This is a genomic window from Pseudomonas sp. IT-196MI5, from assembly GCF_949767415.1.
GTDB lineage: Bacteria > Pseudomonadota > Gammaproteobacteria > Pseudomonadales > Pseudomonadaceae > Aquipseudomonas.
Genome location: NZ_CATKPZ010000083.1, coordinates 114,543 through 223,434, shown reverse-complemented (window position 1 = coordinate 223,434; position 108,892 = coordinate 114,543). Strand labels below are relative to the sequence as shown.

The following is a 108,892-nucleotide window of genomic DNA, read 5'->3' as shown; positions in this document are numbered from 1 at the left end:
AGCAAGCTCGCTCCCACAAGGGAATAGGTCGTAACAACGAAATCCCATCAAGCACCATGGAGTGTTGTGCATGAGTCCAGGCGAACCGGTTACAGGGTTGATTCTTTCCGGCGGCGGGGCTCGGGCGGCCTATCAGGTTGGCGTTCTGGCGGCGATTGCCGAATTGCTGCCGCCGGGGGCGAGCAACCCGTTTCCGGTGATCGTCGGCACCTCGGCCGGCGCGATCAATGCTGTCAGCCTCGCCAGCGGGGCAATGGACTTTCGTAACGCCATCGAACGCCTGACGGCCTTCTGGCAGGGCTTTCGCAGTCATCTGGTGTTGCGCAGCGACTGGCCCGGGGTGATCCACCAGGCCAGCCGCTTTGTCAGCCACAGTTTGCTCGGCATCGGTAAGCACATGCCGGTGGCGCTGCTCAACAGTTCTCCGCTGCGGGACTTGCTCAGCGACAAGCTGCATATGGGCGGCATCGCCGAAGCGATCGCACAGCAACAATTGCATGCAGTGGCAGTCACCGCGTTCGGCTATGAGTCCGGCCAGGCCGTCACCTTCTATCAGGGGGGTGGCAAGATCGAGGCCTGGTTGCGCCATCGACGCATCGGCGTTCCCACCCAACTGTCCGTTGAGCATCTACTCGCCAGTTCGGCCATTCCGCTGCTGTTCGCCCCGGTGAAAATCGGCGAAGAGTATTTCGGTGATGGCGCGGTGCGTCAGTCGGCGCCGATCAGTCCGGCGCTGCATCTGGGCGCCAGTCGGGTGCTGGTGGTGGGCGTCAGCGGCAACCCCCGCGGCGTCGACCCGCAACAACCCTTGCTGCGCAGCTACACCGGTCAGCAGCCGACCCTGGCGCAGATTGGCGGGCACATGCTCAACAGTACGTTCATTGACAGCCTGGAAAGCGACATCGAGTTGTTGCAGCGCCTGAACCAGTTCAGTCACCTGATGCCCGACGGCACGCCGACCCGTACATTGGGCGTGGCGCCGGTGGACGTACTGGTGATTTCACCAAGCCAGCCAATCGACGAGATTGCCGCGCGACATCGTCAGGAATTGCCGGCAGCACTGCGCCTGTTCCTGCGTGGGCCGGGTGCGACCAAGACCAGCGGGGCAGGGGTGCTGAGCTATCTGTTGTTCGAGGCGGGGTATTGCAGCGAGTTGATCGAACTGGGGCGGCGCGATGCGTTGGCCAAGCGCGGGGAGTTGTGCAGGTTTCTCGGATTGGCGGAGCCTGTGGTTTCGGCTTGAGATAGGCGGTCTGTAGGAGCGAGCTTGCTCGCGATGGACGTTAACGATAACGCGTGTTTCCTGATTCAACGCGTTGCCCTGAAGTCCATCGCGAGCAAGCTCGCTCCTACATGATCAGAAGTGAACCTTGACCAGGAAACTGGTCACACTCTGATCAGTCTTGAAGCCCTGGCTGTCTTCAATCCCGTACTTGTTTTTCCAGTAGTCGTACTCGACACCGACGTACAGTTGCTTGGCACCCAGGTTCAACGCCTTGCCCAGGTCATATTTGACCTGTGGGTTGAAGTGCAGGTTGGCGTGGTATTCGCCTTTGCTGTTGACATCGTTGTCGACGACCCAGTCCATGAAGCCGTCGATCAGCACATCCGAGCCACCCACCGGGATGGTGTAGGACCAGACCGGCGAGACCTGCCAGATGTCGTCGCCCGGGCGGTCGCCTTCGGTGTGGCGGTTGTAGAAGTTCAACTGGAAGTAGTCGAAGCCCGGGATGGCCAGATCGAAGCCAGGGCCGATCAGGTAGGACTCGGTATCGTCTTCACCGAACTCGTAGGTCATGGCCAGCAGCACGTCCTTGATCGGGCCGAACTCGAACTTCTGGTCGAAGATCTTGTTGAACGACAGGCGCGGACTGAGCTCGCCGTAATGGCTGTTCTCGCCCGCGAAATGGTCTTCCTTGCCGTTGTAGAAGATCTTGTCGATGAAGAAGAAGTTGTCGCCGTACTTCCAGCCATCGGCGTGTTCAAAGGTCACCGTCTGCTGGATGCGCGGGTTGACCTGGAAGTCCTTGCCATAGAGGTAGCTCAGGCTGTTGTTCTGCCATTGCAGCAAGTCGCCGGCCATGGCCTGACCCCCCGCCAGCAATGATCCCGCCAGCATCAGGCTAGTGCACGTACGTTTCATTCGGTTGCTCCCAAAAAGTAGGTGGTTCCACGTTATTTTTTTAAGTCAGCGCTCTGGTGTGGCGCCTGTTTCTGTAGCGCTAAAAAATCATCCATTCGGTCAGCTTTAGTGCTGTTAGCAAGAGCTGAGCCAAGGCTTTCAAAAAGCAAAAAAACTCCCGTTCGGCGGCTCAAAAGCGGTCGATTGAGAGGGGTTTTGGAGTGCCTTGGTGCCTGCCAGAGCCGGGATAAGTTGGCTTTATGGTCAGGTTTTACATCCGGGCTTTTTTTTAAACCGGATTCGGGCGGCCGCGGAGAATACTGACTCCTAGGACAGGTCTCAAGTGCTCCGCAACGGCGCACCGACGACAGGTCTGGGGCACGGTTGCGGGGCAGCATCAGAAATGCACCTTCACCAGCAGGCTGGTGGTGTTTTCGTTGGTGTCGAAGCTGGAACTGTTTTCGATGCCGTACTTGTCTTTCCAGTAGCTGTATTCGACGCCGACGTACACCTGTTTCTCCCGCCAGCCCATGGCCTTGCCCAGGTCGTACTTGATCTGCGGGTTGAAGTGCAGGTTGGCGTGATAAGTGCCATGTGAGTTCTGGTCGTTATCCACTACCCAATCCATGTAGCCGTCGATCAGCAGGTTCGAGTTGCCCAATGGCAGGGTGTAGGACCAGGCCGGCGTAATCTGCCAGACATCGTCGCCGGGACGCGAGCCTTCGGTCTGGCGGTAATAGAAGTTCAAGGTGAAAAAATTGAAGCCCGGTACCGCTAGATCGAAACCGGGGCCGATCAGGTAGGCCTCGGTGTCGTCTTCGCCGTTCTCGTAGGTCATCGCCAGCAGAACGTCCTTGATCGGGCCGAATTCGAAACGGCGGTCGAGGATCTTGCCCAGGGAGAGGCGCGGACTGAACTCGCCGTAGTAGGCGTGAGCACCTTTGTTGCGGTCTTTTTCGCCGTTGTAGTAAGTGCTGTCGATGAACATGAAGTTGTCGCCGTACTTCCAACGGTCGGCGTGTTCAAAGGTAATGGTCTGCTGGATCGACGGGTTGACCACGAAGTCCTTGCCGTACAAGTAGCTCAGGCTGTTGGTCTGCCACAGCAATAAATCGCCGGCCATGGCCTGACTCGCGGCCAGCAGGCCGCCACTCAACAACAAGTTGGTTTGTGTCCGAATCATCTGTTGCTCCCTCTTGTTTTTATTTTTGAGGCGCAGGCTGCGACTGACCTGTGGGAGCGAGCTTGCTCGCGATGACGGTATGACATTCAACATCTACGTTGACTGAACCGACGCTATCGCGAGCAAGCTCGCTCCCACAGGTTTTGTGGCTGCTGTATTAATGCGTATGGGCCTGACAGTCGTTGATGGTCGCGCGTTCGGCGCCACCCAGGATGTTGAACAACAGGTTCAGCGTCAGCGCGCTGAGGGTGGCCATGGCGATGCCGCTGTGGGTGATCGGGCTCATCCACACGGGCAGGTGGGCGAAAAATTCCGGGCGTACAACCGGGATCAGACCCATGCCGATGCTCACCGCCACCAGCAACTGGTTGCGACGGTCACCGATGTCGGCTTCCTGGAGAATCTTGATCCCGGTAGCGGCGACCATGCCGAACATCGCAATCGCTGCGCCACCCAGTACTGCCGGAGGAATCGACGCCACCAAAAACGCGGCCTTGGGCAGCAGGCTCAGGACAATCAGCAACCCGCCGGCAACGATGGTCACCGAGCGGCAACGCACGCCGGTCATCTGCACCAGGCCGATGTTCTGGGCGAAGGAGGAATGGGTGAAGGTGTTGAAGAACCCGGCGAAGAACGACGCGCCGGCATCGCACAGCAAGCCGCGACGCAGCATCCGAGGGCAGACTTCCTGGCCGGTGATCTTGCCCAGCGCAAGAAACATCCCGGTGGACTCGACGAAAATGATCACCACCACCAGGCACATCGACAGGATCGGCGCGAGTTCGAATTTCGGCATACCGAAGTGCAGGGGAGTGACGAATTGCAGCCAGGGTGCCTGAGCCATGCCACTGAGGTCGACCATGCCAAGCAGGCCACAGAGCACGTAGCCCAGGCACATGCCGATCAGCACGGAAATATTGACCCAGAAGCCGCGCATGAAGCGGTGCACCAGCAAAATGGTGCCCAGTACCAGGGCGGCGATGGTCAAGTAGATCGGCGAACCGAATTGAGCGGCGCCAGCACCGCCGCCGGCCCAATTGACGGCCACGGGGAACAGCGACAAACCGATCGAAGTGATGACCGTGCCGGTCACCAGCGGCGGGAAGAAGCGCACGACCCTGGACATGAACGGCGCGATGAGCATGCCGAAGAAACCGGCGGCGATGGTCGCGCCGAAGATCCCTTGCAGGCCGATGCCGGGCATGCCGGCCATGGCGACCATGCTGCCGACGGCAGCGAAACTGGCGCCCATCATCACCGGCATGCGAATGCCCATGGGGCCGATGCCGAGGGACTGGACGATGGTGGCAATACCCGCCACCAGCAGGTCGGCGTTGATCAGGAAGGCGATTTCTTCACGACTCAGGCCAGCGGCCTGTCCGATGATCAGCGGAACCGCGATGGCGCCACCGTACATCAGCAGAACATGTTGCAAACCGACCAGGATCAGTTGCAAAAGGGGCAAGCGCTGAATGGCGGGTGCGTCGGGGATGCGCGCTGTGGAGAGCTCGGACATGCAACACCTCGGATCTTTTTTATTCTTTTGATTTTGTGCATCAGGTGGACCGCGGCGCGGCCATTCGCTGGCAAGCCAGCTCCTACAGGTTTCAGGCCGGTCGTATGATCGATGAACGACACAAATCTGTAGGAGCTGGCTTGCCAGCGAAGCTTTTAACGATTAATTGGTCTGGGCGCCCTGCACAATCCAGGCACCGATCAGGTCACGTTCCTGCTGGGTCATCTGGGTGATGTTGCCCAGTGGCATGATCTGGCTGGTGACGGCTTGCGCCTGAATCCGCGGTGCGTTCTGGCGGATCTGCTCGGGGGTGTCAAACATCACACCGGCAGGGGCCGCACTGAACAGCGGGCTGGTCGGCTTGGCCGAATGGCAAACCGCGCAACGTTCCTGAATCACGCTGTGCACTTTGTCAAAACCAGGGCCTGTGCTGGACGCTTGCACCGGTGCGGCAGCAGGCGCTTCTGCGGGTTTGGCTTCAGCCGGTTTCAAACCGCCACCCACTGCTGTTTCCGGCAGCGGCTGGTATTCGATCCTGGCGGGTGCCTTGGCCACTTCCGGGCTGTTCAGCGGCGCAGGGCCGGTGACGTAAGCCAGGCTGATCATGCCGACGGCTGCGACTGGAAGAGTCCAGGCAAACTTGTGGCTGTCGTGACGGGTGTTGAAGTAGTGACGCACCAACACCGCCAGTACCGCGATCCCGGCCAGGATCAACCAGTTGTACTGGCTGCCGTAGGTGCTCGGGAAGTGGTTGCTGATCATGATGAACAGCACTGGCAAGGTGAAGTAGTTGTTGTGACGCGAACGCAGCAGGCCTTTGGCCGGCAGCGCCGGATCCGGCGTGCGGTTCTCGGCGATCGCCGCGACCAGTGCGCGTTGCGCCGGCATGATGATGCGGAACACGTTGCCGACCATGATGGTGCCGATGATCGCGCCGACGTGCAGGTATGCACCCCGACCGCTGAACACTTTGCTGAAGCCGTAGGCCGCGCCGATGATCAGGACGAACAGGATTGCGCCTAGCAGGGCAGGGCGTTTGCCCAGGGCCGAGTCGCACAGGAAGGAGTAGATGAACCAGCCAATGAACAGCGAGCCGAGACCGATGGCCACGCCTTCAGGACCGCTCAGGGTGCTGCCCGGAGCCAGCAGGTAGAGCGTCGGGTTGGAGTAGAACACCACGCACAGCAGCGCGACCCCCGACAGCCAGGTGAAGTAGGCTTCCCATTTGAACCAGTGCAGGTTGTCCGGCATGGTCGGTGGAGCCAGTTTGTATTTTTCCAGGTGGTAGATACCGCCACCGTGGATTGCCCACAAATCACCGGCCAGCCCGTTTTTCGGATTGACCCGATTGAGGTTGTTTTCCAGCCAGACGAAATAGAACGACGCACCGATCCAGGCCACGCCAGTAATCATGTGAACCCAGCGCACGCTCAGGTTCAGCCATTCCAACAGATGTGCTTCCACAGTCTTTACCTCTCGCCTGTCACTCTGTTGTCGAGTGATCAGGCCTTCTCTTATTGGTGGGGGGCGAGGATCAAACGCTCATCCTCTTTGAAAAAATGCTCATCGCAGTTATTGCCTGTGCCACTGCGATCAACCACCAGGAAGTCATCCCGCTTTTCGATCGTCAGCACCGGGTGGTGCCAGACGCCGCGATGGTAATTAATGCCCTGCCTGCCGTTGGTGACGAAGGCGCGGACCAAGCCTGATACAGGTTCATCGCCAACTGGCGCGACCACGATCAGAAAGGGGTTGCCGAGCAGCGGAATGAAAGCCTGGCTGCCCAGCGGGTGACGCTCCAGCATGCAGACGGTCAGCGGCATGTCCTGCGCGTCGGCGCGGAAGATGCTGATGATCGCCTTGTCCTCTGGCGTAGCAGTTTCCACCGTCGCCAGTTTATGGAAGCGCATGGTCGAACCGTTGTTGATCATGAAGTGATCGCTGCCGTCGGTTTCGATCACGTCACCGAAAGGGGCGAAGGCTTCTTTGGTCAGCGGTTCAATCGTCAGTGTGCGCATGCTGTTCTTCTTTGTTTAGTGTTTGTGGTTCTTTGTAGGAGCGAGCCTGCTCGCGATGGTCGTCAACGATAACGCGTGCATCCAGGATGAACGCGGTGTCCTTGGGTTTTTCGCGAGCAGGCTCGCTCCTACAGGCTCAGCATTACTTCGCTACCTTGCCCAATACCCGCAGGCGGCTCACGCCTCCATCCGGGAACACGTTCAGGCGGATGTGGGTGATCGGGCCCAGTGCCTTGATCTGCTCGGCGAAGGTGTGTTCGGCGTGCATTTCCAGCTTCTGGCTTGGCAGCAGTTCGCGCCAGAACAGCGACTGGGTTTCGATCTGGCTGTCGGTACCGCCCTTGACGAAGGCGCCCTGGATCGAGCAGCTGTCCGGGTAGTTGCCCTTGAAGTGCAGGGTGTCGACGATGACTTTCTCGACTTCACCGGCATGGCCCAGCGCGACGATCACCCAGTCATTGCCCGGGGTACGGCGACGCGCGGTTTCCCAGCCGTCGCCCATGTTGATGCCACGGCCCGGGTTGAGGATGTTACTCATGCGGCCGAAGTGTTCATCGGAGCAGGCGAGGGCGCGGCCACCGTTGAGGGCTGCGGCCAGGTCGACCTGCTCGTTGTCGCCGATCGCCGACCAGTCGCGGAACGGCACACCGTACACACGCAGACGGGCCACGCCGCCATCCGGGTAGATGTTGAAGCGCAGGTGGCTGAACGCCTGGTCGTTGTTGATTTCGTGGTAGTGGTGGCTGTTGCCTTGCAGCTCGACGGCGGACAGCACTTCAGTCCACTGGGTGTTTTCATCAGGCTCGCCCGAGGCCAGGAAGCAGGCTTCCAGGGAAGCCGAGGGCGGGAAGTTGCCGGTGAAGAATGAAGTGTCGATGTCGACGCCCTTGATCGAACCCGGCACACCCAGGCGGATCACTGCGCTGTCGAAGCCTTCGAAGCGCTTGCGACGCGATTCCCAGCCGTCCATCCACTTGCCGTTGTCATCGAACACGCCCTCCTTCCATACGGCCGGGGTCGGTTGGAACAGACGGTTGGCGTCTGCGAACCAGTCATCGGTGACCGAGATGATTTTGGTGCCCAGACGGGCATCGGCCAGGTTGACGAACTTCTCGAAAGGTACGGCGTAAGCTTTCATTCTTCTTGTCTGCCTTTAAATAAGTGGCTTGGGATGCTTGCAAGGCCCGGAGCGTTTTTTTGCGTTCATCAACGTCGGGTCAGGCTTGCTATAGGGTCAGTAATCGGAACAGGGCGATCTTGTTGATCTCTGCCAGCGCACACTTGAACTCGGTGTCGACCGGGTTGTGGATGCGCGTTTCGAACGCCGCGAGGATCTGATGCCGGTTGCTGCCTTTTACCGCCATGATGAAGGGAAACTTGAACTTGGCTTTGTAGGCGTCGTTCAGCTCGGTGAAGCGCTGGAACTCTTCGGCCGTGCATTGGTGAATACCCGCGCCAGACTGTTCTTCAGTGCTGGCTGCGGTCAGATGGCCCTGGACGGCAGCTTTGCCGGCCAGGTCCGGGTGAGCATTGATCAGGGCCAGTTGGCTTAGGTGATCGGCGCGGAGCAGGATGTCGCTCATGCGCTGGTGCAGGGTTTCGATCTGGTCGATCGAAGCGTCCTGACCCAGGTCGAAGGCCTTCTCGGCCACCCATGGCGAGTGTTCGTAGATGTCGGCGAAAGCGGCGACAAAAGCGTCGCGGCCGAGGGTCGATGGTTTGACGGTTTGAAAGGTGCTCATTTGGCAGCCCCTTGGTACGGGTGGGTTTCTTGCCAGTGGCGCGCGATGTCGACGCGACGGCTGAACCACACCTGTTCATGACTTTTAGCGTATTCGATAAAGCGCTTGAGTGAAGCCAGGCGCGCCGGACGGCCGATCAGGCGGCAGTGCAGGCCGATCGAGAGCATTTTCGGTGCCTCGGCGCCTTCGGCGTAGAGCACGTCGAACGCATCCTTGAGGTATTCGAAGAAGTCATCGCCCTTGTTGAAACCCTGGACCTGGGTGAAGCGCATGTCGTTGGTGTCCAGGGTGTAAGGGATCACCAGGTGCGGCTTGCCGGTCGGGTTGTTCGGCTCCCAGTAGGGCAGGTCGTCGTCGTAGGTGTCGCAGTCATAGAGGAAACCACCTTCTTCCATCACCAGGCGACGGGTGTTCGGGCCGGTGCGGCCGGTGTACCAGCCCAGTGGGCGTTCACCGGTGATTTCGGTGAGGATGCGGATCGCTTCGAGCATGTGCTCGCGTTCCTGGGCTTCGTCCATGTACTGGTAGTCGATCCAGCGATAGCCGTGGCTGCAGATCTCGTGGCCGGCATCGACCATGGCGCGGATCACGTCCGGGTGACGCTGGGCGGCCATGGCCACGGCGAAGATGGTCAGCGGAATGTCGAATTCCTTGAACAGCTTGAGGATCCGCCACACGCCGGCACGGCTGCCATACTCGTAGAGGGATTCCATGCTCATGTTGCGCGCGCCTTGCAGCGGCTGGGCTGAAACCATTTCCGAGAGGAACGCCTCGGATTCTTTGTCGCCGTGCAGGATGTTGCGCTCGCCGCCTTCTTCGTAATTGAGTACGAACGACAAGGCAATGCGGGCATTGCCCGGCCAGTGTGGGTGAGGAGGGTTACTGCCGTAACCGACCAGGTCGCGTGGGTAGTCAGCGCTCACTGCAGGCTTCCTTCTTGTTCGATGATGACGGTTGGTGTGACGCAGCTGAAAACTGGATGGCAGGCTGGCGTCACAGCGATGGGCTGATTGTATACAACTTTATATTCAATTTGTAAGCCTGAATTTTCGCATTTTTCACCGACTGTCATCTTTTACTGCTATTGGCGTGAGCCTGCAAGAAATCTGCCTGACTGGTCAATTATTGATTGAAGGGCTTATAGGTGGTGCGGTTTGGCGGGAAATCGACGGAAAATATGCCGATGCCGGAAGTCATGCGAAAAATGTCGTTTTTATTGTGTACAATTTTTTTTAAAAGTGTCTTAATCAGTCGCTCGCCGCAGCTTTTCGTGCTCCGAATCGGTGCGGTCTCCTTTTCAACTGACTTCGGGAGGCGCGAAGTCTGACTGCTCCACGCAGGCAGGCGCGCAGAATCAATGGGACGTTTGACTACACACGTTTTGGACGCAGCACACGGTTGCCCGGGCAGCTCGATCAAGGTCGAGTTGTACCGCGTTGAAGGATCGCAGCTGGAATTGGTCGCCAGCGCGATAACCAACAGCGATGGCCGTGTCGATGCACCGCTGCTGCAAGGCGATGACTACCGCACCGGGGTCTATCAGGTTCAGTTTCATGCCGGCGATTACTACCGCGCTCGTGGCGTCAAGCTGCCGGAACCGGCTTTTCTGGATGTCGTGGTGCTGCGTTTTGGCATCTCTGCCGAGCAGGATCACTACCATGTTCCACTGCTGATTTCGCCTTACAGCTACTCCACCTATCGCGGCAGCTGATCCCCCAGGCAGCTGCCGCACCCTGGAAGCGACTGCGCATATAGCTTCTTTGGTCTTTCGCCCGCTCACACTGCGGGCTTTTTTTCGTCTGGAGAAATATGGCGCCTGTGCTGACGTTTTCGCCGGCAAGCCAGGAATGCGTTCCAATGTAGGAGCTGGCTTGCCAGCGAAGCTCTTAGCGGCTCAGCAGGGAAGCAGCACCCGCACCACTGAACAGTCCCGCACTGATCCGGTTAAACCAACTCTGCCCCTTGCCGCTGCGCAGATACCGCGCCGCGCCATGGGCGCCGAGGCCGTAGGCCAGTTTGCACAGCAGGTCGAGCACGGTCCAGGTCGCGATCATCACCAGCAACTGCGGCAGGAACGCTTGTTCGGCACTCAAGAACTGCGGCAGGAAAGCGGCGAAGAACAGAATGTCCTTCGGATTGCTCGCGCCGAGCATGAAGGCGCGGCCGAACAGTGCGCGAAAACGGGGCACTGGCGCGGCTTGTGGCACTTCAGCACCCTGGGAAGGCTGGCGCGACTGCTGCCAGCTCTGCCAGGCGAGGTAGAACAGGTACAGCGCGCCGACGATTTTCAGTGCGCTGAACAGCTGTTCCGACGCCAGCAGCAGGGCGCCCAAACCCAATGCCGAGGCACTCAGCAGGCAGATCGAGGCAATCACGCCCCCGAGAAACGCCGGGTAAGAACGGCGCAGGCCGTAGTTCAGGCTGTTGCTGATCATCAACAACGACAATGGCCCCGGGATCAGGATCACTACCAGCGCAGCGCCGCTGAACAGCAGCCAGGTTTCCAGACTCATCACTTTCCTCCATTTGCACAAAAGCCCCACCCGACGGGGTGAGGCTGTTTTCAAGCGTGTACCGCGTGTGGCTTACAAGAAGATGAACTTGGCGATGAAGATCGCGCAGAGCACCCACAGGCTCACGGAAATTTCCTTGTACTTGCCGGTGCCGGCCTTCAGCGCCACGTAGGTGATGAAGCCCAGCGCGATGCCGTCGGCGACCGAGAAGGTCAGCGGCATCATGATGGCAGTGACGATTGCCGGAATGCTGTCGGTCGCTTCGTCCCACTCGATGTGGGCCATGCCGCCCATCATCAGCATTGCCACATAAATCAGTGCACCAGCGGTGGCATAGGCGGGAATCATGCCGGCCAGTGGTGCGAAAAACATTGCGGCTATAAATAGCACACCAACAGTGACTGCGGTAAGACCAGTCCGACCACCCGCCGCGACACCGGCAGCACTTTCCACGTAGCTGGTGACCGGTGGAACACCGACCACAGCACCGAATACGCTGGACGCACTGTCGGCTTTCATCGCGCGGGAGAGGTTTTCGATCTTGCCGTCAGCGCCGACCAGGTTGGCGCGCTGGGCAACGCCCATCAGGGTGCCGGCGGTGTCGAACATGTGCACGAAGAGGAACGCCAGGACCACGCTGATCATGCTGACGTTGAACACGCCGGCGACGTTCATGGCCATAAAGGTAGGGGAGAGGCTCGGCGGGGCCGACATGATGCCCTCGTAGTGCACCAGCCCAAGGCCCCAACCGGCCAGGGTCACGGTGATGATGCTGATGAGGATCGCGCCGAACACCTTGTGGTAGCTGAGGATGGCAATCATCAGGAAGCACACGGCGGCGAGCAGCGGGCCGGGTTCGCGCAGGGAGCCGAGCTTGATCAGGGTGGCCGGGCTATCGACGACGATACCCGCGGTTTTCAAACCGATCAGCCCCAGGAACAAGCCAACACCCGCGCCCATGGCGAAGCGCAGGCTGACCGGGATGCTGTTGAGCAACCATTCGCGGATCCGCGAGAAGGTCAGGATCATGAACAGCACACCGGAAACGAACACCGCGCCGAGGGCGGTTTCCCAGTTGTAGCCCATGGTGCCGACCACGGTGTAAGTGAAGAACGCGTTTAGCCCCATGCCCGGCGCCAGGCCGACCGGCCAGTTGGCGTAGAGGCCCATCAACAGGCAACCGAGTGCGGCGGCGATGCAGGTGGCGACGAATGCCGCACCGTGATCGATCCCGGCGTCGGCCATGATGTTGGGGTTAACGAAAATGATGTAGGCCATGGTGATGAAGGTTGTCAGACCGGCAATCAGCTCGGTCTTCACCGTGGTGCCGTGCAAGCTGAGTTTGAACAGACGCTCCAGCAAACCATTGCGTAATGGCGGCGAGAGATCCAGCGTCGATGCTTCGGATTTGCGGCTTTCCACAGCGAATACTCCTCAAGAGTTTTATTGTTATTTCCAGGGCCGGATCCGAGAGGGGTGGCAGCGGCCCTTTGAGGTATTTGCAAATTTGTTGACCTGTTGGTCAGGAACTCGCACGAAGTGGATTATGCTTTTGTATACAAAGAATGCAAATAATGTTTTTGGTTTTGTTTACGATTTTTTTGGCGATAGGAATATATCGACGGTTCCGATGCTTTCGCGAGCAGGCTCGCTCCTACATGAAAATGCGGTCAACTGTGGGAGCGAGCCTGCTCGCGAAGGGGGCTGATCAGCCAATGCACATTCGTCAGGCAAACTCTCATTCAGCCTGCGAATGGCTTTTCCCCAACGCCAGATTCACCGCCAACCACCCATTCACCGCCGTCTCCCCAGCCTCGGCAAACACCCGCTCCAGCAATTTCACCTGCTCGCGCCGCAGCGCCTGTTCAAACCGCGCGCCTTCGTCGGTCAACTCCAGCAGGCGCTTACGCTTATCGGTTTCGGACGCGACGCTCTCCACCAGATGCATCTCCAACAATTGCCGCAACGGCATGTTCAGCGCCTGCTTGCTCACGCCGAGCAACGCCAACAGCTCCTTGACGCTCAGGTTCGGATAGCGGGCGATGAAAAACACGATGCGCTGATGCACCCGACTCAGGCCGCGACGTTCGAGCATTTCATCGGCCTTGGCGGTGAAGGCCTGGTAGCCGAAGAAAAACGCTTCCATGGCTTGCTGCTGGGAAAGCGGGTTTTTAAGGTCAAGCATATTGATGTATCCGTTCGAGGAGGCGTAATTTCGGTCAACAAGTTTGACTCATTTTCAACATGCCTCGCTACCGGTGATCCCCATGGCTTTTTCCGAACGTGTCTCACGCCTTAAAAGTTCTTTGATCCGTGAAATCCTCGCCGCGGCCCAGCGTCCGCAGATGATGTCGTTTGCCGGCGGTCTGCCGGCCGAAGCCATGCTGCCGAAGGTCGATTGGGCCGAGATGCCGGTTTCCATGGGCCAATACGGCATGAGCGAAGGCGAACCGGCGTTGCGTGAAGCGTTGGCCACCGAGGCGCGAGCGTTGGGAGTGCCATGTGAGGCAAGCCAGGTACTGGTGGTCAGCGGCTCACAGCAGACCCTCGACCTCGCCGCCAAGCTGTACATCGACAAGGGCACCGAAATCCTGCTCGAAGCGCCGACTTATCTGGCGGCGCTACAGATTTTCCAGCTGTTCGGCGCCGATTGCCTGACCGTGCCGCTGGAGGCCGACGGGCCGAACCTGACGGAGCTACGCGCTCGCCTGGAACAACACCGACCGGCTTTCATCTACCTGATCCCGACCTTCCAGAATCCATCGGCGGTGCGTTACAGCGAAGCCAAGCGTGACGCGGTGGCGGCGTTGCTCGATGAATTTGGCGTTACGCTGATTGAAGACGAGCCTTACCGCGAGCTGACCTTCGACGGTGGCAGCGCCACGCCGATCGTCAGTCGCTTGAAGAAGGCCAGCTGGATCTACACCGGCACCGTGTCGAAAACCCTGTTACCGGGTTTGCGCGTTGGTTACGTGATTGCCAGTCCGGACCTGTTTCCCCATCTGTTGAAACTCAAGCAATCGGCGGATTTGCACACCAATCGGGTCGGCCAATGGCAGGCGCTGCAATGGATCGGCAGCGAGAAATATCAGCAACACCGCAGTGAGTTGCGTGATTTTTATCGGGGGCGTCGGGATGCGTTTCAGGCTGCGCTGGAAACTCACTTCTCGGATCTGGCGGACTGGAACGTACCGCAGGGCGGGTTGTTTTTCTGGTTGAAACTCAAGCAGCCGCAAGACACCCGCACCTTGCTCGATGCCGCATTGGCCAATGACGTGGCGTTCATGCCGGGCGAGCCGTTTTTCCCTGAGCCGGATAACCATCCGGGGTATTTGCGGTTGAACTTCAGCCACATTGATCCGGCGCGGCTGGATGAGGGGCTCAAGCGTTTGGCGGCGGTGGTGCGACAGGGGAAAGCGGCGCAAGCGGCCTGAAAACAAATAAACCGGCGCAAGGGCCGGTTTACTTTTGTCTGAAGAGTTGTGGTGACCGTTGTGGCCTCATCGCGAGCAAGCTCGCTCCCACAGTGATTTGTGGCGTTCACAAAACCTGTGGGAGCGAGCTTGCTCGCGATGGGGCCATCAGCCTCACTCAAATTTTTCAGGCTGCCGCGAAACGCTTGTCCAGATAATCAATGATCACCTTGGACTCGTACATCCAGGTGGTCTGGCCATTCTCTTCGATGCGCAGGCAGGGCACCTTGATCTTGCCGCCTTGCTCCAGCAAGGTCTGGCGATCCTGTTCGTTGTTCTTCGCATCGCGAAGGGCCACCGGCACATTCAGGCGGCGCAGGGTGCGGCGGGTCTTCACGCAGAACGGGCAGGCGTGGAATTGATACAGGGTCAGACCCTTGGCGGCGGATTCGACCTGAGCCTGAGCAGCGGCGGGGCGCTTCTTCTTGCTTGGGCGAGTAATGAAGTCGATGAAGATGATCAGTTGGCCAAGGCCGACACGAAGCGCTTTTACGAACACGTTGAAAGCCTCACGGTGCAAACGAAGAAGGGCGCGCAGCTTACCTGATTTTTTGCGGACGAAAAAAAACCGGCGATGAATGCCGGTTTTCTTCGTGCCGCGAATTACTTGATGAGGCTGAGGAATTCGCTGCGCGTGGCGGCGTTCTCGCGGAACTCACCGAGCATCACCGAGGTGATCATCGACGAATTCTGCTTTTCCACACCGCGCATCATCATGCACATGTGCTTGGCCTCGATCACCACCGCAACGCCCAGGGCGCCGGTGACCTGCTGGACCGCGTCGGCGATCTGGCGGCTGAGGTTTTCCTGGATCTGCAGGCGACGGGCGTACATGTCGACGATCCGCGCCACCTTCGACAGCCCCAGGACCTTGCCACTCGGGATATAGGCGACGTGAGCCTTGCCGATGAACGGCAGCAGGTGGTGTTCGCACAACGAGTACAGCTCGATGTCCTTGACCAGCACCATTTCGCTGTTGTCGGAGCTGAACAGGGCACCGTTGGTGACCTCTTCCAGTGTCTGTTCATAGCCGCGGCAGAGGTACTGCATGGCTTTGGCGGCACGTTTTGGCGTGTCGAGCAGGCCTTCGCGGGAAACGTCCTCGCCGAGCTGGCCGAGGATCGCCGTGTAATTCTGTTCCAGGGACATGAAACTACCTGTGGGATTTTACGCAAAGGGCAAGGGTACGGTGACGGACACGACGCTGCAAGCGTGGCGCAACAGCTTTACTCGTCGCGACCTTCCATCATGGTGCGTTTGAGCATCACATAAACGGCTCCCGCACCGCCGTGTTTCGCCTGGCAGGAGGTAAAACCGAGCACTTGTGGATGCTGGCGCAGCCAGGTATTGACGTGGCTTTTGATCATCGGCCGCTTGCCATCCAGGCGTACCGCCTTGCCATGGGTGACGCGTACGCAGCGGATTTCGAATCGGGTGGCTTCGGCGAGGAACGCCCAAAGGGTTTCCCGGGCCTTTTCCACGCTCATGCCGTGCAGGTCGAGGCTGCCTTCGAACGGGATCTGTCCGATCTTGAGCTTGCGCATCTGGCTTTCCTGCACGCCGTCACGCGCCCACATCAACTCGTCTTCAGGGCCGACGTCAATGACGAACTGATCGGACAGCCCGTCTACGGTGATGGATTCGGTGCGCACGGTGGCCGCTTGGCGCAGCATGGCGATCTGCGCGCGGTCAGCCTTGGGTTTGCCGGTTTCGGCGCGATCGTGCCTGATTGGCTTGACGCCTTGGATCGCGCTTTTGAACAGGGAAAAATCGTTGTCTTGCATGTCAGCCTCCGCGAAGGGCGGCCAGTTTACCCAACTCGAAGCGAATCGGGCGCGACAAATAACGCGCGCGACACTTGGCTCAGTCGTGTTTTTTCATCAAGTGCGGCGACATGGCCAGTTCCCGCGACTGGCGCGAGCGACGACGGCAACGGCGCCATAGCCACACGCCGAGGTACAGCACGAACAGGCCGATGACCAGAATCACGGCGGCACCGGTGCGGCTGGTGTTCAATTCACCCAGGGCGGGTGCGTGGCCGAACAGGCTGGCGGCCCCGGCCATGGCGAGCAACACGCCGCACATCGCCAGCAATGCCGCGAACGTCACGCCGATTCGAAAACGCCAGTTGCTTTGGCCTTTGGGTCGCAAGCGGCGAGCGTCAAAACCATCGGATAACTTCATTCCGACCTTCCTCAATGGGTATCGGCCCTTCGACCGGGAGTTGACCGGGATGTTCCTGAGGCTAAGACAATTATGGCAGTTGAGAGGCTTTTGCGGATGAGCGGCATTCCAGGCCGCTCATTGAGCGTCGATCAGATCAGTTCACGGGTCAGCGCGAGGGTGGCGAAGTTGTCGCCCATGATCGCCATTTCCGTCTGATGAACGTGTTCGGCACTGAGCACGCCGCCCTTGTAAGGCAGGTCGCGGGTGGCGCAGGCATCTTCAATGAGAGTGCAGCGAAAGCCAAGGTTCTTCGCTGCGCGTACGGTGGTGCTGACGCTGGAGTGACTCATGAAACCGCAGACGATCAGGTCGAGGGCGCCGAGGTCTTCCAGGCGTTTGGCCAGTTCGGTGCCATGGAACGCGCTTGGCAGCAATTTACCGATGACGGTTTCGTCACCCTGTGGCTCCAGGCCCGGAATGAATTCACCACCGACGCCTTGCGGGTTGAACATTCCGCCGAGGGTGCCGAGATGACGGACATGCACGATCGGCCGACCGGCGGCACGGGCAGCGGCGAGCAATTGCTTGATGTTCGCGACGGCCTCATCCATGCCGCTGAGAGCCAGTGGCCCGCTCAAATATTCTTTCTGGGCATCGATGATGATAAGGGTCGCATGGCTCAGTTTGGCTGCCGGATAACCGCGGCCGCTGAGTTGAAACATCGTTTTTGGAACGGACATTCTGGGGCTCCTTGGAGTGGGGCTTTTGCGACATTGTCCTCTGGCTGAGCAGTTCTGTGAATCGCTACGATCGTAGGTGCCGTCATTGCTGGCCTGTAGCCTTGTCAATAGTCGCGTTTTGTTCAATAGCCTGGTGAAAAAACGGATAACTCCTACATTTGAATCGGTAGTTTCCCGCGTCGTCGTGACGCCGTTTGACTGGTAGAATCGCCCGTCGATTTTTCTGGAGTTTGCCGTCGTGATCACTTCCCGCCTTCGCACCCTGCGTGACCATATCCGTTGGGCCGTCAGCCGCTTCCATGGGGAGGATCTGTTTTTTGGCCATGGCACCGACAATGCCTGGGACGAAGCCCGGCAATTGGTGTTGGGGGCGCTGCACTTGCCGTGGGAAATCGCCGACAGCTACCTCGACTGCAATCTGGAAGAAGACGAAGTGGTTCACCTGCAGCTTTTGCTCAAGCGCCGCATCGAAGATCGGGTGCCTACGGCGTATCTGTTGGGCGAGGCCTGGTTCTGCGGCATGTCGTTCATCGTCGATGAGCGCGTGCTGATCCCGCGTTCACCCATTGGCGAGTTGATCGAAAACCGGTTTACCCCATGGCTGGCTACCGAGCCGGCGCGGATTCTCGACCTGTGCACCGGTTCCGGTTGCATCGGCATCGCCTGCGCCTACGAGTTCCAGCATGCCGAGGTGGTGTTGGCGGACCTGTCGTTCGAAGCGCTGGAAGTGGCTAACCAGAACATCGAGCGCCACGGTGTCGATGAGCGTGTGTACACGGTGCAGGGCGACGGTTTCGAGGGCTTGCCGGGACAACGTTTCGACTTGATCGTGTCGAACCCGCCCTACGTCGATGCGGAAGATTTCGCCGACATGCCGGACGAATACCAGCACGAGCCGGAACTGGGCCTGGCCTGCGGTGATGACGGTTTGAACCTGGTGCGGCGCATGCTCGCCGAAGCGGCGGATCATTTGACCGAGAAGGGCTTGCTGATTGTCGAAGTGGGCAACAGCCAGGTGCACGTCGAGGCGTTGTACCCGGAAGTCGACTTCGCCTGGCTGGAGTTCGAGCGTGGCGGGCATGGTGTGTTCATGCTGAGCGCGCAGCAATGCCGCGAGCATCAGGCGTTGTTCGCTTCTCGCGTCTGACCCCTGTAGGAGCGAGCTTGCTCGCGATGGACATTAACGATAACGCGTGTTTCAGGATAAACACATCGCTCTCAGGTTCATCGCGAGCAAGCTCGCTCCTACAAGGAATGGCCGCACCGCCGATTACCGGTGCGTGGCAATCCAGATCAGCAACCCCGCCTGAAACACCGCGAACGCCACCAGGCAGGTGATGGTGAAACGCAGCCCGGTGTCTTCGCGTTTGTACTTGCTGACTTTCTCTTCGTGTTTCTTGAGTTTGACTTCCTGCTCGGCCAGGTTCTGCTCGGCTTGCTGGAGCATCTGCGCCGCCTCGAGAATCTCCACGACCTGCAGTTTTTCGCTGTTCCAGTCGCCAGAAAGGTCGCCGACCTTGACCGGCTTGACGCTGCCTTTCAAATGTTGGGCATCGGCATACACCACGTCGAAACCGTGCACGCGTAAAAAATGATCGCGGCGCAGGCGGGTGTCTTCGTTCAGCGCATCCTTGTTGTTCAGGTCAAAGCCGTCGACGGTGTAGGTCGGCCAGCGTTTCTTCGCCCAGTTGATGCCCTGGGCCGCCAGGTAGCGGCCAATGCCACGGTTCAGCGGTTCAACCTGCAAACCGCTGTCCGGGCCGAAATGCACGCGCTTTTCGGCGTGATCGACCCACACGTCCAGATGATTCTGTTCCTTGCGCACACGCTGGCCGGGCAGGGTGATGCTCATGCGCATCAGGCTGCGTTCTTTGTCGTTGCGCTCGGCATAGCCGAACTCGACAAAGCGCAATGGGCGCCCGCCGGTGTTGCGGTCAGTCTGCAGCGGCGCCAGACGGAGCATCTTGTGGTGCTCTACGTGGACGTCCGCCCAAGGCAGCTCGACCGCTGGCGGTGCGTCTTTTTCAGCGCTGGTGTCGGGTGAAGTCTGGGTGTCGGTCATAACGGCGAGATCCTGTCCAAGCTCAGCTTGTCGCCAACCAATGTGTTGGCGACAAAGGCTTATCGGCCGTTTTTTTCAAGACTGGAGGTTAACTGGCGCGAAGGCCGTCAATAAAACCGAGGATTCGCGTGCCCAGTTCCGCCGCCAGGGGCAACTGCGGGTCTTTATAGGAGGCCATCTGGCGCTTGACGTCGTTGGGCACGATGCGCATGACGTGGTTCATGCCCTCGATCAGCGCCAGTTCGGCGTCCGGTTTGGCGGCCTTGAGCAGTCTTGCGTCATTGACGCCGACCTGGATGTCGTTGCTGCCCTGAATGATCAGCGCCGGCATTTTCAGCTTGGCGAACGCCGCGGCCGGGTCCTGGCGGAACAGGGAAATCAGGTACGGCTGCACGCTGGGGCGGAAAATCGCCTGCAACGGTGGCGGCACATTGTCGTCGGGTTTCCCGGCCTTGAGGCTGTCGAGCAATTCATTGCTGCGCAGCATCAGCGGGGGAGGCAGGCGATTGCCCAGTTGCTCGCGGATGACCTGATCGACCGGCCTGGCGCTGCCGGAGACAGAAATCACCGCGTCGGCATCGATGCCTGGCGCAGCGAGGCTGGCGATCAAGGCACCCTCGCTGTGCCCCAGCACGATCAGTTTGCCAAAACGCGGATCGGTCTTGAGCTTCTGACCCCAGGCTTCGGCGTCGGCCACATAGGCTTCCACCGTCAGATTGCGTTCGTCCGGCGTGGCGGCCAGGCTCGCGGCCACACCGCGCTTGTCGTAACGCACGCTGGCGATGTTGTGTTTGGCCAGCACCCAGGCCAGGCGCTTGAGGCTGTCATTGCGCCCGCCATCGACGTTGTTTCCGTCACGATCCGTAGGGCCGGAGCCGGAAATGATCAGGACAACCGGCACGGGGTCGTCGGATTTTGGCAGCAACAGCGAGCCGAAAAGCTCGCCGGTGCCGGTATCCAATGTAATCGGTCGTTGCAGGACAGTCGCCTGGGCGAAGCCGGAAATCAGGGTAAGGCTCAAGGCAAGAACTCGCAGCATCATCGCGCCATTATCCAGAAGATGCCGGTTGGACACACAGGCACCCATAAGGTTCGAGGATGAACTACTTGGGTAGCCTGCGTATACTGGCGCGCATTACGTATTCAGGTTCATTTCACGGAGCGTCCTGCATGTCCGGCAATACCTACGGCAAGCTGTTCACTGTCACCACCGCGGGCGAAAGCCATGGCCCGGCGTTGGTCGCCATTGTCGATGGCTGCCCGCCGGGGCTGGAGATATCCCTGGAGGATCTGCAGCGTGACCTGGACCGCCGCAAGCCCGGCACCAGCCGCCACACCACCCAGCGCCAGGAAGCCGACGAAGTCGAAATCCTCTCCGGCGTGTTCGAAGGTCGCACCACTGGCTGCTCGATCGGCCTGCTGATCCGCAACACCGACCAGAAATCCAAGGACTACTCGGCGATCAAGGATCTGTTCCGCCCGGCCCACGCCGACTACACCTACCACCACAAATACGGCGAGCGCGACTACCGCGGCGGCGGTCGCAGTTCGGCCCGCGAAACCGCGATGCGCGTCGCGGCCGGTGCGATTGCGAAAAAATACCTGGCCAGCCAGGGCATCGTCATTCGTGGCTACATGAGCCAGCTGGGGCCGATCGAAATTCCGTTCAAGACCTGGGATTCGGTGGAGCAGAACGCCTTCTTCAGCCCGGACCCGGACAAGGTGCCTGAGCTGGAAGCCTACATGGACCAGTTGCGCCGCGACCAGGATTCGGTCGGCGCGAAAATCACCGTGGTCGCCGAAGGCGTGATGCCGGGCCTGGGCGAGCCGATTTTCGACCGCCTCGACGCCGAACTGGCCCATGCGCTGATGAGCATCAACGCGGTGAAGGGCGTGGAAATCGGCGCCGGTTTCGCCAGCGTCGCCCAGCGTGGCACCGAGCATCGCGATGAAATGACCCCGCAAGGTTTCCTCAGCAACAACGCGGGCGGCATTCTCGGCGGTATTTCCTCCGGTCAGCCGATCGTTGCGCACCTGGCGCTGAAGCCGACGTCGAGCATCACCACGCCGGGCCGTTCCATCGACATTCATGGCAACCCGGTGGAAGTGATCACCAAGGGCCGTCACGACCCGTGCGTCGGCATCCGCGCCACGCCGATTGCCGAGGCGATGATGGCCATCGTGCTGATGGACCACCTGCTGCGTCACCGCGGGCAGAACGCCGATGTGCGTGTGAGCACGCCGGTGCTGGGTCAGTTGTAAATGGCTGACCTCATGGTCGCAGCCGTCTGATGGCGACTGCGACGCTCCCGTACTGGCGGCTCTCCAGTTTCTATCTGTTCTATTTCGCCTTGCTCGGTTCGACAGCGCCGTTTCTGGCGCTGTACTTCGATCACCTCGGATTCAGCGCCGCGCGCATCGGCGAGCTGGTGGCGATCCCGATGCTGATGCGCTGCGTGGCGCCGAATATCTGGGGCTGGCTGGGCGACTACAGCGGTCGGCGGCTGGCCATCGTGCGTTTCGGCGCGGTGTGCACGCTGCTGACGTTCTCGCTGATTTTCGTCAGCAAGAGCTATGCCTGGCTGGCGATGGTCATGGCCTTGCATGCGTTCTTCTGGCACGCGGTGCTGCCGCAGTTCGAAGTCATCACCCTGGCGCACTTGCAGAGCCAGACCTCGCGCTACAGCCAGATTCGCCTGTGGGGTTCGATCGGGTTCATCATCACCGTGGTCGCGCTGGGCCGGCTGTTCGAATGGCTGAGCCTGGACATCTACCCGGCGGCGCTGGTGTTGATCATGGCCGGCATCGTGCTCAGCAGCCTGTGGGTGCCCAATGCCCAACCGGCGCCGGGCAACCGGGTGGCGGGGGAGGGCTTCCTCAAGCAACTGCGCAACCCCGGCGTATTGGCGTTTTACGCCTGCGTGGCGCTGATGCAGATGAGCCACGGACCGTATTACACATTTTTAACCCTGCACCTTGAGCGACTGGGTTACAGCCGTGGCGTGATCGGCATGCTCTGGGCGGTCGGCGTGGTCGCCGAAGTCCTGATGTTTCTGGCCATGAGCCGGATCTTTGCGCGCTTCTCACTGCGCCGGGTGCTGATGGCCAGTTTTCTGCTGGCGGCGTTGCGTTGGCTGTTGCTGGGTTCGCTCGCGGAGTTTCTTTGGGTGCTGTTGTTTGCCCAGGTGCTGCACGCGGCGACGTTCGGCAGCTTTCACGCCGCTGCCATTTCATTCGTGCAACGTAGTTTTGGTGCGCGCCAGCAAGGCCAGGGTCAGGCGTTGTACGCCGCCCTGGCCGGCACCGGTGGTGCATTGGGCGCGTTGTATTCCGGCTACAGCTGGAATGCCCTCGGTGCGGCATGGACCTTTAGTATTGCCAGTCTCGCAGCGCTCGCCGCTGCCGTTATCATTGCCACACGTATGCAAGAGGACAGGCCATGAGCCTTACCCGTGAACACCTCGCCCAGGAAATCATCGACGCCGGGCGTTTTCTGTATGGCCGCGGCTGGTCGCCGGCCACCAGCAGCAATTATTCGACCCGCCTGTCGCCGACCGAAGCCTTGCTGACCGTGTCGGGAAAGCACAAGGGGCAACTCGGCATGGACGATGTACTGGCCACTGACCTGTCAGGCAACAGCCTGGAACCGGGCAAGAAACCGTCCGCCGAAACCCTGTTGCACACCCAGCTCTACACCTGTCGCCCGCAGATCGGTGCGGTGCTGCACACCCATTCGGTGAATGCCACCGTACTGTCGCGCCTGACGCCGCAAGACTTCATCGAGTTCGAAGACTACGAACTGCAAAAAGCCTTCAGCGGAGTGACCACCCACGAATCCCGGGTGCGGGTGCCGATTTTCGACAACGATCAGGACATTGCACGCCTGGCCGCCAAGGTGCAGCCTTGGCTCGACGCCCATCCCGATTGCGTCGGCTACCTGATCCGTGGTCATGGCCTCTACACCTGGGGCGCGCGCATGAGCGATGCCCTGCGGCAGATCGAGGCCTTTGAGTTTTTGTTCGAGTGCGAGCTGAAAACGCGCTCCATCTTGCATCGTTAAGGAGTTGCCCTGATGAGCAGCCTGTCCGTTTATCACGTCTCCAGCCCTGAAATCCCCAACAAGGTGCTGACCCATTTCGAAGACATCGCCTCGACCCTGGCCGAGCAGGGCGTGCGTTTCGACCGCTGGCAAGCCGCCACAAAACTCCAGCCGGGCGCCAGCCAGGATGAAGTGATCGCCGCCTATCAAGAGCAAATCGACCAGTTGATGACCGAACGCGGTTACATCACCGTCGACGTGATCAGCCTCAACAGCGATCACCCGCAAAAAGCCGAATTGCGTGCCAAGTTCCTCAACGAACACCGCCATGGCGAAGACGAAGTACGATTTTTCGTCGCCGGCCGTGGCCTGTTTACCCTGCACATCGACGATTACGTCTACGCCGTGCTGTGCGAGAAAAACGACCTGATCTCGGTGCCAGCCGGTACCAAACACTGGTTCGACATGGGCGAGCACCCGCATTTCATTGCGATCCGCCTGTTCAACAACCCGGAAGGCTGGGTGGCCAATTTCACCGGTGAAGACATCGCCAGCCAATTCCCGCTTCTGGAGGACTGAGTCGATGCCGATCAAAGCGATTCTCACCGACATCGAAGGCACCACCAGTGCAGTGAGTTTTGTGTTCGACGTGCTGTTTCCTTACGCGGCCAAGCATCTGCCGGACTTCGTTCGTGAGCACGCCGGGCGCGTAGACGTGGCGGCACAGTTGGACGCCGTGCGCCGGGACAGCAATGAGCCGGACGCCGATGTCGAGCGCGTTGTCGAGATCCTGCTGGGCTGGATTGCCGAAGACCGCAAGGCCACGCCGTTGAAAGCGTTGCAGGGCATGGTCTGGGCGCAGGGCTATCAGGCCGGGCAGTTGAAGGGGCACGTGTACCCGGACGCCGTTGAAGCGCTCAAACGCTGGCACCAGGATGGTTTTCAACTGTTTGTTTATTCCTCCGGCTCGATCCAGGCCCAGCGGTTGATCTTTGGCTGCTCCGAGGCGGGAGACCTGACGCCGTTGTTCAGTGGCTACTTCGACACCACTTCAGGGCCCAAGCGCGAGGCGCAGTCCTACGCCAACATCACGCAGGTGATCAACATCGAGGCGGGGCAGATTCTGTTCCTGTCTGACATCGTCGAAGAACTCGACGCGGCGCGTGCGGCGGGGATGGCTACTTGCGGGCTGGCCCGCGAAGGCGGCGAACTGACGGGGCATGTCACCGTGGACAGCTTTGCGCGGATAAATCCTGCTGCCTTCTAAGCACTACACAACTTGTAGGAGCGAGCCTGCTCGCGATAGCGGAGTGTCATTCAACATTGATGTTGATTGACACTCCGCTATCGCGAGCAGGCTCGCTCCTACAGTTTTCCCCCACACTTTTTTACATCGAGTGATAGGTCGGCAGGGCAAACCGTTGCTGGCTCTGCAGCATGGAAATCTGCGGCAATTCGCTGGCCTGTTCAGCGAGGTCGCGGCGAATCGCGCTGATGACCCAGGACAGTTGATCGCCATTGTGCAATTGCTGGTAGGAGATCGAGCGCATGAATTCTCTGCCGTCGGCGCTGCGCAAGGTCAGCAGAATCCCGCCGTCAGGGCGGTCCTGGGTAGTGACTGCGAAGTTGGAGAACAAGGACGAAAATTTTTCCTGGATAAGGCTCATGTCGTTCAGCTCCATGATGACTTGAATGGCAAGCATGGAGAGACTGTTGCAGTCTTTGTGCCATTCATTTTAGCTGAACAATATTAAGTAAAATCAACACATTACGGTTTTAAGTGATTTTTGCTTTCGTGCAATCTGCATGAATGGCCATCGTGCATCCTGCATTTTGCAGGTACGTCGGCGACTCGATGGAACCAATTGGCGCACACGGAATCATCTTCGCGCAGCGCTATCGCGGATCAAGATCGCAGATCAAGATCGCAGATACAAAACATTTCAAAAACCGCGTGTACAGCTCAAGAACCGTTGACGTATTTTCGGGTTCAGTCATCGCCACCCGACAATAAAAAAACATCGAACGGGAGCAATCATGAGCCGTACGTCGAACGACACGATTACCTGGAGCATGATGCTCCGCAAGCTGCCTTCCATCGCCAAAGCCATCCCCCGGGTGGTGAAGGGTATGAAGGCTGCCAACGTCAAGGACCCGACCCAAGCGTGTGGTTTGGGCTGGAGTTTCGAGCAAGCTGCGTTGCGCAACCCGGATGGCCCGGCGCTGTTGCAAGGCGACGTAGCGCTCAGTTACTCCGAGGTCAACCAATGGGCCAATCGCATTGCCCATCACCTGATCGGCCAAGGCATCGGCAAGGGTGATGGGGTAGCGGTCTTTATCGAGAACCGTCCGGAACTGCTGGTGACTATCCTCGCGGTGGCCAAGGTCGGCGCGATCAGTGCGCTGCTCAATACCTCGCAGACCCGCGACGCCCTGGTGCACAGTGTGAATCTGGTGGCGCCGGTGGCGATCGTTGTCGGTGAAGAGTTGGTCCCGGCGTACCTGACGGTGCGTGATCGGGTGTCGATCAAGGCTGACCGAACCTGGTTCGTCGCCGATCAGGACACCTCTCGCCAACCGGGTATCGCGCCTGAAGGTTTCATCAACCTGATGACCGCCAGTCTTGACGCTGCCAGCGACAACCCGCCCAGCAGCCAGCAGATTTACTTCGACGATCCCTGCTTTCATATCTACACCTCAGGTACCACTGGGCTGCCCAAGGCTGGGGTGTTCAAGCACGGACGCTGGATGCGCAGCTCTGCGAGCTTCGGCATGATCGCCCTGGACATGCGCCCGGACGATGTCATCTATTGCACCTTGCCGCTGTACCACGCCACGGGCCTTTGCGTGTGCTGGGGTTCGGCCGTCAGTGGGGCCAGCGGGTTCGCGATCCGCCGCAAATTCAGCGCCAGTCAGTTCTGGAGCGATGCGCGCAAGTACCGGGCGACTACCATCGGTTATGTCGGCGAACTGTGCCGCTACCTGGTCGATCAACCGCCCTGCGCCGACGACAACCGGCACGATGTGAAGAAAATGATCGGCAACGGCTTGCGTCCCGGCGCCTGGAACGAGTTCAAGACCCGCTTTGCGGTGAATCACATCTGCGAGCTGTACGCCGCCAGCGACGGCAATATCGGGTTCACCAATATTCTGAATTTTGACAACACCATCGGTTTTTCCCTGATGTCCTGGGAATTGGTCGCGTACGACCACGACAGCGGCGCGCCGATTCGTCAGGCCAATGGCTTGATGCGCAAGGTCGCCAAAGGCGAGCAGGGGTTGTTGCTGGCGAAAATCGACGACAAGGCACCGCTGGACGGCTACACCGATCCGCAGAAAACCGCCAGGGTCGTGTTCCAGGATGTGTTCGAGAAGGGTGACCGCTACTTCAACACCGGCGACCTGTTGCGCAACATCGGTTTCGGTCATGCGCAGTTTGTCGACCGCCTGGGCGATACCTACCGCTGGAAGGGCGAAAATGTCTCGACCACGGAGGTCGAAAACATCCTTCTGCAACACCCGCATATTTCCGAAGCCGTGGCCTATGGCGTGGAAATCCGCAACACCAATGGCCGCGCCGGGATGGCGGCAATTACCCCGGCCGAATCCCTGGCAACCCTGGACTTCAGTGAGCTGCTGGCCTTCGCCCGTGAGCAGATGCCGGCCTATGCGGTGCCGTTGTTCCTGCGGGTGAAAGTGAAAATGGAAACCACCGGCACGTTCAAATATCAGAAGACCCGACTCAAGGACGAGGCCTTCGACCCGGGTAAAACCGGCGATGACCCGATCTATGCCTGGCTGCCGGGGACGCAGACTTACGTGCAGGTCACGCAGCAGTTGTTGACCGACATTCACGGCGGCAAGTACCGCTATTGAATCTGGCTATGGCGGCCCATGAGAAAAAACAAGTGACAGTGCCGGGGCCGCTCGGGAAACTGTCGGCTTTTACGAATGACAGAAAAGGGAGTGCCCAATGTCAGACAAAAGCCGCCAGATGACCCCCGAAGAAGCCGCCGAATTCACCGAACAGGTATTCAACAAGGCACGGGAGGGCGATGCGGCAATGATGGCTGCGCTGCTGACCAAGGGTTTGCCGCCGAACCTGCGTAACCACAAGGGCGATACCTTGCTGATGCTGGCCGCGTACCATGGCCATGTGGACACGGTAAAAGTCCTGCTGGAGCACAAGGCCGACCCGGAGATCCGTAATGACAACGGCCAGAGCCCGATTGCCGGCGCCGCCTTCAAGGGCGACCTGGCGGTGATCAAGGCCTTGGTCGAGGGTGGCGCGCAGGTTGAAGGCTCGTCCTTCGATGGCCGCACGGCGCTGATGATGGCGGCGATGTTCAACCGCGTTGAGGTGGTCGATTACCTGATCGGCAAGGGCGCCGACCCGAAAGCCAGGGACGCCAATGGCATCACCGCGCTGGAAGCGGCTAAAACCATGGGCGCTTCCGATACGGTTGCTCAGTTGGAAAAACTGTTGGGCTGACGTTGAGCTTTGTGGCGAGGGGGCTTGTCGGGACGCCGCACCGCCCCGTTCGGCTGCGAAGCAGTCGCAAATCCATTCCGCGCGGTCTGTCTGACAAATCACATCGTCTGAATTTGGGGCCGCTTCGCGACCCAACGGGGGCAAGTCCCCTCGCCACAGGGATCGCATCGCCACAGGTCCGCATTTCACTCATTAATGCGCTATCCTTCGCGCCCTCAAAATTCCCCTCGCTACAGGATCCGCCCCATGAAAGCCGCACTCGTCGAACTCATCAGCAAAATCAGCTCCGGGTGCATGGGCGATGACGAAATCCTCAAGGTCGCAGACGAAGCGGCCCAGGCCTATGCCGATCCGCAAGCTTTTCTGACGGCCAATCCGGACATCAACTACGACGACAGCTTCCCGATCCTGTTGGGTGAGTGGGTGGTGGTCGGCAGCCTGCCGGAAACGGTGCTGTTCCAGGCTGACACCTACATGGATCTGTTCGCGCAAATCGTCGCGTCGTTCGGCCCGGGCATTGAGTTCAACCTCAAGCCCAAGCAACTGGCCAAGACCGAAGCCCTGACCGCGCTCAATCGCATCCAGGTGCAGATGAGCAGCCTGAACAAGGAAAACGGTGGTTATACGCTGATGAACTTCAGCCAGTTGCTCGATGACGAGTTGCAGGTGGTCCTGGTCTACGGCAATGACCTGCCACGGGTGCTGGAATTGTGCGCAGAAGTCGGCATCGCAGCAGCGCCATCCCTGGAAGCCCTGAAAGTGGCGATCCACGTCTGATAGCCAAACCCTGTCAATAAAAGGGAACCCTCGCGACGACCGTCTATCCTGAGAGGGCATATCACTCTTTGGGAGCGTCACCATGGGTTCCACGTTCAACAGCCTGGTCGCCTTGATCATTTTTGCCCTGGACATCTGGGCCATCATCAACGTATTCAAAAGTAGCGCCGAGACCGGGATGAAAATCCTCTGGGTGCTGCTGATTGCGCTATTGCCAGTGCTGGGACTGATCATCTGGGCCATTGCCGGGCCGCGGGGCAACGTCAAGTTCTGAACAAGCGACACTAAACCTGTGGGAGCGTGGCTTGCCCGCGAAAGCGGTGAATCAGTCAACATTGATAGCGACTGACACTACGCCTTCGCGAGCAAGCTCGCTCCTACATTCGACCTGTCATGTTCCGCGACGTAGAATGCGCGCCTTTCCCGGTCAATCGAGACGATCGATTGGCCATCATGGGCGGGTAACCGTCCGTTGCCACCCGCATTCATCGGAGCACTTCCCATGAGCATCACCCCGACCAGCGACTACCTGGAAACCCTCTACGAAGGCTACGGCCAGCGTTTTCGCATGGAAAAACTGCTGCACGAAGTGCGCACCGAACACCAGCACCTGGTGATCTTCGAGAACCCGCGCATGGGCCGGGTGATGGCGCTGGACGGCGTGATCCAGACCACCGAAGCCGACGAGTTCATCTATCACGAAATGCTCACTCACGTGCCGATCCTCGCCCATGGCACCGCCAAGCGCGTGCTGATCATTGGCGGCGGCGATGGCGGCATGTTGCGTGAAGTGGCCAAGCACCGCAGTGTCGAGCACATCACCATGGTCGAGATCGACGGCACCGTGGTCGACATGTGCAAGGAATTCCTGCCGAACCACTCCAAAGGTGCATTCGACGATCCACGCCTGAACCTGGTGATCGATGACGGCATGCGTTTCGTCGCCACCACCACTGAAAAATTCGACGTGATCATTTCCGACTCCACCGACCCGATCGGACCGGGCGAAGTGCTGTTCTCTGAAAACTTCTACCAGGCCTGCCACCGCTGCCTGAACGAAGGCGGCATCCTGGTGACCCAGAACGGCACGCCGTTCATGCAGATCGAAGAAGTGAAGACCACCGCCGGTCGCCTGCGCAGCCTGTTCCCGGACTGGCACTTCTATCAGGCCGCCGTACCGACCTACATCGGCGGCTCGATGACCTTCGCCTGGGGCGCCACCAATACCGCTTATCGCAAGTTGTCCCGCGAAACCCTGCAACAGCGCTTCACGGGCAGCGGCATCGTCACCCGCTACTACAATCCTGAAATCCACATCGGTGCCTTCGCCTTGCCGCAATACGTGTTGCAGGCGGTGAACAAGCCAAGCAACGACTAAAACCCTGTAGGAGCGAGCCTGCTCGCGATGGCGTCAGACCACTCAATATGGATGTTGAATGTTCCTCTGCCATCGCGAGCAGGCTCGCTCCCACATTGAAATGCAGCGGAACAAGGCGGAACAATCAGCCAGCTAACAAGGTCGAGATAGGGGTAAACCCATCCATGGGTTTTACCGAGGAGGCACCAATGCAAAAGTGGAAAGTCACTTTCGTGGATGATCATGGCGAAACCATCAACGAAGTCTTTGAGTGCACCGAGCGCCCGGACTACGAGCGTGCCGCCAGGCTCATCAAGGCCCGGCTTCTTCCTGTCGCCGCCGAACTGGATCTGAACGATCTGGAAGGGCGGACCACTGATGCGTGCGTCAAAGAACTCAAGCTCCAGAACAGCATTCAAATCCTCGGCATTACTCCAATCTGAACGACACCTGTCGCATTCACATCCAGGCCTTGGCAGAGGCTCTATCTTGAGGCTACTCTGCAAGCGAGATCAGCGAACGGATCGCTAAGGTCTGGTCTTGTCAGCTCCATGCTTGTTTCCCGACGGCACATCGGTTGCCGTCGCTCGCGCTATTCGGTTGCGAGTGAGGGAGTACGGAAAGTCTATCCATCGTATTGAGGAGGACGTTTCATGAGCACAGCCTATCAAGAAGACATCAGCAGCAGCGTTCTGCGCCGCATGAAAGAAGGCGGTTTTGACTTTTCACGGTTTCATCCCATCGAGTTCTACGCCATTTTCCCGGATGAGGAGCGGGCACGCAGGGCGGCAGGTCATTTCCATCGTGGTGAATCCCTGAATGCGCAAGTCAGTGTGCGCGACGATGGCGCCTGGGCGCTGGAATTGTGCAAAGTCATGTATGCCACCTACGACGACATTGGCGATTTCGAACAGGGTTTCGAAGCGGTGGTCGAGCCGTTGGGCGGCATCATCGAAGGCTGGGGTGTGAAACAGGAGGTACGAGGGCGACTCGCATAACTTATGAACAGTGACAACCAGCATTGACGGCTGACCTTCGGGTTGGCCGTTTTCATTTTCGCCGATATTTATTTCAACACAACCTTGTAGGAGCTGCGGTGCGGCGATCCGACTTGCCAGCGAAGGCGTTCTTGAAGAGCATCGCATGACTTAGTGGCCTCTTCGCCGGCAAGCCGGCTCCTACAGACTATGCTGGTGATAGGCGGTCACAGCGCCTTGCAATGAAGCGGGGGCAATCAGGTTGGGGCATTTGTCGCACAGGATTGGTGCGACGCGTGCGTCTTGATTATCCAACCAATTGAAATCTAAGCGTTTATGCCGATGGCACGGGCCTTGCGAAGGTCTGGACGTCCGAGTGACAAGGAGTACGGCATGATCCGCACCTATTTTGATGAGATGTACGATGCCGGCGGCCTGGTCCGCCCGCATTATCGGGAGTTTGCCCGTTGGCTGGCCGAGACGCCTGACGAGCTTCTGGCACAACGGCGACGCGAGGCCGATCTGTTGTTTCATCGCGCCGGAATAACCTTCACGCTCTACGGTGATGAGCAGGGGACAGAGCGCCTGATTCCCTTCGACACCATCCCCCGCAGCATCCCCGTCAGTGAGTGGCGGGTCGTCGAGCGCGGCTGCATCCAGCGGGTCAAGGCGTTGAACATGTTCCTCGCCGACCTCTACCACGAGCAGCGCATCATCAAGGCCGGCATCATTCCGGCCGAGCAGGTGCTGGCCAACGAGCAGTACCAGTTGGCGATGCAGGGCCTGGATTTGCACCGCGATATCTATTCGCACATCTCCGGCGTCGACCTGGTGCGCGACGGCGACGGCACCTACTACGTGCTCGAAGACAATCTGCGTACACCGAGCGGCGTCAGTTACATGCTCGAAGACCGCAAAATGATGATGCGCCTGTTCCCCGAGCTGTTCGCGGCACAACGCATCGCTCCCATCGACCACTACCCGAACCTGCTGCTCGATACCCTGAAAAGCTCAAGTCCCATCGACAATCCAAGCGTGGTGGTGCTGACACCTGGCCGCTTCAACAGCGCGTTCTTCGAGCATGCGTTTCTCGCGCGGGAAATGGGCGTGGAACTGGTGGAGGGCGCGGACCTGTTCGTGCGTGACGACAAGGTCTACATGCGCACCACCGACGGGCCGAAAGCGGTCGACGTGATTTATCGTCGCCTTGACGACGCCTTCCTCGATCCGCTGGCGTTCAACCCGGAATCGATGCTCGGCGTGCCGGGGCTGCTGTCGTCCTACCGTTCCGGCAACGTGGTGCTGGCCAATGCCATCGGCACGGGGGTGGCGGACGACAAGTCGGTGTATCCGTTCGTTACCGACATGATCCGTTTCTACCTGGATGAAGAGCCGATCCTGAAGAACGTACCGACCTGGCAATGCCGTAATCCATCTGAGCTTTCCCACGTCCTGGCCAACCTTGCAGAACTGGTGGTCAAGGAAACCCAGGGGTCCGGCGGGTACGGAATGCTGGTGGGGCCGGCGGCGACGGCGGCGGAAATCGAAGCCTTCCGCGCGCGCATCATCGCCAAACCCCATGCCTATATCGCGCAACCGACGTTGTCGCTGTCGACCTGCCCGACCTTTGTCGAAAACGGCATCGCACCTCGCCACATCGACTTGCGGCCGTTTGTCTTGTCGGGCCGCGAAACCCGGGTCGTGCCTGGCGGCTTGACCCGCGTCGCCCTGCGCGAAGGCTCCCTGGTGGTCAATTCCTCCCAGGGTGGCGGAACCAAGGACACCTGGGTGGTCGAGGATTAAAGGAAGCCTGTCATGTTAAGTAGAACTGCCTCGGATTTGTATTGGATGTCGCGTTACCTGGAGCGGGCGGAAAACCTCGCACGGATGCTCGACATCAGCTATTCGCTGTCGCTGATGCCGCAGGACGGACGTGGCGACGGTTTGCACGAATTGGCCATGCCGCTGTTGATCACCGGTACCCTGGACGACTACCTGGAGCGCCATGGCGAATTGCATGCCGAACGGTTGCTGCATTTCTTCGCCCTGGATGCCGCCAACCCGGCAAGCATCTACAGCTGCCTGGGATCGGCACGAGCCAGCGCCCATGCGGTGCGTGGGCGCATCACCGCCGACATGTGGGAAAACATAAATGCCACCTGGCTGGAAATTCGCGGCATCGCCGAACAGGGCCTCAGTCGCTACGGCATGAGCCGTTTCTGCGAGTGGATCAAGGAGCGTTCCCACCTGTTCCGGGGCGCGTCCTACGGCACCATCATGCGTAACGATGCGTTTCGCTTCATTCGTCTGGGGACCTTTATCGAGCGGGCGGACAACACCTTGCGTCTGCTCGATGCCCGCTACGAAATGGCTGGCGATCAGGCCGAAGCGGTCAGCGATGGCACAGCTCACGCCTATTACCAATGGAGCGCATTACTGCGGGCGTTGTCGTCATTCGAGGCCTACACGGAAATCTACCGCGACGCCCCCGGCGCCCGGCATGTGGCGGAGTTGCTGTTGTTGCGGGCCGATGTGCCGCGATCCCTGCGCGCCTGCACCGAAGAGATCGACCAGATCCTCGCGCAATTGCGGGGGGCCAACGGTCGCCCCGCACAACGCCTGGCGGCAGAAATAGACGCACGCCTGCGTTACACCGGCATCACCGAAATTCTCGACGAAGGCCTGCACGCCTGGCTGACCGAGTTCATCCCGCTGGTGCGCCAGTTGGGCAACGCCATACACAGTTCCTACCTGGAGGCTGCATGAGACTTTCCATTAGCCACGAGACCACCTATCACTACGAAGATCAGGTGCGGGCGAGCATCCAGTACCTGCGACTGACCCCCCACGACAGCGAGCGCCAGCACGTGCTCAGCTGGCAGCTCGACCTGCCACGCCCGGTGCGCGCGCAACTCGATCCGTTCGGCAACATTCTGCATGTGCTGACCCTGGACGAGCCCCACGAGGCAATCATCATCGGCGCCCGAGGGCAGGTGGACATCGATGAATTGCGCGAAGCCGAGCATGAAAGCCAGTCGGCACTGCCGTTCCTGCGCTTCACGCGCCTGACCGAAGCCGACGGAGCGCTGCGCGCGTTTGCCGAGAAGGCCTGCAAACAACGCCGGGATCGTACGGCGCTGATCGATTTGATGCATGGCCTGAACCAGCACATGACCTACACGCCGGGTTCCACCGAAGTGGACACCAGCGCCGCCCAGGCCTTCGCCGGGCGCTCCGGCGTGTGTCAGGACCACACCCACGCGTTTCTCGCCTGCACCCGCAGCCTGGGCATTCCCGCGCGTTATGTGTCGGGCTATCTGTACAGCGAAAACAGCGAACACCTGGCCAGCCACGCCTGGGCCGAAGCCTGGCTGGATGATGCCTGGTACAGCTTCGACGTGACCAATGAGCTGGCCCGGCCGGAACGTCACCTGAAGCTGGCGGTGGGCCTGGACTACCTGGATGCCTGCCCTGTGCGCGGGATGCGCCGGGGCGGTGGGTGTGAGCAGATGCACGCCAAGGTGCTGGTGTCACCAACGCCTGCGCCGGTGATTTCAGTGCAGCAGCAATAATAAGAACACCACCAAACCCTGTGGGAGCGAGCTTGCTCGCGATGGCGTCATGACAGTCAATGTTTCTGTGACTGACACACCGCCATCGCGAGCAAGCTCGCTCCCACAAGGGGGTTCAGTGTCAGGGCTTCACCTTGCGCCCGACCATATGCTGCAAATACCCCACAAGCATCTGCAGATCCCCATCCGGCAACACCTCGGCCGAGAACCCGGGCATCTTCGCCTGAGGCCACTGGCGCAAACTCTGCGGATCGCGAATGTAGCGCTTGAGGAAGTCCGCGCCGAAGTACTCGGTCGGGTTGTACGGAATATTCAGGTCCGGCCCGAATTGCGCGTCCCCGGCGCCATTGAGTCGATGGCAGGCCAGGCAATTCTTCTGGAATAACGCAAATCCCTTGTTCACCGGATCATCCGCCTTCAACGCCGGATCGGGCAGCAGGGCAGGAAAGCGCTCAGCCACGGACGCCAGGCGTTTGATGCTCGCCACTTGGAACGGCCATTGTTCGGGACTGATATTGCCGGCCTGCGGATTGCTCCAGACCAGATAGAACGGTCCGGCCCCCGGCTTGCCTTCCGACAGCGGTGGCCAGGGTTTGGCCGGGTCTTCAACCGCCAGCCACGCCTGTGCCCCCTGGGTATTGAGCAACGGCGCCGCGGCCATTTCGGCGGCAAAGCCATCCAGGGCCACGGCTTGCAGATGGTCCTCAGGCTTGATGCCGTTCAGCAGCGCGGACAACGGCACAGCGCGGTAACTCATGTCCCGCTTGTAGGAAACGTCATTGCGGATGTTGATGGTTTGAGCCTGGGGATGCTTGAGCAATTCCTCGGTTCGCCAGGTGCGACTGTTCGCGCCCAGCTCCAGATTCAGCTGTGCGGCATACAGGGGCGTGCCGAACAGCAGGGCCCCGAGCAGAGTGAGCATTTTCAAGTGATCGCCGTCCATGTCGTGCAAGTGCCGCAAAGATTGGCACAGCCACGCTGGCCCGGGTAGCGGGCCAGTCACATTTTGAGAGTGGCCATTCAAAATCTGTGACGCCGTATCTTTTAGACGCGACTAGCCAATCACCTTGGTCAGGTTCGGCAATATCAACAACAGCGTGGTGGCGAAAAGGATGAGCCCGGCTTGACGTACTTTCGATTGTTTGAACATGGCTTGACCGCCTTTTTTGTTATTTCCTGATGCCTGCCTGCATATCTCCATGTTGGCAGCGCGTTGCACTTCCTGTAGTGACGAGCGCCTCGGCAAAACCCGACGACGACTTCGTACAAGTTCACCTTAGAGCCCGTGCTGCGCTTGGTTTAGATCCATTTCATATGGAGTTGTTACGATTCGCTTTAAAAAAGGTATGAGGCCTATTGCCAGCTTCTTTGGCGCCCGTTGGCTAGACAGCTTGGTGTCTTGAATGGTAGCTGACTACCGTCCGTCTGAGCGTGAGCGTCAAGATCTGTGAGCGCTAAGGTCATTGAATCAATCGCGGCTCGGGCCAAGAGTGAGCGCTCGGTATTTATCCACCTGCACTGTGGTTCGAGGACGTCATGACCCAAGCATTGATTTTCGACGCGTTACGCACGCCCCGTGGCAAAGGCAAGGCCGACGGCGCCTTGCACAGTGTCAAACCGGTGGATCTGGTTGCCGGTTTACTCACCGCACTGCAACAGCGCATGGCGCTGGACACCAGCCAGGTCGATGACGTGGTGCTCGGCTGCGTGACGCCGATTGGCGATCAAGGCTCTGACATCGCCAAAATTGCTGCTCAGGTGGCCGATTGGGATGTCAGTGTGGCGGGGCTGCAGATCAACCGTTTCTGCGCGTCCGGGCTGGAGGCGGTCAACCTCGGCGCAATGAAAGTGCGCTCCGGCTTCGAAGACCTGGTGGTGGTCGGCGGTGTCGAGTCGATGTCGCGGGTGCCGATGGGCAGCGATGGCGGGGCCTGGGCGCTGGACCCGGCGACCAACCTGCACAGCCACTTCACGCCACAGGGTGTGGGCGCCGACCTGATCGCCACCCTTGAAGGCTTCAGTCGTCAGGACGTCGATGCCTATGCTCTGCATTCGCAGCAAAAGGCTGCGCGTGCGCGAGCCGACGGTTCGTTCAACAAATCGCTGGTGCCGGTGCAGGACCAGAACGGCATCATCCTGCTCGATCACGATGAGTTCATCCGCGCCGAATCGACCCTGGAAGGCCTGGGTAAGCTCAAGCCGAGTTTCGAGATGATGGGGCAGATGGGCTTCGATGCCACCGCGTTGCGGGTCTACAGCCACGTCGAGCGGATCAACCACGTCCACACCCCGGGCAACAGTTCCGGAATCGTCGACGGCGCGGCGCTGATGCTCATCGGCTCCGAAGCCAAGGGGCGGGCGCTGGGCTTGCAGCCCCGGGCGCGGATTGTCGCCACGGCAGTCACCAGCACCGATCCGACCATCATGCTCACCGGCCCCGCGCCGGCGACCCGCAAGGCGTTGGCCAAGGCCGGGCTGCGGGTCGAAGACATCGACCTGTTCGAAGTCAATGAGGCGTTCGCGTCAGTGGTGTTGAAATTCATCAAGGACATGGCCGTCGACCCGGACAAGGTCAATGTCAATGGTGGTTCCATCGCCATGGGCCACCCGCTGGGTGCCACCGGCTGCGCCATTCTCGGCACGCTGCTCGATGAACTGGAAGCCCGACGCCTGCGTTATGGCCTCGCGACCCTGTGTGTCGGTGGCGGCATGGGCATTGCCACCATCATCGAACGCCTCTGAGCCCGGACTTCAAGGAACCCAGTTATGAGCGAAGCCATTCGTTACGAAAAAGGCCAGGACCAGATCGTGGTCCTGACCATCGACATACCGGGCCAGAGCGCCAACACCATGAACGCGGTGTACCGCGAAGCCATGGCTGACTGCGTTGCGCGCCTGGTGGCCGACAAGGACAGCATCGCCGGTGTGATCATCACCTCGGCCAAGAAGACTTTCTTCGCTGGCGGCGACCTCAATGAACTGATCAAGGTCGGCAAGCCCGAAGCCAAAGCCTTCTACGACATGGTGCTGACCCTCAAGGGCCAGTTGCGCACCCTGGAAACCCTCGGCAGACCGGTGGTCGCGGCGATCAACGGCGCGGCACTCGGCGGCGGCTGGGAAATCTGTTTGGCCTGCCATCATCGCGTGGCGCTGGACAATCCTTCAGTGCAACTCGGCTTGCCGGAAGTCACCCTCGGCTTGCTGCCGGGCGGCGGTGGCGTGGTGCGCATGGTGCGCATGCTCGGCCTGGAAAAGGCCCTGCCGTATCTGCTCGAAGGCAAGCGGGTGCGGCCGCAACAGGCATTGCAGGCAGGGTTGATCGACGAACTGGCGATCGATCACGAGGACCTGTTGGCCAAGGCGAAGGCGTGGATTCTCGCCAATCCGACGGCGGTACAACGCTGGGATGTGAAGGGCTACCAGATTCCGGGCGGTACACCGTCTAGCCCGAAAGTTGCGCAGATGCTGGCGATTGCGCCGTCGATCCTGCGCAGCAAAACCCAGGGCACGATGCCCGCGCCGGAGAAAATCCTCTGCGCGGCGGTCGAGGGCGCCCAGGTGGATTTCGACACGGCGCACCTGATCGAAACCCGCTATTTCACCGAACTGACCACCGGCCAGGTCTCGAAAAACCTGATTGGCACGTTCTGGTTCCAGCTCAACGAAATCAATGCCGGCGGCTCGCGGCCTCAAGGTTTTGAACCGTATGTCACCCGCAAAGTCGGCGTGCTCGGCGCCGGGATGATGGGGGCGGGGATTGCCTTTGTCAGCGCATCGGCAGGTATCGAGGTGGTGCTCAAGGACATCAACCTCGCCGCGGCAGACAAGGGCAAGGCGCATTCGGCGGCGCTGCTGGACAAGAAAGTCGCTCGCGGACAGATGAGCATCGAGCAACGCGACACCGTTCTGGCGCGCATTCGAACCAGCGAAAGCGATGCCGACCTGGCCGGTTGCGACCTGATCATCGAGGCCGTGTTCGAGGATCGTGAGTTGAAGGCCAAGGTCTCGTTGGCGGCGCAGAAGGTCGTCGGCGCGGACGCAGTGATCGCTTCCAACACCTCGACCTTGCCGATCAGCGGCCTGGCGTGCGCCGTGCCCGACCAGAGCAAGTTCATCGGCCTGCATTTTTTCAGCCCCGTGGAGAAAATGCCGCTGGTGGAAATCATCAAGGGCGCCAACACCAGCGACGAAACCCTGGCCCGCGGCTTCGATTACGTGCTGCAAATCAGGAAAACCCCGATTGTGGTCAATGACAGCCGCGGTTTCTTCACGTCGCGGGTGTTCGGCACCTTCACCAACGAAGGCATCGCCATGCTGGGTGAGGGCATCAACGCGGCGATGATAGAGACCGAAGCGCGCAAAACTGGCATGCCTGTAGGACCGCTGGCGATCTCTGACGAAGTTTCCCTCAGCCTGATGAGCCATATCCGCCAGCAAACCGCCAAGGACCTGCAAGCAGAAGGCAAACCGCTGATAGAACATCCAGCATTTGCCGTGATTGACGTGCTGCTCAATGAGTTCAAGCGTCCGGGCAAGGCTGCCGGTGGAGGTTTCTACGAGTATCCGGTGGGCGGCCAGAAACACTTGTGGCCGGAGTTGAAGGCGCGCTTCGAGAACACCGACGGGCAGATTTCGCCGAAGGATGTGCGTGATCGCTTGCTGTTCGTGCAAGCCATCGAAACAGTGCGCTGTGTGGAGGAGGGCGTGTTGACCTCGACGGCGGATGCCAACGTTGGCTCGATCTTCGGTATCGGGTTCGCCCCATGGACCGGTGGTGCGCTGCAATTCATCAACCAGTACGGCGTGCGCGACTTTGTCGCCCGTGCCCAATACCTGACCAAGCAATATGGAGAGCGGTTCGCGCCGCCTGCGCTGTTGCTGGAAAAAGCGGCGAAAGGGGAGATCTTCTAAGGGCGCGATGACGCATTTCGGGGCTTGCCTTGTCACAGTGTTTCAAGGCAGGCTCTGGGGTGTGCATTATTCCCATCATGTGTCAGGTATTTTTTATGTCGTTACGCATCTGCATTCTGGAAACCGACCACCTGCGTCCGGAATTGGTTGACCAATATCAGGGCTACGGGCAGATGTTCAAACACCTGTTTTCGCAGCAACCGATTGCCGCCGAGTTCACAGTCTACAACGTGGTGCAGGGTGAATACCCAGGCGACGACCTGACGTTCGACGCCTATCTGGTGACGGGCAGCAAGGCTGACTCCTTCGGCACCGATCCGTGGATCGAAACCCTCAAGAAATATCTGCTGACCCGCTACGAGCGCGGCGACAAATTGCTGGGCGTCTGCTTCGGTCATCAGTTGCTGGCGTTGCTGCTCGGTGGCAAGAGCGAGCGTGCGACCCAAGGCTGGGGCGTCGGCACCCACAACTACAAATTGGCCGCCAAGGCGCCATGGATGAGCCCGGTGCGTGAAGAACTGACGTTGCTGATCAGCCACCAGGATCAGGTCACGTCGCTGCCGGAAAACGCTACGGTCATCGCTTCCAGTGATTTCTGCCCGTATGCCGCTTACCACATCAACGATCAGGTGCTGTGCTTCCAGGGGCATCCGGAATTCATCCACGACTACTCCCGCGCCCTGTTGGAGATTCGCCAGCAGGCACTGGGTGAGCAGGTCTACTCCAAAGGTATCGCGAGCCTGGAGCAGGAGCACCACGGCGCCACGGTTGCCGAGTGGATGATGCGGTTTGTGGCGCACAAGCCCTAAACGACCTGAAGCAAAAGCTTCGCTGGCAAGCCAGCTCCTACGGGGGATCGCGTACCCATTGTAGGAGCTGGCTTGCCAGCGAATTTCCCAATCGCCTCGGTCCCTTCTACAACCACCCCGACTTCTTGAAACTGGCCCACAACCCCAGACAACCCACCGTAATAAACCCCAGCACTCCGAAATACCCGTAGTGCCAGCTCAACTCCGGTATGTTCTGGAAATTCATTCCATAAATCCCCGCCACCGCCGTCGGGAAGGCCAGGATCGCCGCCCAGGCCGCAAACTTGCGCTGCACCACACTCTGGCGAGAGGCCTCCAACAGCACCCCGACTTCAATCGTCTGGCTGGCAATATCCGCCAGCGTCGTCAGGTCTTCCATCTGCCGCGTTACATGGATCTGCACATCGCGAAAGTACGGCCGCATGTTCTTGTCGATGAACGGGAAGCTCAGTCTCTGCAATTCCTCCCCGATCTCAATCATCGGTGCCACATAACGACGCAAGCGCAAAACATCACGACGCAGGCCATGCAGCCTCTGGATGTCGTAGTCATTCAACGAGCCGCATAACACATTGCCCTCCAGCTCATCGATTTCTGCGTGAATGGCTTCGCCCATCGGCTGGTAGTTTTCGATCACGAAATCGAGGATGGCATAGAGTACGAAATCTTCCCCGTGCTCAAGCAATAGCGGACGTGCCTCACAGCGTTGTCGGACATGGGCGTAGGACGCGGAATGACCGTTGCGCGCAGTAATGATGTAGCCATTGCCGGCAAAGATGTGCGTTTCGATGAACTTGAGTTTGCCTTCATCCCGGATGGGTGAATACGTCACGATGAACAGCGCATCGCCGAAGGTTTCCAGCTTCGGCCGGCTGTGCTTTTCCAGGGCGTCTTCGATCGCCAGTTCGTGCAGGTTGAACTGGCGTTGCAGATTGTAGAGTTCCTCGGCGTTCGGCTCCTCGAGGCCGATCCAGACAAAGTGTCCGGGTTTGGCGGCCCAGGCTGCACCTTCGTCGAGGGTGATATTGGTGACTCTCTTACCGGCGCTATAAACCGCTGAAGCAACAACTCTACCCATGATGGTGATTCACTTCTTTTGGCAGCTTTTAATTGGCAGCAAATGCAATGGCAGCGTTGATCAGCTTAGCCTTGTCAGTGTTTGAGAGTCAGTTAAATCTGCTGAGTTCGACGGTAAAGACTTGCAGGCAAAAGAAAACCCGCACCGGGCGGGTTTTCTTTTTCAGGCGGCTTGCAGTTGCCGGTCCATCGACTCGATGCATTCACGCATCTGCTCGCGACACTGGGCAATCAGCAGGGGCATGTCGTCCAGGCTCAATCCTGCGGTGGGAATCGCCGGTAACGAGCGAATCAGAATTTTCCCGCTATGCCAGCGGTTCAATCGCATGTGTTTGACGTAACTGCTGACACACACTGGCACGATCGGCACCCCAGCGGCAATGGCCATCTGGAAGGCGCCTTTCTTGAAAGGCAGCAAGTCCTCGCCCAGGTTGCGGGTGCCTTCCGGGAAAACCCAGATCGAGGTGTCTTTGTTTTGCAGGGTGTGGGTGGTGGTCAACATCGACTTGCGCGCCTTGCGCGCATTGCCACGGTCGATCAACACATTGCCGGCCAGCCAGAACAATTGCCCGAACAGCGGTACCCATTTCAGGCTTTTTTTACCGATGCACACAGTACGGCGGGGCACCACGTTGCCAAACACAAACAGGTCGTAGTTGGACTGGTGGTTGGCGATGATCACGCAGCTGTCCGGTTTATCCATCAACGGCCCGACTTCGGCCTTCACCCGCAAACGCAAAATACACATGGCCGGCCATGCGTACAGGCGTGCGCACAGACGGCTGTTGTCCGGGTTGAATGGCCGGCACAGGCCGAGAATCACTCCCAGCACACCCGCCACGATAAAATGCAGGCCCATCAATGACATGCGGAACAAAAACAGCATTTACAGGCCCCAACGGGACAAAAGGTGGCGCAGTGTACGGATGTGCACTGTTTTCGGCAATTACTGCCAGGGAAGTGAGAGATAGCCGATGTTTGTGCTGATGTTTCCGACCAGTCAGTCAGAAGCGATCTAGAGCGGTTACAGAGGTTTAACACAGGCATGTATGAAGAGGCATGTATGAAGAGGCATGTATAAAAAAGCCCGACACGATGGTCAGGCTTTTCGTTGTAGCAGATCCGGGTTTAACCCAAATGCTCCTGGTCCTGGATGATTGCGTTGTCCAGGGCCTCCAGCAGCGCTTTGCGCACTTTCAATTTGGTGTTCTTGTGCGCGGTCATGTTGATCTTCTTCAACTGGCGAGCCGCCGCCAGTGCTGCGCCTTGCAGTTCTTCAGCCGAGACTACGACATCAAGGAAACCGGCAGCCACGGCGCCTTGTGGACTGAACATCTCGCCGTTGACCACCGAACGCTGCAGCGCCACTTTGTTCAGGCGGTCACGTGCGATCTCAATGCCCGCGTGGTGCATGGTCATGCCGATCTGCACTTCGTTCAGGCCAATGCTGAACGCACCGTCTACGCCAATGCGATAGTCGGCCGACAACAGCAGAAACGCGCCCTTGGCCACCGCATGCCCCGGGCACGCAACGATCACCGGGAAGGGGTGCGACAGCAGGCGGCGGGCCAGGGTCGAGCCGGAGGTCACCAGTGCCACGGCTTCTTTAGGGCCGGCCGTCATCACCTTCAGGTCATAACCACCGGAGAGAATGCCCGGCTGGCCAGTAATGATCACCACCGCACGATCAGTCACGGCCTGATCCAGCGCAACGTTGAACGCGGCAATCACATCCGGGGAGATGGCATTGACCTTGCCATTGCTCAAGGTCAGGGTCGCGATACCGTCTTCGAGATGGTAAGAAATCAGGTCACTCATATTGTGTTCCTTTTGTTTTTAGTTAGCTAAAGCCCTTTAATTTAAAGGCTTTGATTGATTTGATCGTGTTGGGGTTGTTCCGCTTTTCTTTGCGTAGTGTCCACAAAGTGTCCACGATTGCCGGCGAGAGGGTTCAAATTGACCACCTCCGCAAGGTGGCCGGGGCTGAAGTGGGCATAGCGGATGGTCATTTCCAGCGTTGAATGTCCAAGCACCCGCTGCAATGTGAGGATGTCCCCGCCGTTCATCATGTAGTGACTGGCAAAGGTATGACGCAGGACATGCGTGACCTGGCCCTTCGGTAAGCCAAGGTCTAATTCGTTTACGACGTCGGCAAAGGTGTACCAGGTTTGCCGGTATGACGACTTGAACGGCATAGACTCTGTAAGCAATTTCCCTAACACCGGCGCGATCGGAACTGTGCGGTTCTTGGCTGACTTCGTTCGAGTGAAGTGAATACGACCGTCCCTCACTTGCCCTGGCTCCAGATTCGCCGCTTCTGCCCATCGTGCGCCAGTAGAAAGGCAGACGCGTGCGATGGCGCTGACGTCTGATTCTTCTTCGTCCAGTCGCGACAGCAGCAGCGATATTTGTTCGCTGGATAGATAGGCCATCTCGCTTTGATCGAACTTCAAGGCCCGAACCTTGGACAATGGGTTTTCACCTAGCCACTCCCCCAAGCGTTCCAGCTCGTTGAACACAGCACGTAGGTAACTCAGTTCGTGATTTGCCGTGTTCGCTGTGATCGGCGCAGTGGCTCCGTTCCGTTTACCAGACTCGTCTACCTTTGCGCGGCCCCATTTACCGGCAAGTCGATCTGATCGGTACTGGGTGAAGCTACTCGCGGTGAAGTCGGAAGCCCGAGGATCGCCCAAGTTTTTGACCATGCGCTCAAGGAAGGCTAGGCATTTCTCACCTCTCTTGAGGTGGCAGCCGTGGAGCCTGAACCATAGAGAAACGAGGTCTGAAAGCCGGCGTTCGTCTTGTTTGGGCTTCTTTTCAAACTCGCCTTTGGCACCGTCCCCCATCAAGCGGCGCTCGTAAACCATCGCTTCGTTTTTGGTTCGGAATTTTTTCCGAACGCGCGCGCCCGCGCGTCCATCCGGTCGACAGTCCACGAGCCATTCGCCGGAATCGATTTTTTTGATAGACATGCCTTAGACCGGGCTGATCTGCCCGCACTCCCCACAGGTATCTCCAGTCACCAACCACAGAGCATATTTTTTGAAGCGCGGATGGTTAGTGATTTTGAGTAGCACAGCTGAACTCATCTCAGCTCTCAATGCGAGCTCATGCTTTTTGTAGGTGCTGTAACTCAATCCGAGCAGATCACTGAACTCCGATTGGGTTAGTCCTTCCTCAAGCCGTAATGCTTTCAACTTAGCAGGAAGTTCCATTTCATAGCCCCTTGACGAAGGTCCCATATGGGACCTATATTTTAGGTCCCAAATGGGACCATTTCAGAAATCGTTACCAAGGAGCTTACCAAATGAAGATCGTTATCGACACGCCCTACGTGACTCCAGCCGAGTATGCCCGTCGAGTTGGCATCTCTGAGCGCTCTGTCCGTCACAAAATAGACCAAGGAATTATTTTGGTTCGAGAAAAGCAGTCGGGGGAGAAGGGCACCGTTTTTGTGAACATGGTTCAGATGGCTATTGAGGCTGCTGAACAGGCCGAGCGGGTGTTGGGGTGTAAGACCAAAGCCGGTGATAGATAAGGGGCCGGGGCATGCAGTTCGACGATATTTACCGCCTGGAAGTGGTCGAGGCTCTGGAGCATGACCACGACCTAGACTTCAAAGACATCGGCAGTACGTACTTCCAGAAAGGCGTCTGTCCAGGATGCAGTGAGCGCACGCTGTATATCGCTCGCAAACAACCCTACCAACTCAAGTGCAACCGTCTGAATCAGTGTCAGTACGAAGAGAAAACCCGCGAGCGTTACAGCTTTTTATTCGAAAACCTGAGCGAACGCTTTCCTCGCACCGAGGTGAACCCGAACGCCACAGCTGATGCCTACCTGCAACGCAACCGCGGCTTTGACACCGGCAAGATGAAAGGCTGGTATGAGCAGAGCCGACGCAAAATGAAGGATGGTCAGTGGGCAGACACCGTCCGCTTTCCGCTTTGCGACGGCTACTGGGAACGAATCATTGACGCGACGATGGTCGCGGCCAATGGTGGGGACAAAGCCGGCATCAAGTATAAAATGTCATACAAGGGCGGTGCTTGGGTTCCGCCTGATATGTCCATCGAGCAAGGAGACACCGTCTACGTTGTAGAGGGCATCTTCCATGCAATCGCTTTGATCTTGGCCGGTTACAAAGCTATCGCGGCCATCTCAGCCAACAACTTTCCCTGGGATATCGTAGAGGCGCACAAGGGCCTGAAAGTACGCTGGATCATCGCCTTGGACGACGACAAGGCCGGCCACTCGGTTATTCCGAAGTACCGCAGCCAATTACTTGCTCGTGATGAGCTGGCATGGGTGGCGCTTGCTGGCACCGACCGCGATTGGGACGACGTGTACCGCGACGGGCAACTGAATGATGAGTTCATGCAGGAGGCCAACTACCTGGGGCGAATCTTCATCGCCGAGAGCCCTGCGAAAAAGGCCTACCTGCTACACAAGAAGAAGCCGCTCAACTTCTTCCTGCTGGACTTCGGCGAACGCCTGTACTCCGCCAAGGTGAACTCCGATGAGCTGAACAAGCCACGGGAAGATGAAGCGGCGGTCTCCCGGGAACAGCTTTTTTACAAATACTGTGACATCAAGCAGGTGGCCAACTGCGTGCCGCAGTTCGAATACATCCAGCGCGATGCGATCAGCGGTGATCAGCAGTTCTTCTTCCAATTCAACTTTCCCAACGCGGCGCAGAACTGCAAGGAGCCCTTGGCACCGAACTCCATTGGCGATCCGCGGAGCTTCGCCAAATCGTTGCTGGAGCGCACGCCAGGCGGCAACTTCGAGGGCGGGGAAAAGGTCTTGGCCATGCTGCGTAGCAAGTGGCTGGACAACGCTCTGACTGTTAGATCGCTGCCCTTCGTCGGCTACGACGCGGCGAGCAAAACCTACTGCTACCAGAAGTTTGGGTATCACAAGGGCCGTGAGTACTTGGCAAACAATCATGGCTACCTGGAGATCGGGAAAACAGGCCTGAAAACATCCCTTAATAGCCTGGCTATCACCCGGGGCTCGGATTTCGACCCGAGCTGGTTTTCTGACTTCTTTGCCGTGCATCACTTGAACGGGCTCGCCGTGTTGTCCTGGTGGACCGCTACGCTGTTCGTCCAGCAGATCCGCAGCAAACAAGAGTCTTGGTTATTCATGGAGCTGACAGGGGATGCCGGCGCCGGCAAATCCAGCCTGTTGCGCTTCCTGTGGCGCCTGCTGGGTCGTTCCAACTATGAAGGCATCAAACCCAACAGTGACGGCGCCAGTGCGATTGGCTTAACCCGTGCGCTGTCCCAGGTCAGCAATTTTCCGGTAGTGCTGATCGAGTCCGACAGCCAAAGCGTAGACGCCCAGGGCAGGACCGTTATTAGCCAATACAACTGGGAAAAGTGGAAGGCGCTTTTTGACCACAACGCCACGCTTCGTACGGTGGGGGTGAAGTCATCGAGCAATGACACTGACAGTCTGATTTTCTTGGCCGCCCTGTGCATTTCACAAAACGCCAGTGTTGATGGCTCAGAAGCAATCCTGACCCGGATTAGTCACTTCCATGCAACCAGGACGCACCACACACCGGCTTTGAAAGTCCTGGCCACCCGCTTGAATGGCCTACCTGTTGAGCAACTGTCGGGGTATCTCGGGCATTGCCTTGGGCAGGAGTCAGCCTGGCTCCAGCGATATTTCGATGCCTACCCCTTATACGAGCAACGCCTGCAAGCAAACCCAGTGATCCAGCATCAACGGATAGTCCTCTGTCATGCACAGATGATGGCTGCCGCGAAAGCCACTCAGGGATTGTTCCCCGACTGGTGCGACGACGCCCTGGAACAGGTCATCAAGCATATCGAGCGTCGTGCCATTGATCGGCAGCAGCGTGTCAGCACCGAGAACCCAACCGCCGGGCGCTTCTGGCAGATCTATCACTACCTCAATGAAAGGGTGGTTTCGATCAGTGATGACGCTGGTGATCGCGAAGTCATTCAGGAAACGCTTAATCACAGCGCCGACAAAGAACTGATCGCTATCAACATCGAGCACTTCCACAACGCCTGTCGCCTCGCTGGTCAGGAAGTCATCCACGCAACGCAGCTGCATCGCGCACTGCCACTCAGCACCTCACATACCTTTGTCGAGACTCGCAAAGTTCGCTCGGTCATCGAGAAGCGGTCGCTCAACTGCTGGCTATTCCGGAAAGGGGGCAAATCCTGATGAGCGTCCTGGGGATAAAAAGGCGTGTAGCGGGGCAAACCTATGTTTTTGAAGGAATGCGTGTGTGGCCACTGAGTAGCTGGAACATCTGGAACATAAATATCTATAAGAAAAATATCTATAAAAAACAGATAGATAAACAACATCGCCCCCGTCAATCAGACCGGAACACGCTGGATCACACCGGAACATCTTTCCGTCTCCTGTTCTGCAAGTGTTCCGCCAAGATCATTTTCCGGAACACCTCGCCAGCCCTTGTAGATCAAGGCCTACAGCAGAATTTGAGGAAATCCCGTTCTGCCATGTTCCGGCTCGAGGCTGAAAGCAGCAACCACGCTGAAAGCCCCATAAGCCGTGGGCTCACGACCTTCAACTTTTAACCGTTCCGGATGTTCCGGGGTACACCCGGGCACACGCGGCATTTTTCAGGCGCGGAGCCTGATGCAACCAGCAAAAAAGGAGCGACACCATGCAAGTACAAGTCATCACCGGCGACCAATGCACTGGCAAAACCACCCGTCTGCGCGCCATCCAAGCCAAATTGAAAAGCCAAGGGATCGAGGCGCCAATCATGGTGGGTAAAGACTGCACTACACCGTTTTTCATCAACCAGATCGCTAGCCAGGCCATGGCCGGTGACAAGCAGTTTCTGGCTGACGACTGCACCCGGTTTCAGATCCAGGCCGTCATGCACCTGAAAGCACGGGGCATTCACGCGGGGATTCCGTCTGATTTCGTCGTGCACCTGGTGCGCCAGGCCTAAGAGGGAAAGCGCCCATGATTATTCGCTACCGCGCGAACACGCTGCCCGGTCAGTTGCCGCTGCCGTCCGATTACGTGGAACAGCGGACTGCCGAAGACCTGGCCGAACTCGCGGCCGCCGCACATTGGAGGGATCACCCAAAAGACGCCCCGACGTTCATCACCGTCGTGCACATGCAGGACGTCGACGGACATGACTTGGGATTGTTTGAGGTGCGCTGTGAGCAGCGCCCAGTATTCACGGCGAGCCGATTGCGGCAAGCGTGAGAGAGACGATGTCGAGGAGTTCGCACCTCCCCGACACCAACCACCACAAGAGGAGCAACACCATGCAAGCACAGCACCCAAGCAGCAGCGGCCTGAAGGATACCACCGAGCCAGACTACCCGGGGAAGACCTTCAAACCGCCTCGGCCTCTACTGGCCACTGCCGTGATCGGCGCGGCCCTGATCGGCTACCTGGTGCACAAAACCCCGGACGCTCGTCAACGCTTGGAAAGCATGGCCTGTCTGGCTCAAACCATGGGCGATCTGAGTGATCACGACGCCGTTGTGATCGCTGACCTACTCGCCAAGCCCTGCACACGGAACACCTCAATGGGAGAGCACCATGCCTGAACAAACCACCCTCAAGCGGTACAAGGCCAGCGACAATTTGAAAGCCTTTGAGGTCGTCTTGGAGAATGAACCATGCTGATCGATGGTCGCATTATTGCTATCAGCGACGAGCAAGACCGATCCGGTCGTGAGCAATTGGAATTGCCCAATGACTTTTTTCTGGTCGAAGCCACGCAATTGCTGCACCACAACACCGGGTCGGGTTGGGTACAGATTCCGTTGCCTCGGGGTTTCCTGGTGGCCGCTTATGAGAACTCCCATGGACATCGCCGCTACGGGGTTGTGGACATAAACAAACAACTGAGCAGGTAAGGGGGCTCAGTATGCACACAACATTAAAGGCGCTTCGGCGCCTTTAATGGTTTTTTCTGTTCGTTACAAAAAATATAATTTTTCTCGATATGAATAGTCTGTCTCCAGAGTTTTTGCTCGCGCTGTTTCAATAAATGATGCGTGCCAAAACGTTAACTGCAACCAGTGCAACTGGTGCCGCACAATATTCAATATAAAGAGTAGAAATATCGCACATCAGAGCCGAAAAATCGTTCAACTTGACGACAATATTTTGACGCTATAGAAAGTGCACCGCGATTGGGCAATCCAACTAAGTGGAATGACGTAAATGGATGCGAAAAAAAGACTGATTATAACGCGGGATGTAGTTGAAAATATTGATAGGGTACTAAGCTGCATTGGCGTAGCCGTTAGCGCCGGACCATTACAGACGAAGGAAATGGACGGAGTGTTGGCCATTCTCCAGTGGTCTGGGGAAAGACTGTGCGAATGCTCACAGGATCTGGCCGGTGTAATTGATCAACTCGCAAGTGCCCCCAATTGATCGAACAAGTCTCGCTGCTCAGCCCTGGGCATTGCACGTAATCGGTCGAAAATAAGTCGGTCGGCTACCTGCGCCGACGGGCTCAAGGTGTGAGAGAAAGTCAGCGTGGCCACCCAGGTGTGGCCACAGCTGGCGGACAGGCATTGGCAGTAGAGTTTGGCAAACTCCAATGACAGCTCCTCACGCGAAGCGATCCGACCTTTCCCACCACATTCCTTACAGTAAATTCGCATAGCCCCACCCACCGTATTCACAGAGGGCTATTTTGCCACACTATATCTGGTAGTTGTGTGGGCCTTAAGATACTAAATGTGGTGAGGTCAGGTCGCAGGCACAGGTTCAGCCCAGGCAATCTGGCGGTCAGCCCTCAAACAGTCATTCACCTGGAGGAATAGCTGGCAAATCGGTCGAATCTCGTTGTTGGTGTAGATCTTGTCGATCTTTTCGATATCCCCAAACCCACCCGCGTTCTCCGGTATGACCCCAGCCAAGGCCGGGTGCATTCGCCAGGCAGCAATCACATCGTTGCGCGTGATGTTCTTGATCCGCTCGAATTCGTCTTTGGTGGCCACATCCCCAATCGGAATAATTTGAATGGCTTTCTCCGCGCCGCCGGGAATGTTCACGAACATCGAGCGAAAGTTACCCACACCCTTGGCGCTTTGAATTTGTGACTTCAAGTTCGCTTCGTCCTCCTCGGACAAGTCAGGGTCATTCGTATAAAAGATGAACCCAGCATGCGCACCGTTGTTGTAATAGCGCCGGCGAAACAAGGTAGCCGACTCGTTCAAGAGCAAAGCGTGCATGCCGCCCAGGTAATCGGGCACACCATAAATATTCTGCTCCACGTCGTAATCCATGACGTGTTCCACTTCCTCCTCTTCAAAGTGCAACTCCTTGGCATTGGGCAACAGCATCATGAAACCGCCCCCGACTTTGCGCCGCATGTTGATCGCCGGTAAGTGCTGCAACTCAATCACTTGACCGATGACGTTGCGGATGCGCAGAAAAAACGCATCACCAAATACCATGAAGTCCAACCCCGCACGGCCCATGGTCTGACGGCTGCACCCAGCCGAGGGGATGAAGTCACGCAGCAGCATGTTGCGTTTGAAGCGCGGAATGGTGCCGTGGTGGGCATTGGCCCGCAGTAGCTTGGCCAACCCCGTGCGCGACACAGGCGGCACATAGACTCGTCCGTCGCTGGTTGAGAACACGCCCAGGTATTCGCCGACGTTGTTTGTCAGCACCGACTCTGGCGCGCCGAAGCTGAACGCCTGCACTTTGTGAGGCTGGGGATTGGGCTGTTCGAGTTCGTTCATGGCTGCCTTCTAGGGTTGACCAGCGGCTGCGCCGCTTTTTATTGACGTTGAGAGGTTCGTTGGCCAGTGCGTGCATCACCGCCCAGGCGATGTCGGCATGCCCGGTAGCGTCGGTGCGCGAGGCGCTGTAGGTGATCTGGCCGCTGTTGGTCGCACCGCGCTTGATCGTCAGGAAGGCCGAGGCGATGTCGTTCCAGTCGGCGTCCCATTCGATCCGCCGCCCTTGAATGGTGTCCTGGGCTTTGAGGACCAAAGTGTTTTTGGTTTCCAGGCTGTAATGGATCGGCGTCACGCGTGGGAAGAAATCGCGCACCAGGTCGAACACGCCGTAGCCCACACCGGTGATGTCGATGCCGATGTGTTGGACGTTGAAACGCTCGGTGATCTTCTTGACCTGGGCCGCCTGGTAGGTGAACGAGTGCCCGCGCCAGGAGTACTTCTCCAGGATTCGGAACTTGCCACCTTGCTCCAGGGGCGGCGCGACCACCACGCAAGTGGCGTCGTCGCGGGTGCGGCTGGGGTCGTAGCCGACCCACACCGGACTGTTGGCGAATGGCCGTAGCGCCTTCGGGTCCACGTCGTAATCGGTCCACAACAGGCGATCCGAATAGCAGCGCTCCAGATCCGCCAGGGCGAAGGCGCTCTGTGTGCTGTCGATAAATTTGCACAGGTAGAGCTGGTCGAACTGGTCGTCGGAGTTTTCCAGTTGCAGCTGTTCCAGGTCGAACAGATCGCAGCCGCCGGCAATGGCGTCGTGAATGGTGATGATCTTTCGCCATTGGCCATCCGGACACAGCACGCCCTGGCGTAACTCGGCCTCGCCGGGGAACGGCAGGCTGGCCTTTTTGTGTTTGCCGCGTTTGAAGGCATCGCCGGTCCAGAACGGATAGGCCTGATGGCTGACCGCGCTAGGAGTGGAAAAGTAGGTTTTGCGCCACTTTTTGTGGGTGGCCATGGCCCCGGACAGGGTGTTGAGCTTGTCGAAGTCACGAATCCAGAAATATTCGTCGACGTAGACGTGGCCATGGTGACCTTGGGCGGTGCTGCTGTTGGTGCTGAGGAACCGCAGCTCGGCACCGTTGCTGAGGATGATCGGATTGCCGGTCAGCTCCAGGCCAAACCACTCGCGGGCAAACTTGATGATGTAGTTGCGGAAAATTTCGGACTGGGCGCGGCTGGCGGACAGGAACATCTGGTTGTCACCGGTCAGCACCGCATCCATGAACGCTTCGCCGGCAAAGTAGTAGGTCAGGCCGGTCTGACGCGCCTTCAGCACATTGCGAATGCGCCGCGTCAGCGGGTTTTGCTTGGCCTCGAACAGCTCTTTTTGATAACCGAACAGCTTGCTGGTGAACTTGTCGAGAAAATCCACCTCGGTCAGGTGGCTAATGTCGTTCTTTGGCGCTTTGGGTTTCTTCTTGCCCTGGCCGTCAGTGTCGCGGCGGTTGGACCTTTCCCCAGGAGCTCGCCGCTCACTATCGACGCCGGCGGGCAGATCCGCAGCAGTGCTGGGGGCTGGTTTGACCGCCTGCTTTTGCAAACGCTCACGCACGCTGAGCAGCCGGTCGAGTTCGTCCAGTTCCTTTTTTTCCAGCGTCTCGACCTTCTCCAGAATCAAGGTGATACGCCGACTGACCGCCGTCAGTGGTTCCTCGTCCGTCAGTAGTTCATCCCAACTGCCCTTGGCAATCCAGTAGTACACAATCCGGATGTTAGGCAGCTTGAGTTGCGCCTGTATCTCGCGGGGTTTGTAGCGGCGCAAATAGAGCTTTCTGGCCGCGTCTTTGACTTCGGGTAAGTAGGGCATGAGCCGCAGTTTATGCAGCTCCCACCCTACAAACCCGCCCTTAAATTCCTGCCAAATCCTATTTCCTGAATATAGGATTTTCGCGCAATGGAACCGTTTGTTTGGGCTGGCGCAGCTGCCTATCGTGGCGGCCACTGCACCGAATCGAGCGACTTTTCCCCATGCCCCGCACCCTTGTTTCTGACTGGAAACGTGTCGCCACCAGCGGCAAAACCGTTGATGGCCGAACCATCGAAGCCCAGGACCTGCGCGACATGGCCAGCGCTTACGATCCGGCCACCTACACCGCAACCATTTGGTACGAACACATTCGCTACTTTGGCAGCCTGGGCACCGTTGCCGAGGTAAAGGCCGAGGCCGTGGCCGGCGACAAGGTGGCGCTGTTCGCCAAGCTTCAGCCCAACGACCGCTTGTTGAGCCTGAACAAAGCCGACCAGGTGCTGTTCTCCAGCATCGAGATTCAGCCGAACTTCGCCGACACCGGCAAAGCCTACCTGCGCGGTATGGCGGTGACGGACAACCCGGCCAGCCTCGGCACCGAGGCGCTGCATTTTTCCAGCCGCGCTGAAGCCGGCAACTACTTTGCCAACCTGGAACCGCTGGACGACCTGACCGTGGGTGACAGCGAAGAAGCAGCGGCCCTGTCGTTTTTTGCCCGTGCATTCGCGGTCCTCCGGGGCAAGGGCGATACCGACTTCCACGCACTCACCCAAGAAGAGAACACCCCGATGGATCAAAAAACCGTGCAGGCCTTTGCCGCTGCGGTGGACAAACTCGGCACCGTGGCCACCAGCCTGGAAACGAGCGCGGCCACCTTTGCCGCACAGAAGCCGAACGAGCCAGACACCGCCCTCACCACCGACAAGACGGGCGATCAGCCCACCGGAATCACCGTCGAGCAGTTCAACAGCTTGAAAGGCTCGCTGGACTCGCTCGCCGAAAAGTTCAACACCGCGCTGAATCACGGTAAGGGGCACGAGTTGCCCCATACCACCGGTGCCGTGAATGACCAGCCAGAGGCCGTGTACTGATGAATCTGAGTAATGCTGCCCGCTTGAAATTCAGCACCCTGGCCTTGGCGATTGCATCGACTTATGCCGTGGCCTCGGTCCATGAAGAATTCAACGTCGAGCCGACCCATGCGCAGACCTTGAATGAAAAAATCACCCTGAGTTCGGCTTTCCTGCAACGTATCAACGTGCTGGCAGTGACTGAGATCAAGGGCGAAAAGGTCATGATCGGGGTCAACGGCACCGTCACGGGTCGTATCAATACGGCGACCAACGACCGGGTCGCCCGTGACGTGCTGGGACTCGATGGCATTGGTTACGAACTGTTCGATACCCAAAGCGACGTGGCGCTCAAATACGCCACCATCGACGCCTGGTCCAAGTTCCCCGACTTTGCGCAGAAGTACGCCGCTGCCGTGCAGAAGCAGATCGGCCTCGACCGCATCATGATCGGCTGGAATGGCACCAGCGTTGCCCCCAATACCGATCGCGCCGCCAACCCCTTGTTGCAGGACGTCAACAAAGGCTGGATGCAGATCGTTCGCGAGCAAGCCCCGCAACAGATCCTGGTCGAAGGTGCGACCCTTGGAAAAATCCAGGTCGGCGTCGGCGGCGACTACGCCAACTTGGATGCCCTGGTGTTCGATGTCTCGCTGATGATCGACGAAGAGTTCCGCGACGGTGGCGACCTGGTTGCCATCATCGGACGCGATCTGCTGGCCTACGACAAGGGCAAGCTGTACGCCGCCCAAGGCGACAAGCCGACCGAGAAAGAGCGCATCGAGATGGCCCAGGTGATCGCCACCTACGGCGGTCTGCCGTCGTTCACCTGCCCACACTTTCCGAGCAAAGGTGTGGTGGTCACCAGTTGGGACAACCTGTCGATCTATTTCCAGGACAGCAGCTGGCGCCGCCAAATTGTCCAGAACCCGAAACGCTCGCAGGTCGAAGACTACAACGCGCGCAATGAGGGCTATGTGGTCGAGCAACTGGGCAAGTTCGCTGGCATCGAAGCGGCCAACGTCGAGTTCGTCACGGTCACGCCTGAGCCACCTGTGCTATGAGCCTCGCCCTCAATCACAAAAAGCGCCTGCTCGAGCAGGGGCCGATAGCCGACCCAAAACCCTACACCTCGGCCACGGCCTTGGCGGGACCGGCCAACGCGCAAAAACACTTGGCCTTGATGAACGCGGCCCTGGCCGAGGACTGTGGCCGGCTGTCGGAGCTGAACTCGCTGGACGCTCGCCAGCGCTTGAAGCGCGACGAGCTGGTGCCCAAGTACCTGGTGTACGTGCAGCGCTACCGCGAATCCGGTCTGAACCACCCGAACCTGGTGCTGATGCAGGTCCTGGTCTGGCTGTTCGACACCGAGCAGTTTGAGCAGGCTCTGGAACTGGCGGACTTTGCCATCGAGCAGGGTCAGGCCATGCCGGAGCGCTTCCGCCGCGATATCCCCACCTTTGTGGGTGACACGATGGTCGAGTGGGCCGAGGCGCAGCACAAAGCCCAGCGCAACCCGGAACCGTACCTGACGCAGCTGTTGTTGCGTGTGGACGGTCAATGGCCAGGCCACCGCGATCCCCATGATGGCGACCCACGCGAGCTGCCGACACCGGTCGCCTCGTGGGAGCTGTTCGAGAAGATCCCTGCGCGCTATCACAAGCTACTGGGCATCCTCGCCATGGAAGACAAACGCTGGGCCAAAGCCTGCGCGCACTTTTACCGGGCCAACGAGTTGTATCCCGAAATCGGTGTGAAGACCCGTATGGATGAGGCCAGCAAGGCCCTGCGCAAGCAGGAAGCCGACGGCGATAAATCCGGTACCGAATAAACGACTAACCCCCCCAGCGGGGGCCTGCCGAGGTGAAGGCCCTGTGCCAACCGCCTAACGCAGTCACCCCCGCATTTATTCCGTAACAACCCACCGAGGAGGTCAGCACATGAGTTTTGGCGGTAAGCCGACCACCCTGGTGGATTGCACGATACCCAACGACGGTTTCTGGCCGGACCTTGAGCTGGCCGAATTCCAGGCGTCCTATCGGCTGCCGGCGGAGTACTTGCCGGAGATGATGGTCGAGGGGCTGACGCTCGCCATGGGTGAAGTCAACCTGGACCTAGCCAAGCGCAAAGCCGAATGGCAGGACATGGGCTACAAGTACCTGGAAGGCTCCGGCATGGAGCTGGAAAGCTTCTACTTGGCGAGCTACCGGCGTGCCGCGTACTGCCGCGCCAAATCCTTTTTGCTCCAGCAGTTCGCCACGGTCAACCGCCGCGAAAGCGCCGAAAACTTGGGCAAAGAAGCCCCAGAACGACATGAGCTTTTTCTGTCCTACAGCCAGCAGTCCGTGCGCGTCCTGCAAGGCCGTGGGCGTGTCACTGCGGAACTGCTCTGATGGAAAAGCTCCGCGCCCTGACCAAGTATCTGATCGAACATCGCGTGGTGGTCGCCGAGCAGCTGGAAAGTTGCGCGGAGCACGTCAACTTGACGCTGATCTGGAAGCCTGAAGAACTCGGTTTGCACATGGGCGACATGCGCTATCGCGCTGTGATCTTCCTGGAACGCTTAACAGAAAACCCCGCACGACTGATGGCCTTGCTCGGCACCTGGCTGGTGAACAACGATCCCGACCGCCACCTGGATGAATTGCCGGCGCCGACCTTTGATATTGAACAGATGGACCCGGACGCGGCGGACGTGGAAATCACGGTCGAATTTATCGAGCCGCTGCACCTGACCGAGTCGCCGGACGGTGAGTTCGAGGCCTTCGGGACCACCTGGGCTCTCGAACCGTTTGACCTCTGGATTGCTGAGCGTGGGGAGGTGTTGTATGGCGCGTAAACAAGCCATCAGCCTCACCGTCGAGGGCATGCTGGAAGTACAAACCCAGCTGGCCATGCTCAGCCTGCCGCCCAAATTACAAGCGCGTCTGATGAACCGTGTTGGCCTGCGTCTGCGCAGCCAATGGCGGCAACGTGTGCGCAAACAGAGCGACCTGCACGACAGCCCATTCCAGCCTCGCAAGTTTCGCAAGCAAGGGCAGAAGAAACGCATGCTCACCGGCCTGGCCAAAAGAATGGGCGTCAAGCGCCTGGTCGGCAACGCCGCTGAGGTGGGCTGGGGCAACGCCAAAACCGCAATGATCGCCAGCGTTCATAACGCCGGCATGACCCTGCGTGGCGGTGCCGACCAACTGAGCCGGCAAAAGAGCAAAAACACCCTCATGGCCACCCGTTTTCAGGCCAAACGCCTGCGGGTGCTGGGCTACAAACGTGCCGTTCAGAACCCGGACAAAAAGCGCCGCAAACCCCGTTTTATGCGACCCGGTGTGGCGTGGATCGAAGCGAATCTCAGCTACGACCAGGCTGGCCTGCTGATCCGTTTGCTCAAGGGCGACGATCCTGGCCCAGCCAAGTGGGACATCAAACTCCCAGGCCGCGAATTCTTCGGCATCGCCAGCCAGCAAGAGGTCAACGAGCTGGTGACCTACCTCATTCCACAAATCCTTAATTCACCGCGATAGAGGCCCCTTCCATGGCTCTTGGCAAAGTAAGTGTCAACAACCTGAACCTCGGCCAAGGCCCGGTGACGGAGATCGAGCGTTACTTTCTGTTCATCGGTCCGGCGTCCGCCAACGTCGGCGAGCTGGTCGCGCTCAACACCCAAAGTGACCTCGATGTCGAACTGGGGGTCGATGCCTCCGATTTGAAAACCCAGATTGCCGCCGCGCAATTGAATGGCGGTGACCGCTGGGCCTGTATGGCGGCCCCGATTGCACCGGACGGTGACTGGGCCGCCGCCCTGGACCAAGCCCAGCAAGCCGGTATTTCAGTCGAAGGCGTGATCATCACCACGCCCGTGACCACCGGTGCCGAGCTGACGGCGATGCAAGACAAGGCGACGGAAATTACCAACGTGTACGGGCGCCGTGTGTTCTTCATTGCGGCCTCCAGAGGTATCGACCTGACTCCGGAGCCCCCGGAGACGCCATTGGCCGCCGCCGCGACAAAGGACCCGGACACCTCCGCGAAAGGTCCGCGCACGAACGGCAAGACGGTTCAAACCACCGAAGGGGAAACACCGGCCCTGCGTATGCCCGAAGACTGGTCGACTTACCTGACGGCCCAGCGGGCTATCACCGCCGGTGTGGCCGCTCAACGGGTCATGGTCGCGCCCCAGTTGCACGGCAATGACCAGGGCGTGTTGGCCGGGCGCCTGGCCAATGCCATCGTCAGCATTGCCGATAGTCCGATGCGGGTTGCCACCGGCCCGTTGCAGGGTTTGGGGCCGGTGCCCGTCGATGCCGCCGGCGTGCCATTGCCGGGCAGCGTGCGCGTCGAGCTGGATAAGGCCCGTTTTTCCGTGTCGCAAACCTACCCGGACTACCCGGGTGTGTTCTGGGCCGACGGCAATACGTTGGACGCGCCGGGCTCCGACTTTCAGGTGATCGAGTACCTGCGCATCGTGGACAAGGCCTCGCGCCGCATCCAGGTGCTGCTAATCCAGCGGGTCGCGGATCGCCGTTTGAACAACACGCCCAACAGCATGGCCACCGCCACATCGGCATTCATGCGCCCGCTGCGCGACATGGCGCGCTCCGCCACGGTGAACGGCCAGGTGCAACCCGGCGAGATCGAATCGCCAAAAGACGGCGACGTGACCATCTTCTGGAAGAGCAAAACGGCCGTGGAAATCTACTTCACGGTCACCCCTTACAACTGCCCGAAAGACCTGACGGCATACATCGCCCTGGACCTGTCCAACGGCGAAGAGGAGTAACCCATGGGTGCGCGCATTGGCGGCAAAAACTTCGACGTGAACATTGGCGATCTGCAAATCCACGTCGAAAAAATCAGCCTAGATATCACCGACAACACCGCCGTAGCCCAAACCGGCGGCGTTCCGGACGGCCATGTGGACGGCGACGTGTCGGCCAGCGGCGAGATGGAGCTGGACAGCGGCAACTTCTCTTTGCTGATCGACGCCGCCCGCCAGGCAGGCAGCTTTCGAGCCCTGGAACCCTTCGACAGCGTGTTCTTTGCCAAGACCCCCAGCGAGGAGCTGCGGGTGGAGGCCTTCGGCCTGAAGCTGAAGGTATCCAACCTGCTCGACATCGACCCCAAGGGTGGCGAAAAGAGCGTGCACAAGGTGCCGTTCGACGTCACGTCGCCGGACTTTATCCGCATCAATGGCGTGCCGTATCTCGACCCAAGCGAGATTGAAGGTCTGCTCGGATGATCAAGCCCTGCCGAGGCGCACACCACTGATGGTCGTGTGCATCGGCGGCCCTGGTAACTGGAGACGTTGATGGACCTTTCACCCGCCAGCGTCAGCGTGATGCTGCTGCTCACTGACTTGCTGGTAACCGGCGTGCTGGGCTTCCAGGTGTACCTGTTCCGGCAGATCAGTTTCGCCCGCCGCGAACACCTGGAGTTCCGCATCAAGATCGCCGAGGAGTACGTGCGCAACGAGCACCTGGACAAGGCACTGAGCAAGCTGGAAGAGAACCTGGAGCGGCGTCTGACCGCACTTTTAAGCACTTCAAATAAACGGAACTGAGCAATGAGCGAACGACGCGAAATCACCCTGGAAGTCGGCGACAACGAATTCACCTTCGCCCTGGAACCGGTGGACGTGAGCAAGTACTTCAACCACCTGACGCCGACCAACAAGGTGGCGCCGGCGAACAACCTGCTGACCCAAACCGTCAAGCAGGAACAGTTGGCCAGCCTGCGCCCGCTGCTGGCCAATCCGGTGATTACTCTGCAATTGGCTGGCGCGCTGTTGGAGGAATACACCCCGGACATTGAGATCAACGTAAAAAAGCGCTCGCCCGCGCCGAGCGCCTAAACGAAAACGCCCTCGGCCAGCTAATGGCCCTGGTCGACCGCTGGCTACCGGGTGAAGAGCCGACCACGGACAACATGGGTACCGCCAAGTGGCTGGACGACCAGTACTGGAGCCGCATGGAAATCGCCATCGCCAACGGCATTTCCCGGGCGTTCAAAGGGTAACCGGCCAGCACCTGGTCAACGGAGAGTTTCATGGCTGACAACAGCGCCAAGCTCAATTTCATCGTTGCGCTTACCGACATGATCACCGGCCCCCTGAGCAAGGTGAACGCCAGTTTTACCGAGCTGGCCAGCGGCGCGCAAAAGGGTCTGACCCAGATGGGCGTGGGGGCGGCCGGCATGGTCGCCACCGGCTACGCGTTGCAGGCCGCCATGGGCCCCGCGATTGACCAGCAGCGGGCATTGGGCGAAGTGAAGTCACTCGGCGTTGCCGCCGAGAGCCTGGACCTGCTCAACCAGAAGTCCCTGGAGTTCGCCATCAATTACGGCGAAAACGCCCAGGCCTTTGTTCGCTCGGCCTACGACATTCAGAGCGCCATCGCCGGGCTCACCGGCACCCAGTTGGCCACCTTTACCAATGCGTCCAACGTGCTGGCCAAAGCCACCAAAGCCGACGCGGCCACCATCACCAACTACGTCGGCACCATGTACGGCATCTTCAAAGATCAAGCCGACGCCATGGGCAAAGGCGAGTGGGTCGAGAACCTGGCCGGTGTCACGGCAACCGCCGTGCAGATGTTCAAAACGACTGGTCAGGGGATGAGTGACGCCTTCACCTCCGTGGGGGCCAACGCCACGGCTGCCGGCATTGGTTTGAACGAACAAGTGGCGATCCTCGGCACCTTGCAAGCCACCATGAGCGGTGGCGAGGCCGGGACCAAATACAAATCCTTTTTGGCTGGCATTGGCAGCGCCCAGGGCAAGCTCGGATTGAAGTTTACCGACGCCCAGGGCGCCATGCTGCCCGTCCTGCAGATCCTCGAAAAAATCAAAGGCAAGTTCGGCGACACCCTGGATGTGGCCGAGTCGGACGCCTTGAAACAAGCCTTTGGCTCCGATGAAGCCGTGAGCATGATCAAGCTGCTCATGGCCGATACCGATGGCCTGGCCGACAGCTTGAACGCCCTGGGCAAGGTTAAGGGCATGGAACAAGCCCAGACCATGGCCGAAGCCATGATTGATCCCTGGGCACAATTTGCCAGCACGATAGAGGTGCTGAAAATTGCCTTCGGTCAACTGATCGGCCCCGCGCTCACGCCCCTGCTGAAGATGCTCACCGAGGGCGGCGCGAAGATTTTGAAGTGGACCAACCTGTTCCCCCACCTGACCAAAGTGGTGGGCATGACTGTCCTCAGCGTCATTGCCTTGATCGCCGCGATGTCGCTATTCACCCTCGGCATGGGGATGGCCCAGGTCGTGATGAAGGGCTTCATCGTCATTCAGAAGATCTTCCGAATGGGCTGGTTACTGACCAAAGCGGCGGTGATGTCCAACATCGTTTGGGGAGCCCTGTACGTCACGTTGCTCGGCGTCATGGCCATCGGCATGGGCACCGTCAGTGCCGCCATGATGATTTGGCAAGGGATCATCTGGCTGGTCAATGCGGCGCTGTTGGCCAACCCGATCGGGTTGGTCGTCACCGGCATCGTCGCCCTGGTCGCCGTTATTGTTGCGGCCATTTACTACTGGAACGAATGGACGGCGACGCTGCTCAACAGTGCCGCGTTCACCTGGCTGAATGAACAATTCCAAGCACTGAGCAACTGGCTTGCCTCGTTCGGCACGCTGGCCAGCGAAGCCTGGAGCGCCTTCACCACTGCCTGGAGCGACCTGTCGGTGTTTGACCTGCTGGGAGACGCGGCCAATGGCCTCATCGAACTGCTGAACCAGATTCCTGGCATCAACATCGAAACCCGCTTTGCGACCCCGACCGCCCCAGGCACTGCTGAAGCCCTGGGCACGGCCGTGGGGCCAGCTGCACCCGAAGTACTCCACGGTGCGGTGGTGCCCGGCGTTCCCGAGGCGATGCAGGCCGCCGACCAGGCCAACCTGGCCACCAAAGCCCAACAGACCATCAACGGCGCCATTCCCAGCTTGCTGCCTGCCGGTCCCAGTGAGGTGCCAGCCGGCGGCTTGATGCAGTCGTTCCAGAACAACACCACCCAGAACAAGGGCACGCAGATTGGCAAGGTCGAGATCCACACCAGCCAACCCCTGTCGCAGCACGAACTCGACAAGATGCTGGAGATGGCCGCCGGATGAGCGAATACGTTGACTTGCTGATCAGTGCCAACGACCTGGTGTTCGATCCATCGAACCAGCCCATGGAGATCGAGGACCGCGCCAGCATTGCCCAGGACATCGCCCACATGATTCGGGAAAGCGGCCTGCTGGTGACGTTGATCGCCGAACGCAACAGCCTGCGTCAGCGTGACTGCATTCAGCAGCTGGAGCTGATGGTGGAGGCTGACGAACGACTGGTACCAGGTACGGCGCGCATCACTCAACCGGGGTACGGCCAGTATTTGATCGAAGCCGACACCATTAAATTTGGCAACATTGAGGTGGCGTTTTGAGCGACGTTGATTTTCGTCAGGCGTTGGCTGATGCCGGCATTCCGACCACGCAGGAAGAGCTACAGGCCGCGTGGGAAAGTGAGATCGCCGAACAGGGCAGCCGCTTGAGCAACACCAGTGCCTGGTCGCCATTTTGGCGGGTCGTTACCGCCATCGTGACCGAACCCGTGATGTGGTTCATCGACTTTATGGTTGAAGTCTCGCTGCCCAACGCCTACGTCAAAACCGCCGAAGGTGAGTATCTGGAAATGCTCGCCTGGGCGGTCCAGGTCGAGCCCATGGGGGCCACCAAAACCGAGGGCAATCTGCTGTTCACCCGTTCCAGCCCGGTCGGTACGCTGGAAGTTGCCGCCGGCACACGGGTCCAGTCCGGCGCCATCAACGGGCATGTCTACGAGCTGTTGACCAGTCTGCCAGGCACCTTTACCGACGGCCTCACCCAAATCCTGATTCCGGCCATCGCCGCCGAACCGGGCAGCGGCTACAACCTCGCGCCGGGTTACTACGCCATTTTGCCGGAGCCGGTACCGGGCATTGTCAACGTGGTCAACCTGGACGGCTGGATGACGGTACCGGGCACTGACAAGGAGTCGGATGAAGACCTTCGCCTGCGCACGCGCAACCAGTATTCGGCCATCAACCAATGGAACACCGACGCGGTTTATCGTGCGCTCATCACCACCTTTCCCGGCGTACAACCGGACGGTGTGTACTTTGAACACGAAGCCCCACGCGGCCCCGGCAGCGCCAATGCCTTTGTGCTGTTCGAAGCCAACGTGCCGGCGGACAGCTACCTGGAAGAAATCAACGACTACATCCGCGACCAGGGCAACCATGGCCACGGCGACGACATGCTGGTCATGGCCATGCCCGAGACCCTGCATGACATCCGTGTGACGCTGTGGCCGGTACTGAACTTGCCCACAGAACAGTCCGACAAGCTGTTTGCTGATGTCGAGATGTTCATCCGCACGGCCTTTCGGGAAAGTACCCAGGCCGACTATCAGCCGACACTGACCTATCCCCAGTCGCGATTTTCCTTCAGCCGCCTGGGCGAAGAGCTGCACCAAAAATTCCCCGAACTCGACTCGTTGCACTTCGACAACCTCGACATCGTGTCGGACCTGAACATTCCCCGCATTCAGATGCTTGAGGTGGTGCCCGGTGTTTAACCTCAAACTGCCGTTTTGGCTCGACGGGCCGGAACTGGCCAAGCTCAAGGGCGCCGCACAGGCCTGGTGGGCCAACGTCGAGGGTTGGCTGAATTGGCCGCTGCATCAGATCGACCCTGACATTTGCCCGCTCTCTTTACTCGACCTGCTTGCCTGGCAGCGCGACATCACCCGCTTCCCAGGGGAAGAGGAAAGCTTGTACCGCCTGCGGATCAAACACGCCTACATCAACGCCGTGGACGCGGGCAGTACGGCGGGTCTGAAAAGAATCCTGATGCGCCTGGGCGTCGGTCGCGTCGAGATTCAGGAACGCATGGAGGGCCGCGATTGGGACGTGGTGTTCGTGAAAATCACCGACGAACAGAGCGCGCTGCACTCTGACCTGCTGCGCGTGCTGCTCCGCAGTTACGGCCGCACCTGCCGCCGTTACGCATTTTTGACCGTGACCCCGCTGGATAACCTGCGGGTGTTCGCGGTGGAGTTCAACGACGACCAGCAAACCCTGATTGCCAGTTACGAGGAAGCCACATGGCCGCAATAACCATCGCCGGTGAAAACCTGATCGCCGAAAAGCAAGCTGCTCAGGAAGTCCTGGTCGTGAGCAAGTTTCTCTACGCCCTGGTGCCGGGGCTCGACCCGGCCACACCAGTGGACCGCTATGCCGGCAAGCCACCGCCGGACCAGATGATGTACGAAACAGACATCACCAAAGGCGGTTATGTGGACCCCAACCAAGTGGTCTACAGCAGCATGATCGGCTCCAATGTCGGCGACTGGGACTTTAATTGGCTGGGCCTGGAAACCGCTGAAGGTGTGCTGTTAGCCGCGGCTTACACGCCGGTGCAGCAGAAGCGCAAAAACATTCCCAACCAGCAGATCGGCAACAACATCACCCGCAACATGATGCTGGTGTTCGACGGTGCACAGTCGGTCACCGAGCTGACCATCAACGCCGACACCTGGCAGGCTGACTTCACCGTGCGCATGGCGGGCATGGACGAACGCGAGCGCCTGAGCAACCGCGACATGTTCGGGCGAGCCTGTTTCTTTGCCAACAGCTTGGCGCTGGTCTATCAGAGCGAGCAGTTCACTATCCAGCCGGGCACCGCCTACGTGGAAGGCTTGGCCGTCCATCAACCCATCGGCGCATCCATCACGCCGCCGGCGTTCCCCTTCACCTTGTGGTACGACATCTCGCTACAAGGTCAGTTAAGCGAAGTGAACGTGGTTCTGGCCGCCAGCTACGGCGATGCCCTGGTGGACTTCACCGATACCAATGGCGTGTGGCACTACCTGGTGCCGGTGGCCACGGTCCTCAGCGCCACCGAAATCACCGACCTGCGTAGCACCGTTGAACCGATAGCTGGAGCGTTGATTCAGCACCTCGCTGCACGCAGTGGCGACTATTCAAACCTGCGAGCACGCGCAACCACCAAAGACGATGTCGGGCTGGGCAATCTACCCAACGAAAAGAGTGATGATCCGGAGTCGAACAGCAGTGACATTCTGGCCACCACTGCCTTGGTGCATGCCGTAAAGACGGGCATCGAAACAGACCTGGGTTCAGCCGCGTACCTTGATGCTCAAATCGATCTCCACGATGCAACGCCTGATGCGCTGATGAAGGTCGGAGCGTTCGGCTGGGGCGGGGCCGCCTATGCGGTCAGTGATGTTGACATCGGTGGCCTGAACGCGGTGACGGCCCTCTATTTCGTCAGCAATGGCACGGGAGGGCCAGGTGGCGCGCCCTATGAGGGTTGGGTTCGCGTCTCTGCGATTACACCAGGTCAATACGCCTTTCAGGAGATTTATGGGAATGCCGACCACACCCTACACCGCCGGGCCTTGACTGCCGGTGTTTGGGGTGAATGGGAAAGCACCTGGGACTCAACCGATCTGGTTAAACAAATCTACCCCCAAGATGACACGCCAGGCCGTGTACTGCTCACGGGTGCTTATGGCATCGGTCACGGGGGGATTGTCCTTCCCGACGGCACCGATCTAAACACAGTCACCACCGTGGGTATTTACCGAGTGAACCCCGGCCCGAACGTTCCAGAGGGCGGTCAATTCTCCCCCATGCTGGTTACGGTCAGTCAAGACACCCTCTGGCAACAAATCATCGGCTATAACACCGGTACAACTTATTCTCGTGGCGGTGTGCAGACCCCAGAGGGATACGTATTCAGTGCGTGGGTAACGGGTTGGGACACTAGTAACTTTGACCCTGCTTCAATATTTGCCGTCCCTGTCGGCGTGCCGTTTCCATGGCCAACCGCTACGCCGCCCGACAAATGCGTTTTGATGGGGGGGCAGCCGTTCAATGTCGAGTGGTACCCGGCATTGGCAGCCGTGTATCCCAGCGGCTTCCTGCCAGACATGCGCGCCGAGTCGATTCGTGGTTTGGATGGCGGGCGCGGAATTGACCCCGACTCTGGGCGGCCCGTGTTGAGCCTTCAACTCGACACGCTGCAAAACATGACTGGCGAGTTTGTCCTGCAAGACGACGACTCGACGTTACTGGTGAACAACGCGACTGGCGTATTTTCGGTTGGCACTTCCATCACGGCCATCACGCCGGCTGCACCGCAAGTCACCACAACGGGTTACCGCTCAGTCGTTTTCAATCCTTCAGCCGTCGTCCGTGTGAGTACGGAAACCCGTATGCGTAACGTGGCGTACAACTACATTTGCAGGATGTACTGATGCCGACTTTAGTGAATGGTTTTTTTGAAGAGAGCGGCTGGATCGAGGTTTACACGTTCAGTGAAACCACCACCGAATACCTCGGCCAACACGAAACCTATGTCAGCTGTGGCTGCGGTCTGCCAGCGGGCGCCACGTTGGAAGAACCGCCCGAAGCCGGGGACGGGGAGGTGGTGGTCTGGAGGGATGGGGCATGGGTGGTCGTGCCAGACTTCCGTGGTCCGGTGTATCAGACTACCGATGGCGCCGAGGTGCTGTACTCGCTGCCGGGCGAGTTGCCGCCCGAGCTGACGACCTTGCCGCGACCGAGTGCGGCCTATCTCTGGGATGGTTTCATTTGGGTGCTCGATGCCGCACGCGATTTGGTGATTCAAAGCCGTCGAGAACGGTCATGGATCGAAAATGAACTGCATTGGGCGGGCAGAGAGATCGACAAGCATCTGGATGCTGACCCAGCCGCGCTCAACACGGAGCTGGCCTGGCGCACCTATCGCAACGAGCTGCGGGCCTGGCCAACCAGCGAGCTGTTTCCCAAAGTCGACGCCCGTCCTACCGCGCCAAACGGCCAGCAGCCATGACCTGGACGTCGGTCACCATGCAATGGCCCAGCGAGGCCACGCAGTGGGTCGAGGGCCTGGACGAGGCCAAAGGCCTGGCCAGCACTGAGATCGCCAAAACGGAAGAACGCTTGGCCGGAATGACGGCCACCACCAACCCTGGCCCCGTGGGTTCCGCCGCGCAAGAAGCGATCGAGGTCGGGCGCGCTGCCATGACCGAACAGTTGGCCACTGCGCCGGCGAGTCTCGTGGTGACGCCGTTCCAAAGCGGCATGGGTCAGGGCCGGGGGTATCAAAAGTTTCTCTCGGCACCCAACCTGCTGGAGGCGTTGGCCAACAAACTCACCGACGCCGATACCGGTCGTCCCGAAGGGGAGCAGTATGGTTTGTGCGTGCTGTTTCTCTCGACGCGCTTCGACCAGTTCGCCGCCACCCTGGGCCGCTTCAATGCCTTGCTGCCCACTCCAGACCTGGAACGCGCCGAACGTCGTGCCGCGAACATCGCACGCCTGGAGGCGGAGAAGTGGACGCTGCCCACTGCCGAGACCTTGCCACGCTGGGGAGCTTTGCCGTTGGAGCGTTGCACCGTTACCCGGGTATCCCAGCAAACGCTGAACAGCCAGCTGGCCATCTATGAAAGCTACGCCGCCGACACTTCCCCTATGGCTGACTTGAGCGCCTTGGCGACGCGCAAGGCTGAGCAACAGGCCGCGTGCGATAAGCAGTTGAGTGACCTACAAAACGCACTGGCTAACGGTTTGCCGGATGCCACGATGCAGGCGCGAATGATCGGCCCGGGGGATGCCGCTGAGTTGCGCCGGCAACTTTTGGAAGGCCCCACGCCTGGCTATGAATGGGTGCTGTGTGCTGGTCTGTTGTTGCTCGGCAGTGAAGAGAGCCTGAGCTTTGTGCAGGAGCTGATCGGGCTATGACGCTGCTACTCAACGGGGAGAAAGTTCAGGGCAAGGGCCTCAAGGTCATGGCCACCCTGACCATTGAAAGCGAAGACCTGTCAGGCCAGACCAGCAACACGGCACAGGCGCACAAGGGCTTCAAACCCAAAACCCTCAGCGTCACGCTGATGATTCCCTACCGTGACGAGTCCGACTTGCGCAACTTGATGCGCCTGGCCAGTTCGACCGCCGGCGGCGGGCAGCTCACGGTCTATCGGATCGTCAATCGCACGGCCTCGGCCTTCGGTGTGCGCGAGGTGCAGTTCCGCGACAACGTGAACGCCAATGAAGACGACAGCCTGCGAGCCTGGCGCGTGCAATTCAACCTGATTGAAAAACTGTCGATACCGGAGCGCGTGGAGCAACGCAGCCCAAGCAATCCCGTCGTGCAGCAAAGTGCACCAGGACAACCCGTCTCTGGTACGTCCGGTGCAGACGGTGGCAGCGCGCCTGTTGAAATGGACGGATTTGAGAAAGTCCTGAAGTCTGTCGACGACTGGTTAAAGCCGGTCACACCATGAACCTGCACAAAGTATTGACCGTCGACGGCGTGTCCTACCCCCTCTGCAAAGATGAAACACGCCTGGACCATCACGCCCCCGGGCGCGCCAGTTTCACCATCACCGCCAGCGAATCCGTACACGGGTTGGTGACCTTCGACATCGGTTACAACGACAGCCCACTACAGCGGCATTTTTTGGGCTACGTGGAGCGTTGCACTGCCGCCAACAGCCAACAGCAAGTCCTACTCTGTCGTGAACTGTCCGCCGCACTGGAAATCCCCATGCCGCTGAACCTGCGTCATGTGGACTTGCACGCCGTCCTGGCCGCGATTAGTGAGCGCAATGGCCTGCGTTTTCGGGTGCCCGACCAAGCCTACGCCCACACCAAAACTGCATTTTTCTTCAACCTGGCTAACGGCGTGCAAGCCATCGATAGCCTGGGCAAAGTGTTTTCGATTCCTGACTTTATGTGGCAGCAACAGGGCGACGGTGAAATCTATGTAGGCAGTTGGGCGGACAGTTTCTGGGGCCAACGCCAGCCGCTACAACTGCCCCGCGAACTGTTTGACAGCTACAACAGCAACCAGAGTGCCGTGATTGCCGCGCTCCCTGGGATTCGTCCTGGTGCACCGATTAACCAGGGTGAACGTATTACTGCCGTGACCCTCACAGAAAGCCAGATGAGCATCAAATGGAAGACGTAATTCGCCGCGTGGTTGACCGCCAGTATCCCGAATTGACCGGTGGCTATCACTTGCCGCGCTTTGCCCGGGTGGTGGCCATCCCGGACCCACCCACCAACGCAGGGCTGTGTGACGACTTCCGCCCACGTTTCGCCGCAGACCTTGAGGTTCTGGGGCCGGACGGCGAGCCCGATACGGCATTGCCGCTACTCCAGGGCGTGCCGCTGCCGTTGCCGATGGGTGGCGAGTCCATGGGGATCTACGGCCTTCCCGATGAAGGCACGATGGTCGTGGTGTCGTTTGCCTACGGCCTGCCGCACAAACCCTTTGTCCTGGCCATCCTGCCCCAGGGCTTGAGCCTGCCCAACCTGCCCAAAGGCGATCAGGTCTGGCAGCACAGCGAAGCGGTACAGCAGCGCGTCGACGCCGATGGCAACTGGCTGCGCCAGACCGATGGTCAGATCCATGATCAGGCCAGCGAGCGCCGTGTGGAGGCGCTGGAGAACACTGAGCACTACCAGCGCCACAGCGTGACCGTGGATGACCACAGCATCGAGTCAGTGGGTGGCATCAAAAAGATCGAGGCCCTGGGCTCGCTCAAGCTGCTCTCAGGCGGCTCCGCTAGCCTGGCGGCCGTGGACGACCTACATCAGGCCACCGGGCGCGACCTGAATCTGGTCGTGGGACAGAAGCTCAATGCTTCGGTGGGTGGCGATATGGAGGAGCGCATCACCGGCCTACGGCGCAGTGTGGCGGAAAAGACCTGGATGGGATCGGAAGGAGTGAACGTGCTGCAAGTCCTGTGTGACCTGCTCGATCTTGTGACGGCGATGAACACGCAACTGGCCGGTCATACTCATGTACCTGGACCGGCGCCGAGTCCGAGCGATGCGGGGGCCTTCACCGATAATGCGGCACAGGCCACCACGCTGGTCGGCCAGTTAAAACCCATCACCCTGTAGATGGAGAACGGCACGGAGCAATGAGTATTCTATGACTCGCGTAAGAGCCTAGATAAAAATACAAAACTCAGCTAATAAAGAGGCATGTTGCCAGTACGCGTTCGCGCGGCACGTTATCTTAGGGAGCTGACGATTGAGTCTTATTCACATTGGATGGTTGAAGAACACCGGTCATTTCAGCTCTGCCTGTGGTAGATCCGTTCCGATCTTTGAACTACTTCACGACATAGCCGACCAGGCGAGAATGTCGGCTTGGGCTGGACACTTTAGGCGTCATTACTGTAGTGATGATGACCTTAAATATATTAAGCCATCCCACGTCTCCAGCTACGACTATCTAGTAGAAATAAAATTTCCTTCAAAAACGAAAAAGCCAGGACCTAGTATTAGGTCTGGGGATTTTGCTGAAATACTGGTAGCGGATTACTTGCAATACTTGCGTGGCTACGATGTTCCTCGAACACGATGGGACAGAAAGATTATATCGAACGAGTCGGCAAAAGGATCGGACGTAGTCGGGTTCAAATGGAATAACTCCTCACCAAGCGCGAGTGATCAGTTGCTAGTGTATGAAATTAAGGCACTTGCATCTGAAAAAGGTAGAGCTAAGGTGCTCCAAAAAGCAGTGGATGACTCAGCTAAGGATGATATCCGAATAGCTGAAACATTGAATGCGATGCGGCAACGGTTAGGGGATAAGAGAGATGAACAAGGATTGACAACTATTGCTAGGTTTCAAAACTATTCTGATCATCCATATGAAAAAGGCTACGGTGCTGCAGCGGTTGTAAGCACATCCTCCTTTAACTTAGCCAAGCTGGCTTTAACAACCGCCGATGCACACCCTTATAAAAATAAAGTTGAGATGCTCGTCATACGGGGCGATAGCTTGATTCCTTTGATTAATGCGCTCTACGAGCGAGGCGCACATGAAGCTTGAAGCTCGATCCAAAAGATTATTAGGCCTGTCTAAATCTACGGCAAAACTTAAAGAGTTGAAAGTTTCCGCGGAGATGCATCCACCACTGGCTGACGATCCTTTCGCGCTTATAGTTTTAACGATAGGTATCTTAGGGCAATTAGCTGCGCTAACAGTGAAAGATGAAAATTTCGCTGAATTAACTAGTCTTAAAGAACAACTAGTAGATGTGGCGCAGTACTTTGATTCTCTCGATGGTTCGGGGCTTCTTGATGAGTCCAGCTTGTACTTAAGGATGCTTGGAGCTGCTGCCTACTACTTGGCGGATATGCCAGGAAGCTCGTCAGTGTTAGCTAAAGAAATTCCATATGAATATGAATTAAGCCCCCATCGTCTAGAGGGAGTTTTGATATGGATTTTGAAATCAGATTATCGGCATGTTTGGTACCGTCAGCCAGGTGGTTATTTTTCGGATGGCGCTACTAAACTGGTGAACAGTCTACATGCGTTTTATGAGGGAAGTTCATCGGACATAGAGGTCAATACTGCCGCCATTGAGCTGCGTGAGATGGTTTATAAAGCGGGTTCAGACAGGGATTTGCTTTTTATAGACGTGATTTGTGCCGTAGTACGGGTAAAAATAAGGAATTCGTCTCGCATCTGCCTGCCCCTATATAGCGAGCTTGGTTTAGATGCATGGAGAGCTATTTTAGCTAGATCGAGTTTTATGAAGGAGTTTTGGCCTGCCCAACGCTTAATGGGAGAAGCTGGGATATTAAAAGGAGTGTCTGCTGTCGTGCAGATGCCTACGAGTGCTGGAAAAAGCAGAGCTATGGAGTTAATAGTACGGAGTGCATTGCTATCAGGTCGAGCAAAACTAATAGTTTTGGTTGCTCCATTCAGAGCTCTCTGTGCCGAAATAACTGATTCATTCAAAGGTGCATTTGCTTCGGATGATGTTCTAATTAACGACCTTCCAGACCTAAATCAAATTACCGAGTCAGATTCGGAGTTTCTAAAATTTCTACTTGGTGATAAGTACAAGGAACGCTCTAAGGGAAGTGTGCTTGTAACAACACCTGAAAAATTAGCCTATCTCTTACGGCATGAAGATGAGTTGGCAGCCAGCATAGACCTCTTGCTGTTTGATGAGGGGCATCAGTTTGATACTGGTAAGCGTGGGGTTACATACGAGTTGCTCATATCATATCTGCGAGATGCGGTTAGTCCGAAGGCGCAGAAAGTTATGATATCGGCAGTAATGGCAAATGCTAAATCAATAGGCGACTGGCTTAACTTTGAAGCAGGAATAGAAATCCAAGGGGCGAAGGTTCTTCCGACAGTCAGAGCGATTGGTTTCGCTACTTGGTCAGATGCTCCAGGTGGCGGTGGTGTTCAGTTTTTCGATCAGGGAATGCTTGATAGTAATCAATATTTTGTTCCAGGCTTACTGCAACCGATTGAGATTACAGAGAGCAAGGGAAAAGTTAGGAGGTATCCTGATCGGTTGAATAGTCGTGAAGTTGCATCCTACTTGGCAGTTAAGTTTTGCGAGTTAGGAGGTGCTGCAATTTTTTGTGGGACTAAGGTCATCGTCAGATCTGTCTGTAAGGACTTAGTGACTATTTTTGAAAAAGGGGTGGAGTTACCTTTGCCAGTCACTGCTGGCGATTCTGAAGAAATAGGTAAACTACATTATTTAGCATCATTGCATATGGGGGCGTGTGAATACACGAAGGCGATAAAGATAGGGGTTATGCCACATAGTTCAAATATCCCTGCGGGGCTGCGTTCATCCGTGGAGTGGGCACTATCAAATGGAAAAGCTTCGCTAGTGGTTTGTACGTCTACGCTAGCTCAGGGCGTAAATTTGCCGATTCGCTATCTTTTAATTACAAGTACCTTCCAGGCTGGCAATGCGATATCTACGCGAGACTTCCAAAACTTAATGGGGCGTGCCGGTCGATCTGGGTACTACACAGAAGGGAATGTAATATTCACTGACCCACAGATCTTCGACAATCGCAGGTCGAGTGCCGGCTTCAAAAAGTGGTTGCGGGTTAAGGATCTTTTGAGTTTTGACAGTGCTGAAGACTGTTTGAGTAGTTTAAAAGGATTAGTCGACAAATTTCCTAGTCCTGGCTCAAGCATTGATGTTATGGAGTTTCTTTCCAACTCTCCTTATTGGCTAGAGCGTGCTGTGGAGCTTCGAGCAGCAGAAAAAGATAAATATCGAAAAAGAGATTTTGACTCGTTGATATTTGAAATGAACTCACGGGTAGATCGGATGCGTGCATTGGAGAGCTACATCATTGCATATGTAGGCGATGATCCAGATGCTGCTGTAGCTGACATTCAGGCATTGGCTAAGGAGACCTTAGCATATAGCCTTTCAACAGAAGATGAGCAAAATAGCCTAATAGCTCTGTTTGTCCATATTTTCGATAAAATGAAAACGCTGGATGCGAGATTTTATAAGGGGTACGGGCGTTCTTTACTTGGTATTGATCAGTTAAAGCTTGTCGAGCAATGGTTAGATGATAATCAATTTGATCTTGGTATTTCGGAATCATGCGAGGATGCATTACAGGTAGTTTGGACTCTCGTTATGCAGCTGTCCCAAGGCTCAATAGGGCATAAAATTATGCCTGAAAATCTTTCATTAGACATTGCATTGAAATGGATCGCAGGGCAGAGCTATAGAGAGGTGCTTGAATACGTTAAGCTATCGAAGGGGCACTACCAGGCAGGAAAACAAAAACGTACGGTCACCATTGATAATATTATTGAATTTTGTGATAAGTTTTTGGGTTATGAGGCTATGCTTTACGTTGGTGGTGTTGCAGACATACTAGAAGCAAAAGGTATCTTAGAAAACTGTGTTACCAGTTTTCGCTTGTTGCAGAGTCGTCTTAAGTATGGCTTGAGTTCTGATTTTGAGATCGGTTTGTATACTGGAAATTATCCTGATCGAGAGGTGGTTAAGATGATTGTGGCTGAGCTCGACAAAGTAAGTTTTGTAAAATTGAATCAAGAGTCGATCAATAATAATCCGCATTTGATTGTGTCAGTATTGGCTCGATTCCCTTCTTACTTTTCGCGCTGAGTCTAGATTATTAAGTAATAAATATTAAATATAGACATCTTACTCAGGAAATACGCGATTGCTGGTTTGAGCCTGAATTCGCGGTCACTGGATGACCGCGTTTGGCCGTTCTCTGCCGATCATGATTACAAAGCATGCTGGTCAAATCCGATGCAATCTCTGGTCAGGTCGGACGCAACGGGTTGGTCAAGTGGAGTGTAATTTCGCAGTAGCAGGTGCTTCAGCCAAAGCCGGCGGGCCGGCCGGTAGTGGCCCCAGTTCGACGTCGGCCCCCTGCGCGCGCATGGTGGCGACGACACGGGACAATTCGTCCTCGCTCAGCGTCAGCAGGGCCGCCATGTAGAAGTGCATGTGCATCCCCATCACGCGGTCCTCAGTGCGGCCCGTGTACTTGCGCCACTGCGACCCTTTCCCCAACCCGGCCAGATCCGCCATCTGTGGACTGGTGAACCCCAGTTCGATTTTCAGGCGCGCCAAATCTTCCGCTGTGGGCGGTCCATAGTGCTGAATTCGTTTCATTGAAAGTCCGAAAGCCCCAACACGTTGGGGCAAAGCTGGAAAGGTCGGTTACAGGTGCGAGATATAGGTGTAAGCCAAGAACACCGCACCGGCGCATGCGGCACCGATTAAGAACGGCACGATGCCGTAGGTGGGCTTCTTGCTTAGGAGCTTGTCCAGGGCGGCAATCTCATCGGCCATCGGCTTGATCGGCGACTTGTGGCTGTGGCTCATCGTTCATCCTCGTAAGGGGCTGGCGGGCGCGCCTATCGCGGCCCTTTTGGATAATTTGGACTGATTCCCGGCAAAGCTCAAGGCCTAGAGGGTTAGCCCCGAAGTTCGGGGCTGGTGATTCAAGGCTTGCTTAGCAGGTTGATCAGGGAAACTACCGCGGTAATCAGGGCCGCTCCAACCAGTAGTGGGTAAAACATTCCTTCCCGTCTCAACTTTTGTTCTTCGGCGATTAGCTTGCGGGTTTCAGCGACCAATTTCCGATTTTCTAGCTGGAGCTTATCCAGTTCGAGGTAGGCTTTTTCATCTAGGTCCATCTGGCTTCCTTGGTTTGGGCGGCGCCTTCTGCGTCCCCCTTGGAAGCCATATTGACCCTTTAGGGGTCAATTGGATAGGTCGTGTTGTGCCAACATTTCCACTATTTACGTGACTGCACTGGTTGCCGCTGGCGCTTGGGCAGCGCACGCACCCATGTGTCTTCTCTTCACTGGAAAAACTCTTGCGCAAAGAAAGCGCAGGCAAGGAACGCACTTTTCCCCCTCCCGCCGACGGGCTTTATACATTTTTTTTGCGAAAATCTTTGCGTGATGAAAACAGCCATCCGGCCCAAGCCGGCTGCGGGGACTGGTGGGGTAGTGGGATTTTCATTTTGTGAATGGTTTTGCAAGGAAATGACGCACGGCTTCACAGCGGGCAAGGAGGGCATTCAGGACACGAGCGCACTGGAGGCCGCGGGGTACATTGAGTGAAAACTGGAAAATGCCCAATACGAGGGCATTTTTACAATCGTGACTGATCTGTTCTAGTAGGTGTGGGCCTAACAGGAAAAAGTGTGAAGTCCGTTACCGGCCTTACGCAGCAGAGGCTTCGCACGTTTCTCGTGATTTCACAGGTTCACTAGATTAGCGAACAAAACATTGGGTGCAAGTGACGACAGAAAACCCAAGAGAATTGCTGCAATCCCACAGAACCAGTCTAAATCGTTGCAATGACCAAACGTACGAGCCAGTACATCAGGAACGACGCGCCGACGAACATGAGCCCCCATAAACAAGCGACAACAAACTTGTTCGGCTGGGGGATCGGGATGACGCTGATGATTTTTGCGAACCCCTCGTCTGACTTCGTACTCACGTTAATCTGGCTCCACAACAGTGGGGGAAAGTACAGGTATGACACTGCCACCTGCTCTTTTGGTACGAGTGAAGGGAAAACGATCTCTCCGGCCCCCTCAGGATTGCGCTCAATGGTGTACTGAACAGGCGGATAGACCGTTACATTTGGCGGTAAAACTGCATGTGAAAGACGGACGTTTGTTGCCGCTTTCCGTCCGGTATTCCGAACCACTACGGAATGTGTGTGGATCACGGCCGGCTGTTCTCCCTGGATGGTGAATACCGATGCATGTCCGATGAAAGAAATAATCTTTGATCGTGCTTCCAGGTAGTGCTTGATCAGCCCCGCTAGAATCGCCGATAAGGCCGGTGCAGCAATTTTCGCGATAGTTTCCGAGTCGAGGTCCATAGGTTTAACCATTGTCCGAGGAAATTCATTTTCGACGATAGCTTGGAGGATCTAGCCAGAGTAAGCATAGCTAGTCATTGATTACGTAGAGGCTGAAGGTGGTTTCATCAGCTCTATTCTCATCATTTGAAGGGGGTTGTATGGACATAAGCAAGATTCGAGCAGGAAAACGAGTAAGCGTGCCAAGGGAAAAAGTGTTGCAACGACGACCCTGGGAAGAACCGTATGGAACCGTCGTAGGAACTGTCGCACCGAACGGAGTGTCAGTTCGACTTGACGGGGAGTGCGCAACAATCATCAGGGTACGGCCTGAAGATCTGGATGATGAGTAGAGCTATTTATTTGATACGCAAAATTCTCCTTGGGCCTCTCCAGTGATTAATTCTGGGACGCCTTCTCGGGGCACCTTAACGACCCAGACCCCACTAAATTCAGGGGTCTGGATTGTCGTCATGTGAGTCTCTATGAGTGCAAACGACTCGTTAATAACGTTGGATAGTTCACTGATCAACGAATCAAAGCCGTCTTGGCTGCTCCATAGGTTTGCCGAGTGAAGGTGCCGACCAAGGCGATCGTAGATTTTTACAAAGCGTTTTTTCGACAGTACTCCCTCGGTCTTCAGATCAAAGTACCACGAGCCATCAGGCTGGCGGACCGCAGGAATCAAAGGGGTAGGGTAGAAGTCAGAATTGATCTTGCTCAAAACCTGCAGGATTTTGGTCGCTCGATAATCCTTAGTGAAATCAGGCTGATCTTCACATCTGGAGCGAAACTCCTCGTATCGCGCTTTGTGTGGCGCAATCGACGCGAAGGCTATTGCTTCCAAAGATTTTCTCAGTTGAAGAATTGCTGCATCAGCTTCAGGGGGCGAACCACTCACCTGGAAATTCTTCAAGAAGGCCTCGCTCGCACGTAATCGCATTGAGCATTCGGTCATCTTCTCCAAATAAATTTCTTTCGTCGAACCGGTCGGTACAAGCTTTCGGGTCATGGGGAGCAATCCTGTAGGGGGCGACACGCCAAAGTGTCCACATACTGTCCACCTCTTACGAGAATATTTTCAGAGAGTGGTAGAAAATATCCCCAAAGGCTCCGCAATCATGGATGCGGCGTAACGAGCGCTAGGGCGATGGGCTGATAAGAAATCAACTCACTCATGACGCTATTCCTTTCAATAAAGTTGGGCAGACGTTACCCACCGCCGCAGGCCAGGTAAAGCGCCGTGACTGACCCGCCAGTCACCCTTTGCCTGCCCACCAGGCGCAGCCCGCCGTGCCTGCCGCGCATTCCCCTCTATATAGAAGAGGGCACGAAGCCGGAGATTGGCCGGTTTGCCATGGCCCCGAGCGACCGGAAACGCTGAATCGCGTTAACCGCATGAAAATTCTGAAAAAAATGTTTGCCATCGGAAAAGCTTTCGACTACATTAGCGCGCCTCGACAGACAGAACTTGTTTGAAGAGATACGGTGAAGTGTCCGAGTGGCTTAAGGAGCACGCCTGGAAAGTGTGTATACAGGAAACTGTATCGAGAGTTCGAATCTCTCCTTCACCGCCACATTCTGCAAACACAAACCCCTGATTTTCCTAGAGAAAGTCGGGGGTTTGTGGTTTTTGGTGTCTGAAAAAGGGCCGTATGGGAACAATTTGGGAATACGGGTGGCTTTTTGGACAGTACTTGCATTCTAAAAGGCTGATTTTTCGACAGTTTCCAAGCGGTGTACATCATTCGACGCGCTGTATTTCAGCAATGATCCCCGCATCGCGTAAGCCCAAGGCATAGCCCTCTGCACCACTGGCTGATTCCAACACCAGGTGCATGAGGCTGCCTTCGATGATCTTGAGATGGAGTATCAGGCGGATCACCGGTAGCGATCCGCGAGAATGCTTACTCTGGCATTGTCCAGGATTGTAGCGTGTAGCCCTCCTGGCTTAACTCGGCGCGCACCTCTTCCAGCAGGCTTGCCAGCTGCGCCGGGTCGGAATAGGCACTGCTTGGAACCTGTTTGCGACAAATGTGAGTGCTGGCCCGGTCGATGACGGTCAGACTCAGTTCGCCATTACCGCCTTGCGCAGCCCAGGCGATGCATTGAAAAGGTTCGAATGCGTGTCCGGCAATCAAAAGTGCTTCGTTGATGCGCAACGGGGTGCTCATGGGTTGTCTCTCCTTGTACCCAAGCAAATGATCCGCAGTTGACCTGCTGCATGAAGTCATGCAGCAGGGAATTTCAGTCTTTCATTGCTTTACATAACTGCCTGGCGCCGGCTCCAGCGGCGGGAATTTGTCATTCCCTATGTGCGCAACCGCTGGTTGGCGCTCGCCGGAGTGTCCCGCCAGCCAGTTGAACCAATCGTTCCACCAGCTACCGGGTTGCTGCTCGGCATTCTTGAACCAGGTTTCCGGGTTTTTCGTGACCCGATTATTAGTCCAGTAATGGCGCTTCTGCTTGGCCGGTGGATTGATGACGCCGGCGATATGCCCTGAAGCTCCTAATACAAAACGCTTGGTCCCGGAGAGCAGGTTGGTGCTGGCGTAGGCGCTTTTCCAGGGCACGATATGATCGTCATGGGTGGCGAGGATGTAAGCGGGAGCGTCAATTGCACGCAAATCAAGCTTGACCCCACAGCACTCCAGTTCGCCTGATTTCAAATCGTTCTGCAGATAGGTGTGGCGCAGATACCAGCAGTACATCGGCCCCGGAAGGTTGGTGCTGTCGTTGTTCCAGAACAGCAGATCAAGCGGGATCGGCTTCTGCCCCTTGAGGTATTTGTCGACGTTGTAGTTCCACCACAGCTCGTTGGGGCGCAGTAGGGAAAAGGTATTGCCCATGTCCTCACCACGAAACAGACCGACGGGACCCTTCATGCCGCCGATGGTGCGCTCTCGATAGGCCACCAGTTCTTCGTCGACGAATATGTCGATGGGTCCGGTATCCAGGTAGTCAAGGAACGTGGTGAACAGGCTCACGCTGGCGATCTCTCTGTCGCCGCGTGCAGCAAGTACCGCCAGCGCCGTGCTCAGCAGGGTGCCGCCGATACAGAAGCCCACGCAATTGAGTCGCTGCTCGCCACTGATTTCGCGGGCCACCTGTAGGGCGTCGATTACCCCGTGCTCAATCAGGTCGTCCCAGGTGGTGCCGGCGTGTTCCTCGTCAAAGTTGCGCCAGGACATCAGGAATACGGGATGTCCCTGTTCCAGCAGGTGGCGGACCATCGAGTTGTCCGGGCGCAGATCAAGGATGTAGTACTTGTTGATCGACGGAGGTACGACGAATACCGGGTGTCGGTACTGGGTTTCGCTTTGCGGGTAGTACTGAATCAGCTGGAACAGGTGATTCTCAAAGACGATTTCGCCGGGGGTGTTGGCCAGATCGACGCCAACCTTGAAGGCGCCGCTATCACACTGGCGCATTTTGCCTTCGTTCATGTCGCTGGCCAGATGCTGCATACCTGTGAGCAGGCTGGCACCTTGAGTCTCAACCACACGCTGGAGCGCATCGGGGTTACTGACCAGGAAATTGCTTGGCGCACTGGCGGCAATGGCTTGCTCCACCAGATAACGCAGGCGTTGGCGCGGTTTTTTTTCGTCGATCAGCAGCTTGTCGAGCAGTTTCAGAAGAAAGCTGGAATTGAGCAGGTAAAACGCAGCGAGGGAGCCGAACAGTGGCTCGCTCCAGTTGCCGCTGGAGAAGCGTCGATCATCGAAGCTGAAGGGTTGGCCGGTCAGCAGTTTTTGGCCGAGTTGGCCCCATTGAACCTGGTAGTCCGCTTGAAGGCTGTCCAGGGTTTCGCGAGGTAACTCGAACCAGGCGCCGTGCTCATGCCCGGTAAACCACGGATTAGTGCTGACCCATAGGCGTAATTGTTGCACTGCAAAGGAAGCGATGAACGGAACCTGGCCTGACCAATAGGTTTTGAAGGTATGCGCGTTGTTGTCCATAAAGTTCCTTGCCCATACAGATGAGCCGGGCAGAAAAAAAGCCGCGCTTTGCCGGACTCCGGCGTAGCGACGGCAGGAATGCGGGCAGCCTTGTCTGGCGCCAACCTGACGCCAATCCGATGCGCGGAACAAGGGTCCCAAGTCCGCGCATGGGCTACCCGGATGCCGTTGGTTAGCGCTCGATAGCCAGGCCGACGCCTTGTCCGCCGCCGATGCACAAAGTGGCCAGCCCCTTCTTGCCGTCGCGACGGATCAGTTCGTGTACCAGCGACACCAGAATCCGTGCCCCCGACGCGCCGATCGGATGGCCAAGGGCGATTGCGCCGCCGTTGACGTTGACCTTGCTGGTGTCCCAACCCAACTCTTTACCAACCGCCAGCGACTGGGCGGCGAAGGCTTCATTGGCTTCAATCAGGTCCAGGTCCTCGACACTCCAGCCGGCCTTTTGCAGAGTCAGCCGTGTAGCCGGGACTGGGCCGATGCCCATGATCGACGGGTCCACGCCGGCGCTGGCATAGGCTTTGATTCGTGCCAGTACCGGAAGGCCCAGCGCTTGTGCTTTAGCGGCGCTGGCCAGCAACAGCACGGCGGCACCATCGTTGAGGGTCGAAGCGTTGCCGGCGGTCACGCTGCCGTCTTTCTGGAATGCCGGTTTGAGTTTCGCCAACGCTTGCGCAGTGCTGTCGATACGCGGCTGTTCGTCGGTGTCGAAGACCAGCGGTTCGCCCTTGCGCTGAGGAATCAGGATCGGGGTGATTTCGCTCTGGAAGCGCCCGCCCTCAATGGCTGCTGCGGCTTTCTGTTGCGAGGCGGCAGCGAAGGCATCCTGTGCTTCACGAGAGATCTCGTACTTCTGCGCCAGATTCTCGGCGGTGATACCCATGTGGTAGTCGTTGAAGGCGTCCCACAGGCCATCCTGGATCATGCTGTCTTGCAGTTGCGCATGGCCCATACGCAAGCCGGTGCGTGCCTTGGGCAGAACATAGGGGGCCAGACTCATGTTTTCCTGACCGCCAGCGATGACCAGTTCTGCGTCGCCGCAGCGGATTGCCTGGACGGCAAGATGGACCGCCTTGAGACCGGAGCCGCAGACCTTGTTCAAGGTCAGGGCGGGTGTGGTGTGTGGCAAGCCAGCCTTGATCGCGGTCTGGCGTGCCGGGTTTTGCCCGGCGCCGGCAGTGAGAACCTGGCCGAGGATCACTTCATCAATTTGAGCGGCATCGATACCCGTCTGCTCCAGCAAGCGGCGAATCACTGCGGCACCCAGTTCGGTTGCGGGAATTGCAGACAGAGCACCCTGGAAGCTGCCAATGGCGGTACGAGTAGCGGCAACGATTACGACTTCGTTCATGCGTGACCTCATCGAAAAGACAAAATTCGTCGAGCAAACCAAGGCATTCCTGCCCTGATCGGGGGTTATTGCATGTTCATGCCGCCGTTTACCGAGAAATCGGCACCGGTGCTGTAGGCGGATTCATCGGAAGCCAGCCAGGCCACGATTGAGGCGATCTCTTCGGGTTGGCCAAGGCGACCAACCGGAGTGGCTGCGATCATGCCTTCCAGAATGTCCGGGCGAATTGCCGCAGTCATGGAGGTCTGGATGTAGCCTGGGGATACGGTATTGACGGTCACGCCCTTGCCGGAGACTTCCCGGGCCAGTGCCATGGTGAAACCATGGATGCCAGCCTTGGCGGCGGAGTAGTTGGTCTGGCCGAACTGGCCGCGCTGACCGTTGATCGAGGAGATATTGATGATCCGCCCCCAGCCTTTGGACAACATGCCTTCAATGACCTGCTTGGTGGTATTGAACAAGCCCGTCAGGTTGGTCCCGATCACGCTGTTCCAGTCTTCCGGGGTGAGCTTGCGAAAAGACGCGTCGCGTGTGATGCCGGCGTTGTTGACCAGCACATCGATCGGGCCGAACTGTTCACGAGCCATCTCGAAAGCCTTGCGGGTTGACTCCCAATCGGTGACGTCGCCATAGATGAACTCGAACTCGTAACCCGCCTCCAGTTGGCTGGCGCGCCAGTCGTTCTTGCGGCTGGAATCAGAGCTGCAGCCGACGATTACCTTGAATCCTTCCTTGTATAGACGCTGGCTGATTGCCGTACCGATACCGCCCATACCACCCGTTACCAAAGCAATGCGACTACGCGATTCCATACATCTACTCCATTTTTTTGCGCTGCAGGAGAGAAGATTGTTCGATATCGACGGGCCGTGCGGAAGTGTTTGAAGGTGACGTTCTCCTGTCCATCGGTGCCACGCGGGTATTTTGGCCTGCTGGCAAAAAAATGAGGAGCACCCATACTTGGATCAACTCTTAAAACTCAATGGATAGTTAATATTCCTGAAACACTGTTGAAATATGTTCAGTGCATGTCAGTATCGGCTCCGGACAGGACGTTCGGTTCCATTGGTCAATGAGGACGCCATGTATAGAATGAGTTCGGGTTATGCCAGCATGCTGGCGAATACGTTATTGGCCCAAGGACTGGATCTTGCCGGTCTGTGCCAGGAGGCGGGACTGGATGTCGGGTTCGTGGGTAGACCAGGAGCATTCTGCGAGCGAAGCATTATCTACCGTCTTTGGGACTTGGCTGCTCAGGCTTCGGATGATCTGAATATCGGTTTGAAAGCCTACGGGGAATTCCATCCCAGTAGTTTTCAGATCGTGGGCTACACGATGATGTCCAGTTCGAATCTGAAAAGAGCGCTTGAGCGTCTGGTCCGTTTCAGCCCGTTGATTGGTACCGGATTCAGCCTTTTCCTTGTCAAGGAGCAGCAGCATTACCGATTGGCCAGTCTCGATCATCAGCAAAATGGCTCGGTCAAACCCCGGCAATACACGGATGCAGCCTTGGCTTCGCTGCTGGGTTTCTGCCATTGGCTGGCAGGTGGCAAGTCACCGCAACCGTTGAGTGTGGAGTTCACTTATCCCGAACCTGAAGACACGTCGGAGCATCGGCGGCTTTTTGGCTGTCCGCTGAGTTTCGGGGCGGCATATGACAGCATCTTGTTCGATGGCCAGGAGCTTCTGAGTCCGTTGAGCATGGCCAACGAAGCGTTGGCCACACTCCATGACAGTTTTGCCGAGGCTCAATTGGACCTGTTGTCCGGTTACTCTATGGTTGGCAGGATTCGCGCGCTGATTACCGAGCGCTTGAGCCAGGGGCAAGGCCAAGGGCAATGTGATATGGAATCGATTGCGGCGGCACTGAATATCAGCAAGCGAACGCTTCAACGAGGCCTTGAGAAGGATGGCACGCAATTCAAGGACGTCCTGAACGATGTGCGCCGGCAGATGGCTGACTTCTATTTGCGCCATTCTCATTTCAACATGAAGCATGTGACTTGCCTGCTCGGCTTCCATGATCACAGCAGCTTCCATAAGGCATGCATCCGTTGGTTTGGCATGACCCCCGGTCAGTATCGAACCGACGAGTTGCCGCCTGTGGTCGAAAAAGTCGCGCGGGTCCGATCCATGAACCTCATCGGTCTGTCCAGAGATCATAAGGTCGCAGGCTTCACCGAACGGGTTCACCGCTAATCCCTTGTGAAGTGTCATTGAGGCTTGGGGCCTGTTGTCCCTTTGCTCGCTTTGCGCTTCGGGGCTTTAACTACGTTGGCAGGAGCGGGCGGCGGTGTGATCTGCGGCGACGCAGATGGCTGCGAAGGGGGCTCCTGCGCGATGACAACTGTTTCACCGGGTGGTTGGGTCAGGCTGAAGCCCGGCAGGGGGACTTCGAGCAGCGCGTGCAGTTCACGCCAGAATTCGCCCTCAGCTCCAACGGTCGCCAGCAGTTCAGGCATCAATTGCCCAACGGCTGTCAGGACCTGTTGGCGTTCCTTTGCCTCAGGTAGCAACAAAGGCAGGCTGCGCAAGCTTTCTTGCGGGTGGGCGAAAACCAGCAGGTTCTGCAATCGGATGGCTTCGCGCAGGGCAGTGGGCTCATTGCTGTAGTCCTGGACCAGCAGGTGCACCTGCTGGATCAGCTTCTCGATGCTTTCCTTGCCTGCCTTGTCGCTGTCGCGGCCCAGCAAAAACAGAATCCGCACCAATGCTTCCAGGGGGCCGCCATGAGGCAGCGCATCCTGCAGGCGTTCGATCAGGGCCTGGTCCAGCTGGTCGGCATGTGCCTGGAGATTTCGCACAGGCTTGTTGCCGGTGAAGGCACTCAGTGCGCCGTAAATACCGTAAAAACACAGCTCCTGAGTGGCGTCACGCACATCGCGATAAGCATTCAGGGTGTCTTGCATCTGGTTGGAGAACAGCTCCTGCCAGGCCAGCAGAGGGTTGTCTTTGCGTGCGGGACGACGATCGCTGCTCACTTGGGAGGCGGTCCCGGCTAACCACCACAGCGCCGGATTCAGGCTGCTCCATAGCACTTGCTGCTGATGGAAGGGGTGCGCCCTGCGCAACAGTTCGGCAATGGGCTCGTTGACGATCTGACGCAGCCACGGACGTATGAACCCGTCGTAAAACGCGCTGTTGATTTCAGAGGCACGCTCCACCAGAGAGAATTCGCGATCGTCATCACGGGCCGGCTCGACGTCATTATGGATATCGGCGATTCGCCTTGATTCGAAACGCACTCGGTATTGCATGTCATCGCTGCCTGAGGAGGTTGTCATATCGTCAATCAGCATTTCATACAGTCCCGCCGGCAGCGCCTTGATGGATTCGACCGCGCCGAGCATCCCACGGTGTTCGCGCCGCGCCACCTTGCCGGAAACAAAAATGCCTAAATGGCCTATGCTGGCGTGCCGCAGGTAGACGATGGTACGTCCTGCGTCATGCAAAGCGAGATCGCTGGGATAAACATCGGCGATCCAGTTCAATGCCTGCTGGGGAGGGGTGATGTTGTCTCCGTAGGAACAGAACACCACCACCGGTACTTCGATCCGTTTCAGGTCAATGCCGCTGCTCTTGCGGCCGAGACCGCCGGACAATTGGTTGCCGATGAAAAGGTCATCGACAATCATCTCGATCTCTTCGCCATTGAGCAGGGTCGGGCTGCCCCACCAGCGTTCGAAGTCGAGGAAGCGCGTAGCCTCGCTGTCGACCTGGCTGAACAACTGGTAGTACTTGGTCCAATAGGTGTTGGCCGGGTCCAGGTTTTCGAAATTGCTGACCAGCCAGGTACCGTCAAAACGGCCATTGCCCAAGTCGCTGCCCAAGCGAGCCATCCAGCCGCCACCCAGCAGGCCTCCGGTATAGCGCATGGGATTGCGTCCGTTGACTCCGGCCCAGTATGACAAGGGGGCGCCATTGATAATGATCAATCCCGGCAGTTCCGGTCGTGTTGCCGCCAGTCCCATCAACGCCCAGCCGGCCTGGCAGTTACCGATGATGATCGGCTCGCCGTTGGTCGGGTGAAGGGCGCTGACGACTTCGATGAACCGGGCCTGGGCTTCCACGATATCGGCCAGGGTTTGCCCAGGCTGTGGCGAGTGACTGAAAGAGATGAAATAGGTGGGATGGCCGGCTCTGAGGCTTTCACCTAATACCGAATCCTGTTTGAAACCGCCAATTCCCGAGCCGTGGCCGCCGCGTGGGTCAATGATGATTACCGGCTGGCCATTGCTGTCGATTCTTTGCTCTGGTCCGGGGAGGATTCGCAGCAGTGAATAGTTGACCGGGCGTGGGAGATCGGAACCTGCGACCAGGGTTTCATGGTTGAACTTGAGCAGCAGAGGATACCCGGCGCGCTCATGGGCCAGCGTATTGTCGCCACGCTGGCGCAGTGTGTCCCAGAACAGCAGGCTGCGTTGGCCGAGGTCGGTGAAGTATTCCTGCCAGTCAGTGAGCGTGGGTTGTTTGAGTTGACCCCGCTTAAGAGGCGCGAGGGTTGTTTTCTGGCGCTGGCGCAAAGCATCAAGGACGTTCAGGGTATTGAGGTGCTGCAGATGACTCAGGTGTTCGAACAGGCCGCGTTGAGAGGAGGTTTTGTCATATTGCGATGCAATAATATCTTCCTGGCCCATGGTGATCTCCTGGCGTTATGCATGAGAAGCAGCTGCCTGCGTTTCATTGATAAAGAAGGCTTGGCTGGCTGTTCGATGTTAGGAGTCTATAGCGGATAGAGGCAGGAGAAGAGATATTTTTGTGCGCTGCACAAAAAAATATTGCTAAACGGATTTGTGCGCTGCAATATCAAGGCTAACGCGATGACCGGCAGGATTGCTATCGCGTCCTCAGGCCCATGTCGGCTTTTCAGAATCAGGAGATTCAAGCATGTCTTTTTTTAACTCGGAAAAATTGCAAGACGCTCAGAAAGCCAACCTAGACCTCCTGCAGCAAATCAGCGGCAAAATTTTCTCCAGTGTTGAACAGTTCAGCCAATTGCAGTTCAAGACATTGCAGGCCGCCACCGAGGAGCAGTTCGACGGCTTTCGCAAGCTGTTGGCAGTCCGTGATCTACAAGGGCTCGCTGAGCTCCAGACTTCTTTCACCCAGCCAAATGTGCAAGCCGAACGCCTGGCTGAGTTCAATCGCCAAGTGCAAGCGTTGATTGTCGGCACTCACTCGGAAATCGCCAAACTGACTTCGCGTCAGGTCGAGGCGGGCACCCAGCAGGTGCAAGAGTTCGTTGAAGTGATCAGCAAGAATGCACCGGCTGGCTCCGAGCCTGTTGTGGCCGCATTCAAGTCGTCGCTGGCGAATGCCGGTACCGTTTTTGAAAGCGCACAGAATGCCGTAAAGCAGGCTGCTGACGTTGCCCAGAGCAGTTTTGACGCAGCGACCGCCGCAGCCGGCAAAACCACTCCTGGTGCCAAGGCTACAAGCGGTAACAAGTAAGTCACATTAAAGCGGTTACACTGATGGCGATGGGTTTACTCCCCATCGCCATTTTTTTTCGGCCCGCTACCGGCACCTGGCTTGCCTGGTGGCATGCCGCCGAACAGGCCGAAGAGGTTCTGAGTGTTCAGGTAGAGGGCTTTTGACTGGTCGACATACTGGCGCATCAAGTCCTGCATGACCGGTGCTTGCTGGTGCATGAACTCGCTCCAGGCTTCAGATGACTGAGCGCCGGTCTGGGACTGGATGTCGATGACCGTCTGGATGCTTTTATCCAGGTAGCTGCCGAGGACACTCTGGTAGGGACCGTAGAACTGGATAATCCCCATGAGCATCTCGCTGGAGAATATCGGCTCACCGCCACTTTCGGCTTCCAGAATGACCTGCAGCAAAATACTTCGGGTCAGATCCTCACCAGTCTTGGCGTCGACCACCTCGAACGGGATTTTATCGACGACCAATTGGCGTATATCCGCAAGGGTCAAATGACTGCTGGTGTGCGTGTCATACAGACGGCGATTCGGGTACTTCTTGATCAGACGGGTGGTGTTCCGACTGTTATCTGTCATGCGGGGCTACTCACAGCAAGCCTGATTTTCAGGCATCTTATCCTACTCTGACCACTGCCACTCCAATGCATCGCCTCACGCGACACGCGCTGGGTGGTCAGCGTAAGAACTTTCTTCATCTTTTGAGTGCTGAGCGTGCGAGGCTGGCCACTTCGAGGCAGGGTCGTTCAATCCCTCAATACCCGCCTGCGGATAGCGCTTTCGCCATTTGAACACCATAGGTTCCGGGATCTGGGCTGATTGCTGATGTCTCTGGGCGTTAATCCAACACCCTGTGCACCTGTTCCCAAGTTGGCTAAGCAGCGCTGAGCAAACAGGGCGCGTTTCTGTGATCGCCACATAGGTTAGCGTGGGGGAGGGACCTGCTAAAAACGCAGCAAGCGTAACGCTTTACGCAGCTCTCGGAAATTGCCTACAACCCCGGCGAGAGTCACCCCGATATCCTGCCTGCCGTGCAAAAAAAGCTTCGACACGAAAACGCCGCTTTCCTGTTCTGGATAAGCGGCGTTTTTTTAAGCGCGCGTTAGAGGCTTCTCCCACGCATCAGCGATGTCATTCGCGATTGCTAAATCTCGTGCGGTATCATGATATAATACCATGAATAATAAACAACTCAGCACCCTCAAAGCCTTATTTTCAAGATCCACCCCGGCCACCATGGAGTGGTCCCGCATCGAATCCTTGTTCAGCGCTGCCGGGGCCATAACCATCGAAGGTAATGGATCGCGGGTACGTTTTGAACTGAACGGAGTGGTCGCCACCTTCCACCGGCCGCACCCCGACAAAGAAGCCAAGCCCTATCAGGTGCGTGACGCCCGGGCTTTTCTTGAACAAGCAGGAGTTACCCCGTGAACGTAATGAACTACAACGGCTACTCAGCCCGGATCGAATACAGCGATGAAGACGGTCTGTTCGTCGGCCACATTGCGGGCATCAAGGATGTTGTCGGGTTTCACGGCGAGTCAGTCAAAGAACTTCGCACCGCATTCGAAGAGGCCGTCACCGATTATCTGGAGACATGCGCCAAACTCGGCCGCACCCCACAGAAACCCTATTCAGGCCATCTCAGTCTGCGCCTGGCCCCAGCCCTTCACGCGACGGTTGCCGTGAAAGCTCAGCTAGCCCACAAAAGTATCAATCAGTGGGTCGCTGATGTTCTTGATCGCGAGGCCCATGCTTAAGCAGTGAACAAGCCTGTCTGACTGTAGACCGCTCAAACTCTTCGAACAGAATCGACATCATGTTGCGCATCTATGTCGACCCGAAGGCCGATATGGTCATCGTCCGCTACGCATCCCATCCCGTGGACAGCAACTCGGCCAATGAACCCGTCACGTTGCCGGCGTTTGATGCACTGGCTGAATTTCTGAACAGAAAGGAACACCCATGATCATCACCACAACCCACTCCATTGAAGGCCGGCAAATTACCGCCTACCTGGACATCGTCAGCGCCGAGTCGGTGCAAGGGATCAACGTTGTCCGCGACGTGTTTGCCGGGATGCGCGACTTTTTCGGCGGGCGTTCCCAGACGCTGGAACGAGCGTTGAAAGAAGCACGCATTCAGGCCACCGATGAGATCAAGGAGCGGGCGCAGGGGCTTCAGGCGGATGCGGTGGTCGGGCTTGATTATGAGATCAGTATGCCGGCTGGCAAGGGCGGGATGGTCGTAGTGTTTGTGACCGGGACTGCGGTCAAGTTGAGGTGAAAGGTGAAAGGCCATTCGTCGGTCACGGGGAAATCCGAACGGCAGGTCCGTTAGTGACCGGCTAGTCTCAAAAACCTTGGCGATCGATATTACTTCAGGCAAAGGGCTTGCCGATGTCGATCGCGCTTTTTGAAAAGGGGTGAAGAGATGGCTGATCCGTATATCGAGGACGATGGCGCAGAGTTTCCGATCAACAATTGCGTGCGGTGTGGCCAGACCCAGTATGTGGCCAGTTTCGGCGAGGACCAGACTGAGGTCGACAAGATCAAGACCAGGGCGTGCCGGATACTGAAGGGCAAATTCTTACCCAGGGTGACAGCACCGGTCAGGAAGTAACCGAACGTCAGGCAGACCCTGTCATAGAGCGTAATGCTGTTCACTTTGTAGGAGCAAGCTCGCTCCTACAAAGAATCACTTCGCTTAAGTGAACAGCATTACGTCAAAGAGCGGGGGTTTTTAATGTCTGAAAGGGTTTTATGACAAGTTTTTTAAAGTGGTGATCTTTCACAAACTTTTCACAGCAGTCTCCGTAATCTCGACCCATCCGTTAGAAAGTAACACCTGGCCCGTTTCCCCAGCGGGCTTTTTTTTGTCCGTCATAAAACCTTTTTCGAAAATGCTGTCCAACTGTCGCCAATCGCGAAGTTGGGCCGGTGTGCTGGACTTTATCCGCGCAAAAGCATTCAATCTCGCCCCCTTTTTGTTTACCCCCTATTTTTGAGGTTTTTGTCATGCGTTTAACACTGCCCGCTCTGGTTCTGGGGCTTCTGGTTGCTCAAGGTGCAATGGCTGGTGACGGCACTGCCGCGCTGGGCGGTGGCCTGGGCGGCGCATTGGGTAACGTGGTCGGCCAGAAAATGGGCGGCAGCACTGGCGCAGCGATTGGTGCGGGCGTGGCTGGCGCGGCAGGCAGCGCAGTTGCCGCCAAAAAAGGTCATCGCACCAGCGCTGCTATCGGTGGCGGTGTCGGCGCGGCCGGTGGTTCGGTGATCGGCAATAGCCTCGGCGGCAAGTCCGGTGCCACCATCGGTGCAGGCCTGGGCGGCGCATTGGGCGGCGGCGTAGGCAGCAATCTGGCCAATGGTCACAAGCGTCACTGATCCTGATCCTGATCCTGATCCTGATCCAGATTTGAATAGAGCCCGGCTTGATGCCGGGCTTTTTCATTTATGAACGTTTCACGCAGCAGCCGCTCAAATCTCCCATACTCCTGAAGAATGCGAGGCGTGCCATGAACCCGAAAACCAACGGCAATAAAACCACAAGCCTGAGTGCTCGACGATTGATGTTGCCTGCGATTGTTTTTGGATGGCTGATCTCTCAGGTTGCGCTGGCGGGAGGTAATGGAGATGCCGCCGTGGGTGGTGGTCTTGGTGGGGTGCTGGGCAATGTGGTCGGTGGCCAGTTGGGCGGCAGTACTGGTGCAGCGGTTGGTGCGGGTGTCGGCGGAGCGGCCGGCAGTGCCATTGCCGCGCCCAGGCACAGTCGCACCGAGGCGGCGGTAGGTGGTGGTTTGGGCGCGGCGGGTGGATCGGTGGTCGGCAACAGTCTTGGCGGTTCGACCGGATCGGCCATCGGTGCAGGCCTGGGCGGTGCAGCCGGCGGTGCGGTCGGCAATGATCTGGGGAGTGACAGCGGTCACTCCCATTCTGGTAACGGTTATAAACACTCGAACAAGCACCACAAAAAACATCACTAGTTGAGCGAGGCATCCCATGACTGCGAAAAGCGAAGGCAAGGAAGAAAAGGGCCCGAGCGGACGGCCATCCATCAACGATCCCGGCAATGAAGATCCGGGATCGTTGATGGATGATGCAACGGTGCCGCTTAACGATGCTGATGATTTGGGCGATGTGGGGAATATTGAGTTGGAAGATGAGGAAGAGGACGAAGATTGATCGAGTCGTGTTGCCGGATTGACCGGTTGTCTAGCTGATCGAATGCGTCCATCGCCCAGTCCTCGATATGTCGTGGCCTGAGTCTGCGTGATGCAAGTATCGGTTTGCAGGTATTGGAGAGGGTGCATTGGGTTCGCCCTCATCAGCCTTTGCCCCACCCACCCCATTTGTCGCCGAGCCTGCGGCCTTGTTCGGCAGTGGACAGTTCCCCCACGACCCCAACGGATCAACCCACCCAATCGGGTTCCAAGTGTACCGATACGGGTTCAATCCTGCGGCCAACTTGACTGGGTTCTGCGTCAGATAACGACCGATGTCCGGCTGGTAGTAGCGATGCCGGTTGTAGTGCAGGCCACTCTCAGCATCGAAATATTGCCCCTGAAACCGTAGCGGCTGTTCGAGTCTTTCACCGTCGCCGTGGCTCCGTTCGCGGAGTTTGCCGTGAGCGGTGTATTTGGCCGACCAGACGACGCCGCCGCCGTAGCTGGTCAGTTCCTGCGGGGTGCCGAGGTGATCGAGTTGGTAGTAGAGCGGGCAGGCGTCTGCCCGGCCTTTGCCGTCGAGCAGCGCCAGCGGGCGGAAGCTGCCGGGCTCATAGACGTAGCTGCGGTAGTGTCGGGGACCACTTTCGGCGATGAGTTGGTCGCCTTGCCAGAAGAATTGCGTGGTCTGGCCGTCGACGGTTTTGCCGATGCGTCGGCCGAACGCGTCGTAGCAGTAGCTGACACGTTTACCGTCCGGGGTGCTGACGCCGATCAGGCGGTGCTGGCAGTCGTAGGTGTATTCGGTAACCCGGGCCGGCATACCGCGGCGTTCGCGGATCAGGTTGCCGAAGGCGTCGTAGTCATAGTGGCTGTCGTAACGGCGACGCAGGCGGTTGCCCTGAAGCACACATGGGCCGGGGCGGTCGAGGATCAGCAGGTTGCCGGCCGGGTCGTGGGTGAAGTTCTCCGCGAACTGGTCGCGGGCGTGGCGTACGCCGGTCAGGCGGTCGAGCGCATCGTATTGGTAGCGACGTGAACCGTGGCGGCTGTCGGTAATCTGCAGGAGATTGCCCTTGATGCTGTAGGCATACTTGCGGCGATACAGTGGTCGTTGCTTTTGGCTGACGGCATGGGCCTGCAAACGACCTTGCTCGTCGTAGGCGTAATCGCTGAGCAGCAGCCCTTGTTGGCGTTGCTGTTCGCGCCCGCCAACAAAACGATGGCTGGTCAGGCGCGTGCCGTTGAGGTCGATGGCCGTGAGGGCGCCCCCCTTGTCGTGGTGGTAGACGAGGACGCAGGCGTCCGGCAGGCGCAGGCGCTTGAGCCGACCGCAGGCATCGTAGCCGTAACGCAGGGTACCCCGGCCCTGATGTTCGGTGATCAGCCGGTCCTGGCGGTCGTATTCGAACGCCAGCAGATGGTTCTGGCCGTCATCGACACTGACCAGCCGCCCGAGACTGTCGTAGCGGTACTCGACCTTGACCCCATCGGGCAAGGTTTTGACCCGTAACCGTCCAGAGCTGTCACGCCGATAACCGGTAACCAGCAGCGAACCGTCGTCGCCAAACTCGGTTTTCTCCAGCAATTGGCCATTGAGGTCGTAGCTGTAGGCGGTACGACGGCCATCAAAGCCGGTTTCCTGTCGGATCAATCCGCCCGGGGTGTAATCCAGCCGGTAGGTGTCGCCGACCTCGTTTTCGATCTCGGTGAGCAACAATTGCGCATGGTCGTAGCGGTATTTCAGCGCGCTGCCGTCGGGGTTGATCCGACGGCTGACCAGGCGCAGGTCATCGGCGTATTCGTAACGGGTTACCCGTCCCAGTTCGTCGGTGTCGGCGGTGACCTGGCCGCAGGCATTGTAGCGAAAGGCACGGGGGGCACCGGAGGGGCGCGTGGTCCGGGCCAGTCGACCCACGGCGTCCCATTCATAACCGGTGACGGCACCGTGTTCGTCCTGCCGGCTAATCCGCCTTCCTAACGCATCGTAGGAAAAAGTGCGCTGAGCACCGTCCGGCAGGGTCTCTTCCAGCAATTGTCCCAAGGCGTTCCAGACAAACCGGTGACCGCTCTGGTCGGGGAAACGGATCGTCAGCAAGCACCCCTTCGAGTCGTAGAAATAGCGGGTGATCTGCCCGTCGGGATCGGTGACGGCAGTGATGTCGCCCTGGGCATTGCGCGGGTAGCTCCATGTCGCCTGACCGCAGGTGCGGGTATGCAGAAAACCGTTGCGATACTCGCAGGACGTGAGCGCCTCATCCGGCGCAAGCAGTGCGATCAGCCGGCCGACCTCGTCATAATGGTATTCGGTGATGGCACCGAGGGCGTCCTGCTCGGCGATCAGGCGGCCCTGATCGTCATAGGCCTTGTGCCGCTCGCCGCCGTCCAGCCCGACGTGGCGCACCAACCTCGCGCGGTCGTCATGAACGTAAACCTCTTCGCTACCGTCGGCGTTGTTCACCGTCACGCCGCCTTCATCGTCCCAGACGTAACACGCCTCCATCTGCGCAAACGAGGCCCAGTGATGAATGCAGCGGGCCGCCTTGCCGGAGCGTTCCCATGCCCAGAAGAAACTCGCGCCGCCAGCCAGTTGCCGTTGCAGGATGACGTGCTGCTCGTCGTAGTCATAACGCTCGCTTTCACCCGCGGCATTGGTCGCCTCGATCAGACGCTGGCGGGCGTCGTAGCGGTAGCTGACCAGTGTCTGCTCGGTGCGCCAGGTGTACGCCTCGGGGCCGCTACGCTGAAACACCTGATAATCGACGGCCATCAGGTGCTTGAGGTCGTAACGCAGCAGCAAGGCGCGGTCGGCGCCGTTGTCCAGGCGTTGGATCCGGTCAAGGCGGTCCCGCTGCACCGTCACGCGGTTGCCGTAGGCGTTGCTGATGGCGCTGAGCCGGCCGTTGTGAAAGTGGTAGAACCGCGCGCGGTCGCCGGCCAGGGCGAGGATCAGTTCGTCCGGCTCCTCGCCGAGGTAAATCGCCGCCCGCGACAGCCTGTTGTGGATCACCGGGCGCGTCGCCGTCGGCCGTGGAAATGGCGTGCAGTGGTTTTCGGGGTCGATCCACAGCACCTGCTCGTCGTGGAGTTCCAGGTGCTGGGACAGCGAATGGCTCCAGCCAAAACCGAGGCCGGTGTCGAGTTCGACGGCACTGGTGCGATAGATGCGGGTGAAGTCGAACGGCAAGATCCCGTCGAGGGTGCTGTCCGTGAGGGTCAGCAATACTTCGCCCGTGACCATCGACACCGGGCAGTTGTGGGTGGCGGTGTGCTCGACGGTGTCGGTGCTGGCGACGGTTTTGACCTTATGCACCCCTGTCAGGGGACCGCTGGCGGGGTATGCCAATACCTTTTTGGGATCGAACATCTGCAGACTTTCGCTTGGCGGAATGTGGGACGTGAAACTCTGCGGAGGATTTTCAAGGAAAGAAGTCGGGAAAGTTGGCGTTTTCTGTAGGGCGATTCACCAAATCACGCAGTGCCATTCGACGTGGATCAGGATTTCATCGTTGCTCTAAGCCCGCGACGCTCGCTATGCTGCTGAATCCTTTAATCCATCCGGGAGTCGGCCTCAGCTGCGTCGGCCGGGATGCCTTGGAAAACGGATCAGATGCGATGAATGCACCACTGAAAGCATTCGGCCCGATCAAGGCCGTGATTTTCGATATGGACGGCTTGTTGCTGGACACGGAGGGCATCTACACCGAAGTCACGTCCATCATCGCTGCGCGTTACGGCCGAACCTTCGACTGGAGCATCAAACAGAACATCATTGGCCGGGGCGCGGGCGATCTGGCGCGCTATGTGGTTGAAGCGCTGGATTTGCCGATTACGGCACAAGAGTTTCTGGTGATCCGTGAGCCGTTGATGCGCGAGCGCTTTCCTACAGCGCAAGCGATGCCTGGTGCACAGGAACTGGTACGGCATCTGAAGGCCAACAACATTCCCATTGCCGTGGGCACCAGTTCTTCGAGCCAGTCGTTCGGCCAGAAAACCACCCTGCACCGCGACTGGTTCGCCTTGTTCGACTTCATTGTCACCGCTGATGACCCCGAGGTGGGTGCCGCCAAACCGGCGCCGGATATTTTCCTGACGGCGGCGCGGCGTCTGGGTGTTGCACCCGAAGATTGCCTGGTGTTCGAGGATTCGCCCTTTGGTGTTACGGCGGCGAAAGCAGCGGGGATGACGGCGATTGCAATTCCGGATGCGGCGATGGCCGATGCCAGGTACGCCCACGCCGATGGCATTCTTCGTACGTTGAAGGCGTTCGAGCCGGGCGCTTTTGGTTTGCCGGCGCTGGAGCGGGTCTGATGACAAAAATGTGGGAGCGAGCCCTGTGGCGAGGGGGCAAGCCCCCTCGCCACAGGGCTCGCTCCCACAGTTATTGCAGTTGACTGACGCGTATCAGGCGCCAAAGCCACCGTCGATGGTCAGGCTGGCCCCTGTGATGTAGCCGGCTTCAGGGCTGACAAGATAGGCGACGAAACTGGCGATTTCTTCGGCCTTGCCGTAACGACCCACGGCCATCAACGGGATCAGGCTTTCCGCAAAGTCACCGTGGGCCGGATTCATATCGGTGTCGACCGGGCCGGGCTGTACGTTATTGATGGTGATGCCTTGCGGGCCGAGATCACGGGCCAGGCCTTTGGTCAGGCCGACCAGTGCCGACTTGCTCATGGCGTATGGGCCGCCACCGGCAAAAGGCATGCGATCGGCGTTGGTGCTGCCGATGTTGATGATGCGTCCGCCTTCGGTCATGTATTTGGCGGCGGCCTGGGTGGCGATGAACACGCTGCGCACGTTGATGGCCAGGGTCTGGTCGAAGTCTTCGAGTTTGAACTCGGCCAGCGGTGCGACGGCCAGTACGCCGGCATTGTTGACCAGGATATCCAGACGACCGAAGGCGTCTACCGTGGCAGTGACGGCGTTACGGATAGCCTCGGCGTCGGCGCTGTCAGCCTTGATGGCCAGGGCCTTGCCGCCTTTGGCGGTGATGCTGTCTTGCAGTTCTTCAGCTTTCGCCGTGGAGCTGACATAGGTGAAGGCAACGGTCGCGCCTTCAGAAGCCAGGCGCTTGACGATGGCTGCGCCGATGCCGCGGGAACCACCTTGAATCAATGCCACTTTGCCGCTGAGGTTCTGAGTAGTCATGTCGATCTCCAAGTCCCGAGGCGAGATGTCCCGGTTGATGGAGGCTAGTATCGATTCAGGATTCCATGCTGTGTAGAGCATAATTGCGATAGTCTGTGTAAACCAAAAGTTTATAGTGGCTCCTATGGAAACCTTCAGCAGTATCGAATGCTTTGTGCGCAGCGCTGAGGTCGGCAGCTTCGCCGAGGCCGCGCGGCGTCTGAGCCTGACACCGGCGGCGGTAGGCAAGAGCGTCGCCAAACTGGAGGCGCGCCTTGGTGTAAGGCTGTTCCAGCGCAGCACCCGCAGCCTGACGCTCACGGAAGCCGGTCAGCTTTTTCTCGGCGAAGTCAGCGGCAGCCTGCACACCATCCAGAATGCCGTGGCCAATCTCGCCAGTGCCGGAGGGCGTCCTGCCGGAACATTAAAAGTCAGCATGGGCACGGTGTTCGGGCGCTTGTACATCGTGCCGTTGCTCGGGGAGTTTCTGCGGCGCTTTCCGGCAATCAACCCGGATTGGCATTTCGACAACCGACAGGTCGACCTGATTGCCCAAGGCTTCGACGCCGCGATTGGCGGCGGATTCGAACTGCCTCAGGGTGTGGTGGCGCGCAAGCTGACACCGGCCCATCGCGTGTTGGTGGCTTCCACCGAGTATCTGGCGGCGCGGGAGGCAATCGTCGAGCCGGACGATCTCAAGTATCACGATGGCATCCTCATTCGCTCGCCGCAGACCGGTCGCGTGCGTTCCTGGCAATTGACCAGTCGTAGTCAGCAACACAGTCCATTGACGCTCAAGGCGCGGATGACCATGAGCGATTCGGAAGCTGCCTGCGCCACGGCGACCCAGGGTTTGGGCATTGCCTTGGTGAGCATGCCGTTTGCCGTGGGTTATCTGGAGGTGGGGACGTTGCAGCGGGTGTTGCCGGACTGGTATGTCGACGACGGCAACATTTCTATCTACTACGCCGAACACAAACTGCTGCCCGGCAAGACCCGGGCGTTTGTCGATTTCATCATTGAGCAGTTTGCCGAGCGGGGGTTGGGGCAGCGGTTTAGTGCTGTTTGAGGCAGGCTCAGGACCGAGGTGCCCCCTTCGCGAGCAGGCTCGCTCCCACAGGGGATCCATGAGTGCCGCAGATCCAGTGTGGGAGCGAGCCTGCTCGCGAAGCGGAGTGTCAATCACATTGATGCTGGATGTACCGCCGTCTTCGCGAGCAAGCCCGCTCCCACAGGGGGGATTTCACAAGGCTCGGGATCAGGCTTTCGACTTGCTGATGATATTCCCCGCATGCAGCCCGCATTCCTTCTGCGTCGCTTCTTCCCACCACCAGCGACCTTCACGCTCATGCTGGTTCGGCAATACCGGGCGGGTGCAGGGTTCGCAGCCGATGCTGATGAAGCCGCGTTCGTGCAGGCTGTTGTAAGGCAGCTCCAGCATGCGGATGTAGCCCCAGATCTCTTCGCTGGTCATTTGCGCCAGCGGGTTGAACTTGTACAGGGTGCGTTCCGGGGTGGAGAACGCGGTGTCGATTTCCAACACCGCGACGGCGCTGCGGGTGCCGGGGCTCTGGTCGCGGCGCTGGCCGGTGGCCCAGGCTTTCACGCCGGACAACTTGCGGCGCAGCGGTTCGATCTTGCGGATGCCGCAGCATTCGCCATGGCCGTCCTTGTAGAAGCTGAACAGGCCTTTTTCCTTCACGAAGGGTTCAAGTTTCGTGTGGTCCGGCGACACCAGCTCGATGTCGATCTTGTAGTGCTCGCGCACCTGATCGATGAAGCGGTAGGTCTCGGGGTGCAGGCGGCCGGTGTCGAGGCTGAACACTTTGACGTTCTTGTTCAGCTTCCAGGCCATGTCCACCAGCACCACGTCCTCGGCGCCGCTGAAAGATATCCACAGGTCATCGCCGAACTCGGCAAACGCGAGCTTCAGGATGTCCTGAGCAGATTTGTTGGCATAGGTCGTGGCGAGTTCCACGACGTCGAACGTTGGGCTCATCAGGGCGGCTTCCTACAGGTCGGTGGCGCTGGGCGCTCTCTATGGGGTCGATGGTAACAAAAAGCTGCACGGGCCGGGGCATCCTCTGCGTTGCGCAGGCAGGTCCGAGTCGCTAGAGTTCGGCAGGCTTTATGCTCGCTCGACTCAATAATCAATACAAATGGGAGTGTCTTGTGGAAATTGCCTGTCTGGATCTTGAAGGTGTGCTGGTTCCGGAAATCTGGATTGCCTTCGCCGAAAAAACCGGGATCGAATCCCTCAGGGCCACCACTCGGGACATTCCCGACTACGACGTGCTGATGAAGCAGCGCCTGCGGATTCTCGACGAGCACGGCCTGAAACTTTCCGACATTCAGGAAGTGATCGCCACGCTCGAGCCACTGGACGGCGCCCTCGAGTTCGTCGACTGGCTGCGCGAGCGCTTCCAGGTAGTGATCCTGTCGGACACCTTCTATGAGTTCTCCCAGCCACTGATGCGCCAACTGGGCTTCCCGACCTTGCTCTGCCATCGTCTGCTTACCGATGACAGCGGGCGCGTCACTGGCTACCAGTTGCGTCAGAAAGATCCCAAGCGTCAGTCGGTCCTGGCCTTCAAGAGCCTCTACTACCGGGTGATCGCGGCGGGGGATTCCTACAACGACACCACGATGCTGGGCGAGGCCGATGCCGGGATTCTGTTCCATGCGCCGGAAAACGTGATTGCGCAGTTCCCGCAGTTTCCGGCGGTGCACACGTTTGAAGAGCTGAAGCAGGAGTTCATCAAGGCTTCGAATCGGACCTTGAGTTTGTAGTTGTCTGAAATGACGCCTTCGCTGGCAAGCCAGCTCCTACGAGAACTCTGCGATCCTTGTAGGAGCCGGCTTGCCGGCGAAGCTTTTAGAGGTTTTGCAGGGTATCGAGCAACACCTTCACCTTGGTAATCGATTCCTGATACTCAGCCTGCCACTCCGAATCGGCGACAATCCCACCACCGCCCCAGCAACACACCTGCCCGTCCTTGACCAGCAAACTGCGGATGGCGATGGAGCTGTCCATCTCGCCGCGCACGTCCAGGTACAGCAACGAACCGCAATACAGTCCGCGTCGGGTCGGTTCCAGCTCATCGATGATCTGCATGGCGCGAATCTTTGGTGCGCCGGTAATAGAGCCGCCGGGAAAACTGCCGGCGATCAGGTCAAGGGCATCGCGGTCATCTGCCAATTCACCGGTGACGCTGCTCACCAGGTGGTGCACGTTCGGATAGCTTTCCAGGCTGAACAGTTCCGGCACCCGAACCGAACCGGTGCGGCAGGTCCGGCCGAGGTCATTGCGCAGCAGGTCGACGATCATCAGGTTTTCCGCGCGATCCTTGGGGCTGGCCAGCAGTTCGGCGGCGTTCGCGGCGTCTTGTTCAGGCGTCAGGCCCCGAGGTCGAGTGCCCTTGATCGGGCGGGTTTCCACATGACCCTGGCTGACTTTGACGAAGCGTTCCGGTGACAGGCTGAGTACGGCATCGCCGTCAGGCAGGCTCTGGAAACCGGAAAACGGCGTCGGGCAAGCAGCACGCAGCGCACAGTAGGCAGCCCACGGATCACCCCGGCAGGGTGCGCGAAACCGTTGGGCGAAATTGACCTGGTAACAGTCGCCGGCCTGAATGTATTGCTGGATGCGCTCGATTGCCTGTTGATACTGCTCAACGCTCAAGTCGGCAGTCATCGGGGTGAGCAGTTTGAAGGGCGCGACCACTTCCGGAGCAGGCTGGCTGAACAGATCGATCAGGCGTTGGCGTTCGCCGGTGGGCAATATCGGGTGGAACACCAATTGACTGGTCAGTGAAAGGTGATCGCTGACCAATGCCCAGCCGTACAGGCCGAAGCGCGCGTCAGGCAGTCGCAGGTCGTCCTGTGCCTGGCTCGGCAGGCGCTCCAGATGTCGGCCGAAATCGTAACTCAGGTAGCCGATCAATCCACCGGCAAACGGCAACTCATAAGGTACCGGCAGAGTCGCTTCGCCCAGGCGTGTCAGGTTGTCGCGCAGGCGTTGCAGGAAGGCGTCGCCACTTTCGTCGGGCGATACCGTCAATTGCTCCAGTGGCCAGGCGCTGAGCAGGTCATAGCGGCCGCGATCAGCACTGGGGCGGCCGCTGTCGAGCAGCACGGCGCCGGGGGCATGGCGAATCGCCGCGAAGTACTCGGCGGGGTTGGCGCGATAGGGCAGCGGGTGTACGGAGCAGGTCAACATGGGCGGGGGAGATCAGCCATCGAGGCGGGGTGGCGATTGTAGTCCCCTCGGGGAATTGCTCCTAGAGGGGATGTCGGGGATTGGCAGATTGGAGGCAGGCATGAGTGCTGTGGAATCTGTCAGATGGTCTTCGCGAGCAGGCTCGCTCCCACAGGGTTCAGTGCTGCTCTTGTGGGAGCGAGCCTGCTCGCGAAAGAGGCGACTCGGTTTCGGATCAGCCCTCGACCGCAGGAATATGCCCAAACATCTCCTGCACGAACGCCACGCGCTCTTTGACCGACTCGGTCACGCCACGAGCCTTCAGGTCTTCCAGTCGTGCTTCCACCGCATGAGTACGCAACGTCAGCCCGCAGTCATTGGCAATCTGGATATTCAGCCCGGGCCGGGCGTTGAGCTCAAGAATCAGCGGGCCTTTTTCCTGGTCCAGGACCATGTCGACACCGATGTAGCCCAACCCGCACAACTCATGACAGCCAGCGGCGAGTTTCATGAAACCGTCCCAGTAGGGCAGTTGCACGCCATCCACAGCATTGGTGGTGTCCGGGTGTTTGTTGATGATGTTGTTCAGCCAGGTGCCGCGCAGGGTCAGGCCGGTGGCCAGATCCACACCGACGCCGATGGCGCCCTGGTGCAGGTTGGCCTTGCCGTTGGACTGGCGGGTCGGCAAGCGCAACATGGCCATCACCGGGTAGCCCATCAAAACAATGATGCGAATGTCCGGCACGCCTTCATAACTGATGCTCTTGAAAATCTGGTCCGGAATCACGCGGTATTCGATCAGCGCCCGGTCGCGGTGGCCGCCCAGGGAATACAGGCCGGTCAGGATGCTGGAAATCTGATGCTCGATTTCTTCATGGCTGATGATTCGGCCGGACACCGAGCGATAGCGGCCTTCAAAACGGTCGGCGATGACCAGGATGCCATCGCCGCCAGCACCCTGGGCCGGTTTGATCACGAAGTCACTGCGTGCGCCGATGATCTCTTCGAGATTGTCGATTTCCTTCTCGGTGGAGATTACGCCATACAGCTCGGGCACATGGATGCCGGCGGCGATGGCGCGTTCCTTGGTGATGATCTTGTCATCGACGATCGGGTACAGGCTGCGCTTGTTGTACTTGAGCACGTAGTCTGCGTTGCGCCGATTGATCCCCATGATGCCCCGGGCTTCCAGGGCCTTCCAGGTCTTCCAGAGGCCGAACATCAGGCGTCAGCCTTTTTCAGGAAGGCCTTGAAGCGCACCAGTTCGGTCAGGCGATAACCGCGATAACGGCCCATGGCCAGCATGAAGCCCACCAGGATCAACAGGATCGCCGGGAAGGTGAACACGAAGTACACCAGTTCCGGCACGGTCATGATCAGGTGCGCCAGGGACGCGGCGAACAGAGTGCCGATAGCGACTTTCATCGCATGGCCGCCGCCACGTTCTTCCCAGGTGATCGACAGGCGTTCGATGGTCATGGTCAGGATCACCATCGGGAACAGCGCCACCGACAAGCCGCGCTCCAGGCCGAGTTTATGGCTGAACAGGCTGATGGCCGCGATCAACACCACCACAAAGGTCAGCACCACCGACAGTCTCGGCAGCATTTGCAGCTTCAGGTGTTCGAGGTAGGACCGTAGCGAGAGTCCCAGCGCCGTGATGATGGTAAACAGCATGATGCCGAAGCCGAGCTGGGTTTCGCGGAAGGCCAGGGCGATCAGTACCGGGGTGAAGGTCCCCAGGGTCTGGATGCCGATCAGGTTGCGCAGGATCAGGATCACCAGCACGCCGATCGGGATCATCACCATGATCATGAAGGTCTGCTGGGTTTGCAGCGGCAGGCCGTACAGCGAGTATTCGAGGAAGTTGGCGTCGGTGTTTTCGTCGGTCAGCTTGGCCAAGCGAATGGCGTTCATTTCGCTGTTGTTCAGGCTGAAGGTCACGTTGGCTTTCTTGCCGCCGTCGACGGTGATCAGGTTTTCGTCGCCGGTCCACCACAGCAGGCGGTCGGTCGGCAGGCCCTGTTCACCGGTTTCCGGGTTGAAGTACAGCCAGTCGGTGCCATTGAAACTGCGCAGCCACAGTTCCGGTATTTGCGGCTGGTCGGCCACCAGACGGATGGTGTGGACCTTCTCGATCGGCACGTGGGCGATGGACAGCAGCAACTCGACGATTTTTGCCTTGTGTGCGGTGGACGGATCACCGGCCAGCAACAGCTTCACGTTGTCGTCGTTGAGGTTGTTGACCCGCTTGATGGATTCGCCGACGAAGGTTTCGACGTCGGCCGAGTGCTGGCGAATCGGCGCGAGCAGGGCTTCGGCGGCGATTTTTTCCGGACCTTCGATGGTCATGCTGTCGCGAAAGGTCGGGCCTTTGATCTTGGCTTTCTCACCGGAATAACGCTTGGTCAGCACCAGGCGGTAATACAGCGTCTGATTGCCTTTGGCCCGGCGCGCCGACCAGGTGACCTTGCGGTTGCCGTCGACCCGGTTCACGGCCACGCCGTAGTTATTGGAAATGAAGCTCTCGTTGAGGCTGACGAAGTCGCGGCTCAGCGGTGGCACGAACATCTGGATCTTGACCGGGTCCTTGGCACTGGCGACGAACTCGACCTTGGCGTCGATGTTCCACAGGTCGTCGGTTGCGTCTTCGGTCACCGGGATGCCCAGCACGAAGATCTGATAGGCCGTAACTGAAATGCCCAGCACCACCAGGATGGCGATCAGCAGTTTCAGATGAAGGGTAAGAGAGCGCATTTGAATTACTCGGCGGTATAAGCGTCGGTGGTGCAGGCGGGTTTGCCGGCAGCATATTTAAGGCTGGGGTCGACCAGTGCATCGAAGCGCTTGAGGGCTTCGGAGCCAATCAGTAGCGGGTATTGGAAAGCGCTGCGGTCGGTCAGGTTCACTTCGATGCTGCGCAGGGCCGAGCCCATGCAGATATCCAGTTCGATCACCGGGCGGGCAGTGTACTGCTTGCCTTCCTCCGGGTCGTAGTCGCCGGCCCGGCGCTTGATCTTGCTGACACGGGCCAGCGGGCGTTCGATCGGGTGCGAATGGGCAGTGTCGATGGCCAGATAAAAACGCACCCACGACTCGCCGTTGCGTTTGAAACGTTTGATATCCCGTGCACTCAGGGATGCGGTTTTTGCCCCGGTGTCGAGTTTGGCCGCCACTTCCAGGTCAATGCCATTGAGCGACGCATACTCATTGAGGCCATACAGGGTTTTTTCCCCGGCCATTGTAAAACCGGGCAGGCAAAGGAAATAAAGGAAGGCAGGGAAGGGCTTGAGTCTCATAAATCCTGGTGCGCAGCGGTCCGACTTGATTCAAGGCCCTGGCATCGCTGCGCAAGCTCCCTCGTATGCCTGTCAGGTTTTCATGACAGGCAGTGCAGATGTGACAAACAAATGCGGGCGGCATTCTAGCACGGTAGTTTGATGGCGCCAGCGCTGGCCGGTGGCTATAAACAGAGGGGTTGCTTCGTTATGGTGCAGCCGGTTATCAGAAGATTGTCGACAATATCGATTTAACCTTTGACTGTCTCGCCTGTATTCGTTAGTTTTTGCGGCATTGGCTCACAAGGTGTCGACAATATGCTGGATCAACTCGATCCCCCCGTTTCAACGCAAGACGATACGGAGACCCTGTCCGAGAACGTCTTCCGTCGCATCCAGGCGGCTATCGTCAAAGGCGAGATTGCGCCGGGCAGCAAAATCTCCGAACCGGAGCTGGCGCGCACCTACGGCATCAGCCGTGGCCCGTTGCGCGAGGCCATCCACCGTCTGGAAGGCCAGCGCCTGCTGGTTCGCGTGCCGCATGTCGGCGCTCGTGTGGTGTCGCTCAATCACGCCGAACTGATTGAGCTCTACGAAATCCGCGAATCCCTGGAAGGCATGGCTTGTCGCCTGGCCGCCGAGCGCATGAGCCTCGAAGAAATCGACGAGCTGCGTCGGGTCCTGGAAACCCACGAGCGCGATGAAGCGTTTCAGGCCGGGAGAGGCTACTACCAGCAGGAAGGCGATTTCGACTTCCATTACCGAATCATCCAGGGCAGCGGCAACCGCACGCTGACCCAAATGCTCTGCGGCGAGCTGTATCAATTGGTGCGCATGTACCGCATCCAGTTTTCCACGACGCCCAATCGCCCGCACCAGGCGTTCGCCGAGCACCACCGCATTCTCGATGCCATCGCCGACCGTGACGGTGAACTGGCCGAGTTGTTGATGCGCCGTCACATCGGCGCCTCCAAACGCAATATCGCCCGTCATTACCAGGACGGCGCTAACCCGACAGCCAAACGAGGTGAGTCATGAGTTTGAACAAGAGCACACCAGGCCAGCGTTTCCGCGATGCGGTCGCCAGCGAACACCCACTGCAAGTGGTCGGCGCGATCAATGCCAACCACGCGCTGCTGGCCAAGCGCGCCGGTTTCAAGGCGATCTACCTGTCGGGTGGCGGGGTGGCCGCCGGCTCCCTCGGCGTGCCTGACTTGGGCATCACCGGCCTGGATGACGTGCTGACCGACGTGCGCCGTATCACCGATGTTTGCGACCTGCCATTGCTGGTGGACGTGGATACCGGTTTCGGTTCCTCGGCGTTCAACGTCGCTCGCACCGTCAAGTCGATGATCAAGTTTGGCGCCGCGGCGATTCACATCGAAGACCAGGTTGGCGCCAAGCGCTGTGGGCACCGTCCTAATAAAGAGATTGTGACCCAACAGGAAATGGTCGACCGCATCAAGGCCGCCGTCGATGCGCGTACCGATGACAGCTTCGTGATCATGGCCCGTACCGACGCCCTGGCGGTGGAAGGCCTGGAGTCTGCCCTGGATCGCGCCGCCGCGTGCATCGAAGCCGGCGCCGACATGGTGTTCCCGGAAGCCATCACTGAACTTGAAATGTACAAGCTGTTCGCCAACCGCGTGAAAGCGCCGATCCTGGCCAACATCACCGAATTCGGCGCGACGCCGCTGTACACCACCGAGCAACTGGCCGCTGCCGACGTATCGCTGGTGCTGTACCCGCTGTCGGCGTTCCGTGCCATGAACAAGGCCGCAGAAAACGTCTACACCGCGATCCGTCGCGACGGCACTCAACAAAACGTCATCGACACCATGCAGACCCGCATGGAGCTTTACGATCGCATCGACTATCACACCTTCGAGCAGAAGCTCGATGCGTTGTTCGCAGCCAAGAAGTAATTGTAGGAGCGAGCTTGCTCGCGAAGGACGCTAACGGAAACGTGGCCCTTCTGACACACCGTGGTGTCAGAACCACCATCGCGAGCAGGCTCGCTCCTACAGGTTTCCCAAAAAATTCAAGAATACTGGAGACAAAAATGGCCGAAGCAAAAGTACTCAGTGGCGCCGGGCTCCGTGGCCAGGTAGCCGGGCAAACCGCGTTGTCCACCGTGGGCCAGTCGGGTGCCGGTCTGACCTATCGTGGTTATGACGTTCGTGAACTGGCGGCTGACGCACAGTTCGAAGAAGTGGCCTACCTGCTGCTGTACGGCGAGCTGCCGAACAAAGCACAGCTGAACGCCTACATCGACAAGCTGAGCAAGCTGCGCGACCTGCCGCAAGCCTTGAAGGAAGTGCTGGAACGTATCCCCGCCGATGCCCACCCGATGGACGTTATGCGCAGCGGTTGCTCGTTCCTCGGCAACCTGGAACCGGAGAACGACTTCTCTGAGCAGCACGACAAGACCGACCGCCTGCTGGCTGCGTTCCCGGCGATCATGACTTACTGGTATCACTTCAGCCACGAAGGCAAGCGCATCGATTGCGTGAGCGACGAGCAGTCCATCGGCGGCCACTTCCTGCACCTGCTGCACGGCAAGAAACCGAGTGAGCTGCACGTCAAGGTGATGAACGTTTCGCTGATCCTCTACGCAGAGCATGAATTCAACGCGTCGACCTTCACCGCACGTGTTTGCGCATCGACCCTGTCCGATCTTTACTCCTGCATCACCGCAGCCATCGGCTCGCTGCGCGGTCCGCTGCACGGCGGCGCCAACGAAGCGGCGATGGATATGATCGAGCGTTTCTCGTCGCCGGAAGACGCGATCAAAGGCACCCTCGGCATGCTCGAGCGCAAGGACAAGATCATGGGCTTCGGCCACGCGATCTATAAGGACAACGATCCGCGTAACGAGGTGATCAAGGGCTGGTCGAAAAAGCTCGCTGACGAAGTGGGCGACAAGGTGTTGTTCCCGGTGTCCGAAGCCATCGACAAGACCATGTGGGAGCAGAAGAAACTGTTCCCGAACGCCGACTTCTACCATGCCTCGGCGTACCACTTCATGGGCATTCCGACCAAGTTGTTCACACCGATTTTCGTCTGCTCGCGCCTGACCGGCTGGGCCGCCCACGTGTACGAACAACGTGCCAACAACCGCATCATCCGTCCAAGTGCCGAGTACGTCGGCGTTGAACAGCGCAAGTTCGTACCCATCGAACAACGCTGAATGGTGGAGGCCGGCACCGGGAGCTGAAATCAACGCAGATCCCTGTGGGAGCGAGCTTGCTCGCGATGACGGGCTGACATTCAACATCAATGTCAGCAGTAATATCGCTATCGCGAGCAAGCTCGCTCCCACAGTGGATGGTGTGATCTTCAGAGCTGGTGCCAGGCCCCGCCTTTTGTAACTACCGTGACCGAGTCCTGACGATGAACACACAATTCCGTAAACCGCTGCCTGGCAGCCACCTGGATTATTTCGACGTCCGCGCAGCGGTCGAGGCGATCCAGCCTGGCGCCTACGACACCCTGCCGTACACCTCCCGCGTGCTGGCGGAAAACCTTGTGCGTCGCTGCGACCCGGCCACGCTCAGCGAATCCCTGAAGCAATTCATCGAGCGCAAGCGCGACCTCGATTTCCCGTGGTTCCCGGCCCGAGTGGTATGCCACGACATTCTCGGCCAGACCGCGCTGGTCGACCTCGCCGGCCTGCGTGACGCCATCGCCCTGCAAGGTGGCGATCCTGCGCAAGTCAACCCGGTGGTGCCGACGCAACTGATCGTCGACCACTCCCTGGCCGTCGAGCGCGGCGGTTTCGATCCAGAGGCGTTCGAGAAGAACCGCGCCATCGAAGACCGTCGCAACGAAGACCGTTTCCACTTCATCAACTGGACCAAGAAGGCGTTCAAGAACGTCGATGTGATTCCGCCGGGCAACGGCATCATGCACCAGATCAACCTGGAGAAAATGTCTCCGGTGATCCAGGTGCGAGACGGCGTGGCCTTCCCTGATACCTGCGTAGGCACCGACAGCCACACTCCGCACGTCGATGCATTGGGCGTGATCGCCATCGGTGTCGGTGGTCTCGAAGCCGAAAGCGTGATGCTCGGCCGCGCATCGTGGATGCGTCTGCCGGAAAGCGTTGGCGTCGAACTGACTGGCAAGCTGCAACCGGGCATCACCGCCACCGACATGGTGCTGGCGCTGACCGAGTTCCTGCGCAAGCAAAAAGTCGTTGGCGCGTGGCTGGAATTCTTCGGCGAAGGCGCATCAAAGCTGACCCTCGGCGACCGTGCGACCATCTCCAACATGGCTCCGGAATACGGCGCCACCGCGGCGATGTTCTACATCGACCAGCAGACCATCGACTACCTCAAACTCACCGGCCGTGAAGACGAGCAGGTGCAGCTGGTCGAGAACTACGCCAAGATCACAGGCCTGTGGGCCGACAGCTTGAAGGGCGCGCAATACGAGCGCGGCCTGACCTTCGACCTGTCTTCGGTCGTGCGCAACATGGCCGGCCCGAGCAACCCGCACGCTCGTGTCGCGGTTTCGGATCTGGCAGCCAAAGGCATCTCCGGCCAATGGGACGATGTGCCGGGTCAAATGCCGGATGGCGCGGTGATCATCGCCGCCATCACCAGTTGCACCAACACCAGCAACCCGCGCAACGTGATCGCCGCCGGCCTGCTGGCGCGCAACGCCAACAAGCTTGGACTGACCCGCAAGCCGTGGGTCAAGTCGTCCCTGGCACCGGGTTCGAAAACCGTCGCGCTGTACCTCGACGAAGCCGGCCTGACCGATGAGCTGGACAAACTTGGCTTCGGCGTCGTGGCTTTCGCCTGCACCACCTGCAACGGCATGTCCGGCGCACTGGACCCGGTGATCCAGCAAGAGATCATCGACCGCGACCTGTACGCCACGGCCGTGTTGTCCGGTAACCGCAACTTCGACGGGCGGATCCACCCGTACGCCAAGCAGGCGTTCCTCGCGTCGCCGCCATTGGTCGTTGCTTACGCCATCGCTGGCACCATCCGTTTCGACATCGAAAAAGATGTGCTGGGCGTGGTGGATGGCAAGGA

116 protein-coding genes, 1 tRNA gene and 2 pseudogenes (1 of these 119 running past the window's edge) are annotated in these 108,892 nt (G+C 58.3%); 71 read left to right on the top strand and 48 right to left on the bottom strand.

The window, feature by feature from the left end; all coding sequences use genetic code 11:
- The first annotated feature begins 70 nt into the window (after positions 1 to 70).
- On the top strand, positions 71 to 1,243 hold the full coding sequence (locus ACM6IK_RS28120) for a patatin-like phospholipase family protein (protein WP_414876889.1): 1,173 nt from the start codon (positions 71 to 73) through the stop codon (positions 1,241 to 1,243).
- A gap of 114 nt (positions 1,244 to 1,357) precedes the next feature.
- Here ACM6IK_RS28120 and ACM6IK_RS28115 read toward each other — a convergent pair whose 3' ends face one another.
- From ACM6IK_RS28115 to puuE, 8 genes are all read right to left on the bottom strand, one after another.
- Positions 1,358 to 2,143, bottom strand: a complete 786-nt coding sequence (locus tag ACM6IK_RS28115; RefSeq protein ID WP_150724586.1) for an outer membrane protein OmpK — start codon at positions 2,141 to 2,143, stop codon at positions 1,358 to 1,360.
- A 376-nt stretch (positions 2,144 to 2,519) separates the two neighbouring features.
- Complete coding sequence (locus ACM6IK_RS28110) at positions 2,520 to 3,305, bottom strand: hypothetical protein (protein WP_414876888.1); 786 nt, start codon at positions 3,303 to 3,305, stop codon at positions 2,520 to 2,522.
- A gap of 157 nt (positions 3,306 to 3,462) precedes the next feature.
- Positions 3,463 to 4,821 (bottom strand): nucleobase:cation symporter-2 family protein, encoded by a 1,359-nt coding sequence (locus ACM6IK_RS28105; protein ID WP_414876887.1) that lies wholly within the window; start codon positions 4,819 to 4,821, stop codon positions 3,463 to 3,465.
- A gap of 162 nt (positions 4,822 to 4,983) precedes the next feature.
- Entirely contained in the window at positions 4,984 to 6,285 is a 1,302-nt protein-coding gene (locus tag ACM6IK_RS28100) for a urate hydroxylase PuuD (protein WP_414876886.1), read from the bottom strand.
- A 50-nt stretch (positions 6,286 to 6,335) separates the two neighbouring features.
- Positions 6,336 to 6,839 (bottom strand): ureidoglycolate lyase, encoded by a 504-nt coding sequence (locus tag ACM6IK_RS28095; RefSeq protein WP_108218985.1) that lies wholly within the window; start codon positions 6,837 to 6,839, stop codon positions 6,336 to 6,338.
- A 142-nt stretch (positions 6,840 to 6,981) separates the two neighbouring features.
- Complete coding sequence (alc, locus tag ACM6IK_RS28090; protein ID WP_007988149.1) at positions 6,982 to 7,977, bottom strand: allantoicase; 996 nt, start codon at positions 7,975 to 7,977, stop codon at positions 6,982 to 6,984.
- Positions 7,978 to 8,065: 88 nt separating this feature from the next.
- On the bottom strand, positions 8,066 to 8,581 hold the full coding sequence (gene uraD, locus ACM6IK_RS28085; protein WP_414876885.1) for a 2-oxo-4-hydroxy-4-carboxy-5-ureidoimidazoline decarboxylase: 516 nt from the start codon (positions 8,579 to 8,581) through the stop codon (positions 8,066 to 8,068).
- On the bottom strand, positions 8,578 to 9,504 hold the full coding sequence (gene puuE, locus ACM6IK_RS28080) for an allantoinase PuuE (protein ID WP_007988146.1): 927 nt from the start codon (positions 9,502 to 9,504) through the stop codon (positions 8,578 to 8,580). The genes uraD and puuE overlap by 4 nt, the downstream gene beginning before the upstream one ends.
- 166 nt (positions 9,505 to 9,670) lie before the next feature.
- Between puuE and ACM6IK_RS28075 the strand changes: the two genes are divergently transcribed.
- Positions 9,671 to 9,817 (top strand): hypothetical protein, encoded by a 147-nt coding sequence (locus ACM6IK_RS28075; protein ID WP_414876884.1) that lies wholly within the window; start codon positions 9,671 to 9,673, stop codon positions 9,815 to 9,817.
- A 121-nt stretch (positions 9,818 to 9,938) separates the two neighbouring features.
- Positions 9,939 to 10,292, top strand: a complete 354-nt coding sequence (uraH, locus tag ACM6IK_RS28070) for a hydroxyisourate hydrolase (RefSeq protein WP_007988144.1) — start codon at positions 9,939 to 9,941, stop codon at positions 10,290 to 10,292.
- Positions 10,293 to 10,467: 175 nt separating this feature from the next.
- Here the strand turns inward: uraH and ACM6IK_RS28065 are convergent, their stop codons facing one another.
- The 3 genes from ACM6IK_RS28065 to ACM6IK_RS28055 form a co-directional block, all read right to left on the bottom strand.
- Positions 10,468 to 11,094 carry a LysE family translocator gene (locus tag ACM6IK_RS28065; protein WP_414876883.1) on the bottom strand — a complete coding sequence of 209 codons (627 nt, stop codon included), beginning with the start codon at positions 11,092 to 11,094 and terminating at the stop codon, positions 10,468 to 10,470.
- Between the two features lie 72 nt (positions 11,095 to 11,166).
- Positions 11,167 to 12,516, bottom strand: a complete 1,350-nt coding sequence (locus ACM6IK_RS28060; RefSeq protein ID WP_108218979.1) for an NCS2 family permease — start codon at positions 12,514 to 12,516, stop codon at positions 11,167 to 11,169.
- A gap of 316 nt (positions 12,517 to 12,832) precedes the next feature.
- Positions 12,833 to 13,279 carry a MarR family winged helix-turn-helix transcriptional regulator gene (locus ACM6IK_RS28055; RefSeq protein WP_414876882.1) on the bottom strand — a complete coding sequence of 149 codons (447 nt, stop codon included), beginning with the start codon at positions 13,277 to 13,279 and terminating at the stop codon, positions 12,833 to 12,835.
- A gap of 82 nt (positions 13,280 to 13,361) precedes the next feature.
- On the opposite strand from ACM6IK_RS28055, the gene ACM6IK_RS28050 reads away from it, so the two are divergent.
- Complete coding sequence (locus tag ACM6IK_RS28050; RefSeq protein ID WP_414876881.1) at positions 13,362 to 14,528, top strand: PLP-dependent aminotransferase family protein; 1,167 nt, start codon at positions 13,362 to 13,364, stop codon at positions 14,526 to 14,528.
- Positions 14,529 to 14,694: 166 nt separating this feature from the next.
- Here ACM6IK_RS28050 and ACM6IK_RS28045 read toward each other — a convergent pair whose 3' ends face one another.
- From ACM6IK_RS28045 to ACM6IK_RS28025, 5 genes are all read right to left on the bottom strand, one after another.
- Positions 14,695 to 15,066, bottom strand: a complete 372-nt coding sequence (locus ACM6IK_RS28045; RefSeq protein WP_150724597.1) for a glutathione S-transferase N-terminal domain-containing protein — start codon at positions 15,064 to 15,066, stop codon at positions 14,695 to 14,697.
- 104 nt (positions 15,067 to 15,170) lie between these two features.
- Positions 15,171 to 15,716, bottom strand: a complete 546-nt coding sequence (gene folE, locus ACM6IK_RS28040) for a GTP cyclohydrolase I FolE (protein ID WP_003204506.1) — start codon at positions 15,714 to 15,716, stop codon at positions 15,171 to 15,173.
- Positions 15,717 to 15,793: 77 nt separating this feature from the next.
- Positions 15,794 to 16,351 (bottom strand): Smr/MutS family protein, encoded by a 558-nt coding sequence (locus ACM6IK_RS28035; protein ID WP_414876880.1) that lies wholly within the window; start codon positions 16,349 to 16,351, stop codon positions 15,794 to 15,796.
- A gap of 79 nt (positions 16,352 to 16,430) precedes the next feature.
- Positions 16,431 to 16,751, bottom strand: a complete 321-nt coding sequence (locus ACM6IK_RS28030; protein WP_223529480.1) for a hypothetical protein — start codon at positions 16,749 to 16,751, stop codon at positions 16,431 to 16,433.
- Between the two features lie 131 nt (positions 16,752 to 16,882).
- Positions 16,883 to 17,473 (bottom strand): cysteine hydrolase family protein, encoded by a 591-nt coding sequence (locus ACM6IK_RS28025; RefSeq protein ID WP_218431314.1) that lies wholly within the window; start codon positions 17,471 to 17,473, stop codon positions 16,883 to 16,885.
- A gap of 238 nt (positions 17,474 to 17,711) precedes the next feature.
- Between ACM6IK_RS28025 and prmB the strand changes: the two genes are divergently transcribed.
- On the top strand, positions 17,712 to 18,620 hold the full coding sequence (prmB, locus tag ACM6IK_RS28020; protein ID WP_150724600.1) for a 50S ribosomal protein L3 N(5)-glutamine methyltransferase: 909 nt from the start codon (positions 17,712 to 17,714) through the stop codon (positions 18,618 to 18,620).
- A 123-nt stretch (positions 18,621 to 18,743) separates the two neighbouring features.
- Here prmB and ACM6IK_RS28015 read toward each other — a convergent pair whose 3' ends face one another.
- Both ACM6IK_RS28015 and ACM6IK_RS28010 read right to left on the bottom strand, forming a co-directional pair.
- The gene (locus ACM6IK_RS28015) at positions 18,744 to 19,535 is read right to left on the bottom strand and encodes a hypothetical protein (protein WP_414876879.1); all 792 of its coding nucleotides are present in this window, start codon (positions 19,533 to 19,535) and stop codon (positions 18,744 to 18,746) included.
- Between the two features lie 88 nt (positions 19,536 to 19,623).
- Positions 19,624 to 20,622, bottom strand: a complete 999-nt coding sequence (locus tag ACM6IK_RS28010; RefSeq protein WP_414876878.1) for an alpha/beta hydrolase — start codon at positions 20,620 to 20,622, stop codon at positions 19,624 to 19,626.
- A gap of 83 nt (positions 20,623 to 20,705) precedes the next feature.
- Between ACM6IK_RS28010 and aroC the strand changes: the two genes are divergently transcribed.
- Genes aroC through mtnC form a run of 5 tightly spaced genes read left to right on the top strand, consistent with a single transcriptional unit; the run spans position 20,706 to position 24,841 of the window.
- On the top strand, positions 20,706 to 21,797 hold the full coding sequence (gene aroC / locus ACM6IK_RS28005) for a chorismate synthase (protein ID WP_218431318.1): 1,092 nt from the start codon (positions 20,706 to 20,708) through the stop codon (positions 21,795 to 21,797).
- A gap of 29 nt (positions 21,798 to 21,826) precedes the next feature.
- Positions 21,827 to 22,978: an MFS transporter gene (locus ACM6IK_RS28000; RefSeq protein ID WP_414876877.1), complete on the top strand. Its 1,152-nt coding sequence runs from the start codon at positions 21,827 to 21,829 to the stop codon at positions 22,976 to 22,978.
- A complete protein-coding gene (locus ACM6IK_RS27995; protein ID WP_414876876.1) occupies positions 22,975 to 23,595 on the top strand; it encodes a methylthioribulose 1-phosphate dehydratase in 621 nt (206 codons plus the stop codon). The genes ACM6IK_RS28000 and ACM6IK_RS27995 overlap by 4 nt, the downstream gene beginning before the upstream one ends.
- Before the next feature lie 12 nt (positions 23,596 to 23,607).
- Positions 23,608 to 24,153, top strand: a complete 546-nt coding sequence (locus ACM6IK_RS27990; protein ID WP_414876875.1) for a 1,2-dihydroxy-3-keto-5-methylthiopentene dioxygenase — start codon at positions 23,608 to 23,610, stop codon at positions 24,151 to 24,153.
- Between the two features lie 4 nt (positions 24,154 to 24,157).
- Positions 24,158 to 24,841: an acireductone synthase gene (mtnC, locus tag ACM6IK_RS27985; RefSeq protein ID WP_414876874.1), complete on the top strand. Its 684-nt coding sequence runs from the start codon at positions 24,158 to 24,160 to the stop codon at positions 24,839 to 24,841.
- Positions 24,842 to 24,962: 121 nt separating this feature from the next.
- Here the strand turns inward: mtnC and ACM6IK_RS27980 are convergent, their stop codons facing one another.
- A complete protein-coding gene (locus tag ACM6IK_RS27980; protein WP_218431409.1) occupies positions 24,963 to 25,241 on the bottom strand; it encodes a DUF3509 domain-containing protein in 279 nt (92 codons plus the stop codon).
- Positions 25,242 to 25,611: 370 nt separating this feature from the next.
- Here ACM6IK_RS27980 and ACM6IK_RS27975 point away from each other — a divergent pair, with 370 nt between their 5' ends.
- The 10 genes from ACM6IK_RS27975 to ACM6IK_RS27930 all read left to right on the top strand — a co-directional run bounded on the left by ACM6IK_RS27975 (position 25,612) and on the right by ACM6IK_RS27930 (position 34,749).
- Positions 25,612 to 27,450, top strand: coding sequence for a long-chain-acyl-CoA synthetase (locus ACM6IK_RS27975; RefSeq protein ID WP_414876873.1), 1,839 nt, complete (start codon positions 25,612 to 25,614; stop codon positions 27,448 to 27,450).
- 97 nt (positions 27,451 to 27,547) lie between these two features.
- Positions 27,548 to 28,066 (top strand): ankyrin repeat domain-containing protein, encoded by a 519-nt coding sequence (locus ACM6IK_RS27970; RefSeq protein ID WP_414876872.1) that lies wholly within the window; start codon positions 27,548 to 27,550, stop codon positions 28,064 to 28,066.
- 246 nt (positions 28,067 to 28,312) lie between these two features.
- Positions 28,313 to 28,843, top strand: coding sequence for a hypothetical protein (locus ACM6IK_RS27965; protein ID WP_414876871.1), 531 nt, complete (start codon positions 28,313 to 28,315; stop codon positions 28,841 to 28,843).
- A gap of 82 nt (positions 28,844 to 28,925) precedes the next feature.
- On the top strand, positions 28,926 to 29,117 hold the full coding sequence (locus ACM6IK_RS27960) for a PLD nuclease N-terminal domain-containing protein (protein ID WP_007993066.1): 192 nt from the start codon (positions 28,926 to 28,928) through the stop codon (positions 29,115 to 29,117).
- Between the two features lie 228 nt (positions 29,118 to 29,345).
- On the top strand, positions 29,346 to 30,221 hold the full coding sequence (gene speE, locus ACM6IK_RS27955; protein ID WP_414876870.1) for a polyamine aminopropyltransferase: 876 nt from the start codon (positions 29,346 to 29,348) through the stop codon (positions 30,219 to 30,221).
- A 188-nt stretch (positions 30,222 to 30,409) separates the two neighbouring features.
- A complete protein-coding gene (locus ACM6IK_RS27950; protein WP_414876869.1) occupies positions 30,410 to 30,643 on the top strand; it encodes a hypothetical protein in 234 nt (77 codons plus the stop codon).
- 210 nt (positions 30,644 to 30,853) lie between these two features.
- Positions 30,854 to 31,198 carry a ribonuclease E inhibitor RraB gene (locus ACM6IK_RS27945; protein WP_108218961.1) on the top strand — a complete coding sequence of 115 codons (345 nt, stop codon included), beginning with the start codon at positions 30,854 to 30,856 and terminating at the stop codon, positions 31,196 to 31,198.
- A gap of 372 nt (positions 31,199 to 31,570) precedes the next feature.
- Positions 31,571 to 32,980, top strand: a complete 1,410-nt coding sequence (locus ACM6IK_RS27940; RefSeq protein WP_414876868.1) for a circularly permuted type 2 ATP-grasp protein — start codon at positions 31,571 to 31,573, stop codon at positions 32,978 to 32,980.
- Positions 32,981 to 32,992: 12 nt separating this feature from the next.
- Positions 32,993 to 33,943, top strand: coding sequence for an alpha-E domain-containing protein (locus ACM6IK_RS27935; protein WP_414876867.1), 951 nt, complete (start codon positions 32,993 to 32,995; stop codon positions 33,941 to 33,943).
- A complete protein-coding gene (locus ACM6IK_RS27930) occupies positions 33,940 to 34,749 on the top strand; it encodes a transglutaminase family protein (protein WP_414876866.1) in 810 nt (269 codons plus the stop codon). Before ACM6IK_RS27935 ends, ACM6IK_RS27930 begins: the two co-directional genes overlap by 4 nt.
- A gap of 121 nt (positions 34,750 to 34,870) precedes the next feature.
- On the opposite strand, the gene ACM6IK_RS27925 is transcribed toward ACM6IK_RS27930, so the two are convergent.
- A complete protein-coding gene (locus tag ACM6IK_RS27925) occupies positions 34,871 to 35,692 on the bottom strand; it encodes a c-type cytochrome (protein ID WP_414876865.1) in 822 nt (273 codons plus the stop codon).
- Positions 35,693 to 36,285: 593 nt separating this feature from the next.
- Here ACM6IK_RS27925 and ACM6IK_RS27920 point away from each other — a divergent pair.
- The 3 genes from ACM6IK_RS27920 (at position 36,286) to ACM6IK_RS27910 (ending at position 40,469) form a co-directional block, all read left to right on the top strand.
- Positions 36,286 to 37,491: an acetyl-CoA C-acetyltransferase gene (locus ACM6IK_RS27920; RefSeq protein WP_414876864.1), complete on the top strand. Its 1,206-nt coding sequence runs from the start codon at positions 36,286 to 36,288 to the stop codon at positions 37,489 to 37,491.
- Positions 37,492 to 37,515: 24 nt separating this feature from the next.
- Complete coding sequence (locus ACM6IK_RS27915; RefSeq protein WP_414876863.1) at positions 37,516 to 39,660, top strand: 3-hydroxyacyl-CoA dehydrogenase NAD-binding domain-containing protein; 2,145 nt, start codon at positions 37,516 to 37,518, stop codon at positions 39,658 to 39,660.
- 95 nt (positions 39,661 to 39,755) lie between these two features.
- Entirely contained in the window at positions 39,756 to 40,469 is a 714-nt protein-coding gene (locus tag ACM6IK_RS27910; RefSeq protein WP_414876862.1) for an amidotransferase, read from the top strand.
- Positions 40,470 to 40,575: 106 nt separating this feature from the next.
- On the opposite strand, the gene ACM6IK_RS27905 is transcribed toward ACM6IK_RS27910, so the two are convergent.
- From ACM6IK_RS27905 to ACM6IK_RS27885, 5 genes are all read right to left on the bottom strand, one after another.
- On the bottom strand, positions 40,576 to 41,547 hold the full coding sequence (locus ACM6IK_RS27905) for a magnesium and cobalt transport protein CorA (protein ID WP_414876861.1): 972 nt from the start codon (positions 41,545 to 41,547) through the stop codon (positions 40,576 to 40,578).
- A 162-nt stretch (positions 41,548 to 41,709) separates the two neighbouring features.
- Positions 41,710 to 42,432 (bottom strand): 1-acylglycerol-3-phosphate O-acyltransferase, encoded by a 723-nt coding sequence (locus ACM6IK_RS27900; RefSeq protein WP_414876860.1) that lies wholly within the window; start codon positions 42,430 to 42,432, stop codon positions 41,710 to 41,712.
- A 242-nt stretch (positions 42,433 to 42,674) separates the two neighbouring features.
- Entirely contained in the window at positions 42,675 to 43,364 is a 690-nt protein-coding gene (locus tag ACM6IK_RS27895; protein ID WP_414876859.1) for a crotonase/enoyl-CoA hydratase family protein, read from the bottom strand.
- Between the two features lie 41 nt (positions 43,365 to 43,405).
- On the bottom strand, positions 43,406 to 44,518 hold the full coding sequence (locus tag ACM6IK_RS27890; RefSeq protein ID WP_414876858.1) for a tyrosine-type recombinase/integrase: 1,113 nt from the start codon (positions 44,516 to 44,518) through the stop codon (positions 43,406 to 43,408).
- Between the two features lie 3 nt (positions 44,519 to 44,521).
- The gene (locus ACM6IK_RS27885; protein ID WP_414876857.1) at positions 44,522 to 44,761 is read right to left on the bottom strand and encodes a helix-turn-helix domain-containing protein; all 240 of its coding nucleotides are present in this window, start codon (positions 44,759 to 44,761) and stop codon (positions 44,522 to 44,524) included.
- A gap of 92 nt (positions 44,762 to 44,853) precedes the next feature.
- On the opposite strand from ACM6IK_RS27885, the gene ACM6IK_RS27880 reads away from it, so the two are divergent.
- From ACM6IK_RS27880 to ACM6IK_RS27855, 6 genes are all read left to right on the top strand, one after another.
- Positions 44,854 to 45,084 carry a hypothetical protein gene (locus ACM6IK_RS27880; RefSeq protein WP_414876856.1) on the top strand — a complete coding sequence of 77 codons (231 nt, stop codon included), beginning with the start codon at positions 44,854 to 44,856 and terminating at the stop codon, positions 45,082 to 45,084.
- Positions 45,085 to 45,095: 11 nt separating this feature from the next.
- Complete coding sequence (locus tag ACM6IK_RS27875; protein WP_414876855.1) at positions 45,096 to 47,750, top strand: toprim domain-containing protein; 2,655 nt, start codon at positions 45,096 to 45,098, stop codon at positions 47,748 to 47,750.
- A 469-nt stretch (positions 47,751 to 48,219) separates the two neighbouring features.
- Positions 48,220 to 48,513 carry a hypothetical protein gene (locus ACM6IK_RS27870; RefSeq protein WP_414876854.1) on the top strand — a complete coding sequence of 98 codons (294 nt, stop codon included), beginning with the start codon at positions 48,220 to 48,222 and terminating at the stop codon, positions 48,511 to 48,513.
- Positions 48,514 to 48,527: 14 nt separating this feature from the next.
- The gene (locus ACM6IK_RS27865) at positions 48,528 to 48,779 is read left to right on the top strand and encodes a hypothetical protein (protein ID WP_414876853.1); all 252 of its coding nucleotides are present in this window, start codon (positions 48,528 to 48,530) and stop codon (positions 48,777 to 48,779) included.
- Positions 48,780 to 48,841: 62 nt separating this feature from the next.
- A complete protein-coding gene (locus ACM6IK_RS27860) occupies positions 48,842 to 49,129 on the top strand; it encodes a hypothetical protein (protein ID WP_414876852.1) in 288 nt (95 codons plus the stop codon).
- 72 nt (positions 49,130 to 49,201) lie between these two features.
- The gene (locus ACM6IK_RS27855) at positions 49,202 to 49,441 is read left to right on the top strand and encodes a hypothetical protein (protein WP_414876851.1); all 240 of its coding nucleotides are present in this window, start codon (positions 49,202 to 49,204) and stop codon (positions 49,439 to 49,441) included.
- Positions 49,442 to 49,942: 501 nt separating this feature from the next.
- Here ACM6IK_RS27855 and ACM6IK_RS27850 read toward each other — a convergent pair.
- The 3 genes from ACM6IK_RS27850 to ACM6IK_RS27840 form a co-directional block, all read right to left on the bottom strand.
- On the bottom strand, positions 49,943 to 50,200 hold the full coding sequence (locus ACM6IK_RS27850) for an ogr/Delta-like zinc finger family protein (RefSeq protein ID WP_414876850.1): 258 nt from the start codon (positions 50,198 to 50,200) through the stop codon (positions 49,943 to 49,945).
- Positions 50,201 to 50,287: 87 nt separating this feature from the next.
- Entirely contained in the window at positions 50,288 to 51,130 is an 843-nt protein-coding gene (locus ACM6IK_RS27845) for a phage portal protein (RefSeq protein ID WP_414876849.1), read from the bottom strand.
- Positions 51,057 to 53,096: a terminase large subunit domain-containing protein gene (locus ACM6IK_RS27840; RefSeq protein ID WP_414876848.1), complete on the bottom strand. Its 2,040-nt coding sequence runs from the start codon at positions 53,094 to 53,096 to the stop codon at positions 51,057 to 51,059. Before ACM6IK_RS27840 ends, ACM6IK_RS27845 begins: the two co-directional genes overlap by 74 nt.
- Positions 53,097 to 53,257: 161 nt before the next feature.
- On the opposite strand from ACM6IK_RS27840, the gene ACM6IK_RS27835 reads away from it, so the two are divergent.
- From ACM6IK_RS27835 to ACM6IK_RS27725, 23 genes are all read left to right on the top strand, one after another.
- On the top strand, positions 53,258 to 54,127 hold the full coding sequence (locus ACM6IK_RS27835; protein WP_414876847.1) for a GPO family capsid scaffolding protein: 870 nt from the start codon (positions 53,258 to 53,260) through the stop codon (positions 54,125 to 54,127).
- The gene (locus ACM6IK_RS27830; RefSeq protein WP_414876846.1) at positions 54,127 to 55,170 is read left to right on the top strand and encodes a phage major capsid protein, P2 family; all 1,044 of its coding nucleotides are present in this window, start codon (positions 54,127 to 54,129) and stop codon (positions 55,168 to 55,170) included. The genes ACM6IK_RS27835 and ACM6IK_RS27830 overlap by 1 nt, the downstream gene beginning before the upstream one ends.
- Positions 55,167 to 55,937, top strand: coding sequence for a phage terminase small subunit (gene gpM / locus ACM6IK_RS27825; RefSeq protein ID WP_414876845.1), 771 nt, complete (start codon positions 55,167 to 55,169; stop codon positions 55,935 to 55,937). Before ACM6IK_RS27830 ends, gpM begins: the two co-directional genes overlap by 4 nt.
- A 109-nt stretch (positions 55,938 to 56,046) precedes the next feature.
- Positions 56,047 to 56,499 (top strand): head completion/stabilization protein, encoded by a 453-nt coding sequence (locus ACM6IK_RS27820; protein WP_008048489.1) that lies wholly within the window; start codon positions 56,047 to 56,049, stop codon positions 56,497 to 56,499.
- The gene (locus tag ACM6IK_RS27815) at positions 56,499 to 56,945 is read left to right on the top strand and encodes a phage tail protein (RefSeq protein WP_414876844.1); all 447 of its coding nucleotides are present in this window, start codon (positions 56,499 to 56,501) and stop codon (positions 56,943 to 56,945) included. Before ACM6IK_RS27820 ends, ACM6IK_RS27815 begins: the two co-directional genes overlap by 1 nt.
- The gene (locus ACM6IK_RS27810; protein WP_414876843.1) at positions 56,935 to 57,627 is read left to right on the top strand and encodes a phage virion morphogenesis protein; all 693 of its coding nucleotides are present in this window, start codon (positions 56,935 to 56,937) and stop codon (positions 57,625 to 57,627) included. The genes ACM6IK_RS27815 and ACM6IK_RS27810 overlap by 11 nt, the downstream gene beginning before the upstream one ends.
- A gap of 11 nt (positions 57,628 to 57,638) precedes the next feature.
- Entirely contained in the window at positions 57,639 to 58,883 is a 1,245-nt protein-coding gene (locus tag ACM6IK_RS27805; protein WP_414876842.1) for a DUF2586 domain-containing protein, read from the top strand.
- A gap of 3 nt (positions 58,884 to 58,886) precedes the next feature.
- Positions 58,887 to 59,342, top strand: a complete 456-nt coding sequence (locus ACM6IK_RS27800; protein WP_008048493.1) for a phage protein — start codon at positions 58,887 to 58,889, stop codon at positions 59,340 to 59,342.
- A gap of 69 nt (positions 59,343 to 59,411) precedes the next feature.
- Positions 59,412 to 59,663, top strand: coding sequence for a hypothetical protein (locus tag ACM6IK_RS27795; RefSeq protein WP_008048496.1), 252 nt, complete (start codon positions 59,412 to 59,414; stop codon positions 59,661 to 59,663).
- Between the two features lie 3 nt (positions 59,664 to 59,666).
- Positions 59,667 to 59,954: a putative phage tail assembly chaperone gene (locus ACM6IK_RS27790; protein WP_410922389.1), complete on the top strand. Its 288-nt coding sequence runs from the start codon at positions 59,667 to 59,669 to the stop codon at positions 59,952 to 59,954.
- 23 nt (positions 59,955 to 59,977) lie between these two features.
- A complete protein-coding gene (locus ACM6IK_RS27785; protein WP_008048501.1) occupies positions 59,978 to 60,118 on the top strand; it encodes a DUF6890 family protein in 141 nt (46 codons plus the stop codon).
- Positions 60,119 to 60,148: 30 nt separating this feature from the next.
- Positions 60,149 to 62,218, top strand: a complete 2,070-nt coding sequence (locus tag ACM6IK_RS27780) for a phage tail tape measure protein (RefSeq protein ID WP_414876841.1) — start codon at positions 60,149 to 60,151, stop codon at positions 62,216 to 62,218.
- Positions 62,215 to 62,532: a DUF2590 family protein gene (locus tag ACM6IK_RS27775; RefSeq protein ID WP_008048506.1), complete on the top strand. Its 318-nt coding sequence runs from the start codon at positions 62,215 to 62,217 to the stop codon at positions 62,530 to 62,532. Before ACM6IK_RS27780 ends, ACM6IK_RS27775 begins: the two co-directional genes overlap by 4 nt.
- Positions 62,529 to 63,704 (top strand): baseplate J/gp47 family protein, encoded by a 1,176-nt coding sequence (locus ACM6IK_RS27770; protein WP_414876840.1) that lies wholly within the window; start codon positions 62,529 to 62,531, stop codon positions 63,702 to 63,704. The genes ACM6IK_RS27775 and ACM6IK_RS27770 overlap by 4 nt, the downstream gene beginning before the upstream one ends.
- The gene (locus ACM6IK_RS27765; protein ID WP_008048509.1) at positions 63,697 to 64,245 is read left to right on the top strand and encodes a phage tail protein; all 549 of its coding nucleotides are present in this window, start codon (positions 63,697 to 63,699) and stop codon (positions 64,243 to 64,245) included. The genes ACM6IK_RS27770 and ACM6IK_RS27765 overlap by 8 nt, the downstream gene beginning before the upstream one ends.
- Positions 64,233 to 66,410 (top strand): phage tail protein, encoded by a 2,178-nt coding sequence (locus ACM6IK_RS27760; RefSeq protein WP_414876839.1) that lies wholly within the window; start codon positions 64,233 to 64,235, stop codon positions 66,408 to 66,410. The genes ACM6IK_RS27765 and ACM6IK_RS27760 overlap by 13 nt, the downstream gene beginning before the upstream one ends.
- The gene (locus ACM6IK_RS27755; RefSeq protein ID WP_414876838.1) at positions 66,410 to 66,988 is read left to right on the top strand and encodes a hypothetical protein; all 579 of its coding nucleotides are present in this window, start codon (positions 66,410 to 66,412) and stop codon (positions 66,986 to 66,988) included. The genes ACM6IK_RS27760 and ACM6IK_RS27755 overlap by 1 nt, the downstream gene beginning before the upstream one ends.
- Positions 66,985 to 67,899 (top strand): hypothetical protein, encoded by a 915-nt coding sequence (locus tag ACM6IK_RS27750; protein WP_414876837.1) that lies wholly within the window; start codon positions 66,985 to 66,987, stop codon positions 67,897 to 67,899. The genes ACM6IK_RS27755 and ACM6IK_RS27750 overlap by 4 nt, the downstream gene beginning before the upstream one ends.
- Positions 67,896 to 68,441: a hypothetical protein gene (locus ACM6IK_RS27745; RefSeq protein WP_008048517.1), complete on the top strand. Its 546-nt coding sequence runs from the start codon at positions 67,896 to 67,898 to the stop codon at positions 68,439 to 68,441. The genes ACM6IK_RS27750 and ACM6IK_RS27745 overlap by 4 nt, the downstream gene beginning before the upstream one ends.
- Positions 68,438 to 69,127, top strand: a complete 690-nt coding sequence (locus tag ACM6IK_RS27740; RefSeq protein ID WP_410922373.1) for a hypothetical protein — start codon at positions 68,438 to 68,440, stop codon at positions 69,125 to 69,127. Before ACM6IK_RS27745 ends, ACM6IK_RS27740 begins: the two co-directional genes overlap by 4 nt.
- A complete protein-coding gene (locus ACM6IK_RS27735; RefSeq protein WP_414876836.1) occupies positions 69,115 to 70,068 on the top strand; it encodes a hypothetical protein in 954 nt (317 codons plus the stop codon). Before ACM6IK_RS27740 ends, ACM6IK_RS27735 begins: the two co-directional genes overlap by 13 nt.
- 133 nt (positions 70,069 to 70,201) lie before the next feature.
- Positions 70,202 to 71,008: a Hachiman antiphage defense system protein HamA gene (locus ACM6IK_RS27730; RefSeq protein WP_414876835.1), complete on the top strand. Its 807-nt coding sequence runs from the start codon at positions 70,202 to 70,204 to the stop codon at positions 71,006 to 71,008.
- A complete protein-coding gene (locus ACM6IK_RS27725; protein ID WP_414876834.1) occupies positions 70,998 to 74,093 on the top strand; it encodes a DEAD/DEAH box helicase in 3,096 nt (1,031 codons plus the stop codon). The genes ACM6IK_RS27730 and ACM6IK_RS27725 overlap by 11 nt, the downstream gene beginning before the upstream one ends.
- 186 nt (positions 74,094 to 74,279) lie before the next feature.
- On the opposite strand, the gene ACM6IK_RS27720 is transcribed toward ACM6IK_RS27725, so the two are convergent.
- From ACM6IK_RS27720 to ACM6IK_RS27710, 3 genes are all read right to left on the bottom strand, one after another.
- Positions 74,280 to 74,612: an XRE family transcriptional regulator gene (locus ACM6IK_RS27720; RefSeq protein WP_414876833.1), complete on the bottom strand. Its 333-nt coding sequence runs from the start codon at positions 74,610 to 74,612 to the stop codon at positions 74,280 to 74,282.
- Positions 74,613 to 74,660: 48 nt separating this feature from the next.
- On the bottom strand, positions 74,661 to 74,825 hold the full coding sequence (locus ACM6IK_RS27715; protein ID WP_414876832.1) for a hypothetical protein: 165 nt from the start codon (positions 74,823 to 74,825) through the stop codon (positions 74,661 to 74,663).
- Between the two features lie 119 nt (positions 74,826 to 74,944).
- Positions 74,945 to 75,139, bottom strand: a complete 195-nt coding sequence (locus ACM6IK_RS27710) for a hypothetical protein (RefSeq protein WP_414876831.1) — start codon at positions 75,137 to 75,139, stop codon at positions 74,945 to 74,947.
- A gap of 182 nt (positions 75,140 to 75,321) precedes the next feature.
- Between ACM6IK_RS27710 and ACM6IK_RS27705 the strand changes: the two genes are divergently transcribed.
- Entirely contained in the window at positions 75,322 to 75,477 is a 156-nt protein-coding gene (locus ACM6IK_RS27705; RefSeq protein WP_414876830.1) for a hypothetical protein, read from the top strand.
- A 320-nt stretch (positions 75,478 to 75,797) separates the two neighbouring features.
- Here ACM6IK_RS27705 and ACM6IK_RS27700 read toward each other — a convergent pair whose 3' ends face one another.
- Together ACM6IK_RS27700 and ACM6IK_RS27695 are read right to left on the bottom strand one after the other, a co-directional pair.
- Positions 75,798 to 76,346 carry a hypothetical protein gene (locus ACM6IK_RS27700; protein ID WP_414876829.1) on the bottom strand — a complete coding sequence of 183 codons (549 nt, stop codon included), beginning with the start codon at positions 76,344 to 76,346 and terminating at the stop codon, positions 75,798 to 75,800.
- 334 nt (positions 76,347 to 76,680) lie between these two features.
- Positions 76,681 to 77,337 carry a hypothetical protein gene (locus tag ACM6IK_RS27695; protein WP_414876828.1) on the bottom strand — a complete coding sequence of 219 codons (657 nt, stop codon included), beginning with the start codon at positions 77,335 to 77,337 and terminating at the stop codon, positions 76,681 to 76,683.
- 475 nt (positions 77,338 to 77,812) lie between these two features.
- Between ACM6IK_RS27695 and ACM6IK_RS27690 the strand changes: the two genes are divergently transcribed.
- Positions 77,813 to 77,902, top strand: a tRNA-Ser gene (locus tag ACM6IK_RS27690).
- Between the two features lie 167 nt (positions 77,903 to 78,069).
- On the opposite strand, the gene ACM6IK_RS27685 is transcribed toward ACM6IK_RS27690, so the two are convergent.
- The 5 genes from ACM6IK_RS27685 to phbB form a co-directional block, all read right to left on the bottom strand.
- On the bottom strand, positions 78,070 to 78,210 hold the full coding sequence (locus ACM6IK_RS27685; RefSeq protein WP_414876827.1) for a hypothetical protein: 141 nt from the start codon (positions 78,208 to 78,210) through the stop codon (positions 78,070 to 78,072).
- Positions 78,211 to 78,232: 22 nt separating this feature from the next.
- A complete protein-coding gene (locus ACM6IK_RS27680; RefSeq protein WP_414876826.1) occupies positions 78,233 to 78,499 on the bottom strand; it encodes a hypothetical protein in 267 nt (88 codons plus the stop codon).
- Positions 78,500 to 78,580: 81 nt separating this feature from the next.
- Positions 78,581 to 80,284 carry a class I poly(R)-hydroxyalkanoic acid synthase gene (phaC, locus tag ACM6IK_RS27675; protein WP_414876825.1) on the bottom strand — a complete coding sequence of 568 codons (1,704 nt, stop codon included), beginning with the start codon at positions 80,282 to 80,284 and terminating at the stop codon, positions 78,581 to 78,583.
- A gap of 172 nt (positions 80,285 to 80,456) precedes the next feature.
- Complete coding sequence (locus ACM6IK_RS27670; RefSeq protein WP_218431339.1) at positions 80,457 to 81,635, bottom strand: acetyl-CoA C-acetyltransferase; 1,179 nt, start codon at positions 81,633 to 81,635, stop codon at positions 80,457 to 80,459.
- A gap of 65 nt (positions 81,636 to 81,700) precedes the next feature.
- Positions 81,701 to 82,447, bottom strand: a complete 747-nt coding sequence (phbB, locus tag ACM6IK_RS27665; RefSeq protein WP_007988010.1) for an acetoacetyl-CoA reductase — start codon at positions 82,445 to 82,447, stop codon at positions 81,701 to 81,703.
- Between the two features lie 271 nt (positions 82,448 to 82,718).
- Between phbB and ACM6IK_RS27660 the strand changes: the two genes are divergently transcribed.
- Positions 82,719 to 83,834 carry an AraC family transcriptional regulator gene (locus tag ACM6IK_RS27660; protein WP_414876824.1) on the top strand — a complete coding sequence of 372 codons (1,116 nt, stop codon included), beginning with the start codon at positions 82,719 to 82,721 and terminating at the stop codon, positions 83,832 to 83,834.
- Positions 83,835 to 83,848: 14 nt separating this feature from the next.
- On the opposite strand, the gene ACM6IK_RS27655 is transcribed toward ACM6IK_RS27660, so the two are convergent.
- Positions 83,849 to 86,272 carry a DUF3141 domain-containing protein gene (locus tag ACM6IK_RS27655; RefSeq protein WP_414876823.1) on the bottom strand — a complete coding sequence of 808 codons (2,424 nt, stop codon included), beginning with the start codon at positions 86,270 to 86,272 and terminating at the stop codon, positions 83,849 to 83,851.
- Between the two features lie 250 nt (positions 86,273 to 86,522).
- On the opposite strand from ACM6IK_RS27655, the gene phaP reads away from it, so the two are divergent.
- Entirely contained in the window at positions 86,523 to 87,086 is a 564-nt protein-coding gene (gene phaP, locus ACM6IK_RS27650; RefSeq protein ID WP_414876822.1) for a TIGR01841 family phasin, read from the top strand.
- Positions 87,087 to 87,121: 35 nt separating this feature from the next.
- Here the strand turns inward: phaP and phaR are convergent, their stop codons facing one another.
- Positions 87,122 to 87,655, bottom strand: a complete 534-nt coding sequence (gene phaR, locus ACM6IK_RS27645) for a polyhydroxyalkanoate synthesis repressor PhaR (protein ID WP_218431342.1) — start codon at positions 87,653 to 87,655, stop codon at positions 87,122 to 87,124.
- 59 nt (positions 87,656 to 87,714) lie between these two features.
- A pseudogene (locus ACM6IK_RS27640) lies at positions 87,715 to 87,921 on the bottom strand (helix-turn-helix domain-containing protein); the annotation flags it as partial.
- Positions 87,922 to 88,252: 331 nt separating this feature from the next.
- On the opposite strand from ACM6IK_RS27640, the gene ACM6IK_RS27635 reads away from it, so the two are divergent.
- The 8 genes and pseudogenes from ACM6IK_RS27635 to ACM6IK_RS27600 all read left to right on the top strand — a co-directional run bounded on the left by ACM6IK_RS27635 (position 88,253) and on the right by ACM6IK_RS27600 (position 91,260).
- A complete protein-coding gene (locus ACM6IK_RS27635) occupies positions 88,253 to 88,507 on the top strand; it encodes a type II toxin-antitoxin system HicA family toxin (RefSeq protein WP_414876821.1) in 255 nt (84 codons plus the stop codon).
- Positions 88,504 to 88,836 (top strand): type II toxin-antitoxin system HicB family antitoxin, encoded by a 333-nt coding sequence (locus ACM6IK_RS27630; protein ID WP_150812359.1) that lies wholly within the window; start codon positions 88,504 to 88,506, stop codon positions 88,834 to 88,836. Before ACM6IK_RS27635 ends, ACM6IK_RS27630 begins: the two co-directional genes overlap by 4 nt.
- Before the next feature lie 65 nt (positions 88,837 to 88,901).
- Positions 88,902 to 89,045 (top strand): annotated as a pseudogene (locus ACM6IK_RS27625) (6-aminohexanoate hydrolase); the annotation flags it as partial.
- Positions 89,042 to 89,362 (top strand): YbjQ family protein, encoded by a 321-nt coding sequence (locus tag ACM6IK_RS27620; RefSeq protein ID WP_414876820.1) that lies wholly within the window; start codon positions 89,042 to 89,044, stop codon positions 89,360 to 89,362. The pseudogene ACM6IK_RS27625 and the gene ACM6IK_RS27620, both read left to right, overlap by 4 nt.
- A gap of 147 nt (positions 89,363 to 89,509) precedes the next feature.
- Positions 89,510 to 89,698 carry a hypothetical protein gene (locus ACM6IK_RS27615; RefSeq protein WP_414876819.1) on the top strand — a complete coding sequence of 63 codons (189 nt, stop codon included), beginning with the start codon at positions 89,510 to 89,512 and terminating at the stop codon, positions 89,696 to 89,698.
- A gap of 395 nt (positions 89,699 to 90,093) precedes the next feature.
- Positions 90,094 to 90,462 carry a hypothetical protein gene (locus ACM6IK_RS27610; RefSeq protein WP_007988063.1) on the top strand — a complete coding sequence of 123 codons (369 nt, stop codon included), beginning with the start codon at positions 90,094 to 90,096 and terminating at the stop codon, positions 90,460 to 90,462.
- A gap of 131 nt (positions 90,463 to 90,593) precedes the next feature.
- Entirely contained in the window at positions 90,594 to 91,061 is a 468-nt protein-coding gene (locus tag ACM6IK_RS27605) for a glycine zipper domain-containing protein (protein WP_414876818.1), read from the top strand.
- A gap of 16 nt (positions 91,062 to 91,077) precedes the next feature.
- Positions 91,078 to 91,260, top strand: coding sequence for a hypothetical protein (locus ACM6IK_RS27600; RefSeq protein WP_218431347.1), 183 nt, complete (start codon positions 91,078 to 91,080; stop codon positions 91,258 to 91,260).
- A 30-nt stretch (positions 91,261 to 91,290) separates the two neighbouring features.
- Here the strand turns inward: ACM6IK_RS27600 and ACM6IK_RS27595 are convergent, their stop codons facing one another.
- Positions 91,291 to 94,608 carry an RHS repeat-associated core domain-containing protein gene (locus ACM6IK_RS27595; RefSeq protein ID WP_414876817.1) on the bottom strand — a complete coding sequence of 1,106 codons (3,318 nt, stop codon included), beginning with the start codon at positions 94,606 to 94,608 and terminating at the stop codon, positions 91,291 to 91,293.
- A gap of 248 nt (positions 94,609 to 94,856) precedes the next feature.
- Here ACM6IK_RS27595 and ACM6IK_RS27590 point away from each other — a divergent pair, with 248 nt between their 5' ends.
- Entirely contained in the window at positions 94,857 to 95,552 is a 696-nt protein-coding gene (locus ACM6IK_RS27590; RefSeq protein WP_414876816.1) for an HAD-IA family hydrolase, read from the top strand.
- A gap of 93 nt (positions 95,553 to 95,645) precedes the next feature.
- Here the strand turns inward: ACM6IK_RS27590 and ACM6IK_RS27585 are convergent, their stop codons facing one another.
- Positions 95,646 to 96,392, bottom strand: a complete 747-nt coding sequence (locus ACM6IK_RS27585) for a 3-oxoacyl-ACP reductase family protein (protein WP_414876815.1) — start codon at positions 96,390 to 96,392, stop codon at positions 95,646 to 95,648.
- Between the two features lie 124 nt (positions 96,393 to 96,516).
- Between ACM6IK_RS27585 and ACM6IK_RS27580 the strand changes: the two genes are divergently transcribed.
- Positions 96,517 to 97,440, top strand: a complete 924-nt coding sequence (locus ACM6IK_RS27580; protein ID WP_414876814.1) for a LysR family transcriptional regulator — start codon at positions 96,517 to 96,519, stop codon at positions 97,438 to 97,440.
- Positions 97,441 to 97,629: 189 nt separating this feature from the next.
- On the opposite strand, the gene ACM6IK_RS27575 is transcribed toward ACM6IK_RS27580, so the two are convergent.
- Positions 97,630 to 98,370, bottom strand: coding sequence for a phosphoadenylyl-sulfate reductase (locus ACM6IK_RS27575; RefSeq protein WP_414876813.1), 741 nt, complete (start codon positions 98,368 to 98,370; stop codon positions 97,630 to 97,632).
- Between the two features lie 173 nt (positions 98,371 to 98,543).
- On the opposite strand from ACM6IK_RS27575, the gene thrH reads away from it, so the two are divergent.
- The gene (gene thrH / locus ACM6IK_RS27570; RefSeq protein ID WP_414876812.1) at positions 98,544 to 99,161 is read left to right on the top strand and encodes a bifunctional phosphoserine phosphatase/homoserine phosphotransferase ThrH; all 618 of its coding nucleotides are present in this window, start codon (positions 98,544 to 98,546) and stop codon (positions 99,159 to 99,161) included.
- 85 nt (positions 99,162 to 99,246) lie between these two features.
- On the opposite strand, the gene pabB is transcribed toward thrH, so the two are convergent.
- From pabB to ACM6IK_RS27550, 4 genes are all read right to left on the bottom strand, one after another.
- On the bottom strand, positions 99,247 to 100,590 hold the full coding sequence (gene pabB, locus ACM6IK_RS27565) for an aminodeoxychorismate synthase component I (protein ID WP_414876811.1): 1,344 nt from the start codon (positions 100,588 to 100,590) through the stop codon (positions 99,247 to 99,249).
- Between the two features lie 214 nt (positions 100,591 to 100,804).
- On the bottom strand, positions 100,805 to 101,791 hold the full coding sequence (locus ACM6IK_RS27560; protein WP_414876810.1) for an alpha-L-glutamate ligase-like protein: 987 nt from the start codon (positions 101,789 to 101,791) through the stop codon (positions 100,805 to 100,807).
- Positions 101,791 to 103,326, bottom strand: a complete 1,536-nt coding sequence (locus ACM6IK_RS27555; RefSeq protein WP_108218926.1) for an inactive transglutaminase family protein — start codon at positions 103,324 to 103,326, stop codon at positions 101,791 to 101,793. The genes ACM6IK_RS27560 and ACM6IK_RS27555 overlap by 1 nt, the downstream gene beginning before the upstream one ends.
- 5 nt (positions 103,327 to 103,331) lie before the next feature.
- Entirely contained in the window at positions 103,332 to 103,868 is a 537-nt protein-coding gene (locus ACM6IK_RS27550; RefSeq protein WP_414876809.1) for an ATP-dependent zinc protease, read from the bottom strand.
- 297 nt (positions 103,869 to 104,165) lie between these two features.
- Here ACM6IK_RS27550 and ACM6IK_RS27545 point away from each other — a divergent pair, with 297 nt between their 5' ends.
- The 4 genes from ACM6IK_RS27545 to acnD form a co-directional block, all read left to right on the top strand.
- The gene (locus ACM6IK_RS27545; protein WP_218431358.1) at positions 104,166 to 104,885 is read left to right on the top strand and encodes a GntR family transcriptional regulator; all 720 of its coding nucleotides are present in this window, start codon (positions 104,166 to 104,168) and stop codon (positions 104,883 to 104,885) included.
- Positions 104,882 to 105,772: a methylisocitrate lyase gene (gene prpB / locus ACM6IK_RS27540; protein ID WP_008017616.1), complete on the top strand. Its 891-nt coding sequence runs from the start codon at positions 104,882 to 104,884 to the stop codon at positions 105,770 to 105,772. Before ACM6IK_RS27545 ends, prpB begins: the two co-directional genes overlap by 4 nt.
- Before the next feature lie 137 nt (positions 105,773 to 105,909).
- On the top strand, positions 105,910 to 107,037 hold the full coding sequence (gene prpC / locus ACM6IK_RS27535) for a 2-methylcitrate synthase (RefSeq protein ID WP_414876808.1): 1,128 nt from the start codon (positions 105,910 to 105,912) through the stop codon (positions 107,035 to 107,037).
- 203 nt (positions 107,038 to 107,240) lie between these two features.
- Positions 107,241 to 108,892, top strand: partial view of a Fe/S-dependent 2-methylisocitrate dehydratase AcnD gene (gene acnD, locus ACM6IK_RS27530; protein WP_414876807.1) — the 5' portion only. It continues 943 nt past the right edge of the window; 1,652 of the gene's 2,595 nt are visible here — the first part of the coding sequence; its start codon is at positions 107,241 to 107,243; its stop codon lies off the right edge, out of view.

What these genes read in the sequence shown, in the direction of transcription:
- ACM6IK_RS27965 (WP_414876871.1), top strand. Translation starts at nt 28,313, where the DNA reads ATGAAAGCCGCACTCGTCGAACTCATCAGCAAAATCAGCTCCGGGTGC.
- uraD (WP_414876885.1), bottom strand. Translation starts at nt 8,581, where the DNA reads ATGAGCACCTTTCAAACCGTCAAACCATCGACCCTCGGCCGCGACGCT.
- ACM6IK_RS27655 (WP_414876823.1), bottom strand. Translation starts at nt 86,272, where the DNA reads ATGGGCCAGGAAGATATTATTGCATCGCAATATGACAAAACCTCCTCT.
- ACM6IK_RS27900 (WP_414876860.1), bottom strand. Translation starts at nt 42,432, where the DNA reads ATGCTGTTTTTGTTCCGCATGTCATTGATGGGCCTGCATTTTATCGTG.
- ACM6IK_RS27580 (WP_414876814.1), top strand. Translation starts at nt 96,517, where the DNA reads ATGGAAACCTTCAGCAGTATCGAATGCTTTGTGCGCAGCGCTGAGGTC.
- ACM6IK_RS27940 (WP_414876868.1), top strand. Translation starts at nt 31,571, where the DNA reads ATGATCCGCACCTATTTTGATGAGATGTACGATGCCGGCGGCCTGGTC.
- ACM6IK_RS27780 (WP_414876841.1), top strand. Translation starts at nt 60,149, where the DNA reads ATGGCTGACAACAGCGCCAAGCTCAATTTCATCGTTGCGCTTACCGAC.
- ACM6IK_RS27680 (WP_414876826.1), bottom strand. Translation starts at nt 78,499, where the DNA reads ATGAGCACCCCGTTGCGCATCAACGAAGCACTTTTGATTGCCGGACAC.
- ACM6IK_RS27890 (WP_414876858.1), bottom strand. Translation starts at nt 44,518, where the DNA reads ATGTCTATCAAAAAAATCGATTCCGGCGAATGGCTCGTGGACTGTCGA.
- ACM6IK_RS27885 (WP_414876857.1), bottom strand. Translation starts at nt 44,761, where the DNA reads ATGGAACTTCCTGCTAAGTTGAAAGCATTACGGCTTGAGGAAGGACTA.
- ACM6IK_RS27960 (WP_007993066.1), top strand. Translation starts at nt 28,926, where the DNA reads ATGGGTTCCACGTTCAACAGCCTGGTCGCCTTGATCATTTTTGCCCTG.
- ACM6IK_RS27740 (WP_410922373.1), top strand. Translation starts at nt 68,438, where the DNA reads ATGAACCTGCACAAAGTATTGACCGTCGACGGCGTGTCCTACCCCCTC.
- prpB (WP_008017616.1), top strand. Translation starts at nt 104,882, where the DNA reads ATGAGTTTGAACAAGAGCACACCAGGCCAGCGTTTCCGCGATGCGGTC.
- ACM6IK_RS27635 (WP_414876821.1), top strand. Translation starts at nt 88,253, where the DNA reads ATGAATAATAAACAACTCAGCACCCTCAAAGCCTTATTTTCAAGATCC.
- ACM6IK_RS28110 (WP_414876888.1), bottom strand. Translation starts at nt 3,305, where the DNA reads ATGATTCGGACACAAACCAACTTGTTGTTGAGTGGCGGCCTGCTGGCC.
- ACM6IK_RS27695 (WP_414876828.1), bottom strand. Translation starts at nt 77,337, where the DNA reads ATGACCCGAAAGCTTGTACCGACCGGTTCGACGAAAGAAATTTATTTG.
- ACM6IK_RS28105 (WP_414876887.1), bottom strand. Translation starts at nt 4,821, where the DNA reads ATGTCCGAGCTCTCCACAGCGCGCATCCCCGACGCACCCGCCATTCAG.
- ACM6IK_RS27790 (WP_410922389.1), top strand. Translation starts at nt 59,667, where the DNA reads ATGAGCGAACGACGCGAAATCACCCTGGAAGTCGGCGACAACGAATTC.
- ACM6IK_RS27550 (WP_414876809.1), bottom strand. Translation starts at nt 103,868, where the DNA reads ATGAGACTCAAGCCCTTCCCTGCCTTCCTTTATTTCCTTTGCCTGCCC.
- ACM6IK_RS27775 (WP_008048506.1), top strand. Translation starts at nt 62,215, where the DNA reads ATGAGCGAATACGTTGACTTGCTGATCAGTGCCAACGACCTGGTGTTC.
- ACM6IK_RS27615 (WP_414876819.1), top strand. Translation starts at nt 89,510, where the DNA reads ATGGCTGATCCGTATATCGAGGACGATGGCGCAGAGTTTCCGATCAAC.
- ACM6IK_RS27870 (WP_414876854.1), top strand. Translation starts at nt 48,220, where the DNA reads ATGCAAGTACAAGTCATCACCGGCGACCAATGCACTGGCAAAACCACC.
- ACM6IK_RS27920 (WP_414876864.1), top strand. Translation starts at nt 36,286, where the DNA reads ATGACCCAAGCATTGATTTTCGACGCGTTACGCACGCCCCGTGGCAAA.
- ACM6IK_RS27745 (WP_008048517.1), top strand. Translation starts at nt 67,896, where the DNA reads ATGACGCTGCTACTCAACGGGGAGAAAGTTCAGGGCAAGGGCCTCAAG.
- ACM6IK_RS27560 (WP_414876810.1), bottom strand. Translation starts at nt 101,791, where the DNA reads ATGTTCGGCCTCTGGAAGACCTGGAAGGCCCTGGAAGCCCGGGGCATC.
- ACM6IK_RS28000 (WP_414876877.1), top strand. Translation starts at nt 21,827, where the DNA reads ATGGCGACTGCGACGCTCCCGTACTGGCGGCTCTCCAGTTTCTATCTG.
- ACM6IK_RS28010 (WP_414876878.1), bottom strand. Translation starts at nt 20,622, where the DNA reads ATGGGTGCCTGTGTGTCCAACCGGCATCTTCTGGATAATGGCGCGATG.
- ACM6IK_RS27815 (WP_414876844.1), top strand. Translation starts at nt 56,499, where the DNA reads ATGGAAAAGCTCCGCGCCCTGACCAAGTATCTGATCGAACATCGCGTG.
- ACM6IK_RS27595 (WP_414876817.1), bottom strand. Translation starts at nt 94,608, where the DNA reads ATGTTCGATCCCAAAAAGGTATTGGCATACCCCGCCAGCGGTCCCCTG.
- ACM6IK_RS27835 (WP_414876847.1), top strand. Translation starts at nt 53,258, where the DNA reads ATGCCCCGCACCCTTGTTTCTGACTGGAAACGTGTCGCCACCAGCGGC.
- ACM6IK_RS27930 (WP_414876866.1), top strand. Translation starts at nt 33,940, where the DNA reads ATGAGACTTTCCATTAGCCACGAGACCACCTATCACTACGAAGATCAG.
- ACM6IK_RS27935 (WP_414876867.1), top strand. Translation starts at nt 32,993, where the DNA reads ATGTTAAGTAGAACTGCCTCGGATTTGTATTGGATGTCGCGTTACCTG.
- ACM6IK_RS27750 (WP_414876837.1), top strand. Translation starts at nt 66,985, where the DNA reads ATGACCTGGACGTCGGTCACCATGCAATGGCCCAGCGAGGCCACGCAG.
- ACM6IK_RS27970 (WP_414876872.1), top strand. Translation starts at nt 27,548, where the DNA reads ATGTCAGACAAAAGCCGCCAGATGACCCCCGAAGAAGCCGCCGAATTC.
- ACM6IK_RS27910 (WP_414876862.1), top strand. Translation starts at nt 39,756, where the DNA reads ATGTCGTTACGCATCTGCATTCTGGAAACCGACCACCTGCGTCCGGAA.
- ACM6IK_RS27785 (WP_008048501.1), top strand. Translation starts at nt 59,978, where the DNA reads ATGGCCCTGGTCGACCGCTGGCTACCGGGTGAAGAGCCGACCACGGAC.
- ACM6IK_RS27610 (WP_007988063.1), top strand. Translation starts at nt 90,094, where the DNA reads ATGCGTTTAACACTGCCCGCTCTGGTTCTGGGGCTTCTGGTTGCTCAA.
- uraH (WP_007988144.1), top strand. Translation starts at nt 9,939, where the DNA reads ATGGGACGTTTGACTACACACGTTTTGGACGCAGCACACGGTTGCCCG.
- ACM6IK_RS27875 (WP_414876855.1), top strand. Translation starts at nt 45,096, where the DNA reads ATGCAGTTCGACGATATTTACCGCCTGGAAGTGGTCGAGGCTCTGGAG.
- ACM6IK_RS27860 (WP_414876852.1), top strand. Translation starts at nt 48,842, where the DNA reads ATGCAAGCACAGCACCCAAGCAGCAGCGGCCTGAAGGATACCACCGAG.
- ACM6IK_RS27620 (WP_414876820.1), top strand. Translation starts at nt 89,042, where the DNA reads ATGATCATCACCACAACCCACTCCATTGAAGGCCGGCAAATTACCGCC.
- ACM6IK_RS27600 (WP_218431347.1), top strand. Translation starts at nt 91,078, where the DNA reads ATGACTGCGAAAAGCGAAGGCAAGGAAGAAAAGGGCCCGAGCGGACGG.
- phaR (WP_218431342.1), bottom strand. Translation starts at nt 87,655, where the DNA reads ATGACAGATAACAGTCGGAACACCACCCGTCTGATCAAGAAGTACCCG.
- ACM6IK_RS27850 (WP_414876850.1), bottom strand. Translation starts at nt 50,200, where the DNA reads ATGCGAATTTACTGTAAGGAATGTGGTGGGAAAGGTCGGATCGCTTCG.
- pabB (WP_414876811.1), bottom strand. Translation starts at nt 100,590, where the DNA reads ATGTTGACCTGCTCCGTACACCCGCTGCCCTATCGCGCCAACCCCGCC.
- ACM6IK_RS27715 (WP_414876832.1), bottom strand. Translation starts at nt 74,825, where the DNA reads ATGAGCCACAGCCACAAGTCGCCGATCAAGCCGATGGCCGATGAGATT.
- ACM6IK_RS27575 (WP_414876813.1), bottom strand. Translation starts at nt 98,370, where the DNA reads ATGAGCCCAACGTTCGACGTCGTGGAACTCGCCACGACCTATGCCAAC.
- ACM6IK_RS27590 (WP_414876816.1), top strand. Translation starts at nt 94,857, where the DNA reads ATGAATGCACCACTGAAAGCATTCGGCCCGATCAAGGCCGTGATTTTC.
- ACM6IK_RS27980 (WP_218431409.1), bottom strand. Translation starts at nt 25,241, where the DNA reads ATGAGCCTTATCCAGGAAAAATTTTCGTCCTTGTTCTCCAACTTCGCA.
- ACM6IK_RS28035 (WP_414876880.1), bottom strand. Translation starts at nt 16,351, where the DNA reads ATGCAAGACAACGATTTTTCCCTGTTCAAAAGCGCGATCCAAGGCGTC.
- ACM6IK_RS27555 (WP_108218926.1), bottom strand. Translation starts at nt 103,326, where the DNA reads ATGCGCTCTCTTACCCTTCATCTGAAACTGCTGATCGCCATCCTGGTG.
- ACM6IK_RS27915 (WP_414876863.1), top strand. Translation starts at nt 37,516, where the DNA reads ATGAGCGAAGCCATTCGTTACGAAAAAGGCCAGGACCAGATCGTGGTC.
- phaP (WP_414876822.1), top strand. Translation starts at nt 86,523, where the DNA reads ATGTCTTTTTTTAACTCGGAAAAATTGCAAGACGCTCAGAAAGCCAAC.
- prpC (WP_414876808.1), top strand. Translation starts at nt 105,910, where the DNA reads ATGGCCGAAGCAAAAGTACTCAGTGGCGCCGGGCTCCGTGGCCAGGTA.
- ACM6IK_RS28025 (WP_218431314.1), bottom strand. Translation starts at nt 17,473, where the DNA reads ATGTCCGTTCCAAAAACGATGTTTCAACTCAGCGGCCGCGGTTATCCG.
- phaC (WP_414876825.1), bottom strand. Translation starts at nt 80,284, where the DNA reads ATGGACAACAACGCGCATACCTTCAAAACCTATTGGTCAGGCCAGGTT.
- speE (WP_414876870.1), top strand. Translation starts at nt 29,346, where the DNA reads ATGAGCATCACCCCGACCAGCGACTACCTGGAAACCCTCTACGAAGGC.
- gpM (WP_414876845.1), top strand. Translation starts at nt 55,167, where the DNA reads ATGAGCCTCGCCCTCAATCACAAAAAGCGCCTGCTCGAGCAGGGGCCG.
- ACM6IK_RS28050 (WP_414876881.1), top strand. Translation starts at nt 13,362, where the DNA reads ATGGCTTTTTCCGAACGTGTCTCACGCCTTAAAAGTTCTTTGATCCGT.
- ACM6IK_RS27840 (WP_414876848.1), bottom strand. Translation starts at nt 53,096, where the DNA reads ATGCCCTACTTACCCGAAGTCAAAGACGCGGCCAGAAAGCTCTATTTG.
- ACM6IK_RS27760 (WP_414876839.1), top strand. Translation starts at nt 64,233, where the DNA reads ATGGCCGCAATAACCATCGCCGGTGAAAACCTGATCGCCGAAAAGCAA.
- ACM6IK_RS27830 (WP_414876846.1), top strand. Translation starts at nt 54,127, where the DNA reads ATGAATCTGAGTAATGCTGCCCGCTTGAAATTCAGCACCCTGGCCTTG.
- ACM6IK_RS27895 (WP_414876859.1), bottom strand. Translation starts at nt 43,364, where the DNA reads ATGAGTGACCTGATTTCTTACCATCTCGAAGACGGTATCGCGACCCTG.
- ACM6IK_RS27605 (WP_414876818.1), top strand. Translation starts at nt 90,594, where the DNA reads ATGAACCCGAAAACCAACGGCAATAAAACCACAAGCCTGAGTGCTCGA.
- alc (WP_007988149.1), bottom strand. Translation starts at nt 7,977, where the DNA reads ATGAAAGCTTACGCCGTACCTTTCGAGAAGTTCGTCAACCTGGCCGAT.
- ACM6IK_RS27700 (WP_414876829.1), bottom strand. Translation starts at nt 76,346, where the DNA reads ATGGACCTCGACTCGGAAACTATCGCGAAAATTGCTGCACCGGCCTTA.
- ACM6IK_RS27720 (WP_414876833.1), bottom strand. Translation starts at nt 74,612, where the DNA reads ATGAAACGAATTCAGCACTATGGACCGCCCACAGCGGAAGATTTGGCG.
- ACM6IK_RS27585 (WP_414876815.1), bottom strand. Translation starts at nt 96,392, where the DNA reads ATGACTACTCAGAACCTCAGCGGCAAAGTGGCATTGATTCAAGGTGGT.
- ACM6IK_RS27735 (WP_414876836.1), top strand. Translation starts at nt 69,115, where the DNA reads ATGGAAGACGTAATTCGCCGCGTGGTTGACCGCCAGTATCCCGAATTG.
- ACM6IK_RS27865 (WP_414876853.1), top strand. Translation starts at nt 48,528, where the DNA reads ATGATTATTCGCTACCGCGCGAACACGCTGCCCGGTCAGTTGCCGCTG.
- ACM6IK_RS27795 (WP_008048496.1), top strand. Translation starts at nt 59,412, where the DNA reads ATGGACCTTTCACCCGCCAGCGTCAGCGTGATGCTGCTGCTCACTGAC.
- ACM6IK_RS27710 (WP_414876831.1), bottom strand. Translation starts at nt 75,139, where the DNA reads ATGGACCTAGATGAAAAAGCCTACCTCGAACTGGATAAGCTCCAGCTA.
- ACM6IK_RS27810 (WP_414876843.1), top strand. Translation starts at nt 56,935, where the DNA reads ATGGCGCGTAAACAAGCCATCAGCCTCACCGTCGAGGGCATGCTGGAA.
- ACM6IK_RS27660 (WP_414876824.1), top strand. Translation starts at nt 82,719, where the DNA reads ATGTATAGAATGAGTTCGGGTTATGCCAGCATGCTGGCGAATACGTTA.
- ACM6IK_RS28065 (WP_414876883.1), bottom strand. Translation starts at nt 11,094, where the DNA reads ATGAGTCTGGAAACCTGGCTGCTGTTCAGCGGCGCTGCGCTGGTAGTG.
- ACM6IK_RS28030 (WP_223529480.1), bottom strand. Translation starts at nt 16,751, where the DNA reads ATGAAGTTATCCGATGGTTTTGACGCTCGCCGCTTGCGACCCAAAGGC.
- aroC (WP_218431318.1), top strand. Translation starts at nt 20,706, where the DNA reads ATGTCCGGCAATACCTACGGCAAGCTGTTCACTGTCACCACCGCGGGC.
- phbB (WP_007988010.1), bottom strand. Translation starts at nt 82,447, where the DNA reads ATGGAATCGCGTAGTCGCATTGCTTTGGTAACGGGTGGTATGGGCGGT.
- ACM6IK_RS27800 (WP_008048493.1), top strand. Translation starts at nt 58,887, where the DNA reads ATGGGTGCGCGCATTGGCGGCAAAAACTTCGACGTGAACATTGGCGAT.
- ACM6IK_RS27855 (WP_414876851.1), top strand. Translation starts at nt 49,202, where the DNA reads ATGCTGATCGATGGTCGCATTATTGCTATCAGCGACGAGCAAGACCGA.
- ACM6IK_RS27950 (WP_414876869.1), top strand. Translation starts at nt 30,410, where the DNA reads ATGCAAAAGTGGAAAGTCACTTTCGTGGATGATCATGGCGAAACCATC.
- ACM6IK_RS27990 (WP_414876875.1), top strand. Translation starts at nt 23,608, where the DNA reads ATGAGCAGCCTGTCCGTTTATCACGTCTCCAGCCCTGAAATCCCCAAC.
- ACM6IK_RS27805 (WP_414876842.1), top strand. Translation starts at nt 57,639, where the DNA reads ATGGCTCTTGGCAAAGTAAGTGTCAACAACCTGAACCTCGGCCAAGGC.
- ACM6IK_RS27880 (WP_414876856.1), top strand. Translation starts at nt 44,854, where the DNA reads ATGAAGATCGTTATCGACACGCCCTACGTGACTCCAGCCGAGTATGCC.
- folE (WP_003204506.1), bottom strand. Translation starts at nt 15,716, where the DNA reads ATGTCCCTGGAACAGAATTACACGGCGATCCTCGGCCAGCTCGGCGAG.
- ACM6IK_RS28120 (WP_414876889.1), top strand. Translation starts at nt 71, where the DNA reads ATGAGTCCAGGCGAACCGGTTACAGGGTTGATTCTTTCCGGCGGCGGG.
- ACM6IK_RS28115 (WP_150724586.1), bottom strand. Translation starts at nt 2,143, where the DNA reads ATGAAACGTACGTGCACTAGCCTGATGCTGGCGGGATCATTGCTGGCG.
- ACM6IK_RS27820 (WP_008048489.1), top strand. Translation starts at nt 56,047, where the DNA reads ATGAGTTTTGGCGGTAAGCCGACCACCCTGGTGGATTGCACGATACCC.
- ACM6IK_RS28095 (WP_108218985.1), bottom strand. Translation starts at nt 6,839, where the DNA reads ATGCGCACACTGACGATTGAACCGCTGACCAAAGAAGCCTTCGCCCCT.
- ACM6IK_RS27995 (WP_414876876.1), top strand. Translation starts at nt 22,975, where the DNA reads ATGAGCCTTACCCGTGAACACCTCGCCCAGGAAATCATCGACGCCGGG.
- ACM6IK_RS27755 (WP_414876838.1), top strand. Translation starts at nt 66,410, where the DNA reads ATGCCGACTTTAGTGAATGGTTTTTTTGAAGAGAGCGGCTGGATCGAG.
- ACM6IK_RS27545 (WP_218431358.1), top strand. Translation starts at nt 104,166, where the DNA reads ATGCTGGATCAACTCGATCCCCCCGTTTCAACGCAAGACGATACGGAG.
- ACM6IK_RS27725 (WP_414876834.1), top strand. Translation starts at nt 70,998, where the DNA reads ATGAAGCTTGAAGCTCGATCCAAAAGATTATTAGGCCTGTCTAAATCT.
- ACM6IK_RS27945 (WP_108218961.1), top strand. Translation starts at nt 30,854, where the DNA reads ATGAGCACAGCCTATCAAGAAGACATCAGCAGCAGCGTTCTGCGCCGC.
- ACM6IK_RS28015 (WP_414876879.1), bottom strand. Translation starts at nt 19,535, where the DNA reads ATGACCGACACCCAGACTTCACCCGACACCAGCGCTGAAAAAGACGCA.
- mtnC (WP_414876874.1), top strand. Translation starts at nt 24,158, where the DNA reads ATGCCGATCAAAGCGATTCTCACCGACATCGAAGGCACCACCAGTGCA.
- ACM6IK_RS27925 (WP_414876865.1), bottom strand. Translation starts at nt 35,692, where the DNA reads ATGGACGGCGATCACTTGAAAATGCTCACTCTGCTCGGGGCCCTGCTG.
- ACM6IK_RS27905 (WP_414876861.1), bottom strand. Translation starts at nt 41,547, where the DNA reads ATGGGTAGAGTTGTTGCTTCAGCGGTTTATAGCGCCGGTAAGAGAGTC.
- ACM6IK_RS27975 (WP_414876873.1), top strand. Translation starts at nt 25,612, where the DNA reads ATGAGCCGTACGTCGAACGACACGATTACCTGGAGCATGATGCTCCGC.
- ACM6IK_RS28055 (WP_414876882.1), bottom strand. Translation starts at nt 13,279, where the DNA reads ATGCTTGACCTTAAAAACCCGCTTTCCCAGCAGCAAGCCATGGAAGCG.
- ACM6IK_RS27670 (WP_218431339.1), bottom strand. Translation starts at nt 81,635, where the DNA reads ATGAACGAAGTCGTAATCGTTGCCGCTACTCGTACCGCCATTGGCAGC.